This window comes from Rhizobium sp. 22-785-1 (assembly GCF_053521965.1).
Window position 1 is genome coordinate 113,668 of record NZ_JBNWDI010000006.1, and the last position, 115,343, is coordinate 229,010.

102 protein-coding genes (2 of these 102 only partly in view) are annotated in these 115,343 nt (G+C 57.4%); 69 read left to right on the plus strand and 33 right to left on the minus strand.

What is annotated here, in order from left to right; genetic code table 11:
* The 3 genes in view from ACQZ5M_RS13805 to ACQZ5M_RS13815 are tightly spaced (at most 37 nt apart) and all read left to right on the plus strand, a layout consistent with a single transcriptional unit that may run on beyond the window.
* On the plus strand, positions 1-190 hold the 3' end of the coding sequence (locus ACQZ5M_RS13805) for an ROK family protein (protein ID WP_449080026.1). It extends 1,010 nt beyond the left edge of the window; 190 of the gene's 1,200 nt are visible here — the last part of the coding sequence; its start codon lies off the left edge, out of view; the stop codon is at positions 188-190.
* A 37-nt stretch (positions 191-227) separates the two neighbouring features.
* Positions 228-1,328, plus strand: a complete 1,101-nt coding sequence (locus ACQZ5M_RS13810) for a Gfo/Idh/MocA family protein (protein WP_449080027.1) — start codon at positions 228-230, stop codon at positions 1,326-1,328.
* Between the two features lie 17 nt (positions 1,329-1,345).
* Positions 1,346-1,987: a ThuA domain-containing protein gene (locus ACQZ5M_RS13815; RefSeq protein WP_449080028.1), complete on the plus strand. Its 642-nt coding sequence runs from the start codon at positions 1,346-1,348 to the stop codon at positions 1,985-1,987.
* 139 nt (positions 1,988-2,126) lie between these two features.
* Here the strand turns inward: ACQZ5M_RS13815 and ACQZ5M_RS13820 are convergent, their stop codons facing one another.
* The 4 genes from ACQZ5M_RS13820 to ACQZ5M_RS13835 are packed head-to-tail and all read right to left on the minus strand — an operon-like array spanning position 2,127 to position 6,504.
* Positions 2,127-3,017, minus strand: coding sequence for a dihydrodipicolinate synthase family protein (locus tag ACQZ5M_RS13820; protein WP_296101371.1), 891 nt, complete (start codon positions 3,015-3,017; stop codon positions 2,127-2,129).
* 24 nt (positions 3,018-3,041) lie between these two features.
* The gene (locus ACQZ5M_RS13825) at positions 3,042-4,661 is read right to left on the minus strand and encodes an ABC transporter ATP-binding protein (protein WP_449080029.1); all 1,620 of its coding nucleotides are present in this window, start codon (positions 4,659-4,661) and stop codon (positions 3,042-3,044) included.
* A complete protein-coding gene (locus tag ACQZ5M_RS13830) occupies positions 4,654-5,577 on the minus strand; it encodes an ABC transporter permease (RefSeq protein ID WP_449080030.1) in 924 nt (307 codons plus the stop codon). The genes ACQZ5M_RS13825 and ACQZ5M_RS13830 overlap by 8 nt, the downstream gene beginning before the upstream one ends.
* Before the next feature lie 12 nt (positions 5,578-5,589).
* Positions 5,590-6,504 (minus strand): ABC transporter permease, encoded by a 915-nt coding sequence (locus tag ACQZ5M_RS13835; protein ID WP_062426890.1) that lies wholly within the window; start codon positions 6,502-6,504, stop codon positions 5,590-5,592.
* Here ACQZ5M_RS13835 and ACQZ5M_RS13840 point away from each other — a divergent pair.
* Positions 6,440-6,598 (plus strand): hypothetical protein, encoded by a 159-nt coding sequence (locus ACQZ5M_RS13840; RefSeq protein WP_449080150.1) that lies wholly within the window; start codon positions 6,440-6,442, stop codon positions 6,596-6,598. The genes ACQZ5M_RS13835 and ACQZ5M_RS13840 overlap by 65 nt on opposite strands.
* Before the next feature lie 2 nt (positions 6,599-6,600).
* Here ACQZ5M_RS13840 and ACQZ5M_RS13845 read toward each other — a convergent pair whose 3' ends face one another.
* A complete protein-coding gene (locus ACQZ5M_RS13845; protein WP_449080031.1) occupies positions 6,601-8,112 on the minus strand; it encodes an ABC transporter substrate-binding protein in 1,512 nt (503 codons plus the stop codon).
* A 332-nt stretch (positions 8,113-8,444) separates the two neighbouring features.
* Between ACQZ5M_RS13845 and ACQZ5M_RS13850 the strand changes: the two genes are divergently transcribed.
* The 3 genes from ACQZ5M_RS13850 to ACQZ5M_RS13860 are packed head-to-tail and all read left to right on the plus strand — an operon-like array spanning position 8,445 to position 11,711.
* Positions 8,445-9,635, plus strand: coding sequence for a sialidase family protein (locus ACQZ5M_RS13850; protein ID WP_296038590.1), 1,191 nt, complete (start codon positions 8,445-8,447; stop codon positions 9,633-9,635).
* Position 9,636: 1 nt separating this feature from the next.
* Positions 9,637-10,602, plus strand: a complete 966-nt coding sequence (gene pdxA, locus ACQZ5M_RS13855) for a 4-hydroxythreonine-4-phosphate dehydrogenase PdxA (protein WP_449080032.1) — start codon at positions 9,637-9,639, stop codon at positions 10,600-10,602.
* Positions 10,599-11,711: an iron-containing alcohol dehydrogenase gene (locus ACQZ5M_RS13860; RefSeq protein WP_296038588.1), complete on the plus strand. Its 1,113-nt coding sequence runs from the start codon at positions 10,599-10,601 to the stop codon at positions 11,709-11,711. The genes pdxA and ACQZ5M_RS13860 overlap by 4 nt, the downstream gene beginning before the upstream one ends.
* 43 nt (positions 11,712-11,754) lie before the next feature.
* On the opposite strand, the gene ACQZ5M_RS13865 is transcribed toward ACQZ5M_RS13860, so the two are convergent.
* Entirely contained in the window at positions 11,755-12,513 is a 759-nt protein-coding gene (locus tag ACQZ5M_RS13865; protein ID WP_296019649.1) for a FadR/GntR family transcriptional regulator, read from the minus strand.
* 2 nt (positions 12,514-12,515) lie between these two features.
* A complete protein-coding gene (locus tag ACQZ5M_RS13870; protein WP_296038587.1) occupies positions 12,516-13,544 on the minus strand; it encodes a four-carbon acid sugar kinase family protein in 1,029 nt (342 codons plus the stop codon).
* A 186-nt stretch (positions 13,545-13,730) separates the two neighbouring features.
* On the opposite strand from ACQZ5M_RS13870, the gene ACQZ5M_RS13875 reads away from it, so the two are divergent.
* Both ACQZ5M_RS13875 and ACQZ5M_RS13880 read left to right on the plus strand, forming a co-directional pair.
* A complete protein-coding gene (locus ACQZ5M_RS13875) occupies positions 13,731-14,885 on the plus strand; it encodes an HlyD family secretion protein (RefSeq protein ID WP_296038585.1) in 1,155 nt (384 codons plus the stop codon).
* Positions 14,886-14,910: 25 nt separating this feature from the next.
* Positions 14,911-16,518 (plus strand): DHA2 family efflux MFS transporter permease subunit, encoded by a 1,608-nt coding sequence (locus ACQZ5M_RS13880; RefSeq protein WP_296077464.1) that lies wholly within the window; start codon positions 14,911-14,913, stop codon positions 16,516-16,518.
* Between the two features lie 152 nt (positions 16,519-16,670).
* Here ACQZ5M_RS13880 and ACQZ5M_RS13885 read toward each other — a convergent pair whose 3' ends face one another.
* Positions 16,671-17,486, minus strand: a complete 816-nt coding sequence (locus ACQZ5M_RS13885) for an ATP-binding cassette domain-containing protein (protein WP_296038583.1) — start codon at positions 17,484-17,486, stop codon at positions 16,671-16,673.
* Positions 17,487-17,656: 170 nt separating this feature from the next.
* Between ACQZ5M_RS13885 and ACQZ5M_RS13890 the strand changes: the two genes are divergently transcribed.
* From ACQZ5M_RS13890 to ACQZ5M_RS13920, 7 genes are all read left to right on the plus strand, one after another.
* The gene (locus ACQZ5M_RS13890; protein ID WP_296105024.1) at positions 17,657-18,538 is read left to right on the plus strand and encodes an AraC family transcriptional regulator; all 882 of its coding nucleotides are present in this window, start codon (positions 17,657-17,659) and stop codon (positions 18,536-18,538) included.
* 211 nt (positions 18,539-18,749) lie between these two features.
* Positions 18,750-20,897 (plus strand): TonB-dependent siderophore receptor, encoded by a 2,148-nt coding sequence (locus ACQZ5M_RS13895; protein ID WP_449080033.1) that lies wholly within the window; start codon positions 18,750-18,752, stop codon positions 20,895-20,897.
* A 78-nt stretch (positions 20,898-20,975) separates the two neighbouring features.
* Complete coding sequence (locus ACQZ5M_RS13900) at positions 20,976-21,848, plus strand: ABC transporter substrate-binding protein (protein ID WP_296038719.1); 873 nt, start codon at positions 20,976-20,978, stop codon at positions 21,846-21,848.
* 10 nt (positions 21,849-21,858) lie between these two features.
* Entirely contained in the window at positions 21,859-23,835 is a 1,977-nt protein-coding gene (fhuB, locus tag ACQZ5M_RS13905) for a Fe(3+)-hydroxamate ABC transporter permease FhuB (RefSeq protein WP_449080034.1), read from the plus strand.
* A complete protein-coding gene (locus tag ACQZ5M_RS13910; RefSeq protein ID WP_296038576.1) occupies positions 23,835-24,716 on the plus strand; it encodes a ferric iron reductase in 882 nt (293 codons plus the stop codon). Before fhuB ends, ACQZ5M_RS13910 begins: the two co-directional genes overlap by 1 nt.
* 512 nt (positions 24,717-25,228) lie before the next feature.
* Entirely contained in the window at positions 25,229-25,615 is a 387-nt protein-coding gene (locus ACQZ5M_RS13915) for a molybdopterin-dependent oxidoreductase (protein WP_449080035.1), read from the plus strand.
* A complete protein-coding gene (locus ACQZ5M_RS13920) occupies positions 25,612-27,513 on the plus strand; it encodes a putative bifunctional diguanylate cyclase/phosphodiesterase (RefSeq protein ID WP_296038572.1) in 1,902 nt (633 codons plus the stop codon). Before ACQZ5M_RS13915 ends, ACQZ5M_RS13920 begins: the two co-directional genes overlap by 4 nt.
* Before the next feature lie 113 nt (positions 27,514-27,626).
* Here ACQZ5M_RS13920 and ACQZ5M_RS13925 read toward each other — a convergent pair whose 3' ends face one another.
* A complete protein-coding gene (locus tag ACQZ5M_RS13925) occupies positions 27,627-28,520 on the minus strand; it encodes a choline sulfate utilization transcriptional regulator (protein WP_296038570.1) in 894 nt (297 codons plus the stop codon).
* Positions 28,521-28,614: 94 nt separating this feature from the next.
* On the opposite strand from ACQZ5M_RS13925, the gene ACQZ5M_RS13930 reads away from it, so the two are divergent.
* Both ACQZ5M_RS13930 and betC read left to right on the plus strand, forming a co-directional pair.
* Positions 28,615-29,568, plus strand: a complete 954-nt coding sequence (locus tag ACQZ5M_RS13930; protein ID WP_449080036.1) for a choline ABC transporter substrate-binding protein — start codon at positions 28,615-28,617, stop codon at positions 29,566-29,568.
* A gap of 128 nt (positions 29,569-29,696) precedes the next feature.
* Positions 29,697-31,211, plus strand: a complete 1,515-nt coding sequence (betC, locus tag ACQZ5M_RS13935; protein WP_449080037.1) for a choline-sulfatase — start codon at positions 29,697-29,699, stop codon at positions 31,209-31,211.
* Positions 31,212-31,268: 57 nt separating this feature from the next.
* Here the strand turns inward: betC and ACQZ5M_RS13940 are convergent, their stop codons facing one another.
* Both ACQZ5M_RS13940 and ACQZ5M_RS13945 read right to left on the minus strand, forming a co-directional pair.
* Positions 31,269-31,961: a DUF72 domain-containing protein gene (locus ACQZ5M_RS13940; RefSeq protein WP_296038717.1), complete on the minus strand. Its 693-nt coding sequence runs from the start codon at positions 31,959-31,961 to the stop codon at positions 31,269-31,271.
* 180 nt (positions 31,962-32,141) lie between these two features.
* Entirely contained in the window at positions 32,142-33,128 is a 987-nt protein-coding gene (locus tag ACQZ5M_RS13945; protein ID WP_449080038.1) for an asparaginase, read from the minus strand.
* Between the two features lie 162 nt (positions 33,129-33,290).
* Between ACQZ5M_RS13945 and ACQZ5M_RS13950 the strand changes: the two genes are divergently transcribed.
* The 5 genes from ACQZ5M_RS13950 (at position 33,291) to ggt (ending at position 38,314) form a co-directional block, all read left to right on the plus strand.
* Positions 33,291-34,010 carry a FadR/GntR family transcriptional regulator gene (locus ACQZ5M_RS13950; protein ID WP_449080039.1) on the plus strand — a complete coding sequence of 240 codons (720 nt, stop codon included), beginning with the start codon at positions 33,291-33,293 and terminating at the stop codon, positions 34,008-34,010.
* A 41-nt stretch (positions 34,011-34,051) separates the two neighbouring features.
* Positions 34,052-34,951 (plus strand): polysaccharide deacetylase family protein, encoded by a 900-nt coding sequence (locus tag ACQZ5M_RS13955; RefSeq protein WP_296038561.1) that lies wholly within the window; start codon positions 34,052-34,054, stop codon positions 34,949-34,951.
* 13 nt (positions 34,952-34,964) lie between these two features.
* Positions 34,965-35,264: a hypothetical protein gene (locus ACQZ5M_RS13960; RefSeq protein WP_296038560.1), complete on the plus strand. Its 300-nt coding sequence runs from the start codon at positions 34,965-34,967 to the stop codon at positions 35,262-35,264.
* On the plus strand, positions 35,264-36,328 hold the full coding sequence (locus ACQZ5M_RS13965) for a CobW family GTP-binding protein (protein ID WP_296038559.1): 1,065 nt from the start codon (positions 35,264-35,266) through the stop codon (positions 36,326-36,328). Before ACQZ5M_RS13960 ends, ACQZ5M_RS13965 begins: the two co-directional genes overlap by 1 nt.
* A gap of 228 nt (positions 36,329-36,556) precedes the next feature.
* On the plus strand, positions 36,557-38,314 hold the full coding sequence (ggt, locus tag ACQZ5M_RS13970) for a gamma-glutamyltransferase (RefSeq protein WP_449080040.1): 1,758 nt from the start codon (positions 36,557-36,559) through the stop codon (positions 38,312-38,314).
* Between the two features lie 84 nt (positions 38,315-38,398).
* Here ggt and ACQZ5M_RS13975 read toward each other — a convergent pair whose 3' ends face one another.
* From ACQZ5M_RS13975 to ACQZ5M_RS13995, 5 genes are all read right to left on the minus strand, one after another.
* Positions 38,399-40,402: a CocE/NonD family hydrolase gene (locus ACQZ5M_RS13975; protein ID WP_449080041.1), complete on the minus strand. Its 2,004-nt coding sequence runs from the start codon at positions 40,400-40,402 to the stop codon at positions 38,399-38,401.
* A 94-nt stretch (positions 40,403-40,496) separates the two neighbouring features.
* On the minus strand, positions 40,497-42,110 hold the full coding sequence (locus ACQZ5M_RS13980) for an ABC transporter ATP-binding protein (protein WP_449080042.1): 1,614 nt from the start codon (positions 42,108-42,110) through the stop codon (positions 40,497-40,499).
* Positions 42,107-42,931: an ABC transporter permease gene (locus ACQZ5M_RS13985; protein WP_296019702.1), complete on the minus strand. Its 825-nt coding sequence runs from the start codon at positions 42,929-42,931 to the stop codon at positions 42,107-42,109. The genes ACQZ5M_RS13980 and ACQZ5M_RS13985 overlap by 4 nt, the downstream gene beginning before the upstream one ends.
* A complete protein-coding gene (locus tag ACQZ5M_RS13990) occupies positions 42,928-43,875 on the minus strand; it encodes an ABC transporter permease (RefSeq protein WP_296080400.1) in 948 nt (315 codons plus the stop codon). Before ACQZ5M_RS13990 ends, ACQZ5M_RS13985 begins: the two co-directional genes overlap by 4 nt.
* A complete protein-coding gene (locus tag ACQZ5M_RS13995) occupies positions 43,875-45,431 on the minus strand; it encodes an ABC transporter substrate-binding protein (RefSeq protein WP_296019707.1) in 1,557 nt (518 codons plus the stop codon). The genes ACQZ5M_RS13990 and ACQZ5M_RS13995 overlap by 1 nt, the downstream gene beginning before the upstream one ends.
* Before the next feature lie 238 nt (positions 45,432-45,669).
* Here ACQZ5M_RS13995 and ACQZ5M_RS14000 point away from each other — a divergent pair, with 238 nt between their 5' ends.
* Entirely contained in the window at positions 45,670-45,936 is a 267-nt protein-coding gene (locus tag ACQZ5M_RS14000) for a CBU_0592 family membrane protein (RefSeq protein WP_296075304.1), read from the plus strand.
* A gap of 6 nt (positions 45,937-45,942) precedes the next feature.
* Here ACQZ5M_RS14000 and ACQZ5M_RS14005 read toward each other — a convergent pair whose 3' ends face one another.
* Both ACQZ5M_RS14005 and ACQZ5M_RS14010 read right to left on the minus strand, forming a co-directional pair.
* Positions 45,943-46,833: a LysR substrate-binding domain-containing protein gene (locus ACQZ5M_RS14005; RefSeq protein WP_449080043.1), complete on the minus strand. Its 891-nt coding sequence runs from the start codon at positions 46,831-46,833 to the stop codon at positions 45,943-45,945.
* Positions 46,834-46,943: 110 nt separating this feature from the next.
* On the minus strand, positions 46,944-47,237 hold the full coding sequence (locus ACQZ5M_RS14010; protein WP_449080044.1) for a hypothetical protein: 294 nt from the start codon (positions 47,235-47,237) through the stop codon (positions 46,944-46,946).
* Positions 47,238-47,386: 149 nt separating this feature from the next.
* Between ACQZ5M_RS14010 and dinB the strand changes: the two genes are divergently transcribed.
* From dinB to ACQZ5M_RS14050, 8 genes are all read left to right on the plus strand, one after another.
* Complete coding sequence (dinB, locus tag ACQZ5M_RS14015; protein WP_449080045.1) at positions 47,387-48,484, plus strand: DNA polymerase IV; 1,098 nt, start codon at positions 47,387-47,389, stop codon at positions 48,482-48,484.
* Between the two features lie 30 nt (positions 48,485-48,514).
* Positions 48,515-49,264 carry a DNA polymerase III subunit epsilon gene (locus ACQZ5M_RS14020; protein ID WP_449080046.1) on the plus strand — a complete coding sequence of 250 codons (750 nt, stop codon included), beginning with the start codon at positions 48,515-48,517 and terminating at the stop codon, positions 49,262-49,264.
* Positions 49,261-49,608, plus strand: a complete 348-nt coding sequence (locus ACQZ5M_RS14025; RefSeq protein WP_296101339.1) for a hypothetical protein — start codon at positions 49,261-49,263, stop codon at positions 49,606-49,608. The genes ACQZ5M_RS14020 and ACQZ5M_RS14025 overlap by 4 nt, the downstream gene beginning before the upstream one ends.
* A gap of 1,168 nt (positions 49,609-50,776) precedes the next feature.
* Positions 50,777-52,591 carry an ABC transporter ATP-binding protein gene (locus ACQZ5M_RS14030; protein WP_449080047.1) on the plus strand — a complete coding sequence of 605 codons (1,815 nt, stop codon included), beginning with the start codon at positions 50,777-50,779 and terminating at the stop codon, positions 52,589-52,591.
* 38 nt (positions 52,592-52,629) lie between these two features.
* Positions 52,630-54,165, plus strand: a complete 1,536-nt coding sequence (locus ACQZ5M_RS14035; protein WP_449080048.1) for an ABC transporter substrate-binding protein — start codon at positions 52,630-52,632, stop codon at positions 54,163-54,165.
* 77 nt (positions 54,166-54,242) lie between these two features.
* Complete coding sequence (locus tag ACQZ5M_RS14040) at positions 54,243-55,166, plus strand: ABC transporter permease (RefSeq protein WP_449080049.1); 924 nt, start codon at positions 54,243-54,245, stop codon at positions 55,164-55,166.
* Between the two features lie 6 nt (positions 55,167-55,172).
* Entirely contained in the window at positions 55,173-56,021 is an 849-nt protein-coding gene (locus ACQZ5M_RS14045; RefSeq protein WP_449080050.1) for an ABC transporter permease, read from the plus strand.
* 5 nt (positions 56,022-56,026) lie between these two features.
* On the plus strand, positions 56,027-57,760 hold the full coding sequence (locus tag ACQZ5M_RS14050; RefSeq protein WP_449080051.1) for a M14 family metallopeptidase: 1,734 nt from the start codon (positions 56,027-56,029) through the stop codon (positions 57,758-57,760).
* Between the two features lie 44 nt (positions 57,761-57,804).
* Here ACQZ5M_RS14050 and ACQZ5M_RS14055 read toward each other — a convergent pair whose 3' ends face one another.
* Positions 57,805-59,430, minus strand: a complete 1,626-nt coding sequence (locus ACQZ5M_RS14055) for a sulfatase (protein WP_449080052.1) — start codon at positions 59,428-59,430, stop codon at positions 57,805-57,807.
* 66 nt (positions 59,431-59,496) lie between these two features.
* Here ACQZ5M_RS14055 and ACQZ5M_RS14060 point away from each other — a divergent pair, with 66 nt between their 5' ends.
* Positions 59,497-60,414: a lysylphosphatidylglycerol synthase transmembrane domain-containing protein gene (locus tag ACQZ5M_RS14060; protein WP_449080053.1), complete on the plus strand. Its 918-nt coding sequence runs from the start codon at positions 59,497-59,499 to the stop codon at positions 60,412-60,414.
* 7 nt (positions 60,415-60,421) lie between these two features.
* Here ACQZ5M_RS14060 and ACQZ5M_RS14065 read toward each other — a convergent pair whose 3' ends face one another.
* From ACQZ5M_RS14065 to ribA, 3 genes are read right to left on the minus strand one after another with little or no spacing between them, the layout of a single operon-like run.
* Complete coding sequence (locus ACQZ5M_RS14065) at positions 60,422-61,177, minus strand: FkbM family methyltransferase (RefSeq protein ID WP_449080054.1); 756 nt, start codon at positions 61,175-61,177, stop codon at positions 60,422-60,424.
* On the minus strand, positions 61,174-61,938 hold the full coding sequence (locus ACQZ5M_RS14070) for a CDP-alcohol phosphatidyltransferase family protein (RefSeq protein ID WP_296019751.1): 765 nt from the start codon (positions 61,936-61,938) through the stop codon (positions 61,174-61,176). Before ACQZ5M_RS14070 ends, ACQZ5M_RS14065 begins: the two co-directional genes overlap by 4 nt.
* A 24-nt stretch (positions 61,939-61,962) precedes the next feature.
* On the minus strand, positions 61,963-63,069 hold the full coding sequence (ribA, locus tag ACQZ5M_RS14075; RefSeq protein ID WP_296019753.1) for a GTP cyclohydrolase II RibA: 1,107 nt from the start codon (positions 63,067-63,069) through the stop codon (positions 61,963-61,965).
* Positions 63,070-63,225: 156 nt separating this feature from the next.
* Here ribA and ACQZ5M_RS14080 point away from each other — a divergent pair, with 156 nt between their 5' ends.
* Genes ACQZ5M_RS14080 through ACQZ5M_RS14095 form a run of 4 tightly spaced genes read left to right on the plus strand, consistent with a single transcriptional unit; the run spans position 63,226 to position 66,473 of the window.
* Positions 63,226-64,227 (plus strand): zinc-dependent alcohol dehydrogenase, encoded by a 1,002-nt coding sequence (locus ACQZ5M_RS14080; protein WP_449080055.1) that lies wholly within the window; start codon positions 63,226-63,228, stop codon positions 64,225-64,227.
* A 13-nt stretch (positions 64,228-64,240) separates the two neighbouring features.
* A complete protein-coding gene (locus ACQZ5M_RS14085) occupies positions 64,241-64,639 on the plus strand; it encodes a 6-pyruvoyl trahydropterin synthase family protein (RefSeq protein WP_296019757.1) in 399 nt (132 codons plus the stop codon).
* Between the two features lie 5 nt (positions 64,640-64,644).
* Positions 64,645-65,682, plus strand: a complete 1,038-nt coding sequence (locus ACQZ5M_RS14090; protein WP_449080145.1) for a glycosyltransferase family 4 protein — start codon at positions 64,645-64,647, stop codon at positions 65,680-65,682.
* Positions 65,679-66,473 (plus strand): class I SAM-dependent methyltransferase, encoded by a 795-nt coding sequence (locus ACQZ5M_RS14095; RefSeq protein ID WP_449080057.1) that lies wholly within the window; start codon positions 65,679-65,681, stop codon positions 66,471-66,473. The genes ACQZ5M_RS14090 and ACQZ5M_RS14095 overlap by 4 nt, the downstream gene beginning before the upstream one ends.
* Here ACQZ5M_RS14095 and ACQZ5M_RS14100 read toward each other — a convergent pair.
* The 5 genes from ACQZ5M_RS14100 to ACQZ5M_RS14120 all read right to left on the minus strand — a co-directional run bounded on the left by ACQZ5M_RS14100 (position 66,402) and on the right by ACQZ5M_RS14120 (position 71,485).
* Positions 66,402-67,235 (minus strand): RibD family protein, encoded by an 834-nt coding sequence (locus tag ACQZ5M_RS14100; protein ID WP_449080058.1) that lies wholly within the window; start codon positions 67,233-67,235, stop codon positions 66,402-66,404. The two genes, ACQZ5M_RS14095 and ACQZ5M_RS14100, sit on opposite strands and share 72 nt — an antisense overlap.
* 10 nt (positions 67,236-67,245) lie before the next feature.
* Positions 67,246-67,779 carry a cytochrome b gene (locus tag ACQZ5M_RS14105; protein WP_449080059.1) on the minus strand — a complete coding sequence of 178 codons (534 nt, stop codon included), beginning with the start codon at positions 67,777-67,779 and terminating at the stop codon, positions 67,246-67,248.
* 166 nt (positions 67,780-67,945) lie between these two features.
* Complete coding sequence (locus ACQZ5M_RS14110; protein ID WP_449080060.1) at positions 67,946-69,196, minus strand: amidohydrolase family protein; 1,251 nt, start codon at positions 69,194-69,196, stop codon at positions 67,946-67,948.
* A gap of 7 nt (positions 69,197-69,203) precedes the next feature.
* Positions 69,204-70,787 (minus strand): gamma-glutamyltransferase family protein, encoded by a 1,584-nt coding sequence (locus ACQZ5M_RS14115; protein ID WP_449080061.1) that lies wholly within the window; start codon positions 70,785-70,787, stop codon positions 69,204-69,206.
* Positions 70,788-70,795: 8 nt separating this feature from the next.
* Positions 70,796-71,485 (minus strand): GntR family transcriptional regulator, encoded by a 690-nt coding sequence (locus tag ACQZ5M_RS14120; protein WP_296019772.1) that lies wholly within the window; start codon positions 71,483-71,485, stop codon positions 70,796-70,798.
* Between the two features lie 248 nt (positions 71,486-71,733).
* Between ACQZ5M_RS14120 and ACQZ5M_RS14125 the strand changes: the two genes are divergently transcribed.
* From ACQZ5M_RS14125 to ACQZ5M_RS14160, 8 genes are all read left to right on the plus strand, one after another.
* On the plus strand, positions 71,734-73,293 hold the full coding sequence (locus ACQZ5M_RS14125; RefSeq protein WP_449080062.1) for an ABC transporter substrate-binding protein: 1,560 nt from the start codon (positions 71,734-71,736) through the stop codon (positions 73,291-73,293).
* Positions 73,294-73,366: 73 nt separating this feature from the next.
* Positions 73,367-74,332, plus strand: a complete 966-nt coding sequence (locus ACQZ5M_RS14130) for an ABC transporter permease (RefSeq protein WP_296019777.1) — start codon at positions 73,367-73,369, stop codon at positions 74,330-74,332.
* Between the two features lie 13 nt (positions 74,333-74,345).
* Positions 74,346-75,293, plus strand: a complete 948-nt coding sequence (locus tag ACQZ5M_RS14135) for an ABC transporter permease (protein WP_449080063.1) — start codon at positions 74,346-74,348, stop codon at positions 75,291-75,293.
* A gap of 21 nt (positions 75,294-75,314) precedes the next feature.
* Positions 75,315-76,508 (plus strand): amidohydrolase family protein, encoded by a 1,194-nt coding sequence (locus ACQZ5M_RS14140; RefSeq protein WP_449080064.1) that lies wholly within the window; start codon positions 75,315-75,317, stop codon positions 76,506-76,508.
* Positions 76,505-78,010: an amidohydrolase family protein gene (locus tag ACQZ5M_RS14145; protein WP_449080065.1), complete on the plus strand. Its 1,506-nt coding sequence runs from the start codon at positions 76,505-76,507 to the stop codon at positions 78,008-78,010. Before ACQZ5M_RS14140 ends, ACQZ5M_RS14145 begins: the two co-directional genes overlap by 4 nt.
* Complete coding sequence (locus ACQZ5M_RS14150; RefSeq protein ID WP_449080066.1) at positions 78,007-79,005, plus strand: ABC transporter ATP-binding protein; 999 nt, start codon at positions 78,007-78,009, stop codon at positions 79,003-79,005. Before ACQZ5M_RS14145 ends, ACQZ5M_RS14150 begins: the two co-directional genes overlap by 4 nt.
* Entirely contained in the window at positions 79,002-79,979 is a 978-nt protein-coding gene (locus ACQZ5M_RS14155) for an ABC transporter ATP-binding protein (RefSeq protein WP_449080067.1), read from the plus strand. Before ACQZ5M_RS14150 ends, ACQZ5M_RS14155 begins: the two co-directional genes overlap by 4 nt.
* Positions 79,980-80,047: 68 nt before the next feature.
* Positions 80,048-81,241, plus strand: a complete 1,194-nt coding sequence (locus ACQZ5M_RS14160) for an amidohydrolase family protein (RefSeq protein WP_449080068.1) — start codon at positions 80,048-80,050, stop codon at positions 81,239-81,241.
* A gap of 93 nt (positions 81,242-81,334) precedes the next feature.
* Here the strand turns inward: ACQZ5M_RS14160 and ACQZ5M_RS14165 are convergent, their stop codons facing one another.
* The gene (locus ACQZ5M_RS14165) at positions 81,335-81,841 is read right to left on the minus strand and encodes a hypothetical protein (RefSeq protein WP_296038909.1); all 507 of its coding nucleotides are present in this window, start codon (positions 81,839-81,841) and stop codon (positions 81,335-81,337) included.
* A gap of 132 nt (positions 81,842-81,973) precedes the next feature.
* Here ACQZ5M_RS14165 and ACQZ5M_RS14170 point away from each other — a divergent pair, with 132 nt between their 5' ends.
* The 6 genes from ACQZ5M_RS14170 (at position 81,974) to ACQZ5M_RS14195 (ending at position 89,846) form a co-directional block, all read left to right on the plus strand.
* Positions 81,974-82,639 (plus strand): response regulator transcription factor, encoded by a 666-nt coding sequence (locus tag ACQZ5M_RS14170; RefSeq protein WP_296038908.1) that lies wholly within the window; start codon positions 81,974-81,976, stop codon positions 82,637-82,639.
* Positions 82,636-84,000: a sensor histidine kinase gene (locus tag ACQZ5M_RS14175; RefSeq protein ID WP_449080069.1), complete on the plus strand. Its 1,365-nt coding sequence runs from the start codon at positions 82,636-82,638 to the stop codon at positions 83,998-84,000. The genes ACQZ5M_RS14170 and ACQZ5M_RS14175 overlap by 4 nt, the downstream gene beginning before the upstream one ends.
* A gap of 307 nt (positions 84,001-84,307) precedes the next feature.
* The gene (locus ACQZ5M_RS14180) at positions 84,308-86,725 is read left to right on the plus strand and encodes a glucan 1,4-alpha-glucosidase (protein WP_449080146.1); all 2,418 of its coding nucleotides are present in this window, start codon (positions 84,308-84,310) and stop codon (positions 86,723-86,725) included.
* A gap of 14 nt (positions 86,726-86,739) precedes the next feature.
* The gene (gene gnd, locus ACQZ5M_RS14185) at positions 86,740-87,744 is read left to right on the plus strand and encodes a phosphogluconate dehydrogenase (NAD(+)-dependent, decarboxylating) (protein ID WP_296038906.1); all 1,005 of its coding nucleotides are present in this window, start codon (positions 86,740-86,742) and stop codon (positions 87,742-87,744) included.
* Between the two features lie 18 nt (positions 87,745-87,762).
* Positions 87,763-89,133: a glucose-6-phosphate dehydrogenase gene (gene zwf, locus ACQZ5M_RS14190; protein ID WP_296075277.1), complete on the plus strand. Its 1,371-nt coding sequence runs from the start codon at positions 87,763-87,765 to the stop codon at positions 89,131-89,133.
* Between the two features lie 17 nt (positions 89,134-89,150).
* On the plus strand, positions 89,151-89,846 hold the full coding sequence (locus tag ACQZ5M_RS14195; RefSeq protein ID WP_449080070.1) for an ROK family protein: 696 nt from the start codon (positions 89,151-89,153) through the stop codon (positions 89,844-89,846).
* A gap of 129 nt (positions 89,847-89,975) precedes the next feature.
* Here ACQZ5M_RS14195 and ACQZ5M_RS14200 read toward each other — a convergent pair whose 3' ends face one another.
* Both ACQZ5M_RS14200 and ACQZ5M_RS14205 read right to left on the minus strand, forming a co-directional pair.
* Entirely contained in the window at positions 89,976-90,746 is a 771-nt protein-coding gene (locus ACQZ5M_RS14200) for an SDR family oxidoreductase (protein ID WP_449080071.1), read from the minus strand.
* Positions 90,747-90,756: 10 nt separating this feature from the next.
* The gene (locus tag ACQZ5M_RS14205) at positions 90,757-91,959 is read right to left on the minus strand and encodes a mandelate racemase/muconate lactonizing enzyme family protein (protein WP_296101313.1); all 1,203 of its coding nucleotides are present in this window, start codon (positions 91,957-91,959) and stop codon (positions 90,757-90,759) included.
* 171 nt (positions 91,960-92,130) lie between these two features.
* Here ACQZ5M_RS14205 and ACQZ5M_RS14210 point away from each other — a divergent pair, with 171 nt between their 5' ends.
* A complete protein-coding gene (locus ACQZ5M_RS14210; protein ID WP_449080072.1) occupies positions 92,131-92,889 on the plus strand; it encodes a GntR family transcriptional regulator in 759 nt (252 codons plus the stop codon).
* 33 nt (positions 92,890-92,922) lie between these two features.
* Here ACQZ5M_RS14210 and ACQZ5M_RS14215 read toward each other — a convergent pair whose 3' ends face one another.
* Positions 92,923-93,714 (minus strand): inositol monophosphatase family protein, encoded by a 792-nt coding sequence (locus ACQZ5M_RS14215; protein ID WP_449080073.1) that lies wholly within the window; start codon positions 93,712-93,714, stop codon positions 92,923-92,925.
* 314 nt (positions 93,715-94,028) lie between these two features.
* Between ACQZ5M_RS14215 and ACQZ5M_RS14220 the strand changes: the two genes are divergently transcribed.
* From ACQZ5M_RS14220 to ACQZ5M_RS14260, 9 genes are all read left to right on the plus strand, one after another.
* Complete coding sequence (locus ACQZ5M_RS14220) at positions 94,029-95,378, plus strand: ABC transporter substrate-binding protein (RefSeq protein WP_449080074.1); 1,350 nt, start codon at positions 94,029-94,031, stop codon at positions 95,376-95,378.
* Between the two features lie 96 nt (positions 95,379-95,474).
* A complete protein-coding gene (locus tag ACQZ5M_RS14225; RefSeq protein WP_449080075.1) occupies positions 95,475-96,026 on the plus strand; it encodes an SIS domain-containing protein in 552 nt (183 codons plus the stop codon).
* A gap of 59 nt (positions 96,027-96,085) precedes the next feature.
* Positions 96,086-96,988: a carbohydrate ABC transporter permease gene (locus ACQZ5M_RS14230; protein ID WP_449080076.1), complete on the plus strand. Its 903-nt coding sequence runs from the start codon at positions 96,086-96,088 to the stop codon at positions 96,986-96,988.
* Positions 96,988-97,806 carry a carbohydrate ABC transporter permease gene (locus ACQZ5M_RS14235; protein WP_062424443.1) on the plus strand — a complete coding sequence of 273 codons (819 nt, stop codon included), beginning with the start codon at positions 96,988-96,990 and terminating at the stop codon, positions 97,804-97,806. The genes ACQZ5M_RS14230 and ACQZ5M_RS14235 overlap by 1 nt, the downstream gene beginning before the upstream one ends.
* The gene (locus ACQZ5M_RS14240; protein ID WP_449080077.1) at positions 97,803-98,708 is read left to right on the plus strand and encodes a sugar phosphate isomerase/epimerase family protein; all 906 of its coding nucleotides are present in this window, start codon (positions 97,803-97,805) and stop codon (positions 98,706-98,708) included. The genes ACQZ5M_RS14235 and ACQZ5M_RS14240 overlap by 4 nt, the downstream gene beginning before the upstream one ends.
* Before the next feature lie 16 nt (positions 98,709-98,724).
* Entirely contained in the window at positions 98,725-99,720 is a 996-nt protein-coding gene (locus tag ACQZ5M_RS14245; RefSeq protein ID WP_296019844.1) for a sugar-binding transcriptional regulator, read from the plus strand.
* Positions 99,721-99,778: 58 nt separating this feature from the next.
* Complete coding sequence (locus ACQZ5M_RS14250; RefSeq protein ID WP_449080078.1) at positions 99,779-100,861, plus strand: ABC transporter ATP-binding protein; 1,083 nt, start codon at positions 99,779-99,781, stop codon at positions 100,859-100,861.
* 105 nt (positions 100,862-100,966) lie between these two features.
* On the plus strand, positions 100,967-101,695 hold the full coding sequence (locus ACQZ5M_RS14255) for an SDR family oxidoreductase (protein WP_296019849.1): 729 nt from the start codon (positions 100,967-100,969) through the stop codon (positions 101,693-101,695).
* Positions 101,696-101,734: 39 nt separating this feature from the next.
* Positions 101,735-103,345, plus strand: a complete 1,611-nt coding sequence (locus tag ACQZ5M_RS14260; RefSeq protein WP_449080079.1) for an FGGY-family carbohydrate kinase — start codon at positions 101,735-101,737, stop codon at positions 103,343-103,345.
* Positions 103,346-103,409: 64 nt separating this feature from the next.
* Here the strand turns inward: ACQZ5M_RS14260 and ACQZ5M_RS14265 are convergent, their stop codons facing one another.
* Complete coding sequence (locus ACQZ5M_RS14265; protein ID WP_449080080.1) at positions 103,410-104,477, minus strand: LacI family DNA-binding transcriptional regulator; 1,068 nt, start codon at positions 104,475-104,477, stop codon at positions 103,410-103,412.
* A gap of 242 nt (positions 104,478-104,719) precedes the next feature.
* Between ACQZ5M_RS14265 and ACQZ5M_RS14270 the strand changes: the two genes are divergently transcribed.
* The 7 genes from ACQZ5M_RS14270 (at position 104,720) to ACQZ5M_RS14300 (ending at position 111,857) form a co-directional block, all read left to right on the plus strand.
* Positions 104,720-105,697, plus strand: coding sequence for a substrate-binding domain-containing protein (locus ACQZ5M_RS14270; RefSeq protein WP_113176035.1), 978 nt, complete (start codon positions 104,720-104,722; stop codon positions 105,695-105,697).
* Between the two features lie 162 nt (positions 105,698-105,859).
* Positions 105,860-107,350 (plus strand): sugar ABC transporter ATP-binding protein, encoded by a 1,491-nt coding sequence (locus tag ACQZ5M_RS14275; protein ID WP_449080081.1) that lies wholly within the window; start codon positions 105,860-105,862, stop codon positions 107,348-107,350.
* Complete coding sequence (locus ACQZ5M_RS14280) at positions 107,343-108,356, plus strand: ABC transporter permease (protein WP_274101192.1); 1,014 nt, start codon at positions 107,343-107,345, stop codon at positions 108,354-108,356. Before ACQZ5M_RS14275 ends, ACQZ5M_RS14280 begins: the two co-directional genes overlap by 8 nt.
* Positions 108,353-109,348, plus strand: coding sequence for an ABC transporter permease (locus ACQZ5M_RS14285; protein WP_449080082.1), 996 nt, complete (start codon positions 108,353-108,355; stop codon positions 109,346-109,348). Before ACQZ5M_RS14280 ends, ACQZ5M_RS14285 begins: the two co-directional genes overlap by 4 nt.
* Position 109,349: 1 nt before the next feature.
* A complete protein-coding gene (locus ACQZ5M_RS14290) occupies positions 109,350-110,207 on the plus strand; it encodes a sugar phosphate isomerase/epimerase family protein (protein WP_296038878.1) in 858 nt (285 codons plus the stop codon).
* A 45-nt stretch (positions 110,208-110,252) separates the two neighbouring features.
* Positions 110,253-110,909: a nucleoside triphosphate hydrolase gene (locus tag ACQZ5M_RS14295; protein ID WP_449080083.1), complete on the plus strand. Its 657-nt coding sequence runs from the start codon at positions 110,253-110,255 to the stop codon at positions 110,907-110,909.
* A gap of 81 nt (positions 110,910-110,990) precedes the next feature.
* Complete coding sequence (locus ACQZ5M_RS14300; protein ID WP_296019066.1) at positions 110,991-111,857, plus strand: D-psicose 3-epimerase; 867 nt, start codon at positions 110,991-110,993, stop codon at positions 111,855-111,857.
* Between the two features lie 283 nt (positions 111,858-112,140).
* Here the strand turns inward: ACQZ5M_RS14300 and ACQZ5M_RS14305 are convergent, their stop codons facing one another.
* Entirely contained in the window at positions 112,141-113,154 is a 1,014-nt protein-coding gene (locus tag ACQZ5M_RS14305; RefSeq protein ID WP_449080084.1) for a GlxA family transcriptional regulator, read from the minus strand.
* A gap of 1,109 nt (positions 113,155-114,263) precedes the next feature.
* Between ACQZ5M_RS14305 and ACQZ5M_RS14310 the strand changes: the two genes are divergently transcribed.
* Positions 114,264-115,343, plus strand: partial view of a hypothetical protein gene (locus ACQZ5M_RS14310; RefSeq protein WP_449080085.1) — the 5' portion only. The gene runs 3 nt beyond the window's last position; only the first 1,080 of its 1,083 coding nucleotides appear in the window; its start codon is at positions 114,264-114,266; the stop codon falls past the right edge of the window.

The following is a 115,343-nucleotide window of genomic DNA, read 5'->3' on the forward strand; positions in this document are numbered from 1 at the left end:
CGACCTCGGTGCCCCGTTCATCGATAGCATCAGAAGCGCCTACGAGATTTCCGTACCGCCATCCCTTCAGGGCGTGGCGGAACTGGTTTTCGACGATTGTAGCGACGAACTCTGGGCACAGGGTGCTGCGGCTGTCGCGCTGTACGAACTTTATGAATCGCCTTGGAACACCACAGGCCCAGCTCTCTGAGGAGTGAGCGGGCGAAAGCATGATGGGAGAGAAGAATATGCAAAAGGTCGGCATCGGCATCATCGGATGCGGGAATATCTCGGGCGCTTATTTGAAGGCGATGGCATCGTTCCCCATCCTCGACATCAAGGGTGTCGCGGATATGAATTCGGACATGGCCAGAGCAAAGGCTGAGGAGTTCAATGTCACCGCGCGAAGCGTCGAGGAACTGCTGGCGGATCCGGAAATAGAGATCATCGTCAACCTGACGATCCCCAAGGCACATGTCGAAGTGGGTCTCAGAGCACTGGATGCCGGAAAGCACACCTATTCCGAAAAGCCGTTGGGCATCAACTTCGCTGAGGGCAAAAAGCTCGCTGAAGCGGCGAAAAGCAAGACGCTTCGCATTGGTGCGGCGCCGGATACTTTCCTCGGTGGCGGTCATCAGACGGCACGGACGCTCATCGATCAGGGCGTTCTCGGCACTCCGGTCGGCGGCACGGCGACCTTCATGTGCCCAGGACACGAACGGTGGCATCCCAACCCCGCCTTCTACTACGAAGTTGGCGGCGGACCGATGCTGGACATGGGCCCCTATTACATCACCGACCTCGTCAACCTCTTCGGACCCGTCGCTAAAGTTGCAGGCTTTGCCTTCTCGCCCCGCTCAGAGCGCCTGATCACCAGCGAGCCCCGTAACGGCGAAAAAATCCCGGTCCATGTGGCGACCCATGTCGCGGGCGCGCTGGCATTCCAAAACGGTGCCGTCGTTCAGGTCGGCATGAGTTTCGACGTGGCTGGACACAAGCATGTCCCGCTTGAACTATACGGCACGGAAGGAACGCTTTTGGTGCCAGATCCCAACCACTTCGGAGGTGAGGTTCAGCTTCTCAAAAAGGGTGGCGAATTCGAGACCCAGGACCTGTCGTCGCCCTATGCAGACGGGAACTACCGATCGATTGGCGTTGCCGACATGGCCCACGCCATCCGCTCCAATCGCCCGCACAGAGCTAACGGCGATCTGGCGCTCCATGTCCTCGAGGTCATGGAAGCGTTCCAGACCGCATCGGACACCGGCACAACCGTTTCCATCACCACCGTCGTCGACCGCCCGGCCCCGCTGGCCGAGTCGCTTGTCGACGGTCGGATCGGCAAATAATTCTGAGGAGGAATAAAATGCGTGAAGCACTGATTGTCTGGGGCGGGTGGAGCGGCCACGAGCCAGAGGAATGCTCGGTCATCATCAAGGACCTGCTCGAAGAGGAAGGTTTCAAGGTCTATGTCGAACATAGTACCGAAGCCTTCGCCGACCCTTCGGTTCATGATCTGAGCCTCGTCGTTCCGATCGTCACCATGTCCAAGATCGAAAAGGAAGAGATCAAGAATCTTGCCACCGCCGTCGAGAATGGTGTCGGTATTGCTGGATATCATGGCGGCGCCGGCGACAGTTTTCGCGAATGCGTCGAGTATCAATTCATGATCGGCGGACAATGGGTTGCCCACCCCGGTAACATCATCGACTACACCGTGAACATTACCAAGCCGGAAGACCCGATCATGGCCGGCATCACCGATTTCCCCTACACGTCCGAGCAGTACTACATGCAGGTCGACCCTTCGAACGAGGTGCTGGCGACGACGACCTTTACCGGAGACCACGCCTGGTGGATCGACGGTGTCGTCATGCCGGTTGCCTGGAAGCGCAACTACGGGAAAGGTCGTGTCTTCTATTCATCGCTCGGCCATCAGGCAAAGGAATTTGCCGTCCCGCAGATGCGGGAGATTTTCCGGCGTGGCGCAAACTGGGCCGCCCGCTAGTTTACCGGAAAGGTATTTGGGCCGTGCGCGAATGCACGGCCTCCTCGGCGGCGCAGCATTCCGGAACTATCGAGCAAAACTTGACGAGTGCGCGCCTGTTGTTGTTTTCCGAAAGTGCGCATGTGCGGTTGTCACCGCTTCAACGGGCCTTAATGAACCCGTGCTTTTGCAGGATTTCGGCTATTTTCGCGTCCTGCTCCAGATCGGGCAAAAGCGCAGGCTGACGGCTCGCACCGACAGATGCATCCTGGATGTAGAGCGCACGCTTGACCATAGCCGGAGCAAATCCCAAAGCGTAGAGATCGGTCCGAAAAGCGGTGAACAAGGCCTGCTGACGTTCTGCTTCGGCAATATCACCAGCATTGAACCCGTTGAGAATACCGGCAAGCACCTGAGGGATGGCGTTGCCTAGCCCGGAAATACAACCCGCCGCTCCATTTTGCAGCGCCCACAACACCAGGTGATCGGGACCGGAGTACACTTCGAAGCCGGACACATCACGGGCAACGGATAGATAGGCTTCCAGCGTCTCTTTCGCCCCGCCGCTATCCTTGATCCCAGCAATATTACCATGTGCCGAGAGAGCACGGGCGGTTTCCGGCTCGATGTGGTTCTGCGTGCGCGCCGGGATGTCGTAGAGGTAGATCGGCGTCTTCACCGCATCGGCTACTGTGGAGAAATGGCGGATCAGGCCGTCCTGCGTGCAGGCGATAAAGAACGGTGTGATGACTGCGATAGCATTGACACCAATCCGGTCGAATTCGCGTGCCAGCTTCACCGTCTCGAATGTCGCGGGCATGCCGGCATTGACGATGACATCGACCTGACCATTGACTTCATCGACTACAGCTTCGGCAAGCTTTACCTTCTCATCGAAGGTCAACGCGGAAAAGTCGCCATTGGTGCCAGCGCACATGATGTTGTTGCCAGCAGCCACTTGGCGACGCACCTGCGCCCGCGTGGCCTCGTAATTGATGGTTTCGTCCTCGTTGAAGCACGTGACGAGCGCGACGAAGGCCTTTTTAGACATGATAGGTACTCCTTAAATTCCAAGTCAGGATGCGTGCGAAAGGCGAGCAGCGCGGTGCGCGGCCTGCACATCCGGGTCCGGGTCGAGGCCAGCGGCCAGCAGGGCCTGCGTATAGGGCTGACGCGGCGTTTCAAAGATTTCACGCACCGTGCCAATCTCGACCACCTCACCCCTTTGCATCACCATGACGTGGTCGGCAAAGTCGCGAACGACTGGAAGATCGTGGGCGATGAAGATGAAGGCAATTCCCATTTGCTTGCGCAGCTTGTCGAGCAGCGCGATGACCTGCGCCTGCACCGATACGTCGAGTGCTGAGACCGCCTCGTCACAGATGATCAGTTGCGGCTCGAGCGCGAGCGCCCGTGCGATCGCGATGCGTTGGCGCTGGCCGCCGGAGAACTGATGCGGATAGCGGCCCATATGTTCAGGTCCGAGGCCGACTTGGGTCAGAAGTTCCGCCACCCGTTCACGCCACTTCGCCTTTGGCAGTATGTCAGGGTGAATGACCCAAGCCTCCGAGATCAGCTGATAGACCGTCATTCGTGGGTTCAGCGACTGCGTGGGATCCTGAAACACCATCTGTAGATCGCGACGAAGCTTGTAGAGCTCAGCAGGCGAAAGAGTGAAAAGGTCCCTGCCCTTCCAGAAAGCTTCCCCGGAATCGGGCTCGTCCAGCCTGAGCAGAATGCGTGCGAGCGTGGATTTTCCCGACCCGCTTTCGCCAACGACGGCCATGGTCTCCCCAGCCATCAAGTCGAAGGAAACGCCTTTAAGCGCTTCGAAAGCACCGTAAGTCTTGCGGACGTTGCGTACCTTCAGCACAGGCTCGGCACCCGGCAGCGGCGCATGCATCTCACCCTTGCCGGGTGCAGCGGCGATCAGCTTCTTCGTGTAGGCATGTTGCGGGTTCTTGTAGACGTCGCGCACCGCGCCGGATTCGACCAGCACGCCTTTTTCCATCACCACCACACGATCAGCGATTTCGGCAACAACGCCGAGATCGTGGGTAATGATCAGCACGGCCATGCCGGTTTCCCGCTGAAGCTCCTTGAGAAGCGCCAGCACTTCCGCCTGAACCGTGACATCGAGTGCCGTCGTCGGCTCGTCGGCGATTAGAATATCCGGGCGTAAGGCGAGCGCCATGGCAATCATCACGCGCTGGCGTTGGCCACCAGAAAATTCATGCGGATATTTTTCGAGTGAGGTTTCCGGGCTTGGAATACCAACACGGCCAAGCAGTCGGAGCGCTTCGGCCTTCGCCTTGGCATCATCCGTACCATGGGTTGTCAGTGCTTCGCGGATTTGCCAGCCGACAGTATAGACCGGGTTCAAGTGGCTCAGCGGATCCTGAAAGATCATCGCAATGCGGCGACCATTGATCTCGCGCCGTTGGGCTGAAGGCATGGTCAGAAGATCCACGCCATCCAGCAGGATCTGGCCGGAGGTGATGCGACCCGGCGGCATGTCAATCAGGTTCATGACGGCAGATGAGGAGACGGACTTGCCGGAGCCGCTCTCGCCAAGGATCGCCAGAGTTTCACCGCGATCGACATGGTAGGAGATGTCGCGCACCGCCTTGACCACACCGTTGACGGTGTGGAACTCGACCGAGAGATTGCGAACTTCGAGTAAATGTTCAGCCATTCTTGTGGCCCTTCATTTCCAGACGCCAGCGCTGCACGGGATCAAGAGCAATGCGCAGCCAGTTGGACAGGAGGTTCAGCGACATGGTGGTCAGAATGATCGCCAGTCCCGGCCAGAAGGAGAGCCACCATGCGTTGGTGAGATACTGCCTCCCTTGGCTTATCATTAGACCCCAGGTGATTTCTGGTGGCTGGATGCCGATGCCGAGGAAGGAGAGTGCACTCTCGGCCAACATCACATAGGCGAAATCAAGCGTGGCGAGCGTCGTCAGCGTTGGCAGCACGACGGGAAGGATGTGGCGAAACAGAATGCGCTTGTTGGAAGCGCCCATCACTCGTGCCGCCTGCACGAACATGCGTTCGCGAATTTCCAGAACCTCGGCGCGGGTGGTGCGCAGATAGACAGGGATGCGGGTTATCGCCAGAACCAGCATCAGATTGAGGATCGACGATCCCAGGATGTAGAGCACGATAACGGCAATCAAAAGCGACGGAAATGACATGATCACGTCCGCGAGCCGCATGATTACCTGATTGACCCTTGCCGAAGAAAAACCCGCGATCAAGCCAAGAGCGGTGCCGATGATCGATGAGATCAACACCGCACCCGCCGCCACCATCAAGGTGTTCTGGGTGGCAACGATGATGCGGGCGAGAAGCGGACGGCCGAGCGCGTCGGCGCCCATCCACCAGACCCACGCCTTTTCGAAGTCGAAGGGTGCGGCGTTTCGGCCACGCAAGTTCTGCTTCGTCGCAACATCGCCAAGCCAGCTCGGGCCGATCACTGCCAGAATGATGATGAATACGAGAAAGATCGCAGCGGCGAGAGCGAACTTGTCGGCGAGAAGCATACGGAACATGCGCTGATAGAAGGGTGGCTCGTACGCGATATCCGTGGCAGTCGTGACGTCAGTCATTGTCGTCCCTCCCTAATGCCGGATACGTGGATCGAGAAACGCGTAAGCGAGATCGATCAGGAGGTTCATGATGAAAATCGCGACCGCCGTGACCAGAATGGCGGCGAGAACGACGTTGAAGTCGCGCTGCAAGATGGAATCGATCATCAGCTTGCCGACACCCGGGAAACCAAAGATGGTTTCGATGATGACAGCGCCGTTAAGCAAGCTTGCCGCTTGATCGCCGAGCACCGTGATCACGGGCAGCATGGCGTTGCGAAGCGCATGAATGAAGATGATCGGACCGGATTTGACGCCTTTGGCGCGCGCCGTCTTTACGTAAGCAGACGACAGCGCCGTGATCATGGACCCGCGCACAACCTGAACGATGATGCCGAAGGGGCGCACAAAAAGCACGCCGATCGGCAGGATCCAATGCCAGATGGAGCCCGTACCCGATGTCGGTAGCCAGGTGAGATTGACGGCGAAGACCACAATCGCAACGATTGCCAGCCAGAAATCCGGCACAGACGCGCCGATCAGCGAGACGATGGACGAAAAGCGGTCGAAAAACCCACCGACACGGAAGGCGGCGAAGGAGCCAACGACAATCGCCGCGACCGTGACGAGTGTCATGGTGCTGACCGCAAGCCACAAAGTCCAGACAAAAGCTTCCAGCACCACATCGAGTGCAGGCCGGGCTTTGCGCAACGATTCTCCAAGGTCGCCGGTCAGCACGTCACCGACATAGCGACCGAATTGGACAAGCAAAGGATCGTTGAGGCCATGCAATTCGCGAAACTGGTTCTTCAACTCGGCAGAAGCTTCGACTGGCAGGAAAAGCGCTGCGGGATCGCCGGTCAGGCGAGAGAGGAAGAAGACCATGACGATCAGCCCGATCAACGAGATCAGACTGGCCACGGCCCTTTTTCGGATGAAACTCAGCATGGCGTCCTCGAAGAAACCTGTGCAGCGGCATCACTTTGCCGCGCGTCGTTCAAGCGAGATGGCGGCACTGGCCGCCATCTCCGGCTGGATGTGATCTTACTTGATCTTGATCTCGGAGAGCTGGAGCATCGAGTTCGTCGCAATCGTCGGCTTGAAGTCGAGACGTTCAGAGACACGGGCAAAGCCGACCATGTGGAAGAGCAGCACATCTGCCACCACGTCGTCATGCAGGTAGGCGATCAGTTCCGACCAGAGCTTGGCACGGTCATCGCCGACGGCAGCTGAAGCGCGCTTGATCAGATCATCAACCTTCGGATCGGAAAAGCCCGACTGCGTGCCGTCAGAAGCATATTTGAAGAACATCGAGAAGGAGGGGTCACCCTTGGAGTTGTCGTGCATGGCAGCGACGATCTGGGGACCACGATCCTTGGCGAAGGGCTTCGAATAATAGCGCTCATGTTCTGCGACTTCGACGAATTTCAGGTCAACCTTGAAGCCGACATCCTGCAACTGCTGCTGAATGGCCTCCATGATTTCGGTGACGTTCGGGAAGTTGGCCGAGCGCGCGATGATGGTGATCGGCGTATCGACCTTCACACTATCTGCCTTGGCTTCGTCGAGTAGCTTCTTGGCGCCGTCGGGATCATAGGGGAACACCTTGACGTCCTTGTTCCAGCCAAGCGTGGTTGGCGGGACGATTGCCGTTGCAAGTACCGCGCTTTCTGGAACCAGCGTGCCGAGGAACGCTTGACGGTCGATGGCCAGGTTCAGCGCGCGGCGAACGCGTACATCGTTGAGCGGCGCAATGTTGTGATCAAGGCGAAGATAGACGGTCTCGCTATCGAGATATGAGAAGTCAGTCTTCGGGTTCGTCGCATCGAGCTGAGAGATAGACGGAGATAGATCGGCTTCGCCGGCTTGAACCATGGCTGCGCGGACAGCCGGATCGGCGCGGAACAGATACGTGGCCTCCGTCACTTCGGGCTTGGTGCCCCAATAATCGTCGCGGCCGGTGAGAACGATCTGCTGGCCAGGCGTCCAGTTGGTGAGCTTGTAGGGACCGGTGCCGACCGGCTCGCGGATAAATTCGAGTGGCGTCTCTTCTGGAACAATCGTGACGAGCGTCATCAGAAGAGGAAGGATCGGCTGGACGGGATCGGCTTTGAAGTCGATGGTGTAATCATCGACGACAGAAGGCGTCACCTTCATGCCCCCGAAGTAACGGCGGGATTCGCAGGCATTCTTGTCGCTCATGATGCGGTCGAAGCTGTGCTTGACATCCTTGGCATCGAAGCTTGAGCCATCAGAGAATTTCACGCCATGACGGAGATGAAAGCGCCAGCTGCCATCGGAGTTCTGCTCCCACTTTTCCGCCAGGCGCGGCATGACACCCTTGTCGGTGCGCACGTCGAGCTCCGTCAGCGTTTCGCTGACATTCTCCATGATGACACGGCCAATATTCGATCGCGTCGCCATGCAGGGCTCAAGCAGGTCCGCTTCTTCGGCCAGCACGACCTTGATCGGGCCAGATCCCGCATAGGCCGGCGTCACCGCGGGCATCACCAGCGTACTTAGCGCCAAGGCACATGAAACAGCAGTCTTTTTCATCTTTGTTCTCCTCCCAGATGAAGTCCATACATGACAGGCGACGACATGGATGAGCGAGCAAGATCCGCCTTCCAGAAGCTTGAATGTGTCGAAACGCACCGACAGACATCCTGAGCCCTCATCGACCAGGTTGACGCTGAGCATCTACGCACAGCCCCATCTTGTCAAATAGAATTACGATGTAAAATATAAAACAAAAACATAATCATATTTTCTTATTTATTTTCAATATTTTAAAAAATGCAAATCGGAATATCTCGCTGTTTTAGGACATAAATAAACTTGACAACTTTCGAATTTTGGCTGATTTCCGGAAGCGAGAGGAGCTCATCATGACCCCAGACGAGATAGCGCAACAGATGACGGGTGGACTGACTCAAGCCGAAGACGGGCGGACTGTTGCCTTTTTGCCTTCGCCCATGATTCAGAACCATGCCGCTTTCCTGCATCGCACTGCAGAAGGTTCGCTGATTTGTGCCTGGTTCGGTGGCTCTCTCGAAGGCAAATCCGACATTTCCATCTACGCATCCGTTCTACGGAAAAATGCCTCTAGCTGGGGTCCGGCGCAGCGCTTGAGTTCCGACACCGATCATTCAGAACAAAACCCGGTACTGTTTCAGGCTCCCGACGGGCGGCTCATTCTGTTCCATACCTCCCAGCCTTCCGGCAATCAGGATGAGTGCCGCATTCGCATGGCGGAAGTGGTGAACGACCCCATCGACCCGACCCGGCTCTTTGCCTCGGAAGGTCGCTACCTGGACTTGCCACGCGGTAGCTTCGTTCGCGCACCGCTGATGATCCGCAAGGACGGCGCATGGCTTCTGCCGATATTCCGATGCGTCCAGCGCCCCGGCCAGAAATGGAATGGTAGCCATGACACGGCAGCTGTCGGCATCAGTGAAGATGCTGGCCGGACCTGGCGCCTGGAGAAATTGCCGCAATCGACTGGCTGCGTACATATGTCACCTGTGTCCGATGGCACAGGCAGGTTCACTGCCTTCTTCCGTCGACGCCAGGCCGATTTCGTTTTTAGGACGGACAGTACCGACGAAGGGCGTAGCTGGAGCGTTCCCGTCGCAACAGACCTGCCGAACAACAATTCCTCGCTGGCAGCGATCACGCTTCATGACGGTCGTATTGCCCTGATCTGCAATCCGGTAAACCACGAAGCATCCAGCGACCGTCGCACTTCGCTCTATGACGAACTTGGCGAAGATGACGCCCGGCCGGATGCTGACCCGGCAGGCGGTATCGTCCCGGTATGGGGCGTTCCGCGTGCGCCGGTCAGCGTTTGTCTTTCGGAAGATGGTGGCAAGACCTTCCCGCAACGCATTATGATCGAAGATGGGCCGGGCACCTGCCTGTCGAACGATTCCATCGACGGACGTAACTTCGAGATGTCCTATCCGTGGCTGCTGGCGGATCCGGATGGAAGCCTCCACTTGGCCTACACCTATCATCGACGCGCGATCAAATATGTCCACCTGCCCGCAGGCTGGGACCGGACAGGCACTGGAGACTGACATGAGCGACATTATCGGCATCACGATGGGCGACCCTTGCGGCGTCGGCCCCGAAATTTCGGTTCGCGCCCTGGCCGAGATGTCGGCGCAAGATCGTATGGCAACCAGAATTTACGGAAACCTGGCTACGCTTGAAGCTGCCCGACAGGCGCTGGGCCTTAGCATCGATCTCGAGCCCCACGTCGTGGACATCGACGTGGAAGGCGCACCGCTTCCCTGGGGCAAGCTTAGTCCAATTGCGGGTGACGCTGCCTTCCGCTTTATCGAGAGGGCTGTGCGCGATGCAGAAGCTGGCTTGATTGGCTGCATCGTCACAGCCCCCATCAACAAGGAAGCCTTGAACGCAGCTGGTCATCACTATGACGGCCACACTGGTATGCTGCGCAGTCTGACCGGATCAAGCGCCGCATATATGCTGCTCGCCTCCGAACGATTGAAAGTCATACACGTTTCTACCCACGTGTCGCTTCAGGAAGCGATCCGCCGCTCGACGACAGAACGCGTGCTCGCCACCATCCGCGCCGGCAACAAGCACTTGAAGCGTATCGGATATGAGAACCCACGCATTGCGGTCGCCGGTATCAACCCACACTGCGGTGAAAACGGACTGTTCGGCACGGAAGATGACGATCAGATCGCCCCGGCGGTCGCCGCTGCCAAGGCCGAGGGCATCAACGTCGATGGCCCGATTTCAGCCGATACCGTTTTCCACCGCGCCTATTCGGGCGCCTTCGATCTGGTGGTCGCCCAATATCACGATCAGGGCCACATCCCGATCAAGCTGGTCGCCTTCGATACCGCCGTCAACGTCTCCGTCGAACTGCCGATCGATCGAACATCCGTCGACCACGGAACAGCCTTCGACATTGCCGGCAGGGGTATCGCAAATCATGGCAACATGAACTCGGCCATCGCCTATGCCCGCAAGCTGGTCGATGGCCGGACAGAAAAAGGATACTGCCGATGACTGCTTTCATTACGCTTCACCAGCCCAGAAGGCTGATCGTTGGCGCAGGCTCGATCGGCGAGGTCGGAAGTCTCGTTGGCAATGCTCAGGCGACGCTCGTCATCGCGACGCCCATCACCGCGGGCTTTGTCGACCGTCTTCAACTTGCCGGGAAAGTAGAAGTCTTCGATGCCATCCCCGGAGAACCGGATGTTGCGACGCTCGAGGCTGCCTTGAGTGTCGCACGCAGGGTCAAGCCGCAGGTAGTAATCGGTCTGGGTGGCGGATCGGTCCTCGACGTAGCAAAGCTGGTTGCGGTTTTGTGGGATAGCCAACAAACGCTTGCCGATGTCGCTGGACCCAACCGCGTCGCTGGACGAAACACGCAGCTTGTACAAGTGGCCACAACCGCGGGCACAGGCTCGGAAGCGGGCATCCGCTCTCTGATCACGGATCCGGTCAAGGGCGCGAAGATCGCAGTCGAAAGCCCTTACATGATTGCCGACATCGCGGTTCTCGATCCGGAATTGACCTTCAGCGTACCGCCCGCAGTTACAGCGGCCACCGGCGTCGACGCCATGGCGCATTGCGTTGAGGCCTTCACCAACAAAAGGGCGCATCCCATGATCGATGGCTTTGCGCGCATGGGATTTCGCCTTGTCGGGAAATATCTTGCCCGCGCCGTCAATGACGGCTCCGATACGCAAGCACGCGAAGCCATGATGCTCGCATCCTACTACGGTGGCATTTGTCTGGGTCCGGTCAATACGGCTGCCGGTCACGCCATCGCTTATCCGCTCGGCACTCGGCTGGGTCTGCCGCATGGTCTGGCAAACGCGATCGTATTCCCGCATGTGCTTGCTTTCAACCAGCCGGTCGTTCGGGAAAAAACTGCGGAAGTCGCGGAAGCCCTTGGTTTTTCTGCAAATTCTCCCGAGGCTATTCTGGAGAATGGCCAGCGTTTCTGCACGGACCTCAACATCGAGATGCGGCTTTCGCACCACGGAGCGGAGGAAACCGATCTGGCGGCATATGCAGCGGAAGCCCATGCGAACCGCCGACTGATGGATAACAATCCCGCAGATATGACCGCAGACGATATTCTGTCGATCTACAAGTCGGCATATTAATTATATATATTTCAACGAAACAGGGGCCATCACGGCCCCTTTTTCATTCCGCGTCGGACGAACTTGCAATTACTGCCGATCCCTCGGTCAGATTGGCAAGCGACGCACTCGTCTGGAAGAGACGCGCCCGGGACCCTGTCAAATGCGCATGCATAAGTTCCTTGGCCTTCGGACCTTTGCCTGTAGCGATAGCGTCAGCGATCGCTTCATGCTCGGCAAACACGCGGGATAGACCGGCATTGTCGCGTTTGACCGATACACCATGGAAGCGCATGCCCACAGCGATGTGGTCTTTCAATGCTTCCATCGCCGTCGAAAAGTAGGTGTTGTTTGCCGCACGTGCGATAGCAAGGTGAAACTGGAAGTCGGCATCTTCGCGGTGAGCCTGGCGGTTCGTCGCATCCCGCATCAATTCGAGGGCGTCTCGGATCGCGAGAAGCGTGCCCGGTGTGTGTCGTGCTGCGGCAGCTTCCGCAGCAGCAGGTTCGAGCGTCAAACGGAATTCGTAGCAACTCAAAAGATCTGCAACATTCTCCAACTGCCCGAAACCCAGCGGCTGCTTCATGCCGAGAGAGCGCACGAAACTTCCTGCTCCGCGGCGAGAATATATCAGGCCCTGATCCCGCAGACGTCGAAGCGCTTCACGGATGATGGGACGCGACACCTCGAATTCAATCGCGAGATCATGCTCGGTTGGCAGTCGTTCATCGGATTGATAGGAGCCCGACTTGATGGCTCTGTGCATGCGCTCGAAGACGAGGTCCGCCAAACTTTTGCGCGCTGTTCCGCTTTGCAATCCCATCCTCAGTTCCTGCCGTCGAAAAGTTGCTCGGCGAGTCTCTTGAGAGTGTCAGGCTCTCCGAATCCGCCGGATTTCAAGATGATACATTGCCCGTTCGCGTAGGCCAGGCCAAGACCCGGCATGCATTCGCCCTTCAGCTGAAAGCTTGTCACGCCCATTGTCGCAAGAACGGCTTCGGCGGTGGCGCCGCCACACAAAAGCATGGTCCGAGCACCAGAGGTTAAGACTGGATGGACACTTTGCGCAAGGTTGTGAGCCACCTCTTCAGGTCTAAGCGTTGAAGGCCCCGTGGTTGCCTGAACGAGGATAGCTGGTGATGACAGCAAGCCTTTAGGCTCGACAATGCCGTTCGGTGCGGGCAGATAGGCCACGTCCTGCAGTTGCCGCAATTGTTCCACCTGCGCATCGGTGATGGGGTCATGTGATCCTATAACGAAGAGCCCCTGACCAGTCGGCGGCGTGACGAGCTCGGCCTTGGCGCGGTGCGTCATTCGATCAGCAAGAGCCTCCGCGAGGCCCCGTGCTCCAACCAAAAGGTCGATTCCATTACCTTCGCAGTCGTCAAGAGCAGACAGCAAATCTTCCGGGGTACCCGCCTCGGCAATTGTCGAGCGTTCGGCGTGGCGACCGAGAGCGTCAGCGACGCAGATTGGCGTCTCGACGCCAAAACCATCCACGTGACCATTTCTGACGAAACGGCCGAATGCAGGAATAGCCGGTGCCACCAAGGCGCGACGATACTCGATTGCATCCAGCTCAGCCGAGATGTTTCCCTTCAACCGAGAATCGACCTTCTTGAACAGACGCACAGCTGGCGGCAGGTACGCCATGAGCTCGCGCATTGTCTTACAGGCTTCGCATGCTGGCTTCTCGCGCGACGCCAGGTTTATGGAAAGCACGTCTGGCTTCAGCGCAAGCGCTCCGGTGACCGCATCATTGGTCAGGGCGATTTCCGTATAAAGCCCCCTGGCCGCGAAAGGGGCAGCGGTATCCAATGCTCCAGTGAGGTCGTCGGCGATGATGACGAGCACTGCGATACTCCGTGTTGTTATCTTCTTTTTCAAAATATGGTCTATTTTCCAGTATGATGCAACAATCCGATAACAAATTAATCCTGACTGCAAACAGGTAGCGCCGTATGCGGTGGAGGTCGGTATGGAACATCTGCCGATGGCCTGCGTTAAGGCTACCCTTCAGACTGTTTCCAGAGGCACATCGTGGATCAAGCTCAACGCGCCGCTCCCCAAGACGAAGCGAAGCAAAACGGCGATCCGGAGAATCAACAGCGTCAGAACGACGCCTCCGGAGAGGATCAAAACAATGACGAGAAAAAGCCTTCATTGATCAGGCGCCATCCGTTCTGGGCAGCAGGTATCGTTCTCGCCCTCATCGCATTTGGGATTGGCGGATATTTCATCTGGCTCATCTATTTTCATCCCTACGAGACAACCGACGATGCATTTGTCGATGCGCGTAGCTTCTCCCTGGCGGCGAAGGTGTCCGGCTATCTCGACGATGTCGCTGCAGCAGACAATGCGCATGTGGAGGCAGGAGCGGTGATCGCGAGAATAGCGCCGCGCGATTATCAGATCGCCGTCGACCAGGCGCAGGCGCAGGTGGAATCCGCAAGAGCCGCGATCACCAATGCGGCAGCGCAAATTGACGTTGCTTCCGCTGCAATCGAAGAGGCCAAGGCGCGCGAAACATCGTCGGCCGCCGCGCTTCAGTTTGCAAAAGATGAAGCCGACCGCCAGCGGCAGTTGCAGCAGGGCGGTGCCGGTAGCCTGCAAACATCTCAACAGGCGGAATCTAACCTGCGACAGGCTCAGGCTGCATATGCTGAGGCACAAGCGAACATCAGTTCGGCACTGAAAAACAAGGTGGCGGCGGAGGCACAGCGAACAAGTGCCCAGGCAAGTCTGAAACAAGCCGAGGCCCAAAAGGAAAGTGCCGACCAGAACCTTCTCTATACGACGCTGACGGCAGCTCAACCCGGACGCGTCGTCAAGATTAGCGGAGCCAAAGGCCAGTTTGTCCAGGCAGGTCAGGCGATCGCGATGTTCGTTCCCGATGAGATCTGGGTGACTGCAAATTTCAAGGAGACGCAACTGGCTGACATGCGCGCCGGTCAGCCCGCTGAACTGACGATCGATGCCTACCCCGATCACGTTTTGCATGGAAAGGTCGATTCTGTACAGCCCGGCTCCGGCACCGCCTTTTCATTGCTGCCAGCGGAGAACGCCACCGGCAATTATGTGAAAGTGACTCAACGCGTGCCGGTGAAAATCGTAGTCGATCAATGGCCAAAGGACGTTTCGATCGGCCCCGGAATGTCGGTCGTGCCCACCGTCACCGTTCGTCCCAGACACTAGTCGAGAGATAAGATAGAGGCGGGACATGGCAAGCGCAGCAGCGACAGGCGCAACCGGCACGAAAGCAAGCGGCCGCGCAACCAATCCATGGCTTGTGGCGGTGGTCGTCGCGTTGGCGGTCTTCATGGAAGTACTCGACACGACAATTGCCAATGTCGCTCTGCGGTACATCTCTGGTGGCTTGGCGGTCAGCTCCGACGAAGCGTCGTGGGTGGTCACGACCTACCTCGTTTCCAATGCTATCGCACTAATCGCATCAAGCTTCATCGCACAGCGCTATGGCCGCAAACGATTTTATCTGGTCTGCCTTGCCATGTTTACCATCGCGTCTGTCATGTGCGGGCTGGCATGGGACCTCCCGTCTCTTCTAGTGTTCCGTATGATCCAGGGCTTTGCCGGGGGCGGAATGGTGCCAGTGTCTCAATCAATCCTCACCGATGCCTTTCCGCCAGCAAAGCGCGGTCAGGCATTTGCGATATTCGGTATCGCGGTGGTGGTGGCGCCAGTTGTCGGCCCTACGCTCGGCGGCTGGCTTTCCGACAACTTCTCCTGGCACTGGTGTTTTCTGATTAACGGGCCGGTCGGCATCTTCGCCTTCATGCTCGTCTATTTTCTGGTTAACGAATCTGAGGAACAGGAGAAAAAACGTCAGGACATGCGCCGGCGTGGCCTTCGTTTCGACCTGGTCGGCTTCGTGCTGGTTGCGACATTCCTCGGCTCGCTTGAACTCGTGCTGGATAGAGGGCAGATTGAGGATTGGCTCGACTCCACTTTCATCGTCATCACGTCGACGATCTGCTTTCTAGCGCTGGCAGCCTCCATCCCCTGGCTCCTGACAAAAAAGAACCCAGTGTTGGACGTTCGACTTATCGCGACACGGCAGTTCGGTTCTTGTATGATCGTGATGCTGGCGATCGGCGCGATCCTGATTGCCACCACACAATTCGTGCCGCAGGTTCTGCAGGAGAATTATGGCTACACTGCCACGTGGGCAGGCTTGGCTCTGTCTCCCGGCGGGATGGTGACGATGGTCATGATGTTCATGGCGGGCCAGCTGACTTCTCGCTTCCAGCCGAAATACCTGATCGCTATCGGTGCAACGATCATTGCCCTGTCTATGTATGACCTGACGCGTCTAACGCCAAATGCCGATTTCGGCTTCTTCGTGTGGTCCCGATGCATTCTCGGCCTGGGCCTGCCTCTTATCTTTATCCCTATCACTGCCGCCTCATATAACGGCTTGAGGCCGGACCAGACCGACCAGGCCTCCGCATTGATCAATGCGGCGCGCAACACTGGCGGTTCTATCGGCGTTTCAATTGCCTCCAACGTGCTTGCGTATCGGGAGCAGTGGCACCAGAGCAGACTGGTCGAGCATATCAACCCCGCAGAGCCCGCCTACCACCAGACCATGCAGAATTTACAGAGTTTCCTGACGGGCCGCGGCTCCTCCACAGTTGATGCACAAGGCCAGGCCATGGCCCTGATAGGCCAGCAGGTCGGCCTTCAAGCAAGCTCTCTCGCCTATATAGATGTGTTCTTTGTCTTGGCCATCATTTCGGCGCTCGCAGTGCCCTTGGCGCTCATCTTGCGCAACGTCAGTTTGAATGGCAAACCGGGAGGCATGCACTGACATCGTGGCGAGTTGCCGCAATCAGTGTGTTGTAATGCACACCGTGCCTAAGGCATGCGCCCGCCTTAGGGTAGCCGGTCGGACGCCAAACCATTTTTCGTTCGATTTTGCCACTGAACACAATCGAACGGGATAAATTCCGCGGCTCCGGGCTACCGCGCCAAAGCAACCAGCCGGCCATTTGACGGCTGTCGAAGAATATCCATATGCACATCATAAATGCGCAACAAATGATCGGACGTCATGATCTCCTCCGCTGATCCTTGCGCGATCAGCCTCCCCGAATGGAGCGCAACCACGCGATCGCAAAAGCGCGCCGCCATGTTTACGTCGTGAAGAACGGTGATGATCGTGATACCCTTTTTGCGGCAAAGTTCCTGCGTAAGCGACAGCACATCCAGTTGATGGCCGATATCAAGGGCAGACGTCGGTTCGTCCAGCAACAGGCATGCGGCATCCTGGGCAATGAGCATGGCAAGCCACACACGCTGACGCTCGCCGCCCGACAGGCTGTCGACCATGCGCTCCGTGAAAGGGCCTATCCCGGTAAGCGTGATCGCCTCCTCGACCTTGGCCTGATCGACAGCGCCAAAGCGACCCAGCGCGCCGTGCCAGGGATAGCGGCCAAGAGCCACCAACTCTTTCACCAGCATGCCAGGCGCCGCAGGCGTCCGTTGCGGCAGGTAGGCTAGCCGGCGGGCGAAGTCACGATCGGCCCATCCATTCAGCGGCTTTCCTTCGAAATGGATTGTCCCGCCACTTGCGCGTTGCTGACGTCCGATAAGCTTCAGGAGTGTCGATTTTCCGGAACCGTTATGGCCGATCAGAGCGATAGACTGACCTGCGGGAAGATCAAGCGTCAGCGGATGCAACAGAACACGTCCATCTATGGCAAAACTGACGTCCTTGAGTGAAAGAACCGGAGACGTTGCGGCGACTATTTGGGGTCCGGTTGCATGTATCGGCATGGCGCTTTATCCGTCGGGATTCAGTGAGATCGTGACCGGCAAATTTCGCGGTGGCTCAGCCGCCTCTCCAATTGACCGGAACACCCCCTAACGCCCTCGTACGCGTTCGGGATTGCTCGCAAATATTGAACTTGATAAAGAGATGCAAGTTTTATTGCGGAGCATCTCCTATGACTTTCCAGCCGCGGATGGAAAACAAAATCGAAGGCTTCTCGGTCATGGGCGGACTGCGTCGTCGTTATTGGAACGGCATCACGGTCGATCTCTGGGATGTCGAATGTGCGGCCTATGCTGGCGGTCACTACGTGGCCCGCGATCCACGCCTGTTTATTCTGCTAGACCAACATGGGCGTGGACGCCCGACCATGAGGTGGTCTCCGACATCATCCGGCTCACCCCAAGACAGACACAGCCCGATCTCATACATTCCCGCAGAAATGGAGCTATGGCTCGATATTGCCGACGTGCAATATGTGCGCCATCTCGATATTCATTTCGATGCGGATACCATTGTGCGCAGGCTGTCGGTCGAGATCGATCCGAAGAAGCTGACCGATCCAAAACTCTTGTTCTTCGATCAGCGCGTTATGGCGCTGGCTGAACTGATCGCCTCAGAAATGACGAACGATGCGCCACTGCACGACCTCTACGGAGACGGGCTCGCCCTGGCGCTTGTAATCAACGTTCTGAAATTGGAGAAGACATCGCCACGGCAGCGGAGTTCGCTTGCGGGATGGCAGCTACGCCGGGCCACCGATTTCATTGCGGAAAACTGCACGCGCAATATACGCCTGCACGAACTAGCCGAACTGACACGAATGTCGCAATCGCATTTCAGCCATTCATTCAAGGCTTCGACCGGTATGGCCCCGCATGACTGGCAAACCAAAGCCAGACTTGAAAAGGCAAAACAACTCCTCTCATCGAACACTCATCCTTTGACAGAGATCGCAGCGGAAACTGGTTTTTCAGACCAAGCACATTTCACCAAGGTTTTTCGCAAGCATGTAGGCACGACCCCGGCTCGCTGGCGTAAGGCTCGGCAGGAGTGACAAACTGGACAGCTTGCCCATGATCATCATTCGGACTATCCGGCTCGGGTGGCTGGTTTTGCAAATATCTGTTTGTCCTTTCCGAAAACGCCCAAGAATATTCAATTGTCGCAGAACGAGCCAAGCCGTTTTCCTAAATATGAGTTAATTGCTCAGCTATTGCAGGGCCGCATCACGCTGTGAGGCGGAAAATTCGGGTAGCGGGGCAAGAATGACTAAGACTAAAAGACGCTTTGGCGTGAGGCTTGAACTGTGCGGCGTGGCTGTGGTTGCCATCTGCGGCACATGGCCGGCATACGCTCAAGAGGCTGCAACGACGCTTGCTCCAATCATCATCCGTGGAGAAAGCGAAAGAGAGGCTGCGGTCAAGGGTTACGTCGCCAAAAGGGCGTCCACCGGCTCAAAAAGCGACACGCCCGTGCAGGACATCCCCCAGGCGGTTTCCGTCATTGGCCGTGAGGAGCTCGATGACCGCGGCGTCGTCAACAAGGTCGATGAAGCCCTGCGCTACACTCCCGGCGTGACGACCCAGCCTTTCGGCAGCGATCCGGATACCGACTGGTACTATATTCGCGGCTTCGACGCGAGCCAGACCGGCGTTTACCTCGACGGTCTCAGCCTCTTCTCCTACGGCTTCGGCAACTTCCAGATCGATCCTTTCGCACTGGATCGCGTCGAAGTCTTGAAGGGTCCGGCATCCGTTCTTTATGGCGGGGCGAATGCAGGCGGCATCGTCAATATGACGAGCAAGCGGCCGACTGACACTCCCTATTATTACACGGAGGCCGGCATCAATAGTAACGGCAATGGATATGGCGCCTTCGACGTCTCCGACAAGCTCAATGACGACGGTACGATTCAGTATCGCCTGACCGGCAAGATCGGGGGCGGTGACGGCTATACCGATTACACCCACGACTTCCGCGGCTTCATCATGCCGCAGCTGACGATCTCACCCGACGCGGATACAAAATTCACGGTCTGGGCATCCTATGCTGGTCTGGATCAGTTGCACACCGGCAACGGCTTCCTGCCTTACGAGGGCACTGTGGTCGCTCGGCCAGGTGTTGGCGAAATCTCACGCCGCTTCTTCCCGGGCGAGCCCGATATCGACACCGGACGCTACAGCCAGACAATGGCTGGCTATGAATTGGAACATACATTCGATAATGGCTGGGAATTGACCTCCAATCTCCGTTACGGCCACCTGAACAAATACGAGCATTTCGTCTATCCGTACCTGTGGGCATCTGCGACCGAACTCAACCGCATCAACTTCGAGGGCGACACAAGCGCGGATACGATCGGTTGGGACAATCGCCTGGAAAATTCCTTCGATCTGGGTGGCACGGAACACAAGGTCATGGTCGGCCTCGACTACCGCCTCTATCGTATCGACAACATACAGAATTCTGTATTCGGTTCGGGTCCGATTGACGTCAACAATCCGGTCTATGGTCAGCCACAGGCAGCGCCTTCGCCGCTCTACAATGAGACGGTCACAATGAACCAGCTCGGCTTCTACGCCCAAGACCAAGTCCGGTTCGGCGGTGGCTGGCTGGTGACGCTGAACGGTCGTTACGACTTCGTTCATACGGATTTCAACGATAAAATGCCAACCGGCGTCAGCTTTGATGACACGGATGGCGCGTGGAGTGGTCGCGTAGGCCTAGCATATGAGTTCGACAACGGCTTTACACCATACGCAAGTGTCGCAACCTTCTTCAACCCGCTCGTCGGTCGCGGTCTGCAAGGCCCACTGAAGCCGGAAGATGGCGAACAATATGAAGCAGGCATCAAATATGTGCCGGAGTTTATGGACGCTTCTGTCACGGCATCCGTCTTTCAAATCAACAAACGGAACAACACGGTAGCGATCGGCGCTCCGCCATGGACCGACCAGTTGGGCGCCGTCCAATCGCGTGGCTTTGAAGTCGAAGGCAAGATCAATGTCGACGAAAACTGGAAGCTGCTCGCGTCCTACGCCTACACGGATACTGAAGTCACCAAGAATGACCCCAACCCAGTTCTTGTCGGAAAATCGCTTTACGTTGTTCCCGCGCATTCGGCATCGCTTTGGGCAGATTATACCATAACATCGGGACTGCTGGAGGGCGTGAGCATCGGTGCTGGTCTGCGTTACAAGGGCCAATCTTGGGCCGACGAAGCCAATACACTGAAAGTCCCGGGATCGACCGTGGCCGACGCAGCAATCCGCTACAAAAAGGATAACTGGACCGCATCGCTCAATGTTACCAACCTCTTCGACAAGACCTATGTCGAGTCCTGCCGTGGTGTCGGTGCCTGCGGCTACGGCGAGGCACGAACGGTCATGTTCAAGATCGGCAAAGCATGGTAAGTTGACAATTCAACACAAGTTTTGCAGAAGATCCTCGCATTGAACCCTAGGACATTCCTGTCTGGAACCAACCTGAAAGTGGCACGCCTGACCCGCAGAACGTTTGTTTCAGCCGTAGTCTCGCTCGCGGCAGCAGGACAGGTGCGGGCAATGGGTCGGGAGCCTCGCGTTGCGACGCTCGACTGGGCGCTTCTGGAAACGCTCCTGGCGATTGGCGCAAATGTCGTCGCGGCGACGGAACTGCGGCAGTTCAGGGAGGTCGTCGTCAAACCTGACCTTCCTTCAGGCGTCGTCGACATAGGTCTGCGAGGAACGCCAAATTTCGAGGCGCTTCAGTTTGCCCAACCGGACTTGATCTTCAACTCGAACTTCTACGCATGGGCCGATCCGTTCATCGGCCGGATCGCACCGGTCGAGAGTCACTCGATTTATGTAATGGGCAAAAGTCCTTATGCACTCGCTGAACAGGCAACGCTTGCCATTGGTGAGCGCCTGGCAATACCTGCGGCGCAAGACCTGGTGACTGATCTTGCGGTGCGGCTCGATCATTTGAAGCAGGCTTTTACAGCGGGTGAAAGCAGGCCTGTTCTTCCAATCAATCTTGGGGATGCTCGGCACTACAGGGTCTTCGGATCTGACAGCATGTTCGGTGAGGTATTGACGCGGCTCGGGCTGAGCAATGCGTGGCAAGGCGCTACCAATTACTCCGCGACTGCGCCTCTCGGTATAGAGACACTTGCCTCGATGCCAGATGCCTGGCTCGTCCTCATCCCGCCTCATCCACAGGACGTGTTCGAAGCACTGACGAAAAGTGCGTTCTGGAAAGCGCTACCAGCCGTGCGAGAAAGCCGCGTGCTCACCGTGGGCTCGATTAATCCCTACGGTGCGCTTCCGGCCGCACGCCGCTTTGCCGAATTTTTAGCAAAAGGGCTTTCCGGTGCCCGAGGCTGATAGCGTTAAAGTGTCGAAACGCGGTGCACAGCGTCCGCTACTCAATGGAGCCGGATTATTCGCCAGTTGCATCGTCTCCCTCATCGTCCTGGTGGCGTCGCGTCCTCTTTTGCCGAATGACCAGCCAAATGCAGCTAGCCTTAATGACATCCTTCTATGGAACAGCCTCGTTCCTCGTGCGGCGGTGGCATTGATTGCAGGTACAGCGCTTGGTCTGGCGGGCGCCTTGCTGCAGAAAGTCCTTCGCAATCCGATTGCCGACGCCTCGACGCTCGGCATCGCATCCGGAGCTCAGCTTGCTCTCACCTTGGCTTTAAGTTTTTCGTCATTTTCACTCGGAGTCTCGCGCGAATTCATTGCCTTTGCTGGCGGCCTCTCAGCCCTGGCAGTTGTCTTGGCGCTCAGTTGGCGACGTGGGTTTGATCCGGTCACAGTAGCGATTTGCGGTATGATCGTCGGGCTGATCTCGGCATCTCTGAGCGTCACGCTCATCCTGGCACGCGGCGAATATGCTATGTCGATCCACATCTGGGGCGCTGGCGCGCTGAACCAACAGGACTGGAGTGTCGTCCTGTCACTCGCCCCGCGGCTTCTGGTCGGCATTGCTGCGGCAGTACTCCTCATGCGGCCGTTGACAGTGCTTGCACTTGATGATTCCAGCGCCAGGAGTCTCGGTGTCACCTTGTTTGGAACGCGCTTGGCAGTCTTGCTGCTATCTGTCTGGCTGGCCGCTTCGGTAACAGCCGCGGTCGGCGTCATCGGTTTCCTCGGCCTAGCTGCACCGGCGGTCGCCCGTTCCTGCGGAGCGCGGACAACGGGACATATCATGATGGCGGCACCATTGACGGGAGCCGCAATGCTGTTCATTTGCGACTGCCTTACACAACTACTCGGGCAAGGCTTCTCCGATCTGGCTCCCACGGGCGCTGCAACCGCGCTTCTTGGTGGTCCTCTATTGCTCGTGCTGTTACCACGCGTCCACAGCTTCTCCGGGACCACTGCCAAGTCCGGCGCGACGACCCGACAACGTCAAAAACCAGCGCTCATGCTGGCCGTTCTCATTGGTGGAATTGCTTTAGTTTTTTGCTTGGCGCTGATGGTCGGCCCCACACACAACGGATGGACCATTGTGACCGGTCAGCAGTTATACGAGCTTCTTCCCTTTCGCTTGCCGCGTATTATCACCGGCGCCGGCGCAGGCGCCATGCTGGGCGCAGCTGGCTTCGTCATTCAACGCGTGACCGGAAATCCTATAGCCAGTCCTGAAGTCCTCGGGGTTTCCAGCGGCGGTGGCGCAGGTTTGACGCTGGCACTGTTCCTGACCGGAATTCCCTCCACTTTCGTGATGCTTGCCAGCATAGCGCTCGGATCGCTTGTCGCCTTCCTGTTGATGATTGCGATAGCAGGTAAATCAGGATTTTCAGCGGAACGCCTGTTGCTGGCTGGTATCGCAGTCAGCGCTTTTTGCATGGCACTCGTGAGCATGGTGTTGGCCCAAGGAGACATGCGCAGCTATGTTCTACTCAATTGGATGTCGGGATCGACCAGCCGCGCCGGTGTCTACGAGGCAAGTATCGCCATGCTATCGCTGCTGGTGCTGACAATTCCGCTATTCCTGATGTTGCGATGGCTGACCATCCTGCCGCTCGGAACCGGATTGTCGCGTAGCGTAGGCCTTAGCCTCACACATTCGCGCATGATGCTTGCCATTCTCGCGGCCCTGATGACGGCCGTTTCCACTTTCCTCGTTGGTCCTTTAAGCCTGACAGGGCTGGTCGCACCACATCTTGCGCGGCTGCTCGGTTTTCGAAAAACGCATCACCAACTTGCGGCAACGGTCTTTTTGGGCGCTATCGTCATGATGGCAGCGGACTGGTTGGCGCGCATTGTCATCTATCCCTACCAGATACCCACTGGTCTCTTCGCGGCGTTGATTGGAGGGCCTTATCTTCTATGGCTGCTTGGACGCCGGGAGGCTTCGGTCTGATGGCAAGAGATGACAATCCATCGCGAGCGAGCGCAACGGCACCAGGTTCGGACCCGAAACGGGCCTTGCTTACGCAGGCGCTTGAAGCACAGTCAGCCTATGTGCCTGAAATGCGCGCAGAGATTGGGCCGGCAAGCGCTGATTGGACGAGTTCCAAGACATTTTGGGCCAGCGACGCAGCTCTGGATGATTTCATCGCCTTTGAGCAATCACGATACGAGGGCGTTGACGCCAAGACAGCCGGTGCGTTCATAATGAACGATTACGGTTACATCCTGTCTGCCACGACCGTGCCGCTGTTCGTTGGCTTCGGCCTCATTCCCGACCTGTCACTCTCATCCGTCGCCCTTAAGTTCTACACGACCGAGCGACGGCACGAAGGCAAGGTATACCGAGCGCGGCGAGCCAATGTCCGTTTCGTTGAGCGCGGGTTCCAGTATGGTCATTTAAGCGATCCTGAAGACGGAGAGAGGTTCAGAAGCGAAATCGAGACGCATCTTCGCCCCGTGGTCGACCGGATTCACGCAAAGACGCGCCTCTCGCGTGCAGCACTCTGGCGTCTCGCAGGCGATGCGATCGCCGATCGCTTTCTTGACGCCGGGCGCCATTTCGGGATCGTCGAAACGGCCAAGGCAGCTGCAATGCGCATTCTAAAAGTGCCAGGCTCGCCCCTCACCAATCGCGAACTCCAGTATTTCGACGTCACCATAATCGACCGGCATCAAAAGGAGTTTTCCGCAACCTTTCAGCAACGCGGCGGCTGCTGCCGGTTTTACTGCGTGGAAGGTGGTGCGTATTGCACCACCTGCGTCTTGAAAGCCCCCGCAGATCGAGACGAGGAACTGCGCCAAGCCGTACGCGACCGGCTTGGCATTGCCTGATTGATCCGTTCATCAAATTTTATCCTGGAGTTGCGACATTCGTTGAAGAATACTCCGGCCATCGTAATGGTCTGCTCTTCCCATTGTCGATGATAGCACGTCATCTTTTCTTTTACTGCTCGATGTCGGAGTGTTTCAATCTTGCGTCAGCGACAAAGCTTGAAGTAAGGCGCAAATATGCTTCGATGGCTCCAAATACATGCAATTCAATTTATTGACCTGATGATGTACTCAACTAGTAAGCGCGTCGCACAATACGCAATGGAAAGCAGTTTGAATCGCTAAAATTCAGTCTACTAAGGCACGACGTTAAATCATTATTACTCATAACATAAATGCATATCCGAATTGAGTTGATCGCCAAAATCTAAACGGTATTGCTAAGGGAAACTCGAGGCCTCTACATGCAAACACGTCGATTGTTCATTCAGTCCCTGGCAGGACTTTTGGTTGGTGGGATTTTTTCGAACTCTAGCGCCCTATCGGCAGAGCCGATCCTGAAGGTCGAGGGTTTGATTTCTGGCGAGAAAACCTCGACTGTTCTTGACCTGACGATGATGGACAAGATGCCGCAGACTGAGTTTTCAACCACGACGCCGTGGCATAATGGCGTTACGCGATTCAGCGGCGTATTGTTGAAAGACCTTCTGGCGACGTTGCAGGTCACCGGGACCAAGCTGCAAATCATCGCTCTGAATGACTATGCTGTTGGTGCTGATATCTCCGAATTGGTGGCAGCTGACGCACTGCTGGCTACGCGCCAGAATGGCGAGATCATGCCCGTGAGCGATAAGGGCCCTATTTTTCTTGTGTTCCCTTTCGACAGTCGCCCCGAATTGCAGCATCAGACCTATTACAGTCGGGCTGTGTGGCAAATCGCGGAAATTGACGTCCTGTGAAAACGATAGGCAATACGATTGACCTTCCTACCCGCTATCGACGGCTCAAATTAACTTTGACGCTGGTCACAGCGATATTGGCGTTAATCGCTGTTGCAAGTTCTTTTCTGGCGTACAACTATCAGCGCCACATTATCGAGGCTTCCCGCTATAATAGTACTTTCGACCTCGGTCAGACGGCAGTCGAACTGTTGCGTCTCCAGTTTGCGCTTCAACAAAGTCAAACGTCTGGTGACCTCCGAGACGTTTCGTTTCGGCTCAGCATTGTTAACAATCGGCTGAAAATCTTTTCGTCCAATCCACTAAACGATGATCCGAAGCAGAAGGCCATGCTAGAGGATCTTAAAAAGGTTGTGTCCACGCTTGCGCCTTTAGCCACCGAGCCTCACTCACCAGAGGCGATCCGCGATGGTGTCTCCAGGCTTCAGCCCTTTATCGCGCCAGTCTTGCGACTTGGATCAATGTCGCATGCCAGCGTTGGTGATGAAATCCAGCGCAACCAGGGCCAGCTCGGCATCATCTTCGCCACGATCTGCGCTGTGACGATGACCTTCGTCGTTTTTGGCGCAGTCCTTCTGGTTTTTGTCTTCAGTCAAAACGCAAAGCTGGACAGGGTCTTGAAAATCGATTCGCTGACTGGGATCGCGAACCGTCTGGGCCTGAGCGCATCCATCTCGAAAAAATCAGATGTCGAACAGGCGCTGATCATCCTCGATGTCGACCATTTCAAGATGATCAACGACACCTTGGGGCACGCTTCAGGAGATCGGCTCTTATTCGAGCTTTCTATCAGATTGAGTAGCGCCTGCGCCGGGGCGGATGTGATTGCACGCATCGGTGGTGATGAATTTGCTATTCTCTACAGCGGCCCGGAGGCGTTTGAAGCGGCTGTGGCTTGCTGCAAGCGAATTTTGCTGGAGGTTAGCGCGCCTTTTGAGATCGATGGACGTTTGGTGTCGTCGACCGTCAGTCTGGGCGTCAGTTCAGCTGCAGCCAATCTTGATAAGGGCGCCACGCTGTTCAGACATGCTGATATTGCGCTCTATGAATCGAAGAAAGCAGGACGCAATCAGTTCAAAACCTTCCATCCCGACATGAACGAGGAACTTTCGCGCTGGCAATGCTTGAAGACCGGTTTGGCGTCGGCGACCGAGAAGGGCGAACTCTTTTTGCTTTTCCAGCCGATTGTCGATCTTGCGACGAATGCAACGCGCGGCTTCGAGGCGCTTTTGCGTTGGCAACACGGCGAACTGGGCCTCATTTCACCAGCAGAATTCATCCCGATCGCAGAGGAAAGCGGTCAGATTGGCCCGATTGGTTCCTGGGTCATTGATGCCGCATGTCAGCAGGCCGCCCTTCTACCTGCAGATACGTTCATTGCAGTCAACGTATCTGCCTCTCAACTAACCAATCCATCGCTTGCGCTTCAAACCCGCGCCTGTCTCACTAAATTCGGCGTCTCACCGAAGCGACTCGAGATCGAGATTACGGAAAGCACTCTTATCGAAAATGACGAGCGCGCACTGGCCGTTCTTCATGAACTGAAACAGATGGGCTGCCGTATCTCACTGGATGACTTCGGAACGGGTTATGCTTCGCTAAGTTACCTACGACGCTTTCCGTTCGATAAAATAAAAATCGACCAGTCGTTCCTGCGCGGCGCTTCGCACCGAGAGGAAGCGATCGCGATCATTACCGGCACGTGCGATCTTGCACACCGGCTGGACCTGACAATCGTCGCGGAAGGGATCGAAACTGAAGAGGATCGCGAACTTGTCCGAGCAGCAGGAAGCCATCAAGGCCAAGGGTACCTGTTTGACAGGCCTTTAAGCTCGCAATCGGCAATGGATCGTGTCTCGCTGGAATCGAAAGCTCGTTCTCTAAGCCAAGCGATTTAAGTCCTACATCGATCTGTACTGCGTTCGTCCTTGTCGCCGATACAGCATCTGAGACATGCCACAAACGAGAATTAACTTGCGACGCGGCGCAGCAAGACCCGCGAGAGGCTCTATTACCTTTCAGATACCAGCCACTCGATCAACTTCCCGACGGCGCTGTCGTTGCTTTTTGACTGCATCAGCCAGTAGCCGCGATCAGGTGCCTCCAGACTTGGACCCGCCGCAACCAACACGCCGGCCTCGACCAAAGGATCAACGAGCCCCGCCCAACCAAGCGCAAATCCCTGTTCTCCAATGGTTGCCTGAACCACCATCGTGTAATTGTTGAAGCTGATGTCGCTCCCTTCTTTCTCCACATCTCTTGGAACGTTGAACTGCTTGAAATAGGCGGGCCAATCCAACCACTGCGCCTGAGAGCTGTTTTCGAGGTGAATGAGTTTTCGTCGGGAGAACTCTGCAACGGAGTGCGATGAAGGTGCATCCACCAGCAAGGCAGGTGAGCAAACCGGCATCACTTTTTCAGACAGCAGCATGACCGCCCCTTCCCCCGCTTCTTCCCGGGTCCCGAAAATGATCATCACATCGCTATCGTGCTTACTCTCACCGAGTGGGCTCTGCGTCGCCACGATCTGGATATTGATGTCAGGATTGAGGGAACGAAAGCCATGCATACGTGGAATGAGCCAGAGCGACGAGAAGGCGTAGTCGGTATGCAAGCGGATGGTTTGACGATCGTCGCTGCGGCGAAGCTGACGCGCCAAGAGGTCGATGGCATCGACATTGCGTGCAACGATATCAAATAGCCGCTGCCCCTCGCCGGTCAACTCGATGCCGCGATGTTTACGGCGAATGAGCACGACGCCGAGGTCATCTTCCAGCCTGCGAATCTGATAGCTGACGGCGGGCTGGGTCAGCCTTAGCGATGCCGCAGCAGCCGTCAGGCTGCCACGACGGGCAACCTCAGTAAAAATGCGCATCCATCCAAGATCGAGCGGCCGATCAGACATAAAGAATCCTTATGGGACTCATCGAAAAATACCCGCTTCACAGCCGAAAACAATGTGGTGTTCAATAAACAGGACTAATAAAAGGGGAGCCGCAATGAAATCTATTTCTCATCTGCATCGCATCGCCGCCGGTCTTTTTCTGTCCGTCGCAGCCTTCTCCACCCCACTTCAGGCGGCCGACGACGCCGCCTGCAAGACAGTCCATCTCAGCGATCCGGGCTGGACCGATATAACGGCGACGAACGGCGTAGCCTCGGTGCTGCTTGAGGCGCTTGGTTACGAGGCGGATGTCAAAACGCTGTCGGTGCCGATCGGCTATCAGGCAATGAAGAATGGCGAGATCGACGTTTTCCTTGGCAACTGGATGCCAGCACAGAAGTCCTTCGTTGATGACCTGAAAGCTGCCAAGGCGGCCGAGGTTTTGGGAAAAAATCTCGAAGGCGCCAAGTTTACGCTCGCGGTTCCGGCCTATATGGCGGAAAAGGGCGTCAAGGACTTTGCCGACCTTGCCAAGCATGCCGATGAATTCGAAAGCAAGATTTACGGCATCGAGCCGGGCGCACCCGCCAATCAAAATATCCAGAAGATCATCGACGCCAACGATTTCGGCCTGAAAGGCTGGCAGCTTGTCGAGTCGGGTGAACAGGCAATGCTGGCGCAGGTGGAGCGCGCCGGCAGAGACAAGAAGGCTGTGGTCTTCCTCGCCTGGGCACCACATCCAATGAATGAGAAGATCGATATCGCTTATCTTTCCGGCGGTGATGCCTATTTTGGCCCGAACTTTGGAGGAGCTGAGGTCTATACGCTTGCCCGTACCGGATGGCCCCAGCAATGCCCGAATGCAGCAAAGCTGTTCAAAAACCTGAAATTCGAAATCGGCATGGAAAACAACCTGATGGGCGCTATTCTCGACGGTCGGGATTCAAAAGCGGCGGCCACAACCTGGCTGAAAACCAATCCGAAAGCCCTTGACGGCTGGCTGCAGGGCGTAACCACTCTGGATGGCAAACCAGCTTCGGACGCCGTCAAGGCCAAGCTTGCTCTCTAAAAGATAGTGCGTCCTGCTGGACGCACTATCTTCTTCAATCAACTTCAATCTACGAATCTTGCCTTCCGACGATCGATCTCGATTTTCGAGCCGGTGACGTAAGGTCAAAACGTAATCGGACAGCCGAGATGCCGCGCCCCAATATCTTGATCCTCATGGCCGACCAATTCAACGGCACCTTCTTTCCTGATGGCCCGGCCGATTTTCTGCACGCTCCGCATCTAAAGCGATTGGCCGAGCGATCAGTCCGTTTCGCCAACACCTATACCGCAAGTCCACTTTGTGCGCCGGCGCGTGCATCCTTCATGTCCGGGCAATTGCCGAGCCGGACGCGGGTCTATGACAACGCAGCCGAGTTCGCCTCCGATATTCCGACCTATGCACATCATCTGCGGGCCGCGGGTTACTACACCGGCCTTTCAGGGAAAATGCATTTCGTTGGCCCAGACCAGTTACATGGTTTTGAAGAACGGTTGACAACGGATATCTATCCGGCGGATTTCGGCTGGACTCCTGATTACACCAAACCAGGCGAGCGGATCGACTGGTGGTATCACAATCTAGGCTCTGTCACGGGCGCTGGCGTGGCAGAAATCACCAACCAGATGGAATATGACGACGAGGTCGCCTATCACGCAACCCGCAAGCTTTACGACCTATCCCGCCGCCTTGATGACCGCCCGTGGTGCTTGACCGTCAGCTTCACGCACCCGCACGACCCGTACGTGGCGCGGCGCAAGTTCTGGGACCTTTATGAGGATTGCCCGGCACTCGATCCGCACTTGGAAGCAATTCCCTTTGATGAGCAGGACGCGCATTCGAAGCGCCTGCTGGAAGCTTGCGACCACAAGGCCTTCGAAATTACCCACGAGCAGATCCGGCGCGCCCGGCGCGGCTACTTTGCCAACATCTCCTATATCGACGAAAAGATCGGCGAAATCCTCGACGTTCTGAAAGCAACCAGAATGGAAAACGATACGATCATCCTCTTCCTGTCCGACCATGGCGATATGCTCGGCGAGCGCGGGCTGTGGTTCAAGATGTGTTTTTTCGAGGGCTCAGCGCGCGTACCGCTCATGATCGCTGCACCAGGATGGACGCCGCGCCGGATTGAAGCGCCGGTCTCGACACTAGATGTCACGCCCACACTGTGCGGTATGGCCGGGCTCGATATCAGCACGCTCAAACGCTGGACGGATGGCGAGGATTTGGCTGCAGTTGCGGCGCAGACCGGAGAACGCGGGCCCGTCCCGATGGAATACGCAGCAGAAGGTTCTATCGCGCCGCTGGTTGCTCTTCGCGACGGGCGCTACAAGCTCTGCGTTTGCGAAGCCGATCCACCTCTCCTATACGACTTGGCGGCAGATCCCGAAGAGCGAACAAATCTTGCCACAGATCCGGCATTCGGCACCGTCCTCTCGTCTCTGTCTGAAGAAATCGGTCGGCGCTGGCAACTACCCGTTTTCGATGCGGCTGTCAGGGAAAGTCAGGCGCGGCGTTGGGTGGTCTACAATGCCCTGCGCAACGGGGCCTACTACCCTTGGGATTACCAGCCACTGCAAAAAGCCTCGGAACGCTATATGCGCAACCACATGGACCTCAACGTCCTGGAGGAAAACCAACGTTATCCGCGCGGCGAGTGACATATGATAGGGAGACGAGCGCGGCGGTCGTCATGCTCGTCCTCTCGACATCCGAACTTAGCTGATTTCAAGCGCGCTCAGCGCGTTGTCGATCGCCGCGCCTGAGGCAGTATTGTCAAATACGCACCATCCTTGCGATGCCGAGAGATCCAGAAAAGACCTGATCTCTGCATCAGTGTAGCTCGAATAATACATCCTAGGCTTGCCGTGGAGACGGATGTATTTTGGTGGTTCGCCAAAATTTTCCGCGGCCCATACCGGTGCGGGGTCGGCAAGAACCCGGTCGATCCCGTAGCTCTTCAACAGATCGAACGCATCGCTCGATGCCCAGCTTTTGTGCCGCACCTCGATGACCATCTGCCCTTCGTCGGCGTTGCGCATCGCCTTGAAAGCGGGAGCAAAGACATCGACATCGAATTTCAATGAAGGCGGCAACTGGCAGAGCAGCGGCCCGCGCTTCCTGTCCAGCGGCGCGATATCCTCAAGGAAGGTGTCGAAGGCCCCCGCAATGTCCTTCATCGCTCTTGCGTGGGTAATCTCTTTTGGAACTTTTATCGCGAACCGAAAGCTGTCGGGTACGGCTTCCGCCCACCGCGCAAATGTCGATGCCTTATGCCGCCGGTAGAAGGTCGAATTGATCTCGACGCCTTCGAACACCGACGCGTACCGCGAAAGGCCACTCCCCTGTTGAGAGAACCGTTGAGCCACTGGCTTGGGAATAGACCAGGCAGCGGTAGCGATGATCCGCAAATCTACGTCCTCTCCCCATTTCCCACATTGGAAGCCAAACAAAGCAGCCTGTCGCTCGGTTCCGCAACACGCGGCCCATGGAGCCGACAGGCTCGAGCCGCGATCGCCTCCGAACGAAGAAGAATGGAGCTTTCGATATAAACCGAGCGTGTGAGCGGCATAGAACGGGCCATCCCATGCTCAAAGACCGAAGCGTTCCACCTCATTGCGAACCTCTTCGACACCAAGACCGCATCCGAGCAACAGGGAAACGAGAACACGTGCCTTCTGAGAACTGAGGTCGCCCGCGAAGATTACGCCGCCTTCGGCAAGCGTTTTGCCACCGCCGTTTCCGTAGATCGGTTTGACGCGCCCGCGCTGGCACCGGCTGGTCATGATGACAGGAGTGCCGCTTTTTACCAGATCGATGGCGGCTGCCGTAACGGCCGGCGGCGCGTTGCCCCGCCCGAAGCCTTCGATAACCACAGCCTTGACGCCATTCAAAGCCGCGAAGCGTAGGAAGCGATCGCTTGATCCGATACCGAGCTTGACGATCTCGATGTCGGTTTCGACCCGTGATGCAGGTATTTTGCCTCGGAACACTGGGCGGCGGTGAACGGCGACCATATCACCATCGACTTCGCCAAGCTTGCCGTGTTCGGCAGAGATAAATGTGTCGGTCCGAGATGTGTGCGACTTCGTGACGTCACGGGCGGCATGAAACTCCTGCTCGAAGCAAAGCAGAACGCCAAGGCCACGGGCGACGGAGGACGCAGCGATGCGCACGGCATCGCCGATGTTGCGTGGCCCGTCCGCGTCCAGTTCATCTGCGGCGCGTTGCGCACCGGTAAAAACAACTGGCTTTTCGCTGTCGATCAGAAGATCGGCCATATAGGCACTCTCCTCCATCGTGTCGGTTCCGTGGGTCACGACGACACCATTGATCCTCGGGTCCGCCAGATGCTCTCGGATCCTGCATGCGAGTGCAAAGGCATCCTCAAGCGAGAGCGCGAAACTGCCCACCGTCATGAACTCATCGACGAGCAATTCGACGTCATCTAGACGGCTACCGAGCAATGCTCTCAGCTCGGCACCACCGAGTTTGGCCGTTACGTGGCCGGTACTGGCGTTCTTCTGTGACGCAATCGTCCCGCCTGTCGTGATGAGGCAAACTGTCTTCTTCATCATATCCCCCGCTCTTCATCGAAGCTTATCTTGGCCTGACCGATATTGTCAAATGCCCAAGGATTAGCCACATAATGCCTATAATTTAACGTTGACGGCCTGACCGAAATACGATTTCCTTCTCCTGTAATCTTATTTGGTCAGACCAAGAGAAAGAAGCGGCTGGTGATAGACAGCATCGTCAGGAAGCAAAGTGAGGCGGATGCTGTCGGCGAAAGCGCCGTGGCGGCGACGGTCAGAACGTTGGCTTCGATGATCGCCGATGGACGCTGGCCGGCTGGGACAGCACTCCTGCCGCAACGAGAGCTTGCGAAGCTTCTGAACATAAGCCGCGCTACACTTCGTGAAGCGATTTCGGTTCTCTTGACCATTGGCAAGATCAAGGCTCGAGACAATGGCAGAGGTTTCACGATAGCGGATCTGGCGCAAAGCCAGGCCTGGTCGAGCGCGGCACCCTATTCGCTGCGGGAAGTCTACCAACTGCGGCACGTTGTCGAAAGCTACGCGGCACAGCTTGCAGCCATGTCCCGAACGGAAGCCGATCTTGCGCGACTTCGTCAGGCGCTCGATGCGTTTCGGCGTGCCGCAATTTCCAGCGACCTGAGCGCCTATGCAGAGGCTGACTTCGAGTTCCACCGCCAGATTCTGGCGCTTTGCGGCAACCGGCTTCTCGTCGACATGCACCGCACTTTTGCAGATGTGATGCAGGAGAGCCAGCGTATGCCGGTGTTGCGCCCGGGGGATCTCTGGCCTGCCGTCAAGGAGCACGAATTGATCCTCGAAGCCATTGAGCGCGGCGATCCGGACGGCGCCAATTATTACATGCGCAAGCATATCAGTATGGGGGGCAGCCGCTCAGGCCTTGCCCCCTCCGAACTGCCTTGAGTTCAACCCGGCCTGACCGGCCAAGCGAGAAGGAATGGATTATGGCGAAAGAAATACTGGTGTCCTATGGCATCGACGTCGATGCCGTCGCGGGCTGGCTCGGCTCATATGGCGGGGAAGACAGCCCTTGCGACATCTCTCGCGGTGTATTCGCAGGTAAGGTCGGCTCTGTTCGTCTGCTCCGTCTTTTCGAGAAATGGGGTATCAAGACCACGTGGTTTATCCCCGGACACTCGATCGAGACATTCTGGGATGAAATGAAGCAGGTCGCCGACGCCGGACACGAGATCGGCATGCATGGCTACAGCCACGAAAACCCCATCGCCATGACGCCGGAGCAGGAAGAAGCCATCTTCGACAAATGCGTCGATCTCATCACCAAGCTTTCGGGAAAGCCGCCCCGCGGCTATGTGGCTCCATGGTGGGAATTTGGCTCCAAGACCAACGAACTGTTGAAGCAAAAGGGCATTCTTTACGATCACTCCTTGATGCACAACGACCACCATCCCTATTACGTGACCGTTGGAGACGAGTGGACGAAAATCGATTACTCCAAGCATCCTTCGCACTGGATGAAGCCGTTTACCCAAGGGCCGGAAACCGATCTGATAGAGATTCCGGCCTCCTGGAACCTCGACGATCTGCCCCCGATGATGTTCATCAAGGCCGCCCCCAACAGCCACGGCTTCGTCAACCCACGCGACCTCGAGCAAATGTGGATCGACCAGTTTGACTGGGTCTACGAGAACTACGATTACGCCGTCTTTCCGCTCACCATCCATCCGGATGTCTCCGGCAAGCCGCATGTTCTCAAAATGCATGAGCGCATCTTCGAACACATCCGCCAGTTCGACGGGGTGAAATTCGTTACCATGGAGGAAATCGCCGCCGATTTCGCCAAGCGATATCCACGCAGCGGCACGGCGCGTCCAAAGTCGTAAAGGGAGGTTTTCCATGTGCGGCCTGTGCGGTGCGCTTGGCGCAGCCGATCATTGGAGCAGTGGCGGTCGCGGCGTTACAAGCGCGACGCCCGCTGCCGAACGTTATCGACAGGCCAGCGCCGTCAATATGATCCTTGATCATTACGGTCTGCGATTGAAGGTCTGGAACGATCGCTATGTTCTCCAAGGCCGCACCGGCAAAAGCGCGGTCGTGGACCATATCGGCCAGCTTTGGCCACTTGCCGAGGCCTTCGCGGGCGTCGAGATCGACCCTCTCGATCCCGCTCTCATGTCTAAGGTGGGGGTCGCCTGATGAACACTGGCGCGCAGCAGCCGATCGTCGTCAATATTCTGACCGGATTTCTCGGCGCCGGCAAGACGACTCTGCTCAACGCATTGCTGTCCCGCCCCGACTTTTCCGATGCCGCAGTCATCATCAACGAGTTCGGTAGCATCGGTCTCGATCATCTTTTGGTCGAAACGATAGAGGATGACACGTTGCTCCTGCAGAGCGGTTGCATCTGTTGCACCATCCGCGGCGATCTCAAGCAGGCAATCCTCTCACTGTTCGAGAAACGTCAATCAGGTCGCATAGGCCCCTTCTCCCGACTGATCATCGAAACGACAGGACTTGCCGATCCAGCCCCGATCGTCGCAACTCTGACCGCAGACCTGATGCTGAAATATCATTTCTCCATGGGCAATATCGTCACAGTCGTAGAGGTGCCGAATGGGCGGCACAACATCGGCACCTATACCGAAAGCGCTCGACAGGTCGCCGTAGCGGACCGGCTCGTCATCACGAAATCGGACATCGCCGGACCCGAGGCTACACAGGAGTTGATCTCCGCCATATCGATAATGAACCCAACGGCCAGCATCGAAATCTCCGATCCGTCGAACGCGGCTGCAAGCCTGATCTTGACTGAGGATATCCATGACCTTACAGCCCGGCCAGCCGATGTTCGGCGTTGGATAGCTGCGGAGCGATATCACGATCACGCACATACAACGGTTCAAAACGTCAACATGCATGGAGCAATTCGCTCCGTTTCAGTGACCACGCATAACCCGATTTCATGGCCACGCTTCTCGACATGGCTCTCCTTGCTCGTCAACAGGCATGGCGAGAAGTTACTCCGCGTGAAGGGTATCATTGCCGTCGAAGGGCACAGTACGCCAGTTGTGATCCACGGTGTCCAGCATCTCATTCACAAGCCCGTCCATCTTTCCGAATGGCCAGATGGCGCTAAAGGGTGCGTGCTCGTCTTTATCACAGACGGTGACATCGGTGATATCGCCCGGTCATTCTCGGCTTTTGTCGAGGCAGCACCGGATGCCGGTTCAGAGATTTCATCAAGCCGTTCGCATTCATAACAGGCCCGCGCCTGCTGAAATATCGCGATGCTCGACCAAACTGCAGGGCGCTTCGTCGATATGATCGACAGGTGGTGAAACAGCGATCATAGTGCCGTACTATTGGACATCTTCGGCACCAATCGGAAAGGTCGGCAATCATATTGGCTTCGCTCGCGACGAGTTTGGCGCCGCTCAAGGCCCAACGGACGGAATTTTCGCATCACGCGCATTGGGAAGGGTAGACCGATGAAGACGAGATTTTTGGCGCAAGCCTTTGTTGCATTCGCTTTGTTCACCCCCGCTGCGATTGCCCAGCAGGCATCCGACATCGTGGCTCCGGAGAAAGCCACCAGGGTTGCGACGGCCCAACGCGTCGAGGCGAAGAATTTCATGGTGGCAGCGGCAAATCCGCTTGCAGCCGAAGCAGGCCGCGATGTGATTGCAAAGGGCGGCAATGCGATCGATGCGATGGTGGCAGTGCAGACTGTTCTTGGTCTTGTGGAGCCGCAGAGTTCGGGTCTGGGCGGCGGCGCATTCCTGGTCTATTACGACGCCAAAAGCGGAAAGCTCACCACATTCGACGGCCGGGAGACGGCTCCGATGGAGGCCACACCAAAGCTTTTCCTGGACGAAAGCGGCCAACCACTCAAATTCATGGCTGCGGTTGTGGGCGGCCGATCCGTTGGTACACCGGGAACGGTCCGCCTCCTGGAAGAGGTGCATAAACGCTACGGGAGAGCAGATTGGGCTGGCCTGCTGGAACCGGCAACGACGTTGGCGGCAAACGGTTTTCAGGTATCGCCTCGACTTGCTTCCCTCGTTGCATCCGAAGGCGACCGCCTGAAGACTTACAAAGATACGACGGCGTATTTCTTCGACAAATCCGGGGCTGCCCTAAAAGCAGGAACGCAGTTGAAGAACCCGGCCTATGCCGAAACTCTCGCACTGCTTGCTGACGGTGGCGCCGACGCTTTCTATAAGGGGAAGATCGCCGAGGCCATCGTGAAGACTGTACGAGAAGCGGCAGGCAATCCCGGCGTTCTTTCGCTGGCCGACCTCTCCAACTATCGCATCATCGAACGCCAACCGGTGTGCTTCACCTATCGTGCTTTTGATGTGTGCGGGATGGGGCCACCATCCTCCGGCGCAATCGCCGTCGGCCAAATTCTGGGCGTGTCGGAGCATTTCGATTTGAAAGCCCTGGGTTCTGAGAATGTCGAAAGCTGGCGCATCATCGGCGACGCGCAACGCCTTGCCTTCGCCGACCGCGAGAGGTACGTCGCCGACACGAGTTTCGTGCCGCTGCCCATCAAGGGCCTGATCGACAAGTCCTATCTCGGCGAACGAGCTAAGCTACTGGATGGTGACAAGGCGTTGACCAAAGATGAGGTCAAAGCTGGCGAACCGGGATGGGACCACGCATTCCTGTTCGGCAAGGATGCGGCTCTCGAATTGCCCTCTACGAGTCATTTCGTCATCGTCGACAAGGAAGGCAACGTCGTTTCCATGACGACGACAATCGAAAACGGCTTCGGGTCGCGATTGATGACGAACGGCTTCCTGCTGAATAACGAAATGACGGATTTCTCTTTCAAGACACATGATGGTGGCCTGCCGGTCGCCAATCGCGTAGAGCCGGGCAAACGACCGCGCTCATCGATGGCGCCGACGATCGTGATGAAAGACGGCAAGCCGCTGCTGGCCATTGGTTCGCCGGGCGGCAGCCAAATTATCGGTTATGTCGCACAAGCCCTGATTGGCTATATTGACTGGGGTATGCCGGTCGAAGCGATTGTAGCCCAGCCTCACCTGATCAATCGGTTCGGGACCTATGATCTTGAGGCTGGGACAAGCGCAGAAGCGATGGCCGAACCCTTGACCGCCTTGGGCTACGAAGTGAAGGCAGGTGAGATGAATTCTGGTCTACACGCAATCGAAATCACCCCGAACGGCCTTGTCGGCAGCGCAGATCCGCGCCGCGAAGGTATCGCTGTAGGCGAATAGGGACGACCTTAGAAGTATCGTGCCAGATAGCGAATGGTACTCGAACACCATCCGCTATCTGCTCTCACCCAACGACCCTGCTGGTCAAATCAAGTCGCGGTCGAAACGTTCGTCCCACTCACGCGTCTTGACCAGCGCGCCATTTTCGAATGCCGACAACTCGCCTGACAGATAGAACGTATTCTCGTCAGAACGCATTTCCGTGCGGCTCTCGATTCTGATCCGCCACCCGTCACGGCCCATCTCATAGGCCTGGGTAAGCACATATTTCGCCGACAACGGATCGTCGTCCTTGATCGTCAGCTCCCTGCGGAGACTGTGACTGAGTTGGGTGTCAATTTCGTCAAAGCGGATCACGCCCTCTCCGAACAATCCGCCGACGCCCTCGGTTATATAGGTGTTGATCCCGGTTTCGTGATCCTGCTCGGTGCAACGCCGAACGGTGCCCGAATCTACTTGCGTCGTCGGGGTGAAAGGCCCATGAGCAGGACTTTCGAAACTGACCGGCGACACCTCAGACCGCGCGCGAACTGGCAGTTCGAGTGTACTTTCGGCGACAGAGACGCTTAAGGTCGCATCATAGGGCGATGGCCAAACCATTGGCCAGTAGGCCGTGGCGATGGCAAGTTGCAAACGGTGGCCTTTGGCAAAACGATATCCGCAATCGTTTAGCTTGATTGTCACATCATAGAAGCGGCCTGGCTCGAGCGCTCTTGGCTCTTCGTGGCTATCGCGATGTGTCAGATTGAATACCTGATAGCTGACGCGAGTCACACGGCCATCCGGCAGGACATCGTTCAGGCGCAGCGACACTTGCGCGACAGGGCAGTCTGCGGCAACGCGCAGACGCACGACCGGAGTGCCCAGCACGTCAAAATCGTCCTGCAACAGATCCGTTTCGAACACCAGTGCGCCGCCATTATCGAGCCGCTGATCCGTCGGATGCTCGCCGGCGCAACCTGTCGCCATCCATTCGCCACCAGCCTTTCCGTGACTTTGCGGCGAGCGGATCTTGAGTGTCGCCGCTTCTCCTCTTTCGGTCCCCAGCGTATGGTGAGCCCCGAAATGGAGTGGCTTGATTGAGAAATCGGGCGATGGCCATGTCGCTTCGCCAACCCAGCGGCCTTCGGTTGATATCCGTGTGCCGGTCGGCTCGATGCTATCGCTGACGAAGGCTCGCATCATGGGTTCTTCCATGATGCCCGTATCTTTGCCCTTCAGCCACTGATCCCACCAACGCGTTGCCTCTTGCAGAAAGCCGATGGCAGGGCCTGGAACGCCATCCTGGGGATAGATGTGTCCCCATGGGCCGATAATAGCACGACGAGGCACCTGCAGCTTTTCCAAAAGCCTCGAAACGGGATTGGTATAACTGTCTGCCCACGCTCCAATTGCCAGCACAGGGCACTGGATCGCGCTCCAATCCTCGCAGACAGAACCGTGCTTCCAGTAATCGTCATAGCGCTGATGTTCGAGCCAAAGAGCCGGAAAGAACGGAAGACTATCGAGCCGTTCGAGCCAACGTTCACGCCAGACATCGCCAACGATCTTAGGGTCAAGCGGGCGACCCTGGTACGCCAGCATGATTGTGCCCCACCACAAATTGTCGTTGAGCAACAGACCGCCCATGTAGTGAATATCATCGGTATAACGATTATCCGTAGAGTAGGCTGTAATGATCGCCTTCAATGCAGGAGGGCGACGCGCGGCGACCTGCAAACTGTTGAAGCCACCCCAGCTCTTGCCCATCATTCCGACATTGCCGCTGCACCAGGGCTGGTGTGAAATCCACTCAATGACTTCAAGAGCGTCATCCTGCTCCTGCTTGAGATATTCGTCAGCCATATGCCCATCGGATTCACCCGTGCCGCGCATATCGACGCGAATGGCCGCGTAGCCTTGGCTGGCGAAATAGCCGTGCATGGGCTCATCTCGTCCGCGAGTCCCATCGCGTTTGCGGTAGGGAATATATTCGAGAATGGCTGGCACCGGCGATCGATCCGCATCGTCCGGCAGCCACAGGCGTGCGCCAAGGCGCGTGCCGTCGCTCAAGGGAATCCAGATATGTTCTTGAACATGCACAGTCATTTTCAAATATTCCAGTCAGATCAGATGCGCTCGCAGGTAACCAGCGCGAAAATTACAAATCCCCGACGGCGATGCTGGATCGCCGCCGTTTCGATCATGCGGCGGAGATGCTTCGCTTTGAAAGGACGTCATCAAGCCAGTCGCGCCGCAGTTCCGGCACGGAGGTGATAAGTTGCTCGGTGTAGGGCTGGTGGGGCGGCGCAAAGACGTCTGCGGTGGGACCTGTTTCAACGATCCGGCCATGCTGCATCACCATCGTCCGATCAGCAAGCCTGCGAACCACGCCCAAATCATGGGTGATGAACAGGTAGGAAACCGAGAGTTCATCTTGCAATGAACGCAGCAATCGTAAGATTTCCTCTGCCACCAGCGGGTCCAGCGCCGACGTCACCTCATCGCAAATGATAAGATCAGGACGGGCTGCCAGGGCTCTGGCGATACAGACACGCTGCTTCTGCCCGCCGGAGAGTGCCTTTGGCAGGCGCTCGGCAAAGTCTCTCGGCAGTCCGACAAGGTCCAGTAAACGCTCGACCTCCGAAGTTCGCTCGTCATCCGTCATCTTGAAATAGAAGGTCATCGGACGGCCGATGATATCGCCAACCGTTTGGCGAGGATTAAGGGCAACATCGGGAAGCTGGTAAACCAACTGAACCCGGCGAAGCTCTTCCCGGCTCCGTTTCTTGTAACTGTCGGCAAGCCGGTGACCGGCAAGAGAAACCACGCCCGAAGAATGGGGCGGCAAACCTGCGATAACGCGGGCGAGCGTGGATTTCCCCGAGCCGGATTCTCCGACAACGGCCAGCGTTTCGCCGCGGCGCAGTGTCAGATGAATATTGTCCAGAACCTTCTTTCGTCCGTAATAGGAGGTCACATCACGCACCTCAAGCAGGACCTCACCACTCTTGTGGTGCGCGTCGTGCCCCGACATGGTTGTTTCGCGTTCAGAAACTAGCCGCCTGGTGTAATCTTCCTGGGGGTGCTCCAGAATTTGCTCGGCAGTCCCTTCCTCGACCCGTTTTCCATGGCGCAGCACCATGATGCTGTCAGCCACCTGTGCCACGACCGCCAGATCGTGCGTGATGTAGAGCGCAGCGGTGTTATAGCGCTGGATAAGATTGCGTAGCAGGGCGAGAACCTCGATCTGCGTAGTCACGTCAAGCGCTGTGGTCGGCTCGTCAAGCACAATAATATCGGGACGGCATGACATGGCCATGGCCACCATGGCCCGCTGCAACTGGCCGCCGGAGACCTGATGCGGATATCGGCTACCAAAATTGCGGAAGTCGGGAAGTTGAAGCGCTTCGAGCAATTCCAGCATCCAGGCTTCTGCCTCTTGCCGGTTCATGATGCCGTGGTAGAGCGGACCCTCGATAATCTGTTCACCGATCTTCATTGCCGGGTTGAATGCCGCAGCAGCACTTTGTGCAACATAGGCGATGCGTGCTCCACGAACCGCTTCACGTCCGGCACGACCTGCAGTCATCAAAGATACGCCATCAACGACTATCTCTCCGTCGATGATCCGGCAACCATTTCGACCATAGCCCATCGCTGCGAGGCCTATGGTGGATTTGCCCGCCCCCGATTCACCGATCAGCCCTTTGACTTCGCCCTTCGCCAGATCAAGATCGATACCATCGACCAGAACGGCGCCGTTCGGTGCAGCGACTTTCAAGCCGCGGATTTTCAGAACCTTGCTATCGCTCATCGATCCGCTCCTTGAATTGCGCTTCGTCCGGCCAGCAGCCAGTCAGCGACAAGATTGACGCCGATGGTGAGAATGGCGATTGCGGCTGCAGGATAAAGCGGCGCATAGAGCCCATAAAGAATAGCCTGCTGGTTGTCTTTCACCATGCCACCCCAGTCCGCAAAGGGTGGTTGAATGCCAAGTCCCAAAAATGAAAGACCGGCAACAAAAAGAAAGGTGAAGCAGAAACGCAGACCGAATTCAGCAATCAGCGGCGGAAGCGCGTTGGGCAATATTTCCTTGAATACCAGCCATAACAGGCCTTCCCCACGCAAGCGTGCCGTTTCGGCATATTCGAGAACATTGATACCCTGAGCGACGATACGCGCCAGGCGAAATACACGGGTGGAGTCTAGCAAGGCAATGGTGACGATAAGGACTGGTATGGACGAACCCAGCGCCTGCAACACGACAAGAGCCGAAATCAACACGGGAATGCACATGACGGTATCGACGATGCGCGAAAGAACGGTATCGAGCCAGCCGCCGAAGATGGCTGCAATGAAACCAAGCGTGATCCCGATCGTAAACGACAGCAAGGACGCAGCCAGCGAAACACCGATCGACATTTGCGCGCCAGCAAGGATACGCGAGAGCATGTCACGCCCGTTTTGATCAAGACCGAACCAATGTGCAGCCGAGGGTGGATCGAAGGGTGATCCGACGATTTCTTCCTGGCCAAAGGGCGCGATATGCGGCCCGGCCAAGAACAGGATGAGATTGAAAGAAATGATGAAGAGGCCGACCCAGGCGGTCGGGGTAACTGAACGCAAAAATTTCATCGGGCGTGCCTCAGGCGCGGATTGAGCGCGATGGCCGAGACATCGGCAATGATGTTCAAAATGACGTAAGCGGTGCCGAAGACGAGCGCCGCAGCCTGAACCAGCGGCAGGTCGCGCTTGGAAACAGCATCGACCATGAAGCGACCTAGTCCATTATAATTGAAGACAGCCTCGACAAGCACGACGCCGGTAATGAGATAAGCGATGTTGAACGAGACGACGTTGACGATCGGGGCTGCTGCGTTGGGAAGCGCGTGGCGCAGGACAGCACGCTTGGTCCGCAGTCCCTTGAGATAAGCGGTTTCCACATAGGCCTGATCCATCACGGCTAGAACGGCGGTCCGGGTCATCCGCAACATCTGAGCCACGGTCACCAGAACCAGTGTCAGAGCCGGAAGCGTCGTCGCCTTCAGCCAGTCGGCAAATCCCATGCCCGGATAGGTATCCGCCAGGCTTGGCAGCAGATTGTATTGTACGGAGACGAAGAGGATAAGCAGAAGACCCAGAAAATACTCCGGGAGCGACACGAAGGCGAGCGCAACAATGTTGACGGCCCGGTCGAACAGGCTTCCTCGCCAGATGGCGCTGAACAGTCCCAGGACCACCGCGACCGGCACCGATATGACGGCCGCGTAGAAAGCGAGCGCCATGGTATTCCAAAATCTGGGCCACAGAAGATCTGCTACCGGCTGGCGGTTGGCGAGAGAATTACCGAGGTCGCCGGTCATAAACCCGCTGAGCCATGCCAGATAGCGATGCAAGATGGGTTGATCGAGGCCGAGTTCGGTTCGCAAGACCGCGAGAGACTCAGGCGTTGCGTTTTGTCCGAGTATCGCTGACGCCACATCACCGGGTAGAAGCTGTGTGCCGGCGAAAATCAGCGCCGACACGAGCAGAAGCGTCAGAATACCCAAAGCGACGCGCTTCAGGATGAGGATAGTCATTACGCGTCCAACCAGACCTTTTCAGCAAGACGAGCACCCATGAAATTGAACATCGGGTGTGTGGTTACGCCTTTGAGTTTCTTGGAGGTGGCGTCAAGATAATCGCCGAACATGGGTATCATCGCGCCGCCCTCGTTTGATATCAGAGCCTGCAGCTCGGCGTAGATTTCCTTGCGCTTGGCATCGTCCAGAAGCGCACGAGCCTCCACCAGCTTCTTGTCGAAGGTCTCGTTCTTCCAGTGTGTGTCGTTCTGCGCCGAGGTCGACTGGTATGCAATGGTCAGCATCTGGTCGGCGGTTGGGCGACCGCCCCAATAGGACATGCAGAAGGGGGCCTTCATCCAGACATTGTCCCAGTAACCGTCCGCAGGCTCGCGCTTGATGGACACGTCAATGCCACTCTTCGCCGCACTGGTACGGAAAATTGCCGCAGCGTCGACCGCGCCGGAAAATGCTGCGTCGGAGGCGGAAATCTCGACTTTCAGCGTGTCGAGGCCCGCCTGCTTCAGATAGAACTTCGACTTCTCCGGATCATAGGGCCGCTGTGGCAAATCGGCGGCATAAAAGCGGTCGGAACTTGGGATCGGATGGTCATTGCCGATGCGACCGTAACCCCGCAGAGCCGTCTTCAAAAGCTGCTCGCGATCGATGGCGTGCTTGATCGCGAGACGGATATTGTTGTCCGTATAGGGAGCCTGCGTGCAATCCATCAGGAAGGTGAAGTGCTGCCCGCCTGCCGACTGAACGATGTTGAGATTTGGATTGCGGCGCAACAGATCGACAGTCTTGAAGTCAAGTTGGTTGATCGCGTGGACCTGACCGGACATCATCGCGTTGGTGCGTGCAGCAATATCGTTGATAACGATCACTTCGACAGCGTCGACATGAGCGGCATTCGGCTTCCAGTAGCTTGGATTGCGCGTAAAGCGCGAGCGGACACCTGGATCATAGCTTTCGAACACGAAAGGACCTGTGCCGACCGGCTTGTTGAAATCCGTCCAGCCTTCGGGAACGACAAGGAAGTGATAATCCGAGAGGATGTAGGGAAGGTCAGCGTTCCCGCTTTCCAGGACGATCTTGATTTCGCTATCCGAAACTTTCTCGACCGTTTTCAAGGCCGAAGCAACCGATCGGGCCGCAGACGTCGTTTCACCGCGATGGAGATTGATAGAGTAGATTACGTCCTCGACCGTCAAAGCCTTGCCGTTGTGGAACGTCACGCCTTGACGCAGCTTGAACACCCACTCTTTCGCGCCCGGCTGCGCTTCCCAGCTTTCCAGAAGCTCTGGAACGGCGTGGTTGTTCGCGTCGATCTCGACCAGACCATTCATGATCATGAAGGCTTGATTGACCGGAACCCAGTCTTTCAGAATCCGTGGATCGAGATTATCGGTGGTGCTACCTCCTCCGATACCAAGCTTCAGGACGCCGCCTTTCTTGGGTGTCTGAGCATCTTGAGCGTTTGCTTGCGTAATGAAGCCAGCTGAAAGTGCGGTGAGACCGGCTGCCCCGATAAGAAAGCTGCGTCGATCAATCGAAAAAGGGGAGTCAGTCATATCGCGGTTCCCTGTTTTTATCGTAGCCGGTCGTAGGCCGGCTGTCGGGGGTCTGGCCTATCGTACTCAGCGGTTCGGCACTAGAGAGAGAGCCCTTTACGGGGGTATGATTTTTGCGCATGGGGTCATGAAATCAAAGCGTATTTGCTTGTTTGCGAAGCGGAGTAAACGAGCGTGGCCGGAGTGAGCCGGCGTCGCGAAGCCCTTGGACAAAGGGCGACCTACGGAGTGAACACAAATGGGGCTTGCGGACATTGTTGGCCTTGCAGGAGCAATTTTCTATCTCATCGCATATGCTTTGCTGCAGTTGCGCATTCTCAACATCGAAGATGGCCGCTACACTCTCTTGAATGTTCTTGGTGGCGTCCTTCTGATCTATTCATTGATATGGAATTTCAATCTCGGTTCCCTGATATCGCAGGTCGCCTGGCTGATCTTCACCCTCATAGGCTACGCACGCTTCATGTTGGACCGCCGACGCAAGGCTCGACCTCTTCCAGCGTGACACCGCTTAGCGTGCGGTCTGCTTGTTGTTTTCGATCAACCAGTCAGCAACCTCGCGCACGATTTTGCGCTGATGCCGGTCTGCTGGACGCATGAGATAAAAGCGTCCCTCAGATCGCATCGTGTGGGCATGTACAGGAATGAGAACACCACTATCCAACTGATCACGGATCAGCCATGTCCATCCAAGTGTCGTGCCCAGTCCTTCAGATGCGGCGGCGACGCAAAGGCCATAATCGCCAAGCTTCCAATGCACTGCGTCCTGGGGTGGCGACATCGTCGACGAGCGCCACCAATTATCCCAATCTTGCCACTCCCGCATGGAGTCTTCAATAGAGATAAGCACTGGCGCCATTTGCTCTTCCAGCATAAGAGCGCCTTGCCCGGACACGGGAACGACCTCTTCCTGACCGAGTTCAGCCAGCCAGACGCCAATCGGTCTTTCTTTTCGGTAGAATATTGCGAGGTCGAATTCGTCTAGGCGCAGATGAGCGACATCATCCGTCACACGCAATCTAAGCTCCAGCCCCGGAAGATCCTGCTTTAGCTTCTTAAGACGCGGCATAAACCATTGGTCCGCGATGCCGCGAGAGCAAGCGATGGTAATCTGGCTGGCGCCCGTCCACAATCTGACGCCATCCGTGACGCTTGCGATATCGAGGATCAACCTGGAGACATCGATGGAGTAGTTCTCTCCGATCGTCGTCAGCCGCACACCTGTTGGTACACGCTCGAACAGCTTGGATCCGATAAAGGCTTCCAACTTGCCGATCTGGCGGCTAACCGCACTTTGGGTCAAACCGAGCTCAACGCCCGCTCGGGAGAAGCTGCCGAGACGAGACGCGGCTTCGAAAACAACCAGCGCTTCAAGCGGCGGCAACCTGGAGAACGTCTGCATCTTGATCCTAAACAGTGATGCGACATCAAATACATCCACATCGCAGGATCAGCAATTACGTTGTTAGCCGACTAGAGCGGAGCCTCTTTGATAAACAAGCTCAGCGGCAGTCATCTGTTCGAGACGCGAAGTGCTCCGACATCGCCAAAGCTACGTTGGACGGCCTGCATCTGGTCTGGCGCAATATCGACCGACACTTCAATCTCACCTTCGTGGGGAGCATCGGAGCGCGAAACATCGCCACGTGACGATCCCGTCCCTGTCGTATTTTCATTCGACGCCGACTGAATGAAAATATCGGGCCGGGCAATGCCATGCTGTTGAACCAAATGCTCAACTGCCAGATCCGCGGCCTCGCGGGTTTCGAAGGTGGCGCGAATAGTACTCGTAGCATTCTCTGCCATTGTTCTCTCCCGTAAAATGTCTCAGCTGGCAAACTCCTAGTGTGCTCTATGGTTTCATGAAGAGATAAAGTTATGGTCCGAATACCGTTGCGGGCGGCGTAACATCTGACTATGTTCCTCTTTTGTTCAAAACCATATCGACGGCTTCAATGAGTTCCATCGACCCCTCGCAGCCACGCAAGATCATCCATGTGGACATGGATGCATTTTATGCCTCCGTCGAGCAACGCGATAATCCCGATCTTCGCGGCAAGCCTCTCGCCGTTGGTGGCGCTGCGGCGCGCGGCGTTGTCGCGGCGGCAAGTTATGAAGCACGGGCGTTCGGCGTTTATTCGGCCATGCCCTCCGTGACCGCGGTGCGCAAATGTCCCGATCTGATCTTCGTCAAACCGCGCTTCGAGGTCTATCGTGCCGTATCACAGCAAATTCGGGAGATTTTTGCCGAGTATACGCCATTGATCGAGCCCCTCTCGCTCGACGAGGCATATCTTGATGTCACGGAGAACTTGAAACACATGCCGATCGCGACCGAGATTGCGTTGGAAATCCGCTCGAAGATCAAAGACATCACCGGCCTTAACGCATCCGCCGGCATTTCTTACAATAAGTTCCTCGCCAAAATGGCCTCCGATCTCAACAAGCCCAATGGCCAGGCGGTCATTACGCCAAAGAACGGGCCAGTATTTGTCGAGAGGCTCGCGGTGAAGAAGTTCCACGGAGTCGGACCAGCGACCGCCGAAAAGATGCGCAGATTGGGGATCGAAACAGGCGCCGATCTCAAGCAGCAGCCGCTGGAGTTTCTCACCAAGCACTTCGGCAAATCTGGGCCCTACTTCTATGGCATCGCCCGCGGTATCGACGAGCGCAGGGTTCGGCCCGACCGAGTTCGGAAATCCGTGGGTGCCGAAGATACGTTCATGCAAGACATTGACGATCTCGATATTGCCGCCGCCGAGTTGAAACCTTTGACCGAAAAAGTCTGGGGTCACTGCCACACGAAGGGTTTCAGCGGAAAGACGGTGACCGTCAAAATCAAGTATTCCGATTTCACTCAGGCGACGAGAAGCAAGAGCAACGCCGTGCCATTTGCGAGTTGCGAAGCCATCCTCGATACGGCCACAGGATTGCTTGCTACAGTCTATCCTTTCAGACGGCCCGTTCGCCTACTTGGCGTGACACTTTCCTCTCTCACCAGCGAGACCGGCAAGGGTGATGGGGAACAACCTCAGCTCGGCTTCGATTTATGAGCAATAAACAAGCTTGGAACCGACCTGGACATGTCAGAACCCCGAATCCGCGTCATCGATCTGGAAACCGCTGGCAATGGCGCGAACGATGTTTGCGAAATCGGCTGGCAAGATGTGGCCCGTGACGTTGGAGGCTGCTGGGCACTGACCGATAACCGTGGCGCACTTTTCGTCAATCCGGGACGTCCGATCACGACCGAAACGATGGCAATTCATCATATCCTCGATGAGCAGGTGGCCGACGCACCGTTCTGGAAAGACTTGGCTCCACGTGTCCTTCGCCCCGAGGGCGGCGTTGTCGCCTTGGCCGCTCATCGTGCGGCGTTCGAACAACGATATTGTACGGATCGGCTGACCGGCGGTTTGCCTTGGATCTGTACATGGAAATGCGCTTTGCGGCTGTGGCCGGACCTACCACGCTTCTCCAACCAGATGTTACGCTACCAGAGGATGCCGGAAGGCCTGGTTCACGAAATCGGTCTCCCCGCGCATCGCGCCATGCCGGATGCTTACGTGACCGCTCACCACCTGCGCGACATGCTGAATATCGCCCCGTTCGATCAATTGGTGGCGTGGAGCGCCGAACCCGGACTTTTGCCGCGCGTGCCTGCCGGTCCGGACAGAGGAAAGGGCTGGGATCGCCTCACTGACGAGGCGCTTATGGGATATCTTCGCGATCGCGATGGCGATGTGCGCTTCAGTGCCCAGACCGAGTTGACGAAACGCGGCGCACTTGCCCCTGCAGTGGCCGAAACGCCAGCTCAGGGCTCGCTACTATGAGCAACCGCTCGACATCCACTCAATATCCTTCGACCCCAGATGGGCGATACTTCGTGGTTCGCGGGCGACTGTGGCGCAAAAGCAATCCGGCTCTGGACGAAGAGACGCGAGCGCAGCTGGTCAAGGAACTGATGGCTGCAAGAGCAGCCGTGCGGCACTCAAAGGAAGAGCCCGGCAAAATGACCCTCGCACGACGGCGTGTTGATCGGGCGAAGGTCGCGCTTGGTGAACGTGGGCCAGTGTGGTGGCGTGATGGAGAGCCGGATCTCAATCGGCATCTCGTGAAAAACACTGTTTATGCGCGTTGGTTCTCTCAGCTTCAGGACCATAGGGACACGACATAGACGAGGAATGATGGCGACCGTGGCGCGGCAGATCCGCTGGTCTCGGTATGGGAACTGGAACCATGCCTCTTATTCCGTGTTAGGAGGCGCTTGGATACCTGGTAGACCTCCATCCAAGTTTACCAATGCTCCGCCCATTTTTCAATTTCATCGAGACGATCCGGTACAATGCTCGCCTTCATTCAAGATAACGCACCTGTCGTGTCTGCGGTGGCGAGCATCGGCACTTTGTTCATCTGGGCCGTCTATCTCCACATTTTTCTTGCGGGGCATCAGCGGCAGATCAAGCCGATGCTTGTCGTCAACCGGAGCGAAGGCCGTACGCTGGAGGCGCGCTGTTTCGTCACGAATATGAGCAGGGAGCCCGTTCACGTACAAAGTGTGGTCGCAACCGTCAGGACCGACAGCGATACCCACTCTGCCCACATCACCGACGCTGAAGATATTCGAACGTCAGGGACAAAAACCGGGTGGCAACGAATGACCAGACAGGGACCTCTCCTACCTGGGGCAATGGTCGATATGGGAACATTTGCCTGCATCTTGGATTACGCCACACAGTCTTGCTCCGACGACCGACGCTTTCTCGGTTCCAAACTGAAGCACAGGCGATCTCAATGGAGATCACCATCCTTGGGATCTATAGCACTGAAGACCGGTTGATAGGCGCTTCGCGAACGTTCGAATTCGATCACGCGAGAACGCCCGTGGAACTTAGGGCGACGACCGCTCTTACCCGGCAGATCAGAAGAAAAAGCGAGCGCAAGAGATTGCTGCGAGAGCTTGATCGGCAACTGTAGAAGATCAGACCGGATAGCCACCACAACTGCCGCATCGGCGGCGAAAAAATTCTAAGGACCAGACCCTACACGTCTCCGATAAAAGCCCGCCATCGTTTGCGCCCAAACCAGAAGCAACTGACTATTTGTAGAGCAATATACAAAAATTGTTCAACAGGATGGACAGGATTGTTCTCCTTTGTTAGCGTCTGGCTGTATTGCGGAGGGGGCGAGTGCAATGCTGATCATCGGCTTCAAAAACAACGGTTTGAACAATTCGCGCGGCTGGACGACAGGCGAAGAGAGCGCTGAATGCGCTTCTTCTGACGCCTTGGCATGATCCTTGCAGCCTCGCTTCTCATATGACCATGTCGAAGGAAACTACCTCTATGGACGACAGCAAGCCGCTCCTCTCGGTCGAAGGCCTTAGTGTCGAATTCGGTAACAGCCGTGTCGTGGACGATCTTTCGTTCAAGGTGCGATCGGGGCGGACCGTCGCCGTCGTCGGTGAATCAGGCTCTGGTAAATCAGTGACCTCGCTGTCGACCATGCGTCTGGCTGACATGATGGGTGCGACCTACCCGAGCGGGAAAATCCTTTTCCAGGGCAGGAACTTGCTGACCGCTTCGCAAAAAGAGATGAGGTCGATCCGCGGCAAGGAGATCGCCATGATCTTTCAGGAGCCGATGACCTCTCTCAACCCCGTTTTTACCATTGGTGATCAGATCTGCGAAGTTCTGATGCTGCACGAGAAGCTCGGCAAGCAGGCTGCGATGGCACAAGCTCAGTCGCTTCTGGAAATGGTGCGACTGCCAGATGCGGCACAACTCCTGAAACGATACCCGCACCAGCTTTCCGGTGGCATGCGCCAGCGCGTGATGATCGCCATGGCGCTTGCCTGCCGCCCCAAGCTGTTGATCGCCGACGAGCCGACGACAGCACTCGACGTGACCATCCAGGCGCAGATCCTCAACATCATGCGCGACCTGCAACAAAAGCTGGGAATGGGGATGGTCTTCATCACCCACGACATGGGCGTGGTGGCTGAGATGGCCGATGATGTTGTCGTCATGTGGAAGGGTAAAAAGGTCGAGGAAGGCCCGGTCAAGGATGTCTTTGCCGATCCGAAACACCCTTATACGCGCGCACTGCTTTCCGCAGTCCCTCGCCTTGGCAGCATGGAAGGCCAGGATTACCCCAAGCGCTTGCCGTTGACCGTTTTACAGGACGGGGAGCCTGTCACCCTCGGCGAGGAGCGTGTCCAGGACACGGCAAAGTACGATCAAAAGCCGCTTCTCTCTGTCAAAGATCTCTTTGTACGGTTCGACATCCGCAAGAACCTGTTCGGCAAGCCCACCCATCGCCTGAGTGCCGTCCAGAAAGTGAGTTTCGATATTCACGCGGGAGAAACGCTTGCACTCGTGGGAGAATCCGGCTCGGGTAAATCCACCATCGGCCGTACGATCCAGCAGCTGCAAAACGCCGTGTCGGGTGAAATTTCCTTCAATGGTCGCCACTACTCGCAAATGTCTGCTGACGAGCGCTTCCGGATGCGCCGTGATGTACAATATATATTCCAGGACCCCTTTGCCTCACTCGATCCGCGAAAGACGGTAGGTTTTTCGATTGCCGAGCCGATCCGCACCCATGGTTTGATAAACGACACTAAAGCGGTGAACGCGCGCGTGGACGAATTGCTGGAGCGTGTGGGATTGAGCTCCGAGCACGCTTCGCGATATCCACATGAGTTCTCGGGCGGTCAGCGCCAGCGTGTTTGTATTGCCCGTGCGCTCGCCTGCGACCCAAAGCTCATCATTGCTGATGAAGCTCTCTCTGCGCTTGATGTCTCCATTCAGGCGCAGATCATCAATCTCTTCATGGATCTGCAGGCGGAAAGAGGTCTCGCCTATCTCTTCATCAGCCATGACATGGCTGTGGTGGAAAAGATGAGCCACCGCGTGGCCGTGCTTTATCTCGGCCAGATCATGGAAATGGGCAGCCGCCGTCAGGTTTTCGAAACGCCGACGCATGAATATACCCGCCGCCTTCTGTCCGCAGTTCCGGTTGCCGACCCGACCGTGGAGCGTCGCATCGCCATGATCGAAGGCGAAATACCCAATCCAGTGCGCCGCGTCGGAGATGAGCCTCCGGTCCTTACGCACCGGGAAATCAAGCCAGGTCACTTCATCGCTCAAAGTGCCTGACCAAATCAACTGAAGCCATCTGAAGAGGAAAACAGAAGATGAGAAAAATCAAAAGGGGACTATCAGCCGCTCTGACCTCGCTGGCCCTTGCCGGCGTATCGTTTGCGGCATCACCAGCATTTGCTGCGGGCAAGATGACCATCTCCAGCCCGCAAGACCCGGGCAGCTGGGACCCGATCGATACATTTCTCGTGCAGTGGGCAGCCGTTGCCACCAACATCTTTGACGGTCTGACATATCGTGGGCCAGACCTGAAGATCGTTCCCGGCCTTGCTGAATCCTGGGAGGAACTGGATGAGGGCAAGCGTATTCGCTTCAAGCTCCGCCAGAACGTCAAGTTCCACAATGGCGAGCCCTTCAATGCAGCCGCCGTCAAATTCACCTTCGAGCGCCTTCTGGGCGAGCAGGGTGCGAAAGGGCCGCAGCGCTCCAACTACGTATCGATCGAAAGCGTAGAGGTTATCGACGACAACACTGTCGATATGAAGCTCAAGGCGGCCGACCCCGTGCTCCTTACGAAGTTGGCCGGCTATGGCGCCATGATCGTTCCGCCGAAGTACATCCAGGAAAAAGGCGAGGACAATTTTAACCTCAATCCTGTCGGCACCGGCGCGTTCAAGTTCGTCTCTTACGCACCGAAAAACAACATCAAGCTTGAAGCCAATCCGGATTACTGGGGCGGCGCACCAAAGCTGTCCGAACTCGAATACCGGTTCATTTCCGAACCGGCCACAGCCGTTGCGGAATTGCAGGCCGGCCGTGTCGACCTCGTCATTCCCCCGACGATTCCAATCGGTATGATTCCCGTTATCGAGGGTGATTCCAAGCTCGAGATCGTCAGCGTCCCCGGCCCCACGGTCGACGCGCTGCGTTTCAACACGGGAGATGGCATCACGGCGGATCCGAAGGTGCGCAAGGCGATCATCATGGCGGTCGATCGTGCAACGATCGTGAAGTCGATCCTTGCCGGTCAGGGATCGGAAATCGCTAGCTTCCAGAGCGCGCTGTCATTCGGTTACGACCCGGATCTGAAGCCCCTGCCCTACGACCCGGAAGCGGCCAAGAAGTTGCTGGCAGACGCGGGTGTAAAGCCGGGCGCAACGCTGCAGATCGACATTCGCGGCAATGACGCGACGATGAACGAGGTCGCACAGGTTGTTTCGAGCTACCTTTCAATGGTCGGCATCACCGCCACCATCAAGCCCTACGAGACCAACGTCCTGCTGAACGATATCATCCCACAGGGCAAGACCGGCGCGATGTTCCAGCAGAAATGGGGCGGTTGGACGTTCGATTACGACAACACGGCATATGCCATGTATCACTCCGGCGAAAAGTGGAATCCCTACGACAAGGACGAAAAGCTGGACAAGATGCTGGAATCCCAGCGTCCGCTCACCGATCGTGCCGAACGCGAGAAAATCCTCAAGGAAATCGGACGCTATACAGCCGACCGTGCGCTTGAGCTTCCGCTTTATAATACCAATGCCATTTACGGCATGAACAAGCGGGTGAAGGGTTTCATCGCTCCGCCAGACAACCGTCTCAAGCTGACCGACGTCACAGTCGAATAAGCCTATCGACCGTTTTGAAGTAAGTCCTTGCCCGCGAAATCGCGGGCAAGGCAGAGCTAATTCTCAAGGAAAAGCACGTGGCCGGTTTTCTCATCAAGCGATTGCTGCAGGCGATTTTTGTCGTCATCGCCATCACCCTCCTCGTCTCCTTCGCCATCCGCCTGACGGGCGATCCCGCTGTGACGATGTTCCAGGGCGGTGGCAGCATGACGGAGGAGGATCTGGCACGAATCCGTGCGGCGCTCGGCACCGATCAGCCCTTCTTCGTTCAATACTTCACCTTCTTGAAGGGGCTGGTAACGCTTGATTTCGGTCGCAGCTTCACAGGCAGCACGCCCGTATCGAGGTTGATTGCCGATGCTTTGCCAGCCACGTTGCTACTGGCTTTCATCTCCATGGCGGTCTCAATTGCGCTTTCGATTCCGCTCGGCATCAAGGCGGCCACCGCACGCGGCAAGACTGCGGATCAGGTGATCCGCATCTTCTCGCTCATTGGCCTGTCGTTTCCGAACTTCTGGCTCGCGACCATGCTGGTACTGCTGTTCTCGATCACGCTCGGCTGGCTGCCACCAAGCGGGATGGGCGATTTTGCCAGCTACGTCATGCCCGCTGTCACGATGGGAGTCATCCTGACCGCAACGAATGTCCGCCTCGTGCGCACTGCCATGCTCGACACGCTGCGCTCGCAATATGTCATGGTGGCGCGTGCAAAAGGCTTGAGCGAGAGCAAGGTCCTTTACAAGCATGCGCTGCGCAACTGCGCCATTCCGCTCATCACCTATTTCGGCTTGCAGTTCGGCGGCCTTCTCGGCGGCATCGTCGTGATCGAACGCGTCTTCAACTGGCCGGGCCTCGGCACGCTGGCTTTCGATGCGGTCGGCGCACGCGATTATCCGGTTTTGCAGGCCGTCATCACCGTACTGTCGCTCATGATCGTCGGTATCAATCTTCTGGTCGATATCGCCTATGGGCTTGTCGATCCGCGTATCCGCACGGAGTAAGACACGATGGCTGCCAAAACCTCGCGCCTCTCGCGCTTCAACAGTCTTGAATTCATCCTTGGCGCAACACTCACGGTCGTAATCTGCTTTGCCGTCGTTTTCTCTGACGTCCTCTTCCCAGGGGGCGCGGATAAAATCGATCTGATGGCGCGACTTGCAAAACCATTCACCAGTACAGCCCATCCGTTCGGCACAGATCCACTTGGCCGCGACGTGCTGGCCCGCGTTGTTGCCGGGGGCAAGATTTCACTTCTCGTGGGCTTCACCTCTGTGATCGGTGCGGTGATCTTCGGCGTCGCTGTCGGTCTGGTGGCAGGTTACTATCGCGGTTTCTGGGACATGCTGGTCATGCGCTTTGCCGACATTCAGCTGGCCATGCCTTTCATCCTGCTGGCCATCACCTTTATCGCCATTGTCGGCGGCAGCCTGACGAACACCATCATCCTGCTGATCGTCTCGCAGTGGGTGCAATATGCCCGTCTAGTCCGCGGTTCGGTGCTGACACTCAGGGAACGGGAGTTCATCCTGTCCGCCCGCGCCATCGGCGTCAAAGACTGGCGCATCATTTTTCAGCATCTGCTGCCGAACCTGATCGGTCCCGTCATCGTGCTGATGACACTGAATGTCGCCAACAACATCCTGCTCGAAAGCAGCCTGACCTTCCTTGGCCTTGGCGTCGATCCGACCATCCCGAGTTGGGGCGGCATGCTGGCGGATGGACGAACCTATCTGCAAACGGCCTGGTGGGTCAGCGTCTTCCCCGGCCTTGCCATCCTTCTGACCGTACTCGGTCTCAATCTTCTCGGTGACTGGCTTCGCGACAGTCTTGATCCCACCGGCAGAACCTCGAGGTAATCGTATTGGGCCAGATTTTCAGTCAGACATTCAATCGAACGCTCGATAGCCTCGTCACGCTCGGCGTTCCCGGTCAGGCCCTTGAGGCCTGGACTTTCGACGATGCGCAAAGCCGCAGGGACGCGGAAAATAGATTGAAGGATAAGGGTGTGGAGGCGCGTATCCGCAGCGCCTACAAGCCGCTGCTCTTCGCTTTTCTGGAAGAGATCGATCTCGACGGCGTGGACACAATCGAGGTCCGCTATCCCTCCCATCCAAACGTGCCTGCCAACCGCTTCCGACTGGAAGCCTATCCGCTGGCCGCTCTCGTGGGGCAGGCGAAACTCGATTTCATCGCTCGTAACGACAGTGCCTTTCACTACGACGTCTTGCTCAAGCGCGGGGGGCAAACGCAAACCCTGACGGTTCTCGCTCCGAACCGCGTGCATGAGGATGTCGTGGGGGAGATGAACGTCTCGCCCACCGGCTGGCTGCGTATCGGAGACGAAGACGGCAAACGGCTGGAGACAGACTACGAGCTGCTTTTCGAAGCCGCCATAGGAACGATTGCCGGGCGTGATTGGGGACATCAGGAGCCATACTTCGAGGAGTTGAACATCCGCATCGCGCATCCGGCAGCGGATCTATCGCTGCCAGTGGGCGACGAAGTGGTCAGCCTGCGCGAGGCCCTGCATGAGGACATCTACTTTTCGCTGCTCGAACTTTTTCAAAAAAAGTCCGGCCGTCCACTCGGCGACAGGGGATTGAAGCCGGGCCAGATCGTGCCCGAAATCGTCATGAGCACGGGTGAGCTATCCGTTGCTATCGAAACACGCCCCCTCACGACTGCTTTTCTGGACACCAGCGACCAATCGGTCGATAGCGCCAGAGAACCGATTGCCGCAGGTCAGGTGGCAAGGTTGCTGGCGGAGATCGGGGGGGAAGCGTTTGACGCCCGCTCGCGTTCGGGCCGCATCCTATCGGCGCGATATGTGCCTGGCGGTGATGCCGCTGTGATGATCAGTGGCGGCCAGCATCCCAACGAGACGACGGGTATCGTTGGAGCCATTCGTGCCGCCCGCAGGTTGGTTCAGCGTAAACACGCGCACTTTACCATCTCGCCGCTCGAAAATCCGGACGGCTATGCTCTTCATCAACGGCTAAGGCGCGATAATCCTCGTCACATGCACCATGCCGCGCGATATACGGCGCTCGGGGACGACCTTGAATATCGCACGGTGGAAAACGCAGGCAGCGCGCTCTTCGAGAAAAAAATCCGCTTCGAAGCCGAGGAAAAGAGCCGCGCAAGTCTGCACGTCAATCTGCATGGCTATCCGTCTCATGAATGGACACGTCCCTTATCGGGCTATGTGCCGCGCAATTTTGCCATGTGGACGCTGCCGAAAGGTTTCTTCCTCATCATCAGACATCACCCGGACTGGGAAAACGAGGCGGAGGCGCTGCTCGACAGCACGACGCGCCATCTCGGCACCATCCCTGGACTGCTGGACTTCAACAATCGCCAGATCGGGCTTTATGAAATCCATGCGGGTGACACCGGCTTCCGTATCATCAACGGCTTCCCGTGCCTTTCATCGGTTGACGACCGCCACAGTGTGCCGATGACACTGATCACGGAATATCCCGACGAAACGATCTATGGCGACGCATTCATCGCAGGCCACACGGCTCAAATGGAAACGGTTCTGTCAGCTTATGACGCATGGCAGCACATAATGAGCAAACGGGTCTCAGGCTGAGGCGAGCCAAGCAAACCTCATAGTGGCGCGCCAGTGACATGCTGTCACGGCGTGCCGTTGAACGCATTAATAAGGGTCTGGCGCAATCCACTCATCGGACGCTCATGCGCTGCGCCCGTCGGCACCATGCCGCTGACAAAGCCGTCCTTCTCAAATCTCGCAACAAGCGTCGCATCACTGCTGACGATATGCACCGGCACTGCTCGTGATGCGCCTTGCCCGGTGATGATCGATGCGGGCTGGTGATCTCCCAGGATGACATAGACCGCGTCTCGACTCTGCCTTGCCATGAATTCTCCGAGAGCGGCCAGTGAGTAATCAATAGTTTCGATATATTGACGCCGCACTCGGTCAGGATCGGCCCAGACCACCGATGGTGGATCGCCGCTGACGGCCTGATCATCAAATGCAGAGCCATCGCCGACCTGGTCCCAGCCGATTAGTCTCGGCACCGGCGTCCAGGGCGCGTGACTTGAGATAAGAGCGATCTCCGCCATGACCTTCTGACCCCTCAGATGCGCAGGCCTCAACGCCAGGCGATCGAAGGCGGACATGGTGTACTGGTCCGGCATGGTCACCCAATTGAACGGCTTGCCGCGATACTGGAGCCCTGCGGCAGGTAAGATCTGGTCGTAACCGAAATAATCGGCTTCCGGCCATGCCATCGTAATTGCTGGCATCACGGCCACGCTGTGCCATCCCGCCTCGGAAAACAGCCTGTTCAAGCTTGGCTGGCGACTGATCATCAAGCGGTCGTAACGCGCTTGACTGTCCACCCAAAGCCCGGACAGGAGCGTGCCGTGTGCCAGCCAACTCAAGCCCCCGACCGTTGGCGCCGTCACCCAGCCACTTGCTGCGTGAAGCCCCGCTGCTTCGATCTGCGTGTCGATCGCAGCAAGACGTGGCTGCGTTATTCTGGCGTATTGAGGGTCATCGACTGCAGATCGTCCATAGGACTCCACGAAAACCAGGATGATGTCCTTCCCCTTGACGCTTTGAAAAAGATTGGCGCCGTTCTTCGGGCCAAGGCCTGTCGCAAGTTCCTGCTCAAAAAGCCTCATGTCGCTCACCGATCGAACGACAAGACCAAGTCTATTCGTCAGATATCCTGGGGTCCTGAAGTCTACACGAGATACTCCAAGCCACATCAGCATCGTGCCGACGATGAGAACGATGGCAAACACCCCGATCAACGGCCGGCGTGCCGATGCATGCGCAACGGCCATCCACATCAGAGACTTGAGAAAGACGGTGGCGACTAACAGGAAAACGGCAACGCCACCAATCAATGCTGCCAGTGCCGCCAGCGTACCGATCGTGCCGGAAATGAGGTTCCAGCCGTCGGTCAGCATCTTTACGTCGAGATAGGGATTGAATTGCCGCTGAAAAGCGGCCTCGACACCGATATCGGCAATCTTCAGAAAGAGCAGCAGAAAGACAAGAAAGCCACAAATAAATATGACGGTACGCTTTATTCGCCCCGGCACTATGAGCGCCAGCAGTCCGATCACCGCCCATTCCAGCGGGAAGCGTGTGAACGTCCCAATGCCAAAGGCATCGGGATGGTCGGGCATGTTGAAAGCAAGCAAGGCCATCAACGAGAAAAGCAATGCGCCGATCAGCGCTTTCAAGGTATTGTGTTTGCGCTCGGGTCCTATTTTTCCGTTCACTTCAATCCACTCGTCTTGCAGCACGTATCAACCAGATAAACAGTCAGGATGCAAAGGTCTTCCCGCTTGAACAAACTGCGAATTGCCGTTTCCGTCCTTACGCTAGCATTTCTGACGACGATCCTACTGCGCACCGATCTCAATGGGCTGGGCCAGTCCCTTTCTCGCATATCGTGGGCCGCCGTGACAGTCTGCCTGGCGCTCGTTCAAGTGCAGGTGATCGTGTCCGCGCTGCGCTGGCGGTTCACCTCCCGCCGTCTTGGACAAGACATCCCAGTGTGGAGGGCGATCCGGGAATATTATGTCGCGAGCTTCCTGAACCAGACACTGCCCGGCGGTGTCGGAGGCGACGCGGTGAGGGCATGGAGGATGCGTGGCGACGGGCCGGGTAGTTGGCGCCAACCCGCTAAGGCTGTCATCTTCGAACGGTTGTCGGGACAGATCGCATTTTTCATCCTCGCAGCCATCGGCCTTTCGATTTGGCCGTTCGTCGCAAGCGCGCAGTTTGCTCAACAATTGACGCAATACATCCTTTTTGGCGGCGCTTTGCTGCTCGGATTTATCTTTGCCGTGCGCTTTGCCAAGCCGAATTGGCTTGCTGGCGGATCGCTGGGCCAGAACTTGAGCGACGTGTTCGTGCGGCGTGGCGCGTGGCTCGTGCAAGCTGCCAAAAGCATTGCCGTGGTTTCCACCTATGTCATCGTCTTTTTTGTTGCCGCCGAAGCGACCGGCTCGCAACTTCCCTGGGTCGCATGCCTGACCATCATTCCCTTCTGTCTGGTTGCGATGCTCATTCCAACCGGTTTTGGTGGCTGGGGTACGCGAGAGGCTGCGGCCATGGCTCTCTGGCCGATGCTGGGCGCTGCCCCTGTCGATGGATTGGCTGCGAGCATCACCTATGGCTGGCTGTCGCTTATCGGTACGGCGCCGGGCGCGGTCTTCCTCTTGGTCGGCGCGTTCAAAAGAACTCCCAGCCACGCCTGAGAGGATCTCACCGACGCTTGATGCGCGCGTAGATGTCTCCCGATTTGGCATCGGCTGGCGTTGCCGCTAGTTCGCTCAGCATCTGGCTTCCCGTTTTCCATTCTTGCGAAACGAAGCGATGCGTTTCGCCTTCGACGCGATTGAAACGATAGTCGCCTATCGAGGCAAGCTTTGCGATCGCGTCATTGGCAACTGACGGCATGGCGGGAATATACTCAAACGCAATCAGGTCGATTGGCTGGCTCAGGCCTGACAAAACTGCGGCTTCGGCGCCTTCAACATCGATCTTGATGAAGGCGGGCACCCCGTATTTTTCGATGAGATCATCCACTCGCACCATGGGCACGGTTACCCTCCCATCCCACTCGACGTGAGAGAAGGCTGCATTCTGCTTGACCGCCTCGACAAAGCTCGACGAAACGCTGGTGACCGTTGGGTGACGGCTGGAGATGAAAAGATCGACGCTTCCTTGCGTCGCACCGACGGCTACTCTTTCGAAGCCCGCAAGCTCCTTGCCAAGATGCTTTTCGACGAAGTCTGCGAAGAGAGGCTGCGGCTCGATTGCGACGACCCTCGCTCCGATCTCGATCAGCGTCCGGCTGCGGCTTCCCACATGAGCGCCGATGTCGAAGACAAGCTGTCCGGGAGAGACGAGCGAGCGGTAGAAGCGCTTCAATCCAAAGCGCCGCCAAGGTTGACCGTAATAAACGACGAGAGACCGGGCTAGACCGAGCGTTGACGATAGCATCGTTGCCACCGTCATGCGCTCACCCTATTGCGCACGAGGCAAATAATGTCTGCGGTAAAGGAGTAGACGAGCGCCAGAAGTGCTGCCGCCGCCAGATAGTTGGAGACTGGAGCAACCACGGCTGGAACGAGGATGAGACACAGGATCGACACCTGCACCACACAAACGAACTTGCGCCTGATCGATGAAGGAAGATCCGCCGCGAGCGCCGGAAAGAGCCAGCCGGCCGCCACGAAGAAATACCGCATCAATCCGATCAGCAGCACCCAGGCGCCGGCCTTGTCGAGAAGAGCGGCCGCGACCGACAGAATGAGGATCAGGAAGGCATCGACTTCCATATCGAAGCGAGCGCCAAGCTCGGATTCTTGACGATACCGCCGTGCGAGATAGCCATCTATCCCGTCAAGCGCCAGCGCCACCACAACGACGCCAACGAGGATCCATAAGACCGTGTCCGCCTGCTGCAAACTTTCGAAACAGAGCACAGTTGCTGCCGTCAAACTCACGAGCGAGGCTCGAATGGCCGTCACCGTATTGGCATAGCCGAACCGCCGATGCGGATATTGCGGAAGCAGGTAGAGCACGAAGGCAAATATCGCCGAAAGGGACAGTGTTGCGGCAACGACAAAATCCCAGCCCAGCGACATTTCCACACGCACCAAAACCGCGACGGCGATGGTGCCGAGCAGCAGGCAGGCGAGATTTGCAAGCGTGTTTCGCACGAGAGGCCTTCGGTCTCTCAAGGTCGCGAGCGACTCGCCCTGTATTAGTGCCATTTTTATCCTCCCGGGATCCTGGACTTATTCGGCTGCGACCAGCGTTTCAAGGTCCATCAGATGCCCGGCACGGACGGTCTTGGTGCGGAGGTAGTTCTGGTTCTCGGCGGTGACGGTGCCCGTTACCGGAGCACGCGCCTCCACCTCGATACCTCCGGCACGAAGGCCGTTGATCTTGGTTGGATTGTTCGTATAGACGGCGACCTTCTTGATGTTCATATGACCCAACATCGCAACAGCCGCTTCATAACGGCGGTGGTCCTCGGAAAGACCAAGCTCGGCGTCGGCGTCGATCGTGTCGAGGCCGAGATGCTGATAGCCATAGGCGCGCATTTTCGCGCCGATACCGGTGCCACGACCTTCCTGGTCGAGGTAGAGTAGCACGCCGCCCCCCGCCTGCTTCAACAACGCGAGACCATTGCGCAACTGATCCCCACAGTCGCATTTCAGCGAGTTGCAGAGGTCACCCGTAATGCAGGACGAATGGATGCGAATGGGCACGGTTTTTGACACGTCCGGATTGCCGACGACAATCGCGACCTGGTCTTTTTGCGCAAGACCGCCCCGGAATACAACGAATTCGGAGTCGCCGAGGTCCTTGAGTGGTACGCGCGTTCTCACAACCTTTTCGAAGCGCTGAAGCGCCATTTCCGTATTCTTGAGGCGCGACGCAGACAGCTCGCAGCATCCGGCAAAACGCTCGTGTGTGGAAGAAACGTCGGCGATGACCATAGCGGGCAGGAGAAGCGCGACGCGCGCCAGTTCCGCCGTTTGCGATGCAAGTTCGTCGGCATTCGTCCAATTTTGAGGACGTTCAGCGCCGAGAACGTAAGACAGCCGCGATGCTTCTTCGAAGCTGACATTTGAGAGTGGAGTCAGCACATCCCCGCTTCCAAGAATGCCAAGGCGCGCTGCGCGCGGCGCTGTGAGAAGGAGAGAATGGCTGTTTTCCGTCGCCATCGCAAATTGGTCGTAAATCGAAGGCGCAACGGCATCGAGCGCAAGGACGGCGAGGCGTCGTTCGTTCGAGGAGAAGAGGATGGGACGGCCGTAGCGAAGCTCGGAAACGGCGCGCTCGACTTCGACCTCAGGAGTGGAAAACTGAAAAGCGGCGTGGGTGGCAGACGACATGTGACATACTCTCCCTAGATATTTTTTGTTCTCTACGGAGAAGACCATTGTTGGATTTCTCGCAGACCCGGAATTTATTTTAGTAACCTGTACGGAACAAAACGCGCGTCTCGGCAATACGCTCCATTGGAATTCGCATTTATTAGGATCACCCTTTTGGCATCAGCACCGGTCGAGTCGTCGAGCAGCAGAAACACAACTTTCCGGGCGCTGTGGATCGAAGCAGCCAACCGTTGCGCCGTCAGGGAAGGAAGCCTCCAACCCAACCAGGCAGATCAGCTTCTTGTCCGCACGCTCTACAGTGGGATCAGCCGAGGAACGGAATCTCTTGTTCTTGCGGGTAAGGTGCCATGCAGCGAGTTCGACAGAATGCGGGGTCCTCACATGGAAGGCAGCTTCTCATTTCCGGTAAAGTACGGATATTCCACAGTCGGGAAGGTCGAAGCTGGAGCAGATGATCTTATCGGCAAGACGGTATTCTGCCTCCATCCGCATCAGGATCGTTTCGTTACCACAAAAGACATGGTCACTCTCTTGCCGGAGGAAGTTCCCACGGAGCGTGGTGTTCTTGCCGCCAATATGGAAACGGCACTCAACATCGTCTGGGACGCCATGATCCAGCCCGGTGACCGTGTCGCCGTCTTTGGCGCTGGCGTCGTAGGGACGTTGGTCGCCAACCTTTCTCGCAGAGTTGCCGGCACCGATACTGTATTGGTGGACACAAATACTGATCGCCGCGCGCACACCGAGGCCATGGGCATCTCATTTACAGAGGCTGGCACGCTCAAGGGCGAATTCGACGTCCTGATCAACGCATCGGCGGCCGGTGCTGCGCTTTCCGAAGCCATCGAGAATGCTGGGACCGAGGCGCGTATCGTCGAGGCAAGCTGGTATGGAGACAAGAGCATTTCCATTCCGCTCGGTGGCGCCTTCCACTCAAAGCGGCTCCAACTGGTAAGTTCACAAGTCGGCGCCGTGCCTCCCGCGAGGCGAGTACGCTGGAGTTTTGGCCGACGCATGGCGAAAGCCTTAGAACTACTGGCGGACGATAGCCTCGATCACCTCATTTCCGGCGAAACAGACTTCGCTGATCTGGCCGAGGACTATCCCCGTATTCTTTCATCGCAGACGACGCTCTGCCACCGCATCCGCTACTAACGAAAGAGAGACCATGTTCGCAGTCGAAGTTCGAGACCACATCATGATCGCCCACAGCCTTCCGCGTCCGGTATTCGGACCGGCACAGGGCATGCATGGCGCCACCTTCGTCGTGGATGCAGCATTTTTCACAAAGGACGTGGACGATGACGGTCTTGCAGTGGACATAGGCGCAGCGACGAGTGTTCTCTCAGAAACGCTGAAGCCCTTGAATTACCAAAACCTTGATGAGCTTGACATCTTCAAAGGTAAGGTCAGCACAACTGAAGTCATCGCAAAACACATTTTCGATCAATTGGCGGAAGCCGTTGCCACCAAGCGCCTTGGCCCGGGCAGCCACCGGATCTGCCGCATCCGGGTGCTGCTTCATGAATCGCATGCCGCGCGCGGCTGGTACGAGGCCGACCTTTGACATCAATGCTGGCCTTTGCCTACCCCGGTGATCTCGCGCTCAAAACCGGAGGCTACGGCTACGATCGCGAAATCATTTCCGGTCTCAAGCAGTTGGGGTGGACTGTCGACCTCATTCCTCTCGGAGAGGGTTTCCCCTCTCCGTCATCAAACGTTCTGAGGGAGGCTGAAAGGCGGCTTTCCGCGCTGCCCGACGGCACGCTTTTGGTGATAGACGGGCTTGCTTTTGGCGTCATGGATGAATGGGCAAAGCGGGAGGAAAAACGCCTCAAGATCGTCGCGCTCGTTCATCATCCCTTGGCGCTCGAGACTGGCGTCAGCGAGAACGATCAAATGCACTTGCGCCGTACGGAAACAAACGCGCTTGCAAGAACGCGGCACGTTGTCGTCACCTCACCGATGACGGCGCGCGAATTGACCGAGAACTTTGGTGTGCCGGAATCCAAGCTTAGCGTCGCTATACCCGGCACAGCAAAGCCACCACCGCGAAATAAGATACCCAACGAGCCCCCCCAGATCCTCACCGTCGGTTCCCTGACGAGACGAAAAGGGCATGATGTCCTGATCGCATCGCTCGCGACGATCGTCGATCTTTCATGGCAAGCCACAATCATCGGCAGCCCCTATCTAGACCCGTCCGTCGCCTTGGCTCTTGAGAAGCAGGTGAAAGCTCTTGGCCTTAGCGACCGCATCACGCTTGCGGGCGAATGCGAGGATCTTTCGGCTGCCTATGCCAGGGCCGACATCTTCGCTCTTGCCAGCCGGTATGAAGGCTACGGCATGGTGTTTGCAGAAGCACTCTCTTACGGATTGCCAATCGTTGCATGTCATTCAGGCGCCGTGCCGGAGGTTGTTCCCACGGATGCCGGATTGCTGGTGCCCGTGGATGACGTCGGGGCTCTGGCGTCCGCGCTCACATCTCTATTGACCGATCCCGAGGAAAGAGCGCGCCGGGCCAAGGCTGCAGCAGCCGCGGGTAAAAAACTTCCGAGCTGGACCGATACGTCCACAATCATTTCCAACAGATTGAAAGATTTGATATGAGCGGCTTTGACAAGGAATGGCTTCGCCTTCGGGAACCGGCAGATCGTGCGGCACGATCATCCTCTCTTGTTGACACAGTGAAAGCGTACATAGGATCCCACTCCCAGCATGTCGTCATGGATATAGGCTGCGGCACCGGATCGACTTTCCGGACCCTCTCGCCGCTTATCACCGATGTGGAGTGGAAGCTCCTCGATTATGAGACTGTGTTGCTTGACGAAGCGAAACGCCAGATCGGATCGCGGGACGACGTCTCGTTTCATTGCGCCGATCTTAACACGCTGGACGAGACTTTGCTCGACGATGTCGCGGTGGTTACCGCTTCTGCCCTCTTTGATCTTTGTTCCGAGGATTTCTGTCGCCGGTTTGTCGAGCGATTGGCACGCAAAAAGATTGGGCTTTATGCGGCTCTCAACTACGACGGCGTCATGGAATGGTCGATCAAGCACCCTCTGGATAGTGCCGTCGCGGCCGATTTCAACGCGCATCAGCGCACGGACAAGGGCTTCGGGCCTGCTCTGGGACCGGACGCCTCGGATCATCTGTCGGGCTTGTGCAAAGATGCAGGGTTCTCCGTCGAGACGGCATCCAGCCCGTGGGAACTTGGACCGGAATCCGATGCGCTTCAGATTGAGTTTCTTGCGGGTCTTGCCACACCTATCCACGAGATCGGAAACATCGACCCCGCAGAATTCAAGCAATGGCTCGACTTTCGACTGTCACGCGTTGGCGTAGATGGAAGCCGGTGCATCGTCGGCCATACGGATTTCCTGGCCCTTCCAAACGCTTGAATCTGCCTGCGCCTTCAGGCAGCAGTCGAAAAGCACGTCGCTCCCAAGGCCGTAAATATCGGCCTGAGGGCGGTGAGCGTTGCAAAGCTGCGCGATTGGCGGAAGCGAAATACCGCACGGACCCGAACCAATGATCAGCGGCGCAATCGCGACATGCAGGCGGTCGACCAGTCCCGCATCAATGAAGCGGGCGATTGTGCGCGCGCCGCCTTCGACAAGAATGCGCTTGAGGCCGCGCTCTGCAAGACAATCAAGAATGTCCCGCGGATCAAGACCGCGGCCACTGCGCTGCAGCTTCACCACCTCAGCACGATAGGATGAGGCAGGGGCGTCATGCCCTTGAATGACGATCACCGGGGCACCGTGATCGTTGAACAGTCCTTCCCTCCCCGTCAGTTCGCCCTTGCAATCGATGATGACACGCGTTGGGCTTGGTCCCCTGACTTCGCGTACCGAGAGCCGAGGATTGTCGTTCTGCACCGTGCCAACCCCGACGATGACCGCATCAACAAGCGCGCGGCACCGATGCAGATGCGCCAAACCATCGGGTCCGGAAATGTCGCGGGCATCACCTGTCGGCGTTGCGACGCGCCCATCGAGCGACTGACCGACCTGCGCGATCACAAAACCGTCCCTTCCTGCTGCAATTGGACCATAGAGCATCAGCGCCGGGTCGGCTTCCTTACGGCGGAACGTGTCCTTTCCGTCGCGGATAGAGAGCAGTTTCGTCCAGAGCCTGTCGGTCATGTGAAGGTTGCGCATCGACGTCCCTTTAAAGAATGCGGTAAAGCGTGGCGTCCCGGCGGATCAAGTGGTGAAAGATCACAGCCAGCATATGTAACGCGAACAAGGCCAAAATGATCCATGCGCTCCACTCATGGATCGTCGAAAATGTCGGAGCAATGTCCGGCGACTTGCCGATTGGGCTCCATATAGGCAGCAGACCGAACCACTGCAGCGGAAAGCCGTGAGCATTCGTTGCCAGAAAACCCGATACCGGCATGATGATGAGGAAGAGGTAGAGCAATCCGTGGACCATATGCGCAGCAATGCGCTCGACAGCCGGTGCGGTGCTACGAGGCGCAGGTGTAAAAAGACGCACGCCCACTCTCAACAGCATGATCCAAAGGATCAGAAAGCCAAGACTTTCATGGACCAGATAAAAGTCGAGCTTCACGTCATCCTTGACGAAATCGAGCATCAAGCCCAGTGGCCATGTCAGGAAAACCAGGATTGCCACGATCCAATGCAGCATCCTTGACGCCGGGCTGTATTTCGGGACGTCTCGTGCGGGGTGATCCATCATTTCGTACTCCGATAAATTTCGAAATTATGAAGACTAGAAAGGCACGAGAGAATGACGTCCGCAATTATAAAGCGTTCCCGTCGACACTTAAAGCGCCGTGCGTCTGGATGGACGCAGGAAGCGCAATCCGCCTTGAAGAGGTTACACAGCGTACTTGTTTGAAAATCTATTGCGGTTTCAAGGAGGATGCTATCGGCTCGATGATATGAGCGGAGGGACGGACAAATGTTTTTCGTCCCCTCTTCCAGCCTGCCAGCGAGGGTGCTGAAGAGCGGATGGCATGACGCGGCTCCGTTGCGTCGAGAACAACGATATCGGCTGGCGCTCCGACATCAAGTCGATGATCGGAGCCCATAATGGCAGCGGCTCGCTCGCCGACCATCGCAAACACATGATCAATGTCGCTATCACGCGAAAGCTGCGCAACATTTGCGTAAAGATTTGCCATCCGCATCAATGACGCATCTCCGAAAGGAGTAAACGGATTGAGCACATTGTTGGTGGCAATGGCCGTCAGAACGCCATCCGTGGATAGAAGATGGGCGGGGGCGATGCCGCGGGGAATATTCGCGGTATGACTGCGCCCCATAAGAAAGAGATCGGTGGCCGGCAGAACGACCAGAGCAATACCAGCCTCGGCTATCTTACGCCCGATCCGGGAACGATCCTCCAGGCTCAGAGCGGATAGGTTCGTTACATGGCCAATCGTGACCCTGCCCCCATAGGCATTCGCCTTGGTCGCTTCGATTACTGCCGGCAGATCGGTTCTGGCAGGGTCGAGACTGAAGTCCAAATGGAAATCGACGTCGACATCATGCTTCCTTGCCAGAGCGAAAATACGACGCACATGCTCCTCAGGACGAGGATCGGTATAAGGGCATCCGCCGATCAAGTCCGCACCGGCGCTCAAGGCCTCGTCGAGCATCTCTTCCGTTTCTGGCTCCTGCGTCAGTCCCTCCTGAACGAAAGCGCAGATCTGGATATCGATCGCGAAGGAAAATAGCGCGCGCACCCGCTTGATCGCTTCGAATGAGCGCATGCCTGCGCGTGGATCGATCTCGACGAAAGTTCGCATGCGCGTCGTGCCATGCATGATGGCTTGGCGCACGACGGCGCTTGCCCGCTGATAGACGTCCGCTTCGGAAAAATTTGACTTGGCCTTTGCCGTCTCGCGAACAGCTTCTTCAAGCGTGCCTTCGCAGATTGAGCACCGCTCCAGAATACAGGCCTTGTCCAAATGAACATGACTGTCGGCAAAACCAGGAAAGGCGAACCTGCCGTCAAAGTCTTCTTCTTCCACAGCCTCACATCGAATACCGGAGCGGATATCGACAATCAGCCCATCGCGGATCGCGATATCGACCACATCGGGCCGGGTTGCGATGCGAAGGTTTCGAAGAATAAAATCGGCTCGCATGTTTACCTCATACTCCCACAGCACAACCGTCACTGCGAGGGTCGTGCGCACCTTCGATCACGCCATCACGGCCAATGCTGATGATACCGGCCTGCCCGGCCAGAGCACTGAGTTCTGGAATGGCAACGACCCCGTGGCCGTAAGAACCGAGAGTATGGAGGACCTCGACACCAGCAGATTGTTCGATCTTGAGATTGTCGCGACTATCCGAGAAGGTACGACCCAAAAGAAAGCGTGGAGCGGAAAGCGCTTCAAAAGGACTGAAGCCGTGGTCGATCAATCGGCTCAGAAGAAGGGTCAGTGTTTGCGGCTGACCGTCGGCACCTTGCGTGCCATAAAGAATGGCCGGCTTTCCCTCACGCAACGCAATGCCGGGATTGAGCGTGTAAAAGGGACGCTTGCCAGGCGCGATCGCATTGATACTGGCCGGATCGGCACTGAAGGCAGCGCCGCGATTTTGCCACAGGATGCCTGTGTCTTCCAGCAGAACGCCGCTGCCCCAGTCATAATAGGTGCTTTGCAACACGCTGGCGGACCGGCCTTTCGCATCGGTCGCGGCCAGAAATACGGTATCGCCATGACGGAATGGTTGAGGCCAAGGCAAGGCGACATTTCGATCGATCTTTTCCGCCTTTGCGGCCAGAAAATCTTTCGCCAGCCAGGCTGCGCAATCCTGAACGACATGATCGGGATCGGCGATGCCCCCACGCTCTAGAAAGGCCTGTTTTATCGCCTCAGCGCAAAGATGGTAAAAATCAGGGGAATTCGGACTGACATCCTGCATCGCGAAATTGGAAAGAATGCCCATGATCGAGAGCGTCGTGACGCCTTGGCTGGGCGGCGGCGGCGCCAGAAGTTCGACATCGCGGTAGATGAGCGACAAGGGCTCGGCCATTCTGGCATGCGTCCTCTCCAGATCGCGTTTGCGGATCGGACTGCCAGCCGCCTCAAGGCCTGCCGCCATCCGTTGAGCAAGATCACCCTCGTAAAATGCACGATGCCCGTGAAGGGTAATCTCTTTCAGCACACCGGCTAATTGCGGTTGACGCTGAATACCTCTCTTGACGAAGAAGCTTGCTACCCCGGGCCATGCCTCGATCTCGCCTTCGCGAAACGCGTGCCAGTGCGCCTGGGATTGGCTGACAGGAAAGCCGCCGCTTGCAAATTCTATCGCATCGCCCAGTAGGCTGGAGAAGCTTTCGCGACCTTGCCAATGGATGCAGGAATAATTCAACGCCTCGCCCCAACTATCGACGAGTGCGGCCGTGGTGAGTGCCGAGAGAGGACCTCTCGTCGGGATCGCATCGAGCTTTGGCAGGCTTTCGGCAGCCTGTCCGATACCCATGATCGCCTGACGGCGGCCTTCGGTATCTGCGACGATCCAGATCGCATCTCCGCCGAGCCCGCAAAAATGGGGATAAAGAACCGTGAGCGCTGCGCCTGCTGCGATAACGGCCTCTATTGCCGTGCCGCCGCGTTTCAGTACCTTTGCACCGGCTTCGCTTGCTGCGCGATGGGGCGTCGTGACCATGCCTTGGCGGGATTTGGCCGTATGAGCGGCCTCACGCGAATGGAAATCATAAGCCGCCATCTGATCGCCTACTCGGAGGCCGAAATGTAACGGCTGAGGATTTCGCCGATGTCCGGACCGTCATCCTCGTCATCTGCCTTGGCGCGTTCTTCAACCGCATGCAGATGGTGATCCATGATGTGGGTCGCCGCCTCGACGTCGAGCTTTTTCAATGCCTCGATCAATTGAATATGCTCATCGATACCGCATTCTGCCGAATGCGGCCTGCCAAAGCGCGCGAGGATCAGCGACGACCGTGAGACGACCTGAATGATGAATTCTATCAGCAGTTTGGAGCCTGTCAGCTCCGCCAGCAGGATGTGAAACTCGCCAGCAAGCCGGATGGAACGCGGCGACGATGCGCGCAAAGCGCGCTCCTCTTCCCGCACGTGACTGACCAGAGCATCGATACCGTCCTTTGGCATGCGCTTGCACAGTCGGTCGATCACCTCCCGCTCCAGGCAGCGGCGAAGGGCGAAGACCTCTACGGCCTCTTCGAGTGTCGGCATAGCAACGGCAGCACCACGATTCGGCTTGATCTCCACAAGACCGTCGGATGAAAGCCGCACCAAGGCATTGCGAGCACTTGTCCGACTGACGCCAAACGTATCGCCGATCGAATCTTCGGGGAGCTTTGTGCCGGGCTTCAGCGCCTGCTCAAGGATGGCGCGACGCAGCGAAGCATATATCGCGTCGCTTCTGGTCAGATTGGTGGACATCGCATCAAATCTCGTTCGTATACACTTGACGCGTGTATCGCACAAATTTTGTATCTAATCTAGCGGATTTTATTGCATACAATTTTTGGCTTGAAATTGCATACGAGTTCTCCTAGCTTCTGATCCAAGCCACATAGAATGGCGCTACAGACCAGCGGAACCGAGTATGGCACCGTTGCCGCAACACAAATTGCATGCAGTTCATACCGCAATTGAATGCAAAATGTATCCAATAAAAGGGGACCACAATGTTAAGCAAACGCATACTACTGGGCACGAGCCTGGCACTTTTAACTCTCGCCGTGCCAGCCATGGCAAACACACTGAAGTGGGGTGCTTCGCGCGATATCAGTTCGCTCGATCCGTATTCTTATGGCGACAGCTTTGCGCTTGGCGTTCTTAACCACGCCTATGAAGGTCTGATGCGCTATGATCGCAATCTGAAGCTCGAGCCGGCGCTCGCCACATCCTACGAAATCATTTCGCCTACGACATGGCGTTTCAAGCTCCGCGAAGGCGTGAAATTCCACAATGGTGCCGACTTTACTGCGGACGACGTCCAGGCATCGCTCATGCGCGCGACCGATGCAAAGTCACCGCTGCGTGGCAATATCCCGGCCTATAAGGGCTCGCGCGTCATCGACGCTCACACGATCGAAATCGATGTCACCGCGAACTATCCGCTACTTTTGAACGACCTGACGACCATCTATATCTTCAATGCCAAGTGGCTGAAGGACAACAAGGCGGAAGCGCCGACGGATGTTGGCTCCGGCACCGAAGGCTATGCGACCTATAATGAAAATGGCACCGGTCCATTCAAGGTCGAAAGCCGTCAGCCTGACGCCAAGACGGTATTCGTCAAATATGATGGCTGGTGGGACAAGCCTCAACACAATATCGATCGCATCGAACTGACACCGATTGCCTCCAGTGCTACCCGCGTTGCCGCGCTTCTCTCCGGCGATATCGACTTCACCGACCAGGCCCCGGTTCAGGATTTGCCGCGCCTGGAAGCAGCCGCCTCTCAGGTGAAGCTTCTGGAAGGCACCGATCTACGCACCGTCATGATCGGCTTCAGCCAGCGTGACACGCTGCTTTCCGGCGCACCGAACCCGATGAAGGATCTGCGTGTCCGCCAGGCCATGCAGCTCGCAATCGATCTGGACCTCCTTCAGAAGCGCGTCATGCGCGGCAAGTCCCGCAATGCCGGCACGCTGGTCGCTCCACAGATTCCCGGTTACGACGCCGCTCTCGATACGCCGGTCAAGGCCGATCCGGAGAAGGCCAAGTCCCTCCTTAAGGAAGCAGGCGCTGAAGGCTTCGAGTTCGACTTCAACTGCTCCGACACTCTGGTGAATGAAGAGCAGGTCTGCCAGGCGGTCGCCTCCATGTGGTCGCGCATTGGCCTCAAGCCAAAGATCGACCAGGGGCCTCGCGCCGTGCAGACACCGAAGCGGTCGGGAGGAAAGGTCGATGTCTATACACTCGGCTGGGCAACTCTGCCGATGCTCGATACCTACAGCCTGACCTCACAGGTTCTTCACACCAAGGAAGGATCATTTGGCATCTTCAACTGGGGTGGGTGGTCCGACAAGGAATTTGACAAGGTGACGGAAGCCTCGGCGGTAGAGCTCGACCGGACCAAGCGGCTGGCGCTTTCGGCAGATGCCCTGAAGATCGCAAAGGAACACGCGCTGATGATCCCGCTGCACCAGCAGCCGCTTGCCTGGGCCACCAGCGCGAAAGTCAATGATTTCCCGCTCTTTTCCGACAACCTTCCACGCCTTTGGCTGGTGAAAATGTAACAGCGGATGACCCTCGCTGCACAAAACTGCTGCGAGGGTCGACTTCTCTTTTTCGGACAAAGGACAGGGTGTCATGCTCGCCTTCCTCATCAAGCGGATCGGCAACGCCGTTCTCGTGATGCTCACGGTTGCCTTCTTCGCCTTCCTGATCTTCCGTTTCCTCGGCGATCCGGTGGAGATCATGGTCAATGAAAGCGCCACCCAGGTCGAACGCGACGAATTGCGCACACGCCTTGGCCTGAACGACGGATTCCTCGTTCAATATGCCCGCTTCGTCACCAATGCCGCACAGGGCGAATTCGGATTGTCCTGGCGCAATCAGCAATCCGTCCTGACGCTGATTGCGGAGCGGTTTCCGGCGACCTTCGAACTGGTGATCATCGCTACCATCCTGTCGCTTGCCATCGGCATACCGCTCGGCGTCTTCACCGCAATCGGGCGTGGACGCTGGTGGGCGGAGACCTTGCAGTTTTCCTCCATTGTCGGCGTCTCCCTCCCGAGCTTCCTCGTCGGCATCCTGCTGATCCTCACCTTTTCCGTCACACTCGGTTGGCTGCCGGGCTACGGGCGCGGCGAGGTCGTTCGCATCGGCTGGTGGTCCACCGGGCTTCTCACTCCATCCGGCCGTGCGGCCATCGTCTTGCCGGCGCTGTCGCTGTCGCTCTTCCAGATCACGCTGGTGATGCGGCTGGTGCGCGCCGAAATGCTCGAGACGCTCAGAACCGATTTCATCAAATTCGCCCGCGCACGCGGCGTCAAAAGACGCGCTCTGTGGTTTCGCCACGCGCTGAAGAACTGTCTCATGCCTGTCGTGACACTCACCGCCATGCAGGTCGGCAATCTCATCGCCTTCGCGCTGGTGACCGAAACGGTTTTCCAGTGGCCGGGAATGGGCATGCTCTTCATGCAGGCCGTGACCTTTGTCGATATCCCTGTCATGGCCGCCTATCTCTGCATCGTATCCTTCATCTTCGTCACGCTGAACACCCTGGTCGACATCGCTTACGCCGTCATCGACCCGCGGCTGCGTGCAGCGTGAATAGGAGACTGTCATGACCGCTATCGAACAGACCACACCAGCACCTCGGCCATCCCGACTGTCGAAAATCCTGCAATCGGATCTCTGGTGGAGCTTCAGGCACCACCCTTCGGCCATTGCCGCAGCCATACTGCTTCTGATCTTGATCGGCTCGGCCTTCTTCTCGCCGCTCATCACCGTGCAGAACCCCTACGATCTCGCGTCCCTCGATCTTCTGAACGCTGAAATCCCACCGATCTGGATGCCGGAAGGCCAGTGGCCCTTCATTCTCGGGACCGATGTTCAGGGCCGCGATGTGCTCTCAGCCATCCTCTATGGCTCACGTGCCTCGATCATCATCGGCGCAAGCTCGGTTTTCGTATCGCTAATCATCGGCACGATGCTTGGCTTGGTCGCCGGTTACCATGGCAAATGGGCCGATGGCCTGCTGATGCGCACGGGCGATGTTCTTCTCTCCATGCCGACCATGCTGATCGCCATCCTCGTATCGGCACTGGCGAGACAGGCACTGCCGCCGTCGCTTCGGGAAGCGGGCGCTTCCGGCGTCATCGTCCTTGCCATATCGCTATCGGCCTGGGTGCAATATGCCCGCACCGTGCGCGCCCAGACCATGGTGGAGCGCAATAAGGAATATGTTCAGGCCGCCCGGCTGATCCGCCTTTCGAAATGGAAGATCATGCTGAAACATATTCTTCCCAACACCACCACGCCGCTCCTCGTCACCGCAACGCTGAATTTCGGTCTCGGCATTCTCATCGAGGCGACGCTTTCTTTTCTTGGCGTCGGCATGCCGCCCGAGCAACCATCGCTCGGCACGCTGATCCGCATCGGCAACCAGTACCTCTTCTCTGGCCTCTGGTGGATCGTGCTCTTTCCGGGCCTGCAACTCTGCCTGCTCGTCGTATCGATCAATGTGCTCGGCGACTGGCTGCGCGACGCCCTCAATCCCAAACTGCGCTGAAACCCTTCGGAGACAATGTCCATGAGCGACCTTTTGATCAAGAACACAAGACCGATGGGTGGCGCGACCGCCGATATTCTGATCCGTAACGGCCGGATTGCCGACATCGGTCAGGATCTCGCAGCCACAGACTTAACCGTCGAGGACGCCGGCGGACGTATTACAATCCCGGGTCTCGTCGATGCCCACACCCATCTCGACAAGTCGCTGCTGGGCTACCCTTGGTATGTCAACGAAGTCGGCCCACGCCTGATCGACAAGATCGATAATGAGCGCAAGGTGAAACGCGACTATGGGTTGGACGCCCATATCCAGTCCATGCGCCAGGCGCTGCAATCGGTCGGCTATGGCACGACCCTGATCCGCACCCATGTCGACATAGACACAGACCAGGGGCTGATCGCGCTGGAAGGCGTGATGGAGACCCGCCGCCAGCTGGATGGCATCGTCGAAATCGAGATCGTCGCCTTTCCGCAATCGGGCCTGATGCGCCGCCCCGGAACGGCGGAACTGCTCGATGCCGGCATGGCGATGGGCGCCGATCTCGTTGGCGGTCTGGACCCCTGCGGCATGGATCGTGATCCGAAAGCACATCTCGACACGATTTTCGCCATTGCCGAGAAACACGGCAAGGGCATCGATATCCATCTGCACGAGAGCGGCGAGCTCGGTGCCTTTTCCATGGAGTTGATCTTCGAGCGCACCCGTGCGCTCGGCATGCAAGGCAAGGTCGCCGTCAGCCACGCCTTTTGCCTCGGCCATCCCGACTGGAACATGACGCAGGCGCTGATCGACACCTGCGCCGAACTCGACGTGCCGATCCTGACCACCGCCCCACCGTCTCGTGAAGTGCCGTCTCTGCGCCGTCTGCGCACCGCCGGTGTGCGCTTCGGTGCGGGCGTCGATGGCTTTCGCGATACCTGGGGACCCTATGGCAATGGCGACATGCTGGAGCGGAGCATGCTGCTTGGCATGAAGAACAATCTTCGCCGCGATGACGAACTGCTTTGGGCGCTGGATGTCTGCACCACGGGCGGCGCGAAATCCATGGATCGCGAGGCGCATTCTCTCGAAATCGGCGGGCGTGGCGATGTCGTCATCGTCGAAGGGGAAACCGTCGGCGAGGCCATTGTCACGCATCAACCCCGCAAGCTCGTGGTCACCGCGGGCAATGTCGTTGCGCGTGATGGCAAGAGCCTGAAGGAACGCCCATGACCGCGCCTTCATCCCGGTCGATGCTTCCGCTCGGCAAGAGACCGCCGGGTCGCTGGGCGCTCAAAGCCCGCTTCGTCGTCGCCGATCTGCCGGAAGGGCGACGCCTCGTTCCCGATGGCGAAGTCGTCATCGAAAACGACAAAATCCTCTGGGTCGGTCGCGATTTCGAAGGCGAGGTTTCCGCCCGCTACGACATGGGCGACGCCCTGATCGGTCCAGGCTTTGTCGATCTGGACGCGCTCTCCGATCTCGATACGACCGTGCTTGCCATGGACAACCAGCCCGGCTGGAAGAAGGGCCGCGTCTGGGCCGCGGACTACGCACCCCGCGCCTACGAGATGTACAGCCAGGACGAACTCGCCTTCCAGAAACGCTACGCCTTTGCGCAGCTTCTCCTGAACGGCATCACCTCGGCACTGCCAATCGCCTCGCTCTTCTATCGCACCTGGGGCGAGACGGTGGCGGAATTCGAAGCGGCAGCGGTGGCTGCCGAAGAGCTCGGCATCCGCGTCTGGCTCGGTCCTGCCTATCGCAGCGGTGGCGTCATTCTCGATGAGCGCGGTGCGATGAAGCCGGTCTTCGATGAAGAGCGCGGCTTGTCAGAATTGGCCGAGGCCGCAGCCTTTGCCAAGCGCGTTCACGGCAGCGCCAACGGCCTGATATCCGGCATGTTCGCTCCGGACCGCGTCGAGACCTGCACGGAAACGCTGCTTCGCCGTACCTTCGCCCATGCCGATAATATGGACATGCCCGTTCGCCTGCACATGGCACAGGGCGAGATGGAATTGCAGACCATGCGCCGCCTGCATGGTGTTACGGCACCGGAATGGCTGGACCGGCTTGGCGCTCTATCCCCCCGCCTGATCGCCCCGCATGCGACCGTCGCGACGGAGGACGACCTTGCGCGCTACGCCTCCCATGGCGTGACCGTCGCCCACTGCCCGCTCGTTTCCGCTCGCCACGGATCGGCACTCAAATGCTTCTCCCGCCTGAAGGCAATGGGCATCCGCATCGGCATGGGGACGGACACTGCCCCTGCGGACATGGTTCTCAACATGTCGGTCGGCCTGATGATGAACCGGCTGGCCGAAGGCCGTGGTGACGCCGGATCGTCTGCCGATGTCTACGATGCCGCGACGATTGCCGGTGCAGATGCGCTGAAACGCCAGGATTTAGGGCGTATCGCGTCCGGCGCAAAGGCCGATATCGCAGTCTTCGACATGGCCGACAGCATGATCGCGCCACGGATCGACCCCATCCAGACCCTCGTCTATGGCGCAACCGGTCGCGTCACCCGCGCCACGATTGTCGATGGCCGTATTTCGATGCGCGACGGAGAGGTCGCGGGCATCGACCTCACCGCCGCCAGAGGCCAGGCACAGCGCCAGTTCGACGGTCTCGTCGCCAAATACCCGGACCGAACGTTCCAGCATCCGCCGGTCGAGGAAATTTTTCCGCCAAGCTATCCGCTCACGCATCACTCCAGCGAGGTGTCGCGATGACCTCCGCCAACCAGACATCGGCAGCAATCCCGGCCCTCGAAGTCAAAGGCCTATCCGTCGAGTTCCCCACCCGCAAAGGCATCCTGACCGCCCTCTCCGATGTGTCTCTCACCGTCGAGCGCGGCGAAATTCTGGGTGTCGTCGGCGAGTCCGGCGCGGGCAAGTCGATGACGGGCATGGCGGTGCTTGGCCTGCTCGAACCGCCAGGCCGGATCTCCGCCGGCGAAATCCGCATCGGCGGCACGCGGACCGATAATCTCAGCGAGCTGGAGATGAGCACGGTTCGTGGCCGCATGGTCGGCGCGATCTTTCAAGATCCGCTCACCTCGCTCAATCCGCTCTTTTCGGTTGGGCAGCAATTGGCTGAAACGATCCGCCTGCACTCGGATCGCAGCCGTGCCGAAGCACGCACCCACGCCATCGGCCTGTTGAAACAGGTCGGCATACCCGGAGCGGATGAGCGCATCGACCATTATCCGCACCAGTTTTCCGGCGGCATGCGGCAGCGCGTCGTCATCGCTCTCGCGCTAGCGGGCGATCCGCAACTGATCATCGCCGACGAGCCGACCACCGCGCTTGATGTCTCTATTCAGGCGCAGATCACCACGCTGCTGCGCAAGCTCTGCCGCGAAAAGGGCGCAGGCGTCATGCTCGTCACCCATGATATGGGCGTGATTGCCGAAACCGCCGATCGCGTCGCCGTCATGTATGCCGGCCGGGTGATCGAGGTCGGCCCGGTCGACGAGGTGCTGCGCAACCCGAAGCACCCTTACACGCGCGGCTTGATGGGCTCGATTCCAGCGCTTGGCGCTCGCGTCGAACGACTGACCCAGATCGATGGCGCCATGCCGAGGCTGAACGCCATTCCACAGGGCTGCGCGTTCAATCCGCGCTGCCCGGATGTCGGCCCCCGCTGTCGGCAGATGAAACCCGCGCTGGTACGCAATGATCACGGCAGCGTCGCCTGCCTCGTTCACGATGGAGGTGTTGCATGAGAAGCCCTGACAATGCGCTGGAAGTGGACCAACTGACGCGGGTCTTCGATGTCTCCGCTCCCTGGCTGAACCGTGTCATCGACCGCAAGCCGAAGCGTTATCTGCGTGCCGTCCAGGACGTCACATTCACGGTGCAGAAGGGCAAGTGCCTCGCGCTCGTCGGGGAATCCGGCTGCGGTAAATCCACCGTCGCCCGGCTGGTAACGGGTCTCTATGATCCGAGCGAAGGCGCCATCGTCTTCGCGCCTGCCGAAAAGGGCGCGAACCGCGGCAAGCCACTCGAAGCCCAGATGATCTTCCAGGACCCGCATGCCAGCCTCAACCCGCGCTGGCGGGTTGGCAATATCATCGCCGAGCCAATCCAGGTCTTTGGCCTGCGGCAAGGCAAAGACGCAATCGATGCGCGCGTGGCGGAATTGCTCCGCACCGTCGGCCTTTCCCCGGACGATGCCGGGCGGTTTCCGCATGAGTTTTCCGGAGGACAGCGCCAGCGCATCTCGATTGCCAGAGCACTTGCCAGCGAGCCGGAATTCCTCGTCTGCGACGAACCGACCTCGGCCCTCGATGTCTCGGTTCAGGCGCAAATCCTCAATCTGATGCGCAGATTGCAGGATGAGCTTGGCCTGACCTACCTCTTCATCAGCCACAATCTCGCGGTGGTCCGGCATATGGCCGATCGCATCGCAGTCATGTATCTCGGCAGGATTGTCGAGGAAGCGGAAACCGAGGCGCTCTTCGCCAATCCGCAACACCCTTACACACGGCTTCTGCTGCAAACGATCCCAGATGTTGCAGCCCCCAACAGAGACCGTGCGCTGATGGGCGGCGAACCACCAAGCCCGCTCGATCCGCCGAAGGGCTGCGCCTTCCATCCGCGCTGCCCCATCGCAACCGAACTTTGCAGCCAAGTTGCGCCAGAGGTTCGAACACGAGAGGGCGGCGGCAAGGTCGCCTGCCATCTGGCCCCACATTAAACGAACGTCGTGATGCGTCTGCGAAAGCGCTGATGCCGGATGATAAAATATATGGAAAGGAAACCCCGATGACCAAAACTGTTTTCACCAATGCCAAGCTGGCGGATGGATCGCTGCGCGACATTCATGTGGAAAATGGCCGGATCACGGCCATCGACACGGCCGGAGAAGCAGCGTCTTCGGCAACGACCATCGACCTTTCCGGCGATCTGATACTGCCGGGCTTCGTTGAAGGGCATATCCATCTCGACACCAGCTTTTATGGCGGCAAATGGGTGCCGCATCGCCCCTGCACCAACGGCTTCGATGTCCATGAGCGCGTCGCATTCCAGGCCGAGAACATGGCGAAGGCCGAGCCGATGTCCGAGCGCGCGCGCAATCAGCTGGACTTGTGCATTTCCAAAGGCACGACACAGATGCGCAGCCATGTGATGGTCGATGGCTCTGTCGGACTGACATCTCTGGAGACTATCCTGGCTGTCCGTGAGGAATATCGGGATATGATCGATATCCAGCTTGTCGCCTTTCCACAAAGCGGCATCCTGAAAAGTCCGGGAACGCCCGAGCTTCTCGACGCCGCCATCGGGCTTGGCGCGGACCTCGTCGGCGGTCTCGATCCGGCAAGCTTCGATCGCGACGTCAACGGTCACCTCGATGTGGTCTTCGGCGTTGCCGAAAAGCATGGCGTCGATATCGATATCCATTTGCATGATGCGGGCTCGATGGGCGCTTTCACCATTGAAGAGATTTGCGACCGGACTGTTGCGCTTGGCATGCAGGGACATGTCGCCGTCAGTCATGCTTATGGGCTTGGAGATCTTGCCCCGGATGCGGCCAAGAAGATCGCAGCCAGGATCGCCAAAAGCGGCGTTTCGATCATGACCAATGCGCCCGGCAACCATAATTTTCCGCCGGTCGCGTTGCTCCGCCGCGAAGGCGTCACTGTTTTCAGCGGCAGCGATAATATCCGCGATTCCTGGTGGCCCTATGGCGATGGCGACATGCTGCATCGCGCCGAGATCATCGGCTACAGATCGGGTTTCTATACCGACGACGAACTCTGCGCAGCTTTCGACGTCGTTACGGCTGCGGGCGCAAAAGCCCTGCGGCTCGAAGGTTACGGAATCGAGATCGGCGCGAAGGCCGATTTCGTATCCCTGGCGGCTGAGCACGTTCCCGAGGCCGTAATTGCCTTTCCGACACGCCACAAAGTTTACAAGGAAGGGCGTCTTGTTGCTGAAAACGGTCGGGTGAAGCGCTGACCACCCCAGCCATCGCAAAAAGGCCGCCCAATATCTTGGGCGACCATTGTCAAACCTGCTGTGATCTTGAAACCATCAGCGTTATTTACCGCTTTATGGCCTGCGCGGGCCACCTTCTGGACCGCGAGGGCCACCTTCCGGTCCGCGTGGCGGCTTGCCGGCCGGGCCGAGTTGATCGGTCTTGCCATCCTCATGGACGATATAGCTGCCATGCAGAAAGCCATCGTCGAAGCGGCCCTGAACCGTTACGACTTCATCCTTGTTGACGATGGCGCCGCTGCGTCCTTCCGGCCCGGTTTCCACCAGCGCACGCCCACTATCATCCTGAATGATGAATTTGTTTCCGAATATTTCCACCACTTTGCCCTTGACGCTGGTGAGGCTGTCGTCCGGCATGGCGGATATGGCAACGGGTGCGATGGGCGCAAGCTCTCCCGCCGGTCGCGTCAGCTTCATGGCAGCAGCACCTCCGGCAACGCCCACGGCCAGGATGGCTATGGCGCCAATGGTCAAAGCAGCTGCAGAACGCTTTTTCGGATGCGGGTGGGCATGGCTGAGTTCATCGTGATGCTTGTTTTCGGTTTCAGGTGTAACAGACATTTCTGGTCTCCTTTTTGAGTGGAATGCACCTTTCTACCAAAGCGCCGCCTCCATCACCCTGAACCAACCGGTTCAGCTTGAGTTAAGCGTCAGACCCGTAAATAGCCCGAGCCCACGGAGTAGACATCCCCCATGCGTGTCCTTCTCGTCGAAGACGATGCCGATCTTGCGCACCGGATTGCCAGCAGTCTGAGAGCAGAGAACTTTGTCGTCGATGTCGCTCGAAACGGGGAAGACGGACAGCATGCGGGCCTGACAGAAGCCTTCGATGTCGCGGTCCTTGATCTGGGTCTTCCGAAGATCGACGGTGTGGCAGTTCTTGCCTCCTGGCGTGACGCCGGACGAACGTTGCCTGTCCTTGTCCTGACTGCGAGAGATGGGTGGCCGGACAAGGTCGCAAGCTTCAAGGCAGGGGCCGACGACTTTCTCACCAAACCTTTCAAGGTTGAGGAGCTTGTGCTGCGGCTTCGTGCGCTGGTGCGACGCGCCAACAACCATGCCAGCGCCACAGTCACCTGTGGTTCGATCACCTTCAACGCGCAGCTTGGCACATTCGAAAAAGATGGTGTTCCCCTGAAGCTGACCGCGCTGGAATGGCGCGTGCTCTCCTGCCTTATCTTGCGCAAGGAAATCGTGGTGGACCGAAGCGAGCTGATGGAACGCGTCTATGATGGTGATGCCGAGGTGGATTCGAACTCGATCGAGGTCATAATCGCCAGGCTGCGTCGGAAGATCGGTTCGGATTTTATCGAGACGGTGCGCGGCAGGGGCTACATGATGACGGCCTCATCATCATGAGATTTCCAATTCGCCCAACTTCGATTGCCGGCCGCCTTACAGCCTTTTCCGCAGCGTTCGTGGCGGGTGCCATTCTCGTCGCGGCAGTGATCCTCTGGTTCATCGTCGCCGGCGTCGTGCGCGAACAAATCGATCAGCGGCTGGACACTCAGATCGAAGGTCTGCGCAGCGCGCTGGTCCTCGACCGAACCGGACAGATTGGACTGGCATCTGAACTGGAGGGGCCACCTTTCGATCGGCCCGGCTCCGGATGGTACTGGCAGATCAATTCCGGGGCGTCGACACTCTCATCACGCTCGATCGACCACCACAATCTTAACCCCGGTAGGCGTACCGCAGACTGGCGCGATCTTGCATCGCCAAGACCGAGGCCAGGCGAACTCGAAGATGAGAACGGACGCGGTCTGTATACGCGCACGTTGCTTGCCGCAATCGGCGACAAACAGGTTGAGATCACGGCATCGGCTCCACGATCGGCCTTGACGGATCCGGCATTTCGTTCGCTCATGTGGCTGGTCCCGGCCATGGCGCTTTTGGGCCTCACGCTTCTGATCGGAACCTATTTGCAAGTCCGGTTTGGCCTTAAGCCACTTAAGCGCCTAACCGCAGACGTCGCACAGATATCCGCCGGAAATCGTGCAGCGCTTCCGGCTGCCGATGTCGAGGAACTGAAACCGGTCAGCTCGGAAATCAACCGGCTCATAGCGTTGAACGAACGCAGACTTGAGGATACGCGTGTCCATTTTGCCAATATGGCGCACGGACTAAAAACGCCGGTCGCCAGCCTGACGCTTGGCCTGAACGACGATAACGATCCGAACGGAAGTTTGAGGGATCTGGTCCAGCGCATCGATCGCCGTATCCGCCATCACCTTGCCGACGCGCGCAAATCGGCGATTGGGCAAGTAGCGCAACGAAACGTACCTCTTCGCCCACGTATCGACGACCTCGTTCTCGTTTTGTCGAACATCTACAGAGACAAAAGCGTTTCGGTGCGGTGCAACGTCGAAGATCGGCTGGCTGTTCGCTGCGATCCCGAGGACGTGGACGAGATTCTCGGCAATATCCTGGACAATGCATTCAAGTGGGCATCATCCATGGTTACCCTGTCATCGATAAAGAATGCGGGCTTCGTCGACATCGTCATTGGCGATGACGGTCCAGGCATATCTGACGACAGGATCAAGGAAGCTTTTCAGCCGGGGATGCGCTTGGACGAAAGCGTGAACGGTAGTGGCTTCGGGCTCGGGATCGCAAAGGAACTGACCGAACTCTACGGCGGGAGCGTCACGCTCAAAAATAGCCAAGATGGATTCAAGGCGATCATACGGCTTCCTCTGTCGCACAGCGCCTTTTCATAGGCGAGATCTCCTCCATGCAACCGAACAGAGAAAATCTCGTTGTTGCAATGGATTTGAAGAAGACGTGAAACCGACGGTCCAAACACGGATGGAGAATGCATCAAGCTTCTTCAACAATTACAAAAACGTAATTTGCTCTCAATACCTTAGAGGTGTTGGAATACAAATATTAACAGGACTGGATCAACCCCACCTTTCGAGCGCCAGATAAAACAGTCTTCATTTCGCCGCACATCAAGGCAGCATTGCAATGGCAGATTTTCACCAGAACGCCTCTTCTTCCGTAATATCCGCACATCGACAGATCATGTTGGACACCGCTCCCGGCGCCCCGGGAATAGATGCGCGCTGGACGTCGAGCGCGAAAAACGGAATCGGCACTGCGCTTTCCAAGCATTCGAGAGTATGGTTCACCCTGAGCCACGGCGTGCTTAACGAGATCTACTATCCGCGTGTCGATAGCGCCTGTACGCGTGACTTCGGCTTTGTCGTTACCGGTCAAGACGGTTATTTCTCCGAGGAAAAGCGCGATTGTGTGACGCAGACAAAAACGTCGGCTCCGGGAATTCCAGCCTTTTCGATAACCAACACCGCGCGTGACGGGTCCTACATCATCGAGAAACAGATCGTCTCGGATCCTGGCCGTGCCAGCGTCCTGCAACATATTCGCTTCACCGCTCTGAAAGGCGATATAGCCGACTACACGGTTACGGCACTGCTCGCCCCGCATCTGGTCAATGCCGGACAGTTGAATTCGGCTTGGATCGGTGAGTTCGAAGATAGGCCCGTGTTTTTTGCCACAGGCCGCTCTCGTTACCTCGCGCTGATTTGCGACATCCCATGGCGCGCAAAGAGCGCCGGCTTTGTCGGTGTATCGGACGGTTGGCGGCAGTTGAAAGAGCACGGGCGACTTGCACACCAGTATCAGCGTGCCGATGACGGCAACGTCGCGCTTGCTGGAGAACTGGATTTCACCAGCGATCGCCAGGAGGCAACCCTTGCCATCGGCTTCGGGCAGACCGAATTCGAAGCCGCAGCAGCGGCAGCGGAAAGCCTGAAGAACGGCTTTGAAGGGGCAAGGCAACACTATGTCGCCAACTGGCAGGCATGGCAGGAAAAGCTTTTGCCGCTTGATCGAAAAGACCGAAACGGCGTGAATACCTACCGTGTGTCCACGGCGGTTCTGGCCTCCCATAGAGCGGCCGACCGCCCAGGTGCGGTCGTTGCCAGCCTCTCGATTCCTTGGGGCTTTTCGAAGGGCGATGACGATCTAGGCGGATATCACCTCGTCTGGCCTCGCGATCTGGTGGAGACAGCTGGTGGTTTTCTCGCCGCAGGTGACGCGCACGAAGCAATCGCCATCCTCGATTATCTTCGTCTCGTGCAGCAGCCTTCGGGTCGCTGGCCACAAAACCTGTGGCTTGACGGGAAACCCTATTGGCCAGGGATCCAGATGGATGAGTGTGCCTTTCCGGTCCTGCTCGCAGATATGCTACGCCGTTTCGGACATCTCGATGCCAAGGCGCTGAGACGCTTCATGCCGATGCTGCGCAGCGCTGCAAATTACATCATCACCAACGGCCCCGCTACATGCGAGGACCGCTGGGAAGAGGATGCGGGCTACAGCCCGTTCACGCTGGCGGTTGAAATCTCCGCGTTGCTGGCGGCGGCAGATTTGCTTTCGCTCGAGGGAGATGATGTGGCATCCAACCATCTTCGTGAAACGGCAGACTGCTGGAACGAACAGATCGAGACATGGACATTCGCCGGTGATGAAAATTTCTGCGCATCCGTCGGCGTCTCCGGTCACTATGTCCGCATCGCACCGATTGGCGTCAGCGATGAGGTCAGCGCGTCGGGCAAAATTGAAATCCGCAACCAGACGCCGGATCGGGCCCTGCTACCGGCAGCCGACGTATTGAGCCCAGATGCGCTGGCACTGGTCCGCTTCGGCCTTCGCGCCCCCGATGATCCGCATATACTCGACACCATCAAAGCGATCGATCACAGCCTGCGCGCCGAGCTACCACAAGGCCCTCTTTGGTATCGTTATACGGGCGACGGGTACGGCGAGCATGAAGATGGCGCGCCTTTCGATAGGACGGGCCAAGGGCGGCCATGGCCTCTACTGGCCGGTGAACGCGCCCATTACGAACTGGCGGCGGGCAGGCGCGAAGCGGCTGAAGCCTTGCTGGCAACGCTCGAAAAATCGGCAGGTTCAGGCGGCCTGTTGCCGGAACAAGTATGGGATGGCCGCGATCTCCCAGAAAAGGAGCTATTCCTGGGACGCCCTTCCGGCAGCGCTATGCCTCTGGTTTGGGCCCATTCCGAACACATCAAGCTTCTGCGGTCGTTGAAAGATGGCACAGTTTTCGACATGCCGCCTCAAGGCGTGGAACGCTACATCAAGAACAAAACCGGTTCCGGTCTGCGCATCTGGCGCTTCAACAACCGCCTGTCTTCGATCCCGCTTGGGAAGACGCTCAGGATCGAAACGGAAGCCAAGGCTCTGGTGCATTGGAGCACAGACAACTGGGCGACTGTTTCAGATGCACCGATGGCGCCGTCAGGGCTGTCAACCTACTACGTCGACCTGCCGCTGGGCCACGCGACCGAGGAAACAACGGTCGTCTTCACCTTCTACTGGCCAGATGCCGGTCATTGGGAAAACACCAATTTTGCCGTTCGCGTCATAAATGAATCGAACGCTTCAAACACGCGTTGAAAATGGAGAATGATATGCAGATTGCAATGGTAGGTCTTGGCCGCATGGGGGCCAATATGGTGCGCCGTCTTCTGAAACAGGGCCATGACTGCGTTGTCTTCGACGTCAACGCCGACAATGTGGCTGCTCTGGTGAAGGACGGCGCCAAGGGCGCGTCATCGCCCGACGATCTCATTGCCAAGCTGGAAAAACCACGCGCCGTCTGGCTAATGCTGCCTGCGGCCATTACGCCTAAAATTGCCCGCGAATTTGCCTCCAAGCTCGACAATGGCGACGCGATTATCGATGGCGGCAACTCGCTCTACCATGAGGCGATCAATCTTTCCGCGGAGTTTGCGCCGCTCGGCGTAGACTTCATCGATGTCGGAACCTCGGGCGGCGTCTGGGGTCTGGAGCGCGGCTATTCCCTGATGATCGGTGGCCCGCAGGCCGCCGTGAAAAGGCTAGATCCGATCTTCGCGTCGCTCGCACCCGGTGCCGGCCAGGACATCGCGGAAGACCCAGAGACGGGAACTGCACCGAGAGGCTATCTGCATTGCGGCCCTGCGGGTGCAGGCCATTTCGTCAAGATGGTGCATAATGGCATCGAATATGGGGTCATGGCAGCCTACGCAGAAGGGCTGAACATATTGAAGGCCGCAAATGCGGGTAATAGCGAGAGGGAAGCCGATGCCGAGACGGCACCATTGGCAAACCCGCAATATTACCGTTTTGATGTCGATCTTCCCGCAGTCACCGAGGTTTGGAGACACGGCTCGGTTATTGGCTCCTGGTTGCTGGATCTCACGGCGGAAGCTTTGAAGCAGGACCCGCATCTGGATAACTACGATGGCCGCGTGTCCGACTCCGGCGAAGGCCGATGGACATTGCAGGCAGCCGTCGAAACCGGCGTTCCCGCGCCGGTTTTGGCCTCGGCCCTGTTCGAGCGGTTCTCGTCTCGCGGTGAGGCGCAATTTGCTGGAAAGGTTCTCTCCGCCATGCGCCACGCTTTCGGCGGTCACCTGGAAAAGACCAAGTAAATCGGAAGGAATGCAGCGATGGCACAGCAACGGTCCGACGTTCTGGTGGTGTTCGGCGCGACAGGCGACCTCGCCCACAAGATGATCTTCCCATCGCTTTACGCGATGGTGAAGCGAGGCAACCTCGACACCCCAATCATCGGTGTTGCTTTCGACGACTGGACGCGCGATCAACTGATCGCGCGTGCCAGAGACGCCGTTTCAAAGCATGTGGACGCGATAGACGAGGACGTGTTCAGCAAGATGGCGAACAGGCTCTCGTATGTCTCCGGCGATTACCGCAGCCAGTCGACATTCGACAAGCTGAGAGAGGCATTGGCTGGTCACAAAAATCCACTTTATTATCTCGCAATACCACCCTCTCTATTCGAAACGGTTGCGGATGGTCTGGATAAGGCGGGTATCGCCAAAGATGCGCGGCTTATGGTGGAAAAACCATTCGGGCGCGATCTTGCTTCCGCAAAAACGCTGAACGAAGTGCTGCATAAAGTCTTCGAGGAAGACGCCATTTTTCGCATCGATCATTTCCTCGGTAAGGAAGCGATCCAGAATCTGCTCTATTTTCGCTTTGCCAACAGCTTTCTGGAACCGATCTGGAATCGCGATCACGTCGAGAGCGTGCAGATCACCATGGCCGAAGATTTCGGCATCAAGGGGCGCGGTAAGTTTTATGATGAAGTCGGCTGCATCCGCGACGTGATCCAGAACCATTTGGTCAACGTCCTCTTGCTACTGACCATGGAGCCCCCAGCCTCCGGCGCATCCGACGATCTGGTCGATGAAAAAGTGCAAGTGCTGAAAGCCATGCCGCCTCTTTCGAAGGACGATGTGGTGCGCGGTCAGTTCGAAGGTTATACAGACGAACCTGGAGTGGCGCCCGCCTCAGCCACTGAAACCTTTGCTGCGGTTCGGTTTCGGGTTTCCACCTGGCGCTGGAACGGCGTGCCTTTCTTCATCCGCGCTGGCAAGAACCTGCCAGCCCACGCAACGGAAGTCGTGGTGCGCTTCAAGCGACCGCCCGTGACCCTCTTTGACGAGATCACCGACACTTCTGCCAATTATATTCGCTTCCGGCTTGGGCCGGATATCTCGATCGGCATTGGCGCGCGTCGCAAGGCTGCGGGTGAAAAGATGCGAGGAGAAGCCGTCGAGCTGACCGCAGTGGATGACGGCACCGGTGACATGGCGCCCTATGAACGGTTGATAGGCGACGCCATGGCCGGCGACAGGCAACTCTTCACCCGTCAGGATGCGGCGGAGCTGGCTTGGAAGATTGTAGAGCCTATCCTGGACGAAAAGACTGTTCCACCGACGTACAAACCCGGAACGTGGGGACCGGAGGGCACGGAGACTTTCGCACCGCCTGGAGGCTGGGTGGACCCGGCTTGAGTGATTGGAGAGGAAGTATGACGCAAGATGTTTCAGAACGCAAAGATCGCATTGTCCTTTCCATCGATATCGGTGGCAGCCACGTCAAGATCCTTTCCAGTGAAGGCGGCGAAGAGAAGAAAGCAGTCAGCGGCAAGACCATGACAGCGGCCGACATGGTCGCTGCCGTGAAGGCGATGGCGGACGGCTTGAAATATGACGTTGTCTCTATGGGCTATCCCGGACCGGTCGTGCATGACAAGCCGCTTCGAGAGCCCGTAAACCTGGCTGACGGCTGGGTCGGGTTCGATTATCAGGCCGCCTTTGGCTGTCCCACCCGCATCGTCAACGACGCGCTGATGCAAGCGCTCGGATCCTACGAGGATGGACGCATGCTGTTCCTCGGACTTGGCACCGGGCTTGGCGCAGCAATGATCGTGGAGAACGTTGCGCAACCCATGGAGATCGCTCACCTTCCCTACCGAAAGGGCAAGAGCTACGAGCATTATGTCAGCGAAGCCTATCGCGAGAAGAAAGGTCACAAGAAGTGGCAAACGCGGGTTTTCGATATCGTCGAGACGCTTACGAACGCCCTTGAACCCGACTATGTCGTCATCGGTGGCGGCAACGTAGAAAAGCTTGATTCACTTCCGCCAAAGTGCCGTCGCGGCGACAATAAACTCGCTTTCGAGGGTGGATTTCGTGTGTGGCAGGACGAAAAGCTGAGAGTTTAATCTGTCGACTGTCGATGTTCGACAGGGATTTTGCCGACTTGATCGAAGATGGCTTCCAGCAACTCGCTTGCTGCTGGAAGCTCATCAATACCCTTGAAGTCGCTCGACTCCATCGGTGATTAATAGAAGCTAAAGAACCGCCAACATGCCACCATCGACGTAGATAATCTGGCCGTTGACGTAATCTGATGCGGAGGAGGAGAGGAAAACGGCGGTGCCGATCAGTTCTTCCGGCTTGCCCCATCGTTTCGATGGTGTTCTACCCTTCACCCACGCATCGAAGTCGGGATTGCTGATCAAGGCCTCGTTCATATCCGTCAGCATGTAGCCGGGACCGATCGCGTTCGCCTGAATACCGTGCTGTGCCCATTCCGCCGCCATGGCTCTGGTCAGCATCTTGATCCCGCCCTTTGCGACCGTATAGGGCGCGATCGTTGCGCGGGCCAGTTCGCTGGTCAGCGATCCTATGTTGACGATCTTGCCATGGCCTCGGGCAATCATCCGTTTCGCCGCCTCGCGCCCTATGACGAAAGCGCTTGTGAGGTTCGTATCGATGACCCGCTGCCAATCCGCCGTTTCAAGCTCGACCATAGGCTTGCGATACTGAATACCGGCATTGTTGACCAGAATGTCCACGGCAATGCCTGCAGCATCCAGCCCTTCAAACGCTGCCTTGACCTCGTCTTCCACAGTCACGTTGAAAGACGCAGCATCAGCCTCATAACCGGCGCTGCGAAACTCAGCCACTGTCTGTGCAACACGAGACGTATCGGTCCCATTGATCAGGACGCGAGCGCCGGCAGCGGCAAGACCTTCGGCCATGGCGCGACCCAGGCCGCGCGAAGAGCCGGTTATGAGCGCTGTGCGACCCTTCAGATCGAAAATGGATTGATTGCTCATCGTTTCCTCCTCAAAGCGTGCTGCGTCGAACCTTAAGGTCCGATCTTTCAAAAACCTGCGGCAGCAATTCGGTGCCGAGGCCTGGCCCTTCCATCGGCAAGACGAAGCCGTTTTCGATGACCGGGACGTGGGTGACAAGTTCTTTATACCAGCCCGTATAAAAAGCCCGAACGGATTCCTGGATCATCGTGTTGGTCTGCGAGAAGGAAGAGTGAACGGCAGCCGCATAAGCAACGGGACCCGTACAATCATGCGGGGCATAGGGCCTGTGGTATGTGTCGGCAAGAGAGGCGATCTTGCGGCCTTCCGTCAGCCCCCCGGTCCAAACAAGATCGGTCATCACAATGCCGATTGCACCCGCTTCAAGCATGTCCTTGTAGGGAAAGCGCGAGCCGAGCGTCTCAGAGGCGCAGATTGGCACGCTCGTTGAGGCGGCGAGTTCGGAAAGCGCCGATACCGAATTCATCCGGATCGGGTCTTCGTACCAGGTTGGATCGAATGCCTCCAGTTCTCGAGCAATCCGCTTGATGGTGGGCAGATTCCACAGGCTATGAAATTCGACCATGATGCGCATTCTGTCACCAACGCGGGCGCGGATCTGCTCAAACGGCTTGATGGCTGAGCGCAGTTGTTCGGCGGTTATGAAGCGTCCGTCATTCTCAATCGCGGCGGGATCGAACGGCCAAATCTTCATGGCGGAAATCCCTTGCTCCAATAGATTTTCCGCCAGTGCGCCCGCATCGGTCATGAACCCTTTCAGGTCTTCATAGGGGCCCTCGGCATCGTCCCTGAAATTCCAGGTGTCGACCGGCTTGATCTTGTTCGAGCGGACATAACCGTAGCCTGCACAGGTATTATAGACAGGGATGCGGTCATGGCAGAGCCCGCCCAGCATCTGGTGAACAGGCTGACCGCAGACCTTGCCGAAAATGTCCCACAGGGCAAGATCGATTGCCGAGGCCGCACGATACTCCGCTCCGGTAGAGGCCTGCGCCATTGGCAGGTTCACCAGTTCACGCGCAAGCGCTTCGATCCGCAGCGGATCTTGGCCAAGCAGGCGGCCGGCAAGCACATCATGAATATGAGCCTCAACCGAACCGGCACCGTAAAAGGTTTCTCCCAGACCGATCACGCCTGCGTCCGTGTGGACACGCACCCACAGCACGTTGGCGAACTCTTCCGTTCTCAATGTCTCGACAGACGTGATTTTCATTCATTCATCCCCCAAAAGCGGCACAGGCGTTGCTGACATGACATGCCAATGCAACGCCCCCTCCGAGCCGATCATGGAAAACGACATTAGTGAGACTTGTGAAATATCACAACATGTTTTAACGGTCTTCGAAGAGATGCTTTTCACTGGTGCGAGGCAAGGAAACCGGCGATGGCCATACCCAAGCAAAGCAGCCCACCGAAACGCACGGATAGCCTTGCGCCAAAGCGAGCAAACAGGATCAATTTCTTCGATCTTGCGTATGAGCGCATCGAAGAACGGCTTATCAATTGCGAGCTCAAGCCGGGGATGCAACTCACCTTGAGTGAGTTGCAGGATGCAACGGGACTTGGCCGCACACCTGTTCATAGCGCCGTCAGCCAGCTCGCTGCAGATACGCTTTTCATCGTTCTTCCACGGCATGGTCTAAAGGTTGCACCCATAGATTTGGGAAGGGAGCGCCGCCTTCTGCCATTACGGCGCGACATGGAACGGTTTGTCGTGCGAATGGCGATCGACCACGCCAGTCCTTCGCACCGCAATCAGTTCCTGCATATGGAACGCACATTGCTTGAGCGACGCAATAGTATGAGCCTCGCCGAGTTCAATGTGCTGGATCGCCGCATCAACCAGCTTCTGCTGTCTGCCTCCGGCGAGCCGTTTCTCGAACATACGTTGCGACCATTGCACACCATCTATCGACGCATCGGTTTCATTCACCACAATCTGACGCCGGAGAAATCCAATCTGTCCACGACCATCGACTGTCACCTGACTGTTCTGAACGCCGTCGCGAACCGGAATTTGGCTAAGGCGCTTAGCGCCACCGATGCGCTGATCGACTTCGTCGATTCCATGTTCATCGAGATGGAGCTTGGTATCGATCCACAGCTTCTGGACTGCGGGATCGAGCCGGTCTTTAAGGCGTGATCCAAACCGGTCAGTACTACCCGAAGCTGCGCGTCACGCGCTAAGCCGCTTCAGGTGCTCAAAGACGCCCTGGTTGCCGGCCCAGATTGGACCCGGCTTCGTCAGGTCCCCGGCAAACTCCGCCAACCCTCCCGCCTCGCGGATAAGCGCAACGCCAGCAAGACAGTCCCAACAATAAAGGGTCGGGTCGTAATAGCCAGCAAGCCGGTTGGCGGCGACATAGGCCAGCATGAGTGCGCCGGAGCCTACGCGAAAGAGAACGCCTCCCTCCTGATAAAGACGAGTTACGAATGCACCGACCTCAATCGGGTCAGCGCGCTCGGTCCCACCATAACCAATCGTTGTCGAGCGGATCGTCCAGTCGTGATTGATGGAAAGAGATCGACCGTTTAACGTTGCGCCTCGATCGGTCTGCCCGACGTATAGCTCGCGCAGCATAGGGGCATACACCACCCCGACCACCGGTTCCGTATTTTTAAGAACCGCGATTGAAACCGACCAGTTTGGCTGCCCGACAAGAAAGGCCATCGTCCCGTCAATGGGATCAATCACCCAAATATAGCCCGAGGTTCCGCGCGTGGAGCCGGCTTCCTCCCCAATGATACCATCATCGGGAAAATGCTTCTGAATCGCTTTGCGAAGATAGGCTTCCGTGGTCCGGTCCGCGATGCTCACCAGGTCTTGGGTCGAGGATTTTTGTGCGGTTTCCAGTCGATGTGGCTTCAAAAGAAACCCCCGGGCTTTGGCTCCAGCGGTTTTTGCGATGCGCTCGGCAAGCGCTCTGCGGTCATCGATTTCAGTTCGCTCTGATGCGTTCGTCGTCATATTCGCCTCTGCCTTGAACGACGTCGATAAAATCACAATCGCCCCATCATTACTATTGCAAAAATAAATTTACATGTGTATCGATTGCACATTCCCGCCGAGAGGACGGCGAGCCCAGACCATTGATAACTCTTGGCGAATGCGCCGATGGCGCAAATGGTGAGGCGTGACCAAGGCGACGGCTTCGGGAGGAAAAAGCAGTTTTGGGAAGAGGCGGCGCCGAGGGCGAGCAATGCTCTTTTGCGCGCATGTCGCAAGCGATCGAAGACTGAAACAAGCCTGCGTCATAAGGCGGGCACGATAGGAGGAGTGGCATGAAACGTTTGTTGAGTGTGTGCGTCAGCGTTCTGGCGCTGGCTGCGGGAGCCGCTGGTGCGCCGATGTTGGCGCATGCCGATTGGCTGGAAGATGCAGCCAAGCCGCTGAAGGGTACGGAGATCAGCGGCATATTCCTGGATCGCCCCGGCTATCGTGCGATCATCAAGCTCCTTCCGGAGTTTGAAAAGAAGACCGGCATCAAGGTCAACTACGAAATCGTTCCTTATGAGAATACGCGCGAGAAGGAAGTGCTAAACTTCACCTCGCAAGGCGACCTCACGATGGCCCTGGTCGATCTCGTCTGGATCGGCGAATTTGCCGAAAACGGCTGGATCGACCCGATCGACAATTTCACCAAGGACAAGTCGATCACAGATCCGAACCTCAAGCTGGATGGTTTCTTCCCACTTCTGCTCGATGCGTTCGGCTCCTGGGGTGGAAAAACATACGGCCTGCCCTTTGACAACTATTCGGGCCTGATGTTCTACAACTCCTGCAAGCTCAAGGATGCCGGCTTCGACAAGCCACCGGCAACCTGGGACGAATTGATGAAGGTTTACGCGCCAAAGCTGACCGACGCATCGAAGAACCAATATGCATACGCCCTGCAATCGCTGCGCGGAGAAACGCAGTCGGCCGACAGTTTCATGCGTATGCTCTGGCCCTTCGGTGGCTCGCTGCTCGACAAGCAGTTCAAGTCCAACCTGATGAGCAAGGAAAGCCAGGCTGGCCTCAACTTCCGTCAGGATCTGATGAAATATATGCCACCCGGCATCGTGTCCTTCGACCACGCAGAAGCTGTCAACGCCCTGGCCCAGGGCCAGGTCGCAATGATCACGGAATGGTCTGCCTTCTACGGTACGCTCGTCGATCCTGCCACCTCCAAGCTCGGAGACTGCCTCGCAGTAGCGCCGGAACCCGCAGGCCCTGCTGGCCGTCTCCCTGCCCTTGGCGGCTTCTCTCTGGCGGTTGCCGCGCAGGCCACCGAAGAGCAGAAGAAGGCGACCTGGCTGTTCATTCAGTGGGCAACCTCTGAGGACATCGCCAAGGCCTATGTGGAAGCTGGCGGCGTTTCCGGCCGTATGTCCGTCTACAACGACCCGGAGATCAAGGCGAAGTACAAGTTCGTCGAGCCGATGGTTGCCTCTTGGCAGAAGGGCGTTCCGGAATTCCGTCCACGTTTCCCGGCATGGCCAGCCATCTCCGAAGTCGTTGCCGAGTGGGGTTCCAAGATGATGCTCGGCGAGGTTTCGGTCGAAGCGGGATCGAAGGAAATCGGCACGCGCATGGAGGATATCCTGAAGAAGGAAGGCTACTACGACGGCAAGAAGCAGTTGTTGCAGTAACCCTTTAGCGTAAATCTCCAAGAGGTCATTGCACGGCAGGGGGTGGCGGCAACTGCTGTCACCACCCCCTGCCGATCCTTTAACCGGAACCGATCCATGCTGCATCTCTCAGACCAAGCCCTTGCCGAGATTGGCGTCTGCCTGCGCGACATTGCCACGGAGCAATTCGAAGCGACAGTTGCGGAAATCACAAAAGCTCGGCGGATCGTCCTTTATGGGGTCGGGCGCGAAGGTCTCCAGATCAAGGGACTGGCAATGCGCCTTTTCCATCTGGGACTGCATTGCGCCATGGTGGGCGACATGACCACGCCGCCCGTGGCTGAAGGCGATCTGTTGATCGTTTCAGCAGGGCCTGGCGATTTCTCAACCGTCTCGGCCCTGATCGGCGTTGCGCGCAACGCTGGTGCCCGCATTCTCGTCGTGACGGCACAACCTCAAGGCACGGCGGCAAGCCAGGCTGATTGTGTGTTGCATATACCGGCGCAAACCATGGCCGACGATCAGGGCGACACGCAATCGGTCCTGCCGATGGGATCGCTCTATGAGGGCGCGCTCTACATTGCTTTCGAGCTTCTCGTTCTCGCCGTTCGTGACCGTCTGAACGTGACGCCCCAGGCGATGCGCGCCAATCACACGAACCTTGAATAAAGCCGAGCATTGCGGCGAAAGCAGTGCCCACGCCTGCTATGCATCGAGAGGAAAGACCGATGTCAGAACCCACCTCCAGACCAAACCGCGGCTATGGCCGGTGGACACCATTCTGGTTTCTGGCGCCCGCGGTATTGACGCTGTTCATCATCGGGATCTACCCGACGATATTTGCATTGGTGACATCGTTTCGTCGCTATAACATCGCGCGCCCGCGCGAAGGCTTCCCCTTCGTCGGGTTTGAAAATTACGCGTCCGTCCTGTCGGACAGCACATTTTGGGCGTCATTGTTCCTGACTGCCAAATTCTACGTCACCGTATTGCCGATCGAGATCGTGCTGGGTCTGATGATTGCGCTTCTGCTGCACAAGCCTGGCATGGGTTTCCTCAAATCGCTGGCACGAGTGACGCTCGTCGTGCCGCTTGCGACCACCTATGCCGTTGTGGGCCTTATCGGGCGATTGATCTTCAACGGTGATTTCGGCGTCGCCAACTGGTTTCTGGATGTCCTTGGGATCGGCGGTATCGACTGGCTTGGATCGCAAAGCGGCGCCTTCGCAGCCATCGCGATCATGGATATCTGGCAATGGACACCCTTCTGCGCCCTGATCTTCCTGGCCGGGCTTTCCATGGTGCCGGGTGAAATCGAGGAGGCTGCGCGGCTGGAAACCTCATCGAAGCTGTCCTTGCTGCGCTTCGTCCAACTTCCCTATCTGATGCCGGGACTGACCGCCCTGTTGATCCTGCGCTCGGCCGACGTTCTGAAGCTCTTCGACATGGTCTTCGTCATGACCCGTGGCGGCCCCGGATCGGCGACCGATCTCGTATCGATCTACATTCAACGTATCGGCTTTCGCGTGTTCGATCTTGGCACGGCGTCCGCCCAGGCGATCCTGCTGCTGATCATCACGATCCTTCTCAGCCGTCTCTATGTCCGCGTTCTCTATAAGGAGGTGAACTGATGCGCCTGTCATCCGGCAAGGTTCTACACGCTCTAGGGCTCACCGCAGTCGTCCTCTTTACGCTGTTTCCCTTCTTCTGGATGGTTTCGGCAAGCTTTAAGTCGCAGTCTGACATTCTGGCCTCTCCGCCAGTCTGGCTCTTTACACCGACGCTCGATCACTATCGTGAGATTTTCGCCGACTCCAAGGTGCTTGGAGGCGTCGGTAATTCTCTGATCATCGCCATTTGCACCACGGCACTCGCCGTTGCACTCGGGGCACCTGCGGCCTATGCCCTGGCCCGCTACGACTTTCGCGGCAAATCTGACCTGTGGTTCTGGTTCATCTCTAACCGCATGACGAGCCCGATCGTCCTCGCACTGCCCGTCTATATTCTAGCGTTGCAACTCAATATTCTCGACACGCATCTCGTTCTCATTCTGATCTACCTGACCTTCAACCTGCCGATCGTCGTGTGGATATGCACAGATCAGTTCAAGTCCATTCCGCCGGATCTGGAACAAGCGGCGCGACTGGATGGCGCGGATCAGTTCACGATCTTCCGCAAGATCTATCTGCCGCTTGGCGCCCCGGGAATTGCGGTGTCTGCGATCTTCTCGTTCATCTTCTCCTGGAACGAACTGCTTTACGCACTGGTGTTGACGAGACGCAATGTCCAGACGGCGCCAGTCGCCGCCACCAGTTTCATGTCCGGCTATGAGCTGCCCTGGGGCAAGATCATGGCAACCGGCACAGTCATCGTTCTGCCGGTGACAATCTTCGCACTGATCGTTTCGCGACACATGGTTCGCGGCCTGACGATGGGAGCGACCAAATGAGCGCATCGAACCCACTTGGTATAAACCTTTCCTTCTGCGTGAAGCGGTGGATCACGCCGCAGCTTTGGGCACCTGTCGTGCGCGACAGTCTCGGACTCGACAAGATCCAGTTTTCCTTCGATCTCGTCGACCCGATGTGGCCTTCGGCAGTCGTATCGCGGCATGCCAAAGATGTCCGCAATGCCGCCGCCGATTACGGTATCGTTATTCACAGTGCCTTCATCGGATTGGCCCATTACACCTTCAACCAGTTGCTTCATCCGGACGAAGAGGTGCGGACCTACGCCGAACATTGGCTGGAGCGCGCCTATGATTTCGCCGCCGAAGCAGGCATCCCGGCAGTCGGCGGTCCTTTGGGCGCCATTGCCTCAAGGCCGGATGGCACCGAGGCTGACGCCATCGACGAACGCGACTATGATAGCCTGATCGAGAGAATGATGCGGCTCGGCCAAAAGGCAAAGGTCGCAGGCCTGACTGCGCTTTATGTCGAGCCGACGCCCATGCGCCGGGAATGGCCGTGGACGATTGCGCAAGCGAGGCGGATGATGACAGATGCGGCCGGCAGCGCCACACCCTGGACCTTCTGCGTCGACTGGGGCCACGGCACCATATTACCGCTTTATGGCGAGCAAGCAGACACGATGGGGCCATGGCTTGACGAGTTGCAGGACGTGATCTCCGCTGTTCATATCCAGCAGACAGACTTCATTCTGGACCGGCATTGGGACTTCACTGAAGCGGGACGTGTGAAGCCGCACGAGGTCAAGGCTGAGCTCGCGCGGACAGGTCTTTCGGCCTGCCCCATATTTCTTGAGGTCTTCTATCCGTTCGAACGCGACAGCGTCTCCATACTCGACGCATTGAAGAGCACCGTCAGCACGCTTAAGCAGGACTTTGCTTAAGCCAGGAGTGACAGTGATGGTGAACAAAGGAACGGACAATGGTGTGGCTGCGGATGATTTCAATGCGCAGCAGACCCGCGCCCGCGTAGCATGGCTCTATTTCATTGGAGGCATGACCCAACAGGAAATCGCCGATCAGTTGGGATTGACGCGGCTGCGGGTCAACAAGATCCTTGGACAGATCCGCACAGATGGCTCCGTCGTGGTCGATATTCGTCTGCCGATGGCCGATTGCATCGACCTTGAGCATAAGCTGAAAGAACGCTTTGGCCTGGAAGGCGCATGTGTGACCCCCACGCTGCCGGATGACGCCGAAAATCAACGCGTGATCGGCGAGGCTGCCGGTGCTTTACTTGATGGACTGCTGCAGGACGGAATGGGGCTTGGCGTGGGCTGGGGGAAAACCCTGTCCGCCGGTCTCAAACGACTGACGCCACGCGCCCTGCCCGAAAGCTGGGTCACATCGATCATGGGCGGACTGACGCGCGGTTCAGGCTCGAGCACATTCGAGGTTGCGACAGGCTACGCACGCGCGATTTCCGCCGAATGCTGGTATCTGACGGCGCCGCTTTATTTTCCGACAGCGGAAAGCCGGGAAGCGCTTCTGTCCCATCATGGCATTCGCGAGACGATGCGGCGCGCAACCTCGGTCGACATCGCGCTCGTTTCGTGCGGAGACATGACGCCCCGCTCGCTGCTGGTCCAGACGCCGACCGTATCGGAGAACATTACTTCGCTACTGGACGCCGGGGCGATCGGAGATCTGCTCGGTGTCTTTCTCGACGAGGACGGCAACCCGATCGATCATCCGCTGGCAGAGCGCGTCCTTTCTCTGTCACTGAAGGATCTTAAAGCGGTGCGGCATTCGATCCTGGCTTCGGGCGGCCTCTACAAGTTCAACATCATCCGCGCGATCCTGCGTGCCGGTTACGTCAAGCAACTGGTGACAGATCAGGCATCCGCGGAGGCGCTTCTGCGGGATGCACCGCCGAACCGCAGCAAACGTCAATAGTCAAGCGGGCGTCGCACCGCTTGCGCGGTAACCGCTCACAGATTGGGAGTAACGAAGAATGACCTTCCTTCAGCTGGAAAACATCAAGAAACAGTTCGGCGAACTTGGCGTCATCAAGGGTGTCGATATATCGGCGTCCAAGGGGGAATTCGTCGTTTTCGTCGGCCCGTCTGGCTGCGGCAAGTCCACGCTGCTGCGCATGATTGCCGGATTGGAGGACGTGAGTTCGGGTAAGGTCCTGATCGATGGAAAGGATGTAACCTACGAAGAGCCGGCCAAGCGTGAAGTTTCGATGGTGTTCCAGTCCTATGCGCTCTATCCGCATATGAGCGTGTTCGACAACATGGCGTTCGGTCTGCGCATGGCGAAGCTGTCCGAAGAGGAGATCAAACGACGCGTCGGCGATGCCGCCCGCATCCTTCAGATCGAGCCGCTTCTCGAACGCAAACCACGCGCCTTGTCCGGTGGCCAGCGCCAACGCGTCGCCATTGGCCGCTCGATCGTACGCAATCCGAAAATCTTTCTATTCGACGAGCCGCTGTCCAACCTCGATGCGGAGTTGCGAAGCCAGATGCGCGTCGAAATTGCCAAGCTTCACCGCAATCTCGGCGCCACGATGGTCTATGTCACACACGACCAGGTAGAGGCGATGACTCTTGCAGACCGTATCGTGGTTCTGCGCGCCGGTCTGGTTGAGCAGATCGGTTCTCCGACAGAACTTTATGACCGTCCAGCCAATACCTTTGTCGCAGGCTTCATCGGCTCGCCGAAAATGAATTTCCTGGCTGCTAAAGTCGAGGGTGCGGATGCGACGAGCCTGCGTCTTTCGCATCCCGCATTTGAAGGGCAAAGCCTCGTGCTCAGCCATCCGCGAAGCAACACGCTCCGCCCCGGAGATATCGTCACCGTTGGCCTTAGGCCCGAGCATATCAGGATCGGCACCGGCCATTCCATGCTTAACCTCACCCTCGATTTCGCCGAAAATCTGGGGGGCTCTACCCAGGTCTACGCCCGTACGCCAGCAGAACAAGTCACCATTGTGGTGAACGGCCGGCCGGATGTGACGCAGGGCGAGACAATCAGCGCGGATATCGACCCTGCCCACATTTATCTCTTCACCGCAGACGGCAAGGCGCTCTGAGATTGAGGCCGAAAAAGCGTCCATCACCGTTCAGGGACGCAAAACAAGAGATCGGACAAACGTTCGATTGACAAAGGCATAATGACTGTAGGGAGGAAGCCTCACATGACCGATAGCTTTGAAGGCAAGGTTGCAGCCATCACCGGTGCGGCATCCGGCATTGGCCTGGCTTGCGCACGCAAACTTCTCGATGAGGGTGCGACAGTTGTTCTGATCGATCGCGCCGAGGACCGTTTGCGGGCGCTCTGTTCAGAGCTTGGAGAGCGTTGCCGTATGCTCGTCGTCAATCTCCTTGACGGCCAAGAGGTTTCAGGGATGCTTCCGCGCATTCTCGCTGAAGCCGGACGGCTCGATATTTTCCATGCCAATGCGGGCGCCTATATCGGCGGTGCTGTCGCAGAAGGCGATCCCGACAGCTGGGACAGGATGCTCAATCTGAATATCAACGCTGCCTTCCGTAGCGTTCACGCCGTGCTTCCGCACATGATCGCTCAAAAGAGCGGCGACATTCTATTTACCAGCTCTGTCGCCGGTGTGGTTCCTGTCGTTTGGGAGCCGATTTACACCGCGTCCAAATTCGCCGTCCAGGCTTTCGTCCATTCCACTCGCCGCCAAGTTGCGCCCCATGGCGTGCGCGTCGGCGCAGTGTTGCCCGGCCCGGTTGTCACGGCTCTTCTGGATGACTGGCCGAAAGCAAAGATGGAGGAGGCGCTTGCCAATGGAAGCCTGATGCAGCCGCAAGAGGTCGCCGAAGCTGTCTATTTCATGCTGTCCCGCCCCCGCAATGTCGTGATACGAGATCTCGTGATCCTGCCGAACAGCGTCGATCTGTAGCCGGGATTGAGGTGGAGTTGTAATGCGGGAGAGTTTTCCATGAGCCGTTCCAGATATTTCATCGGCGTCGATGTCGGTACCGGCAGTGCGCGCGCCGGCATTTTTGATGAGGAAGGCGATTGCCTTGGAACGGCCAAGCACGACATCGACATCTATAGGGATGCCCACCACATGGTGGAGCAGTCGAGCGAGAATATCTGGCAGGCAGTCTCATATGCCGTGCGCACAGCGGTTTCACGCGCAGGCGTTTCGCCGGAAGATATCGTGGGCATAGGCTTCGACGCCACCTGCTCGCTCGTGGTGCTGGGCGAAGGCGGGCGGTCTTTGCCGGTCGGCCCATCTGAAATCCCGGCCAGAGACATCATCGTCTGGATGGATCACCGTGCAGTAGAACAGGCAGAGCGCATCAATGCGCAAGGCCATGATGTTCTACGCTATGTCGGCGGACGCATATCACCTGAAATGCAGACGCCAAAGCTGTTATGGCTAAAGGAAAATCGGCCGGAGATCTTTGCAAAGACATGGCAGTTCTTCGATCTCGCTGATTTTCTCACATGGAGAGCAACGGGAAGTCTCGCGCGTTCCACCTGCACGGTGGCATGCAAATGGACGTATATTGCCCATGAGCAGCGGTGGGACCCGAGCTATTTCCGCCAGATCGGTCTAGCGGAACTGGCTGATGAGAACTTTGCCCGCATTGGGCAGGAGATCGTCGAGCCCGGTACGCCGGTCGGTCAAGGGCTGACGGCCAAGTCTGCGGAAGATTTCGGCCTTTTACCGGGTACGCCTGTCTCTGCCGGCATGATCGATGCGCATGCAGGCGGCATCGGCACGGTCGGGATCGGTGGAACGCCCGAATCAAACCTCGCCTATGTCTTCGGCACGTCCTCCTGTACGCTGACCTCGACCGAGGAGCCGAAATTCGTTCCCGGTGTCTGGGGTCCTTACTACTCCGCCATGGTGCCTGGCCTGTGGTTGAATGAGGGCGGACAAAGTGCTGCCGGTGCGGCCATCGACCATCTGATCAGCCTTCATCCCGCATTTCCCGAGGCGCATGAAAAGGCGCGCGCTACCGGCGTTGCGCTTCCCGTCATGCTCGCCAACATGGCATCTGCCACCAGCGCTTCTCCTTCTCAGGTCGTCACGCTGGCCCGAGGCCTTCATGTGGTCCCTGAATTCCTCGGAAACCGCGCACCGTTTGCCGATCCGGCTGCTCGCGCCGTCATTGCCGGGCTTGGGATGGAGCGCGATCTCGACAGTCTCGTCGCCCTCTATGTGGCCGGTTTGTGCGGGATCGGCTACGGGCTTCGACAGATCATCGAGGCACAGACGAAGGCGGGCGCAGGGATCGACCAGATCATTATCAGCGGCGGCGCCGGCCAGCATGATCTCATCCGCCAACTTCTTGCCGATGCCAGCGGCAAGCCCGTTATCGCGCCGCAGACCGCAGAGCCTGTCCTCTTGGGAGCGGCCCTTCTCGGCGCCACCGCTGCGCAGGTCTTCACCGACCTCAAACAGGGAATGCAAAAGCTCAGCAAGCCCGGCAAGACATGCGTGCCCGCCTCTGGAACGCTCCAGCAACTGCATGATCGGCGTTACGACGCCTTTCGCACCCTTCAGGCAAGTATAAGATCGCTGCGGGATTTCTGATTATGGATTGGCCGAGGCCCGCCTTGCGAGTGACCTCGGCTTGATCATGCCTTCACGTTGTTCATTAAGTGCGCAGGGTTTCACTGACATCGTCGAGCGGGCCGGTCAGCGCAGTGCGCGGCGGTATCAGCTGTGGCTCGATAATGGTCACACACGGCTCGCCCGGCGACGAATCCAGAAGTTCGAAACCGACTTCCAGCATTTTCGAAATATCGGGTTTGATCATGTAGACCGGAAACGGCAGGAACGACGCGAAGGGATCGTAGTCGAAACAGCCGACCACGATGTTCGCGACCACCGCCGGATCATGCCGCCCCATAAAACGCAGAAGACCCTCGAAATTGATGGACGAATTGACGAAGAAGCAACGCGGCAAACGGCCGTGGCGCATGAAATAGTTTTCAAGGACAATATCCGTCATACGCGGTGAGTAGCCTGTCTTTTCCACCGCTACGCTGCTGCAGACCGTTCCGAAATAAGCATTCTTGGCTAAATCAAATCCTGCGATACGTTCCAGACTCGCATGGTCGTCATGTCCACCGAACAGCACCACTTCATCAGGCGAAAGCGCGCCGTCGCGTGACGCATGCTCCAATATCGCACGTGTCAGTATCTCCGCACCATGTCTGTTGTCGGAAATGACGGATGACGCAAGCTTGCCAGGAAGATCGAGATTGACGTGCGGCAGGGCTGCACCGGCACAAACCTGATGAACGCCATCGGGATTGGCGACACCCGCGATAAACAGCGCGTCGATCGAGTAAGCGATCAATGTCTCAACTGTCTTGCGCTCTGCCTCAGGATCACGCCGCCCGGAGACCACCATCGGCGAGAGGCCCCGCTTGCGCGCTTCGGCCTCGAACGCCTGCGCCATGGAGGAAAAGAACCGGTTCTCATAAACCGGGACCAGCAATCCAACGAGACCCGATTTAGAGCTGCGCAACCCCCTCGCCTGAAGGTTGGCGGTGTAGCGTTGGGCCTTTGCCAGCGAGAGAATTTTCCCGGCAGTTTCCTCCGAGATACGGCGCTTACGCCAGGTTCCATTCAGCACTGCGCTGACCGTCGAAGCCGAAGCCCCCGACAATACCGACAGATCGTAGATCGTGGCCTTCTTCGAGGTCAGGTCTGCCATTTCTCGTCCTCCTTGCGAAATCGATGTGTAGAGCAATCCGCCTCTTGACGGAAGTAAAAATCGCGCCTAACCTCCATGCACCATCGATTGTGCAACTTTGAAATATCGATTGTGCAAACGATGCGCGCTATGGGAGTAGCAGGAGGAAAATCTCGAATAGCCGAGATCGAAGTGATCGCACACAGAGTTTGAAAGCTGTGGCGAGACACCTGCTGTACACGTCTTTTGGAGGAGGAACATTCATGAAGAAAATCATTTCAGCCGCACTGGGTCTGTCTCTCGCCTTGCTCGCATCCACGGCTTTTGCTGAAGGACCCAAGGTGGGCGTCGTGGTCAAGATCGGCGGTATTCCGTGGTTCAATGCCATGGAGGCAGGCATCAAGGAGCAAAGCGCCAAGCTCGGCGTCAACGGCTTCATGGTCGGCCCAACCAGCGCCGACCCCGCCCTTCAGGTTCGCGCCATCGAAGACCTGATCGCACAAAAGGTCGATGTCATCGGCGTCGTTCCAAACGATGCGAAGGTGCTTGAGCCCGTGCTGAAAAAGGCACAGGAAGCCGGCATCAAGGTCATCACTCATGAATCCCCGAAGCAGCAGGGCGCGGACTGGGATTTCGAACTGGCATCCGCCAAAGGCTTCGGCGAAGCGCATGGCAAGCTTCTCGGTGAAAAGATGGGCGGCAAGGGCTCCTATGCCGTCTTCGTCGGCTCGCTCACCGTTCCGCTGCACAACGCCTGGGCTGACGCAGCAATTGCCTACATCAAGGCGAATTATCCGGACATGAAGCTCGTTGGCGACCGTTATGGCGTTGCAGAAGATTTGGACAAGAGCCGCTCCACAGCGCTCGACCTCATGTCTGCAAATCAGGATCTCAAGGGCTTCCTAGCCTTCGGTTCGCAAGGCCCTATCGGCGCTGGACGCGCTGTGGAAGAACGCCGCAAGGATGGCAAAGTCTTTGTCATCGGTCCCTTTTCTCCCGGACAGGGCGCCAAGCTCATCAAGAGCGGCGCTCTGACCGGCGGCTTCATGTGGAACCCCAAGCAGGCCGGCGAAGTCTTCGTCACCCTGGCAGATCGTCTCTCCAAGGGTGAAACACCCAAGGCTGGCGACGATATCCCAGGTCTTGGGAAGATCAACCCCGAGGGTAACACGATCGTTGTCGATCAGCTGCTGAAGATCGACAAGGAAAGCATCGACAAGTTGGTCGGCATGGGTCTCTAAGCCGCTTCAGGCACAGCGATTGCACCCGTGACGCTTATGCTTCACGGGTGGTCAATCGGATTATCGTCGCGTAGTCCAACCGTTTACGCGACGGTATCATCAACAAAAACAAGAAAATAAATAACGCCCTGCTCCAGCCGGGCGAAGGGAGATAATTGCGCCATGAGCGACAAACCGCTCTTGTCCTTGAAGAATATCAGCGTAACCTTCGGCGGCGTTAGAGCGCTCAAGAGCGTTGCTTTCGAGGTCAATACTGGCGAGGTGCATTGTCTGGCCGGCGAAAACGGCTGCGGCAAGAGCACGCTCATCAAAGTCATCACCGGCGTCTACAAACCGGAAGCGGGCGCGGAACTGCTGTTCGACGGCAGGGCAGTCCCAGCCATGACGCCGGCGCTTGCTCAGTCTCTTGGCATTCAGGTGATCTGGCAGGATCTGGCGCTTTTCGATGAAATGACGGTCGCTGAGAATATTGGCTTCCAGCACGCCATGAAGGGCAAATTCGGGCTGGTCGATAAGACCGCAATCCGAAATGCCGCCGAACAGGCCTTGGCCCGGCTCGGGGTCGAGATCGATCTGGATCGTCCACTCAAGGAACTTCCCATTGCGCAGCGCCAGATCGTCGCCATCGCACGCGCTCTGGTCGGTGAGGCGCGTCTGGTGTTCATGGACGAGCCGACAGCCTCACTGACGCAATCTGAAACCGATTATCTGATCGACATCGTGCGCAATCTGTCAGCGTCGGGCGTGGCCGTCGTTTTCGTTTCCCATCGACTGGCCGAAGTGCTCGAAATATCGAACCGGATCACGGTGCTGCGCGACGGCTCGCTTGTCGGCGTCTATCCGGTCGATGGCATGACGCAGTCGCGCGTCACAGAACTCATGACTGGCCGCCTCTTCGATAGCGCCGTCATCGCTACCGACCATGACGATCAGCCTGTTGTACTCTCCGTTCGCGGACTGACGCGGCATGGCGAATTCGAAGATGTTTCCTTCGAACTGCGCCGGGGGGAAACGCTCGGCATTACTGGTCTGCTTGGCGCCGGCCGCACAGAACTCGCTTTGACGCTGTTTGGAATGCATCGTCCGCATGCCGGTGAAATTCGGCTCGAAGGCAAACCGGTGAAGTTCGGCTCGAACCGCGACGCCATTCGGGCAGGTATTGCCTATCTCTCCGAAGACCGTCTGTCACTCGGGCTCAACCAGCCGCAATCGATTGCCGACAATCTCATCATGGCTTCGCTCAATAAATTGCTTGTCGGCGGGCTGATTTCGCCGTCGAAAAAAGCCGCGGTCGTCAAGAACTGGATCGGCTCGCTCGGCGTCAAGATCGGCCAGCCGGAAGACCCGATCCGCACGCTGTCCGGCGGCAACCAGCAGCGTGTCGCCATTGCCAAATGGCTGGCGATCGGCCCGAAAATCCTCATACTCGATGCACCGACCGTTGGCGTCGATGTCGGCGCGCGCGCCGGTATTTTCGAGATCGTTCGCAAGCTTGCGGCTCAAGGCCTCTCCATCATCCTGATCTCCGATGAAGCACCGGAGGTCTATTTCAATTCAGACCGGATCGTTCACATGGTCGAAGGACGCTTCCACGCAACCTACGATCCACGTGCCATGTCTATGACCGAACTGGAGACTGCCATCTATGCGTAGGCTGATCCTGGGAAATACTACCGAATTCGCGCTGGTCGTCGTGACGATCCTGCTCTGCGCAGGCCTGTCGATCGGGACCGATCGCTTTTTGACCGTTTCGAACGCTTTCGACGTGCTGAATGTTTCCGCCGTCAACATCATCTTCGCAGTCGGCCTGCTGGTCGTTTTGATTTCAGGTGGCATCGACATCTCCTTCGCCGTCGCGGCGTCCGTCGTCCAATATGTGACTGTGCTTGCTCTTTCCGCGCTCGGCGGTGGCAACTGGGCAGAGGGCCTCATCATCGCCGGTGGTGTCGGTATCGGCCTTGGCGTCATCAATGCGTTTCTCGTCTGGCGGCTGAAGATCATCTCCATCGTCGCGACGATCTCCACCTTCAACATCTTCTTCGGTCTCTTGATGTTCTTCACCAAGGGGGTCTCGATCTACGATCTGCCGGAGTGGCTTTCCACCCGTGTCGTCTTCTACGAACACGAGATGAGCGACGGGTCCTGGATTGAATTGACGCTGCCGGTCGTCGTGATGATCCTCTGCTGCATCGCCACCTGGTTCATGATCTCGCGCACCACCATCGGTCGTCAGCTCTACGCATTCGGAGACAATCCGGAAGGCGCTCGACGCTTCGGCATCAACATCGGCGCGATGCATTATCTTTCGTTTGGCTGGCTCGGCCTCATGGCTGGAATTGCGGGACTGATGCAGGCGCATTATGCGCAGGAGGTTGTGCCAAACGCGCTTTATGGCCGCGAGCTCGATGTTCTCGCCGCAACCGTTCTCGGCGGTGCCCGGCTTGGCGGCGGCAAGGGGTCGGTCATCGGCTGCGTGCTTGGCGTTCTGCTTGTTTCAATAACTCAGAACGGTCTCAACCTGATGGGCGTATCGCCCTTCGCCTTCAAGATGGTCGTCGGCGCCATCATTCTCATCGCCATCACGCTCTCTTCGACCCGCTTCGATAAACTTCTGCCGTCCGCCATGAAGAGTTCAAAACAGGGAAGCGCGCGCCGATGACATCCTTCACACAAAAGTTCAACGCGACGTTCGGCGCGGACATGGCGGGACCCCTCGTTGCCTTTGTCGCCGTCATGGTCGTCTTCGGAACGCTGGCGGATAATTTTCTGTCGGCTGGGACCTTCGGTTCAGTGGCTTTCCAGCTTCCCGAACTCGGCCTTCTGACGCTCGCCATGCTGCTTCCGCTTTTGACCGGTGGGATTAACCTGTCGATCACATTCGCCGCCAACCTTTCGGGCCTTGCCGCAGCATGGGTGTTGCAGGCCCACGGCGGGGTAAACGCACCGCCGAGCGCCTTTCTTCTGGCGTGTCTTGCCGCGCTCCTCACCGGCGCAGCCGCTGGCGCGCTCACAGGTGCGGCCATTGCCTACACGCGGGCGCATCCCATCCTCGTCACCCTATCGATGATGATCTTCCTGCGCGGGCTTGGTGAATTCCTAACGCGCGGCGGCGATATTTCCGGCTTTCCTGATTACCTGTCCACAATCGGTCATGGTTCGGTTCTCGGCCTGCCCATCCCGCTCATCATTTTCATCGCTTGCGTCGGGCTATGGCATGTATTGCTGACCAGAGCAAAGCTCGGCTTCGGGCTCTTGATGATCGGTTCCAATATCGAATCTGCCCGCTACTCAGGCCTTAATACCCGGCGTATCCTGATCCTTGTCTACACACTGTCGGGTGTGATGTGCGCGATTGCAGGCCTTATCATGCTGGCCCGTTTCAACTCCGTGCGCGTCGGACATGGCGAGTCCTACCTTCTGATCACGGTACTCGCCGCATTTCTGGGTGGTATCAATCCATTCGGCGGCTTCGGTCGTGTACTGCCGGTCTTCGTTGCGCTGATCGTTCTCCAGCTTCTGTCCTCTGGTCTAAACCTCATGGGCGCGAACCAGCATCTTGCCACGGCGCTATGGGGCGTGTTGATGATCGTCGTCATGGCGGCAAGGACGTTGGCGTCGAGATTCGCCACATCGCGCAGAAGGAAAGCATAAGATGCAAGGATTTGGTGTTCACGCAATGATGTGGACGAGCGTATGGGACCACGCAAGCGCCGAACGCGCCATTGCGGGAGCCGCGAATTACAATCAGGACTATATCGAAATACCGTTTTTCGACATTTCCTCGGTCGATGCAGCCCATAGCCGCGCGCTTCTCGAAAAGCATGAGCTGCGGGCAACATGTTCGCTGGTTTTGCCGGAACATGCCTGGGCCTCGGCTCGCCCTGACGCGGCAATCGATCACCTGACGGCTGCTCTCGACAAGGCTGCCGAGATCGGTGCCGAAGCACTCACCGGCGTCACCTTCGGTGGAACGACCGAACGTACGGGCTTTGCACCGACGCACGGCGAATATGACAATCTGACCCGTGCCTTGGGTGCCGTCGCAAAACACGCAAAATCGCTCGGCCTGCAGTTTGGTATCGAAGCGGTCAATCGCTACGAAAACCATCTCCTCAATACCGCGCAACAAGTGGTTGATCTCGTCGAGCGCATCGGCATGGAGAACGTCTTCGTCCATCTCGACACGTTCCACATGAACCTAGAGGAAAAAGGTCTGGCGAGCGGAATTGTCGCTGCGCGGGATCACCTGAAATACATGCACATGTCGGAAAGCGACCGCGGCACTCCCGGTTTTGGCAACATCGCCTGGGACGAACTTTTCGGTGCGCTTGCGGCCATTGATTTCGACGGACTTCTGGTTCTGGAAAGCTTCGGCGGGTTGCCTGATTTCATGGCAGGCCCAACCTCCACCTGGCGAGCGGTCGCCCCTAGTGCAGAGGATGTACTTGACAAGGGAATTCCGTTCCTGCGCGACAAGGCCGCTCAATACGGCCTCTTTGCCAGCCGCTAACGGCCCGAGAAAACCCTCTTTAAAATCATCATGCGAGCCAAAGCCTTGACTATCATTGAAGACAACGCCCGTGAAATCGCCAGCCTAGCCATGAAACCTTTCTCCGACAATCAGCGGCAAAGGCTCATGATCGCGATTGCCGGTGCGCCGGGATCGGGCAAATCCACCATCGCCGAACGTGTCGTGGACCTTATTATCAGCGAAAGCGGTATCGCTGCAGCGCTATTTCCCATGGACGGCTATCACTACGACGACGCAGTTCTGGAGGCTATGGGTAGACGCGCCTTCAAGGGTGCGATCGATACCTTCGACGTTCACGGCCTGCGGCACATGCTGGAGCGCCTTAAGGCCAACGAAGACGACGTTATCGCCGTCCCTGTCTTTGATCGGTCCATCGAGATCGCGCGCGCCGGCGGCCGGCTCATTCCGCAATCGGTGGAAATCATCGTCTGCGAGGGCAATTATCTGCTGGCGAAGCAATCTCCGTGGGACAGGCTGAAACCGATCTTTGATTTCACTGTCTTCGTCGACGTCGAGGAGGATGACCTGCGTGAGAGGCTACGGGCGCGTTGGAGCGGTTTCGGTCTCGATGAGGCCGAAATCGATCGCAAGGTCGAGGAAAACGATCTGCCAAACGGAATCTTTATCATGAAAACCGCCGCCGAGCCCGATCTCAGGCTGAAGAATCCAGGGAGAGAGTGAAACGCTGCCGCATCCTGCTCGGCCCCGAACACCACTTTTGCAATCAAGACAGACATCAAACGACAACAGCGAGAGCCTGCTATGAAACACGGAATCTATTACTCCTACTGGGAACATGAGTGGAGCGCCAAGTTCGGCCCCTATGTAGAGAAGGTCGCCAAGCTCGGCTTCGACGTGATCGAAGTTGCCGCTCATCATATCAATGACTACAGCGATGCCGAACTCGCGACCATCAAGCAAAGCGCCCGCGACAACGGCATCATTCTGACGGCTGGTATCGGTCCATCCAAGTCGAAGAACCTGTCCTCGCCCGATAAGGCTGTGCGGGAGGCAGGCAAGGCGTTCTTCGAGAAGACGCTGAGCAATGTCGCCAAGCTCGATATTCACACGATCGGTGGCGCGCTGCATTCTTACTGGCCGATCGACTACTCGCAGCCGGTGGACAAGGAAGGCGACCGTGCGCGCGGCGTGGAAGGTATTCACGGCATTGCGGATTTCGCCAACGATCTCGGCATCAATCTGTGTATCGAAGTTCTGAACCGCTTCGAGAACCACGTTCTCAACACGGCTGCCGAAGGCGTTGCATTCGTGAAGGATGTTGGCAAGTCCAACGTCAAAGTCATGCTCGACACGTTCCACATGAACATCGAGGAAGACAGCTTTGGCGATGCCATCCGCACTGCTGGCCCTCTTCTCGGTCATTTTCATACCGGTGAGAGCAACCGCCGTGTACCGGGTAAGGGCAGAATGCCATGGCATGAGATTGGCGCAGCGCTACGGGAAATCAACTATACCGGCGCAGTCGTCATGGAGCCCTTCGTCAAAACCGGCGGCACGATCGGCTCCGATATCAAGGTCTGGCGCGATCTGACGGGCGGCGCTGATGCTGCAAAGATGGATGAGGATGCGAAAAACTCGCTAGCATTCTCTCGCTTCGTTCTAGGCTGAGTTCGCAGGATACCGATGAGGTAGGGCCTTTATCGTGATCGATTAAGGCCCTATTTCGAAGACACGACACGCAGAGTGGTCAAGCGACTTCTCCGCGCATTTTATCCAGAACGACTGCCTTAGCCTTGCGCGCTATCGTTAGATCGTTTCGCCGTTCGATGGCTAGGATCGAGACTGGGCGGTGACGCCGCTCGCTCCTTCTACCTGGTACCATTGACCGGGTAAGCACTATCCCGATAGCAATGCGATAGAGCCGCAATCGCGTCGGAAAAAGATCAATGTTTTATTGAGAGGTGCCTTCCGCCAACCTCTTGGATCTGGCGCTCGACGGCGTTTCACCAAAAGCCAGCTTGAAGGACTTGGTGAAGTGAGAGGGGTTCACGTAACCCACGTCGAAGGCAACTTCGGTAACTTCACGGTCTGTTTTCGTCAACAACTCGAACGCACGCTCGAGGCGAAGCTGCCTGTAAGCTGCCGCAGGCGGCATACCGATCGTCGTTTCGAACAAACGCTCCAGCTGTCTACGGCAGAGGCCCACCGATTTTGCAAGCCGTTCTGTGGTGATGTCGCCCGACAGATGCTGCTCCATCGTGATCAGGGCAGCGAGAACACGTGGTTCCTTGACTTGCATCCTGAGCGGCTGGCGCGATTGCGGTGCGCTGGAACTCCTGACCCTCTCCATCTGGAGGACCTCAAGCGCATTGCGGGCCGCGTCCCGACCGATATGGCGCTCCACGATGACGTTGGCCAGATCCGCCGAACTGCTGCCGCCCGCACAAGACCCCCTTCGCCCCTCGAGATGAAACAGGCGATCGGGACGCACGACAAGATGCGGAAAACGCTCCTGAAACGCCTGGTAGTGAAGCCAACTGACACAAACCTCATGACCATCAAGCAGGCCGGCTTCAGCAAGAATGAATGATCCGGTGCAGACGCCGATCATCCTTACGCCCTTCGCAGCGGCATTTTTGAGGAACGTCATGGTCATGTAATCGACCGGTTCCGGCACGCTCAGGAGCCCACCCACGACAACGATATAATCGAAATTGACGGGATCGATGAAGTCACTCGTCGGCGCAATCTGAACACCGCAGCTTGACGTGATCAAATGTCGCGTGCTGCCGAGAACATGCCAGTCGGCAAAGACGCGTCCGGAATGGTCTGTCTCGTCACTTGCAAGCCGAAGCGTATCGATGAACAACGCGAATGGCGATAGCGTAAAGGACTTCGAAAGAACAAATCCAACCTTTAATCGCTTGCTGGGCGTGCTGTTCTGACGGTTCCGGAGATGTTTCATGCCCGATACTCCAACATCCTGTCACGCGATCTGAAAACCGCACGCAAGCGGGTCCTTGCGTTGATGAAGGAACGAGTTGAATCCAGCATACGAGCCCACCACCCACGCTCGGAAAATTTCCGGAAAGTATCTATATCGCTGTGTCCCGAGTGACGCTTTCCGATTTCGTTACTATAAGACTTTTGTTCCTGAAACCCTGTTTGACGTCAAGCCTCACCTCCGAGGGAAGTGTGCAGACAGGAGACCACGTGAGGCTGAGCTAAACGTTCTGGATTCCGACACGCCATGTGTGTTCAACGACACCGAGGTCACGCTTTCAAAAAGTTTGCAGCGATGTCCCGAGGCTACTGTTCCGTGGACTTCGCGGATTGAGAATTTGATGTTTGTCGTCGGGAGTGTGCGCAATCAGGTGTGAGGTTGGAAGTAAAGCCCGCGATGCGACATTGGATTTTTATATTTCCTCAACGACTTACTGCTGCCCGGAGATGCTATCGTATTTTTAGTGAATGACGTCGTTCAGGAATGAGCGTCATTGAGACACCACGACAAGACTCCGCCGTTATCACGCCATCCCCCGTGGATTTGCATTTTCCGCTGATGATGTCTCCTCCCGACGACGCGCGCCCCCAAAAGCAATTGATGCTCCGTAAACTCAGAGACTCCGCGGCGGTTAGCGACGGGCTTCTTAAGCGGATCTAGTCCTTGCTTGCAGGATGATTGCACAGAGACTTGCGCAAATTAGCTCCAACGGTGCCCGAAACCGGATGTTTGCGAGATAGGCCAAATTATGGAACCGAGAGCGCTCCGCGCTGAAACTGCGCGACCAACCTATCGGGCGTGAACTGGCGCTGTTTGTGTGCTCGGTGAAGCAATGAAATATCTGGTCATTTGTAGGCGGAACGATGTCTCGTTTGAAGTGTTTACATTTCGCTAAAACGCAGTCGGTCAGGCTGCGCCGCTCTTTGCGTGCAGGAGGCGATAATAAGCTTCAGATCAGCTGCACACTTGGGACTGATTTCTTTAGAGGAGACCCTCATGAACTCGATCATTTACTTGGTGGGACTAGTCGTAGTTGTCCTGTTTGTTCTCTCTCTGTTGGGGTTACGTTGATGGTAGGATCTGAATTGGTTGAGAACCCAAATCGCAGCTACGTCGACTGGCCAGCGATTTTTGCTGGAACTGCTATCGCGTCAGGTACGATGGCCGTATTCACGGCTTTCGCCGGTGGATTGGGATTGAATGCAATCTCGGCCGACAACGGCGGAGACATCAGCATAACATGGCTCATCATCACCGGCTTGTTCGTGGTGGTCTCGATGGTCGCGTCTTACATGCTCGGCGGTTACATTGCGGGGCGCATGCGACGCCCAGTTTCGGATACCACATTACGCGATGAACGGACTACCCGAGACGGTGTGAATGGCCTTGTTGTATGGGGCATCGGCACCGTCGTTTCAGCGTTTCTGGCGCTCGGCGTCATTTCGGGCGGCGCTAAGGCTGTCGGCAGTGTCGCACAGACAGCGGTTGAGGCAACCGGCTCTGCCGTGGGCGGCGCAGCGCAAGGTGTAGGTCAGTTGGCGGGCGGCGTCGTATCTGGCGCTGGTAACGCCCTAGGTGGTGTTGCTCAGGGCGCGGGACAAGCTGCCGCTCCAAGCATCGAACAGTCTCTGCCACAGGGACTTAAGACGAACCCAATCGACTATTTCACCGATACAATGCTGCGCACTGACACGCCTGCTCCTGGGACCGATCCGAACGCGGCTGACTTTCAGCGTCAAGCTGGCGGGATCCTGAGCAATCTGCTTTCCACGGGCGAAATATCAGATGGCGATAAGGCGTGGTTGGCCAACCAGATTGTTGCCCGCACCGGTATCCCGCAAGCTGACGCACAGACGCGGGTGAATCAAACGGTCGAGCGTGTGCAGGCTGTGCGTACGGCAGCACAGCAAAAGGTTGATGAGGCACAAAAGAAGCTCGAAGAACTTAAGGCACAAGCTGTGAAGGCGGCCGAGGACGCTAAGACAGCAGCGGCAGACGCCGCAGAAAAGGCTCGCATCACAGGCATCCTCACAGCATTCCTCCTGGCAGCTTCGTCACTTGTGGCGGCAGTTGCTGCTTATATCGGCGGCGTGCACGGCGGACGTCACCGCGACGAAGGTCGCGTGTGGGGCGGCCTTGCGTATCGCAAG

What these genes read in the sequence shown, in the direction of transcription:
- ACQZ5M_RS13810 (WP_449080027.1), top strand. Translation starts at nt 228, where the DNA reads ATGCAAAAGGTCGGCATCGGCATCATCGGATGCGGGAATATCTCGGGC.
- ACQZ5M_RS13815 (WP_449080028.1), top strand. Translation starts at nt 1,346, where the DNA reads ATGCGTGAAGCACTGATTGTCTGGGGCGGGTGGAGCGGCCACGAGCCA.
- ACQZ5M_RS13820 (WP_296101371.1), bottom strand. Translation starts at nt 3,017, where the DNA reads ATGTCTAAAAAGGCCTTCGTCGCGCTCGTCACGTGCTTCAACGAGGAC.
- ACQZ5M_RS13825 (WP_449080029.1), bottom strand. Translation starts at nt 4,661, where the DNA reads ATGGCTGAACATTTACTCGAAGTTCGCAATCTCTCGGTCGAGTTCCAC.
- ACQZ5M_RS13830 (WP_449080030.1), bottom strand. Translation starts at nt 5,577, where the DNA reads ATGACTGACGTCACGACTGCCACGGATATCGCGTACGAGCCACCCTTC.
- ACQZ5M_RS13840 (WP_449080150.1), top strand. Translation starts at nt 6,440, where the DNA reads ATGACGATCAGCCCGATCAACGAGATCAGACTGGCCACGGCCCTTTTT.
- ACQZ5M_RS13835 (WP_062426890.1), bottom strand. Translation starts at nt 6,504, where the DNA reads ATGCTGAGTTTCATCCGAAAAAGGGCCGTGGCCAGTCTGATCTCGTTG.
- ACQZ5M_RS13845 (WP_449080031.1), bottom strand. Translation starts at nt 8,112, where the DNA reads ATGAAAAAGACTGCTGTTTCATGTGCCTTGGCGCTAAGTACGCTGGTG.
- ACQZ5M_RS13850 (WP_296038590.1), top strand. Translation starts at nt 8,445, where the DNA reads ATGACCCCAGACGAGATAGCGCAACAGATGACGGGTGGACTGACTCAA.
- pdxA (WP_449080032.1), top strand. Translation starts at nt 9,637, where the DNA reads ATGAGCGACATTATCGGCATCACGATGGGCGACCCTTGCGGCGTCGGC.
- ACQZ5M_RS13860 (WP_296038588.1), top strand. Translation starts at nt 10,599, where the DNA reads ATGACTGCTTTCATTACGCTTCACCAGCCCAGAAGGCTGATCGTTGGC.
- ACQZ5M_RS13865 (WP_296019649.1), bottom strand. Translation starts at nt 12,513, where the DNA reads ATGGGATTGCAAAGCGGAACAGCGCGCAAAAGTTTGGCGGACCTCGTC.
- ACQZ5M_RS13880 (WP_296077464.1), top strand. Translation starts at nt 14,911, where the DNA reads ATGGCAAGCGCAGCAGCGACAGGCGCAACCGGCACGAAAGCAAGCGGC.
- ACQZ5M_RS13885 (WP_296038583.1), bottom strand. Translation starts at nt 17,486, where the DNA reads ATGCCGATACATGCAACCGGACCCCAAATAGTCGCCGCAACGTCTCCG.
- ACQZ5M_RS13890 (WP_296105024.1), top strand. Translation starts at nt 17,657, where the DNA reads ATGACTTTCCAGCCGCGGATGGAAAACAAAATCGAAGGCTTCTCGGTC.
- ACQZ5M_RS13895 (WP_449080033.1), top strand. Translation starts at nt 18,750, where the DNA reads ATGACTAAGACTAAAAGACGCTTTGGCGTGAGGCTTGAACTGTGCGGC.
- ACQZ5M_RS13910 (WP_296038576.1), top strand. Translation starts at nt 23,835, where the DNA reads ATGGCAAGAGATGACAATCCATCGCGAGCGAGCGCAACGGCACCAGGT.
- ACQZ5M_RS13925 (WP_296038570.1), bottom strand. Translation starts at nt 28,520, where the DNA reads ATGTCTGATCGGCCGCTCGATCTTGGATGGATGCGCATTTTTACTGAG.
- ACQZ5M_RS13930 (WP_449080036.1), top strand. Translation starts at nt 28,615, where the DNA reads ATGAAATCTATTTCTCATCTGCATCGCATCGCCGCCGGTCTTTTTCTG.
- betC (WP_449080037.1), top strand. Translation starts at nt 29,697, where the DNA reads ATGCCGCGCCCCAATATCTTGATCCTCATGGCCGACCAATTCAACGGC.
- ACQZ5M_RS13945 (WP_449080038.1), bottom strand. Translation starts at nt 33,128, where the DNA reads ATGATGAAGAAGACAGTTTGCCTCATCACGACAGGCGGGACGATTGCG.
- ACQZ5M_RS13955 (WP_296038561.1), top strand. Translation starts at nt 34,052, where the DNA reads ATGGCGAAAGAAATACTGGTGTCCTATGGCATCGACGTCGATGCCGTC.
- ACQZ5M_RS13960 (WP_296038560.1), top strand. Translation starts at nt 34,965, where the DNA reads ATGTGCGGCCTGTGCGGTGCGCTTGGCGCAGCCGATCATTGGAGCAGT.
- ACQZ5M_RS13965 (WP_296038559.1), top strand. Translation starts at nt 35,264, where the DNA reads ATGAACACTGGCGCGCAGCAGCCGATCGTCGTCAATATTCTGACCGGA.
- ggt (WP_449080040.1), top strand. Translation starts at nt 36,557, where the DNA reads ATGAAGACGAGATTTTTGGCGCAAGCCTTTGTTGCATTCGCTTTGTTC.
- ACQZ5M_RS13975 (WP_449080041.1), bottom strand. Translation starts at nt 40,402, where the DNA reads ATGACTGTGCATGTTCAAGAACATATCTGGATTCCCTTGAGCGACGGC.
- ACQZ5M_RS13980 (WP_449080042.1), bottom strand. Translation starts at nt 42,110, where the DNA reads ATGAGCGATAGCAAGGTTCTGAAAATCCGCGGCTTGAAAGTCGCTGCA.
- ACQZ5M_RS13985 (WP_296019702.1), bottom strand. Translation starts at nt 42,931, where the DNA reads ATGAAATTTTTGCGTTCAGTTACCCCGACCGCCTGGGTCGGCCTCTTC.
- ACQZ5M_RS13990 (WP_296080400.1), bottom strand. Translation starts at nt 43,875, where the DNA reads ATGACTATCCTCATCCTGAAGCGCGTCGCTTTGGGTATTCTGACGCTT.
- ACQZ5M_RS13995 (WP_296019707.1), bottom strand. Translation starts at nt 45,431, where the DNA reads ATGACTGACTCCCCTTTTTCGATTGATCGACGCAGCTTTCTTATCGGG.
- ACQZ5M_RS14000 (WP_296075304.1), top strand. Translation starts at nt 45,670, where the DNA reads ATGGGGCTTGCGGACATTGTTGGCCTTGCAGGAGCAATTTTCTATCTC.
- ACQZ5M_RS14005 (WP_449080043.1), bottom strand. Translation starts at nt 46,833, where the DNA reads ATGCAGACGTTCTCCAGGTTGCCGCCGCTTGAAGCGCTGGTTGTTTTC.
- ACQZ5M_RS14010 (WP_449080044.1), bottom strand. Translation starts at nt 47,237, where the DNA reads ATGGCAGAGAATGCTACGAGTACTATTCGCGCCACCTTCGAAACCCGC.
- dinB (WP_449080045.1), top strand. Translation starts at nt 47,387, where the DNA reads ATGAGTTCCATCGACCCCTCGCAGCCACGCAAGATCATCCATGTGGAC.
- ACQZ5M_RS14020 (WP_449080046.1), top strand. Translation starts at nt 48,515, where the DNA reads ATGTCAGAACCCCGAATCCGCGTCATCGATCTGGAAACCGCTGGCAAT.
- ACQZ5M_RS14025 (WP_296101339.1), top strand. Translation starts at nt 49,261, where the DNA reads ATGAGCAACCGCTCGACATCCACTCAATATCCTTCGACCCCAGATGGG.
- ACQZ5M_RS14030 (WP_449080047.1), top strand. Translation starts at nt 50,777, where the DNA reads ATGGACGACAGCAAGCCGCTCCTCTCGGTCGAAGGCCTTAGTGTCGAA.
- ACQZ5M_RS14035 (WP_449080048.1), top strand. Translation starts at nt 52,630, where the DNA reads ATGAGAAAAATCAAAAGGGGACTATCAGCCGCTCTGACCTCGCTGGCC.
- ACQZ5M_RS14045 (WP_449080050.1), top strand. Translation starts at nt 55,173, where the DNA reads ATGGCTGCCAAAACCTCGCGCCTCTCGCGCTTCAACAGTCTTGAATTC.
- ACQZ5M_RS14065 (WP_449080054.1), bottom strand. Translation starts at nt 61,177, where the DNA reads ATGACGGTGGCAACGATGCTATCGTCAACGCTCGGTCTAGCCCGGTCT.
- ACQZ5M_RS14070 (WP_296019751.1), bottom strand. Translation starts at nt 61,938, where the DNA reads ATGGCACTAATACAGGGCGAGTCGCTCGCGACCTTGAGAGACCGAAGG.
- ribA (WP_296019753.1), bottom strand. Translation starts at nt 63,069, where the DNA reads ATGTCGTCTGCCACCCACGCCGCTTTTCAGTTTTCCACTCCTGAGGTC.
- ACQZ5M_RS14085 (WP_296019757.1), top strand. Translation starts at nt 64,241, where the DNA reads ATGTTCGCAGTCGAAGTTCGAGACCACATCATGATCGCCCACAGCCTT.
- ACQZ5M_RS14090 (WP_449080145.1), top strand. Translation starts at nt 64,645, where the DNA reads ATGCTGGCCTTTGCCTACCCCGGTGATCTCGCGCTCAAAACCGGAGGC.
- ACQZ5M_RS14095 (WP_449080057.1), top strand. Translation starts at nt 65,679, where the DNA reads ATGAGCGGCTTTGACAAGGAATGGCTTCGCCTTCGGGAACCGGCAGAT.
- ACQZ5M_RS14100 (WP_449080058.1), bottom strand. Translation starts at nt 67,235, where the DNA reads ATGCGCAACCTTCACATGACCGACAGGCTCTGGACGAAACTGCTCTCT.
- ACQZ5M_RS14105 (WP_449080059.1), bottom strand. Translation starts at nt 67,779, where the DNA reads ATGATGGATCACCCCGCACGAGACGTCCCGAAATACAGCCCGGCGTCA.
- ACQZ5M_RS14110 (WP_449080060.1), bottom strand. Translation starts at nt 69,196, where the DNA reads ATGCGAGCCGATTTTATTCTTCGAAACCTTCGCATCGCAACCCGGCCC.
- ACQZ5M_RS14115 (WP_449080061.1), bottom strand. Translation starts at nt 70,787, where the DNA reads ATGGCGGCTTATGATTTCCATTCGCGTGAGGCCGCTCATACGGCCAAA.
- ACQZ5M_RS14120 (WP_296019772.1), bottom strand. Translation starts at nt 71,485, where the DNA reads ATGTCCACCAATCTGACCAGAAGCGACGCGATATATGCTTCGCTGCGT.
- ACQZ5M_RS14125 (WP_449080062.1), top strand. Translation starts at nt 71,734, where the DNA reads ATGTTAAGCAAACGCATACTACTGGGCACGAGCCTGGCACTTTTAACT.
- ACQZ5M_RS14130 (WP_296019777.1), top strand. Translation starts at nt 73,367, where the DNA reads ATGCTCGCCTTCCTCATCAAGCGGATCGGCAACGCCGTTCTCGTGATG.
- ACQZ5M_RS14135 (WP_449080063.1), top strand. Translation starts at nt 74,346, where the DNA reads ATGACCGCTATCGAACAGACCACACCAGCACCTCGGCCATCCCGACTG.
- ACQZ5M_RS14140 (WP_449080064.1), top strand. Translation starts at nt 75,315, where the DNA reads ATGAGCGACCTTTTGATCAAGAACACAAGACCGATGGGTGGCGCGACC.
- ACQZ5M_RS14145 (WP_449080065.1), top strand. Translation starts at nt 76,505, where the DNA reads ATGACCGCGCCTTCATCCCGGTCGATGCTTCCGCTCGGCAAGAGACCG.
- ACQZ5M_RS14150 (WP_449080066.1), top strand. Translation starts at nt 78,007, where the DNA reads ATGACCTCCGCCAACCAGACATCGGCAGCAATCCCGGCCCTCGAAGTC.
- ACQZ5M_RS14155 (WP_449080067.1), top strand. Translation starts at nt 79,002, where the DNA reads ATGAGAAGCCCTGACAATGCGCTGGAAGTGGACCAACTGACGCGGGTC.
- ACQZ5M_RS14160 (WP_449080068.1), top strand. Translation starts at nt 80,048, where the DNA reads ATGACCAAAACTGTTTTCACCAATGCCAAGCTGGCGGATGGATCGCTG.
- ACQZ5M_RS14165 (WP_296038909.1), bottom strand. Translation starts at nt 81,841, where the DNA reads ATGTCTGTTACACCTGAAACCGAAAACAAGCATCACGATGAACTCAGC.
- ACQZ5M_RS14170 (WP_296038908.1), top strand. Translation starts at nt 81,974, where the DNA reads ATGCGTGTCCTTCTCGTCGAAGACGATGCCGATCTTGCGCACCGGATT.
- ACQZ5M_RS14175 (WP_449080069.1), top strand. Translation starts at nt 82,636, where the DNA reads ATGAGATTTCCAATTCGCCCAACTTCGATTGCCGGCCGCCTTACAGCC.
- ACQZ5M_RS14180 (WP_449080146.1), top strand. Translation starts at nt 84,308, where the DNA reads ATGTTGGACACCGCTCCCGGCGCCCCGGGAATAGATGCGCGCTGGACG.
- gnd (WP_296038906.1), top strand. Translation starts at nt 86,740, where the DNA reads ATGCAGATTGCAATGGTAGGTCTTGGCCGCATGGGGGCCAATATGGTG.
- zwf (WP_296075277.1), top strand. Translation starts at nt 87,763, where the DNA reads ATGGCACAGCAACGGTCCGACGTTCTGGTGGTGTTCGGCGCGACAGGC.
- ACQZ5M_RS14195 (WP_449080070.1), top strand. Translation starts at nt 89,151, where the DNA reads ATGACGCAAGATGTTTCAGAACGCAAAGATCGCATTGTCCTTTCCATC.
- ACQZ5M_RS14200 (WP_449080071.1), bottom strand. Translation starts at nt 90,746, where the DNA reads ATGAGCAATCAATCCATTTTCGATCTGAAGGGTCGCACAGCGCTCATA.
- ACQZ5M_RS14205 (WP_296101313.1), bottom strand. Translation starts at nt 91,959, where the DNA reads ATGAAAATCACGTCTGTCGAGACATTGAGAACGGAAGAGTTCGCCAAC.
- ACQZ5M_RS14210 (WP_449080072.1), top strand. Translation starts at nt 92,131, where the DNA reads ATGGCCATACCCAAGCAAAGCAGCCCACCGAAACGCACGGATAGCCTT.
- ACQZ5M_RS14215 (WP_449080073.1), bottom strand. Translation starts at nt 93,714, where the DNA reads ATGACGACGAACGCATCAGAGCGAACTGAAATCGATGACCGCAGAGCG.
- ACQZ5M_RS14220 (WP_449080074.1), top strand. Translation starts at nt 94,029, where the DNA reads ATGAAACGTTTGTTGAGTGTGTGCGTCAGCGTTCTGGCGCTGGCTGCG.
- ACQZ5M_RS14225 (WP_449080075.1), top strand. Translation starts at nt 95,475, where the DNA reads ATGCTGCATCTCTCAGACCAAGCCCTTGCCGAGATTGGCGTCTGCCTG.
- ACQZ5M_RS14230 (WP_449080076.1), top strand. Translation starts at nt 96,086, where the DNA reads ATGTCAGAACCCACCTCCAGACCAAACCGCGGCTATGGCCGGTGGACA.
- ACQZ5M_RS14235 (WP_062424443.1), top strand. Translation starts at nt 96,988, where the DNA reads ATGCGCCTGTCATCCGGCAAGGTTCTACACGCTCTAGGGCTCACCGCA.
- ACQZ5M_RS14240 (WP_449080077.1), top strand. Translation starts at nt 97,803, where the DNA reads ATGAGCGCATCGAACCCACTTGGTATAAACCTTTCCTTCTGCGTGAAG.
- ACQZ5M_RS14245 (WP_296019844.1), top strand. Translation starts at nt 98,725, where the DNA reads ATGGTGAACAAAGGAACGGACAATGGTGTGGCTGCGGATGATTTCAAT.
- ACQZ5M_RS14250 (WP_449080078.1), top strand. Translation starts at nt 99,779, where the DNA reads ATGACCTTCCTTCAGCTGGAAAACATCAAGAAACAGTTCGGCGAACTT.
- ACQZ5M_RS14255 (WP_296019849.1), top strand. Translation starts at nt 100,967, where the DNA reads ATGACCGATAGCTTTGAAGGCAAGGTTGCAGCCATCACCGGTGCGGCA.
- ACQZ5M_RS14260 (WP_449080079.1), top strand. Translation starts at nt 101,735, where the DNA reads ATGAGCCGTTCCAGATATTTCATCGGCGTCGATGTCGGTACCGGCAGT.
- ACQZ5M_RS14265 (WP_449080080.1), bottom strand. Translation starts at nt 104,477, where the DNA reads ATGGCAGACCTGACCTCGAAGAAGGCCACGATCTACGATCTGTCGGTA.
- ACQZ5M_RS14270 (WP_113176035.1), top strand. Translation starts at nt 104,720, where the DNA reads ATGAAGAAAATCATTTCAGCCGCACTGGGTCTGTCTCTCGCCTTGCTC.
- ACQZ5M_RS14275 (WP_449080081.1), top strand. Translation starts at nt 105,860, where the DNA reads ATGAGCGACAAACCGCTCTTGTCCTTGAAGAATATCAGCGTAACCTTC.
- ACQZ5M_RS14280 (WP_274101192.1), top strand. Translation starts at nt 107,343, where the DNA reads ATGCGTAGGCTGATCCTGGGAAATACTACCGAATTCGCGCTGGTCGTC.
- ACQZ5M_RS14285 (WP_449080082.1), top strand. Translation starts at nt 108,353, where the DNA reads ATGACATCCTTCACACAAAAGTTCAACGCGACGTTCGGCGCGGACATG.
- ACQZ5M_RS14290 (WP_296038878.1), top strand. Translation starts at nt 109,350, where the DNA reads ATGCAAGGATTTGGTGTTCACGCAATGATGTGGACGAGCGTATGGGAC.
- ACQZ5M_RS14300 (WP_296019066.1), top strand. Translation starts at nt 110,991, where the DNA reads ATGAAACACGGAATCTATTACTCCTACTGGGAACATGAGTGGAGCGCC.
- ACQZ5M_RS14305 (WP_449080084.1), bottom strand. Translation starts at nt 113,154, where the DNA reads ATGAAACATCTCCGGAACCGTCAGAACAGCACGCCCAGCAAGCGATTA.